The organism is Parabacteroides sp. AF14-59, assembly GCF_003479515.1.
GTDB classification, from domain to species: Bacteria; Bacteroidota; Bacteroidia; order Bacteroidales; family Tannerellaceae; genus Parabacteroides; species Parabacteroides faecis.
The window spans coordinates 1-115343 of sequence record NZ_QUHH01000002.1 but is presented as its reverse complement, the minus strand read 5'-3'; the positions used below and the strand labels follow the sequence as shown (position 1 = coordinate 115343).

Below are 115343 nucleotides of genomic sequence, written 5' to 3'. Positions count from 1 at the left end.
CAGACACCGTTGCCGATCCATCCTGAATAGTAATGGAGTTGTATCGCGGATAACGATTTTGCAAATCAGCTAAAACTGTTGCCCATTGTACATAATTGGTTACCTTTTCTTTGGAGCCTCTTTCACGAGTGCCTCTCTCTCCCGATTTTCCTTTTAAATCGGACGAAGCTGGAGCCTGTGTATGCCCCTGCGTTTGAGCCGTTTCGACACCGAATACGGTATAAAAAGCATCGCGATACCAACCGAAGGACCAGGTTAATCCGGTCAATGTCAGGACGAGTAATAGCAAGGTTGCATAAAAGCCCCCTGAAACATGCAGATCGTAAAAGAAACGATACCAGCCCGCTTTGGTCTTTATTTTCAAACGATTTTTTAGCGCTTTCTTATTACGGGGATACCAGATAACCAACCCGCTTATCAGGATAAAGGCAAGTACCAGCGTCGAATATCCGACAACCGCTTTACCCAGAGCGAAACTGTCGTCTCGTTTATAGGTATCGAGCAGCCAGCGGTGCAGGCGCATCATTTGCATGAAGAATCCCTGTCCGTCGTCGATACCCGTGATCTCTGCAGTATAGGGATTGATGAATGCCGCCGCCTTTTTACCCGGTAAGACTACCTGGTAGGTCCTTTTCGGATCCTGCATGACACGTAGACCGTTTATCTTGACTGAGTCGGGAAGCTGCTGGCGTGCAGCGTTTAATAAGGCGGCAGGAGGTAGCGGTTCCCCTTTTACCTCCTTGACGAAATAGCGGGAAGGATAACATATTTCCAGTATCTCTGTTTCAAATACCAATATTGCACCTGTCAGGCAGACAATCGCAATGATGATGCCGAAAGGTATGGATAACCATAAATGTATTTTTGCAAATAACTTTCTCATTTACCAAATAATTGTTTGATCCCGTCATATATTCCCGGAATAGCGACTGTTCCGTGGTTCTCTTCGGGAAATGATTTACTAAAAAAACGCAGGTTTTTCGCCTGCGGCAAAATCTCCTGAAGGAGATGGTTCACTTTATTAAGGTGGATATCCACCCGATCGGAACGTTTTTTGGAAGCGACACCGATATACAGGCTTTTCCCTGCAAAGTCCTTTCCTTCGATCAGCGAAGCGGCCTCCTGTGACAGTTTGCCCTGATCCCACCACAGGCTCGGGTCGATAGCCAGATAGGTGTCGAACAGTTCCGTATGGCGGAGAAATGTATTGAGCGTAAACAAACCGGAATAAGAATGTCCGATCAACATATTCTGTCCGTTCGTCCGGTAACTACTGTCTATTACACCTCGAAGCTCTTCCGTCAGAAAACGGCTGAACGACTCACTTCCGCCCCCTTGCGGGAGAGTGCCCGGGGTAATCTTTCCATCCCGTCCTGCAGCAGAAGCTGTCGGAGTGAGGTCGCGTGTACGGTCGACATTCAGTACACCGACAATGATGCTGGGAGGAAGATGTTTGCCTTTAACAGTAGTGAATGTTTGGCTAATACCCACAACCGAATGGAAGAATGAATCCCCGTCGAGCAGATAGATCACCTGATAGCGTTGTGTCGTATCCCGTTCGTAATTGTCGGGCAAATGTACCCAGTAGTTTCGTTCTTCCTGCAAGACCGTGGAATAAAGGCTGTATTTCTTTCCTATACAAATATCCTCCTGGCTCCGCATGGTTAGCGGGAGCAGGAGGAATACAAGAAAGATGTGAATACGAATCATCTTTTATCTTAATCGTTATTATTTAGCGACTGTCAGTTTGCCGACACCGCTCACTTGAGTAGCTTCGATAGTCAGACCCTTTGTTGCTACGGCTGTTGCCGGATCGATCTTATAGATGGCAGGATTACCACCGCCTTCATTGAAGGTAACTGTTACATAAGCATTTCCGTTTTCAACATACGGTGCATCGCCGAAACCGCTGATCTGTTCTACTGAAGGAAGACCGGTTACATATGTCAGTTTCTTATCGCCAGCTTTGAAGATTGCCAGTTGGTTCGCTACGCGGTCTGCATTGGAGAATGGTTTATCATACATCAGCAACATGAAATAGTCGCCTGTGATATGCCATGTGCGAAGGAAAGAATTTCCGTTGGTCATCGCTTCCAGATTGCAATAATAATCATCGAATTCAGTCTTTCCGGCAGGGATACGTACCACACCGGCAGGCAGTGTCGTCTGTTGGCGTGCGTCGGTCATCGTTTTGGCGAAGCTCGGGGAGAATACATACACATCGCCATTATCGGCAGCCCAGATCATTTGATAATACTGTGATTTCATACGTCCGGCAGCATAGCTGATTTTATCTGTCCGGATCAGCTTCTTGCTGGTCATGGTGGCATCATCAAAGATGGCTACCCAACATTCGTTCGGGTACTGAGTCCACTGCAACTCGTCTTTTTTATACGCGCTACTGTTTGAACCGCCTGATTCTTTCTTTACCAGGTCTTCGTTACCCGGCAATACCCATTTGCCATTCTGGTCTTTTGTTCCGTACTGGCTCAGACCCATTGGGATAGCTGCCGTATAAATCTTATTGTTATGCTCCAGAAGACCTGCCAGTGTCACATATTCACCGTTATCCAGGAAGTTTTCAGACAGATATGCTTTGTTTTGCGTATCGTTGGTCGTGAATGTTTCGGCTGCCGGATCGAGATAAGACAGCATGAATACTTTCGGAGTATAACCATTCTCGTCATTCCATTCGGTAGGGCCGTCGCCAGTTGAAGAGGTCATGATATACTTATCGTAGATACCATAAGTAGTAAATCTCTTTACACCGAATTCGGCGGAACGCTTCTGCAATTCACCTGCTGAATCCATGATATAGGAGCGGGTACCTCCGGCTTCGCCCTGGTTGTATGTCAATGCGTATAAATATTGATTCTTAAAGAATACCCAGTAAGTTGCACCATCGTTCACAACACCGTTGTTTTTGGTTGTAACTGTACCTTCGTCCAGGGATTCGGAGGTCACCAATACATTGGTAGTATTTCCGGAAGCCGTTACGGAAGCCGCGATTACATATTCCGCATTTTTATCTTCTTCTCCGCCGCCGTTATCTCCGCCATTGCTCGGATCGTCATCACATGCTGTAAGTGTCAGTCCGGCCATCGCAGTTGCAAACAGGCCTGTTAAAAAGAAATTCTTCTTCATGTTGTGTTTGTTTTAATATGATTACTATTTATTGTTATTATATTGATAAAATATCTATTTCTGTCATCTGCCCAGATAGACGCGGAACTTCCCATAAAACGCCCGTCCTGCTTTCTGAAGGCTGAAATTGTCGTAAAGTTTTTCATCGGTGAAGTTACGGCACTCGAAAGAGATGTTGTAACGTCCGTTCTGAAGGCTGTAAGACAGCGTCAGGTTATGTGAAAACTGGTTGGGAACGACATATTCACCTTTGTTCGATCCGATGATGGATGAATAATAGGTAAAGCTATGCAGATATTGATTGTCATAAGTGAAGATCAATGTATTGCCTTTCTTCCAGAAATTACGCCAGTAGAGTGTTATATCCGAATCGGCAAAACGGTAGGGCAGGTTCGGCATACGCTCTTTGTAAGCGATATTTTCCGCCCCGCTGCCGATGGCCGTTTTCTGGTTGTCACGCACATTCATCTGCGTATAATTACCTCCTACACTCAGCCAGTTTGAAAAACTGTAACGGGCGGAGAGATTGTAACCTTTCGTCAGCACCTTGCCATAGTTGATATAGCTTGCAGCTTGTTTCCCGCCACTCAGGTCGGTAATATTACGTTGGATATAATCGTTGGTATTACGATAGATCAGCCCCCCTTCGACATAAAGACCATGTTTACCCAGCGTCTTGTTGTAGCTGACATTCAAGTTCACATTGTCGCTCTTTTCCGGCTTGATGCCGATATCGCCCATTTCAAGGTCTTCATTACCGAACATCTCTTCGATGGTAGGAAGGCGGTAGGCTTTCTCGTAGGAAAGTTTAGCCTGCAATCCCGGCAGGATGAAATAAGTACCTGCCGCACCATATCCAACCGAACTTACGCTGCGGGAAGTGCGGACATATTCAGAGCTCGTATTATCAGTTGCCATCGGCCCTGCCACATACTGATTATAGTGCTTGCCGAAAACGGACAGATTCCAGTGTTCCGACGGCATCAGGCGATAGGACAGTCCGGCAATATTCTTGCGTGTCTGCTTGTCGATCGCATCCGTCAGTTCCTCATTGGTAAGCAGCGAGGTATTGGAACGGCGGAAAGCGGTCAACACATTATTAAATGTGAAAACATGGGCATGTCCAAGACGATAATTGACGGTTACCGTACCATTCCAGTTATTATTGTCCGACCTTGTATGCTGATAAGACTGTTCGCCACGCGAATTCATCAGATTCTTTTCGCCGCGCCAGTTATATTCGTAAGCAGACGTATCGATATTGGTCGTCATGTTCTTATTATAGTTAGCGGTGAAAACCAGGTCCAGCCCTTTGGTCAGCAAGTCGCGTTTGTTATATTCGAGCGACGGCATCAGCGAATGGCCTTTACGATGTTTATCGCCATACACCGTATTCTGACGTACACCTGTCTGTATCTCCTGATACATATTTGAATAAGTAAAACCCAGCAACAGACGGTCTGCCCAGTTTCTATTGACAAACCCCACTTTTCCGATCACCGCCTCATTATGGTAAGTATCGTTGAAACGCTTCACACGTTCCTTTTTATCTGTATCGAGCCGTCCGGTTTCAAAATCCTTCACGGGGGCATCTACATAATAATCGTTATCCGAATAGTTCTGGAAAGCGTTGATCTCATAGGTGAAACCATTATCCAGTGTCTGCCCGAAGTTGACATACGATTTATGTGTATTGAACGATCCGTAAGAGTAGGAAGCATCGAGGAACCAGTTACGGCGTTTTTTATTCGTCACGATATTGACAACCCCGCCGATCGCATCCGTCCCGAATCCAACGGGTACGACTCCTTTATAGACTTCGATACGTTCGGCAAAATTGACCGGAATGTTATTGAGTGCAAACGAATTTCCGACACCTTCCTGCGGTACGCCGTCGATAAACACCTTCACATGCTTCCCGCTGAAACCATCCAACATCAGTTGCATATCCGATCCGACACCACCCGATTCACGCAGTTTCATTCCCGGCGCTTTCGACAGGGCATCGCTCAGGCTCTTGGTCGAATTTTGAAGCTCTTTCGTATCTACCGCAATGGCATTGAAGGCAGAGCGTTTCAGTCGGCTGATGCCGTTCGATACGATAACTACTTCATCCAGTTCTTCCACCTGCGGCTTGATAGTCAGGTTTTGTTTCGTACGTTCACCGGCTGTCAGGCGGACTGCTTTCTCTACGGTCGTATAGCCAATGGCCGATACCACCAGTGTATAGTTTCCTGCAGGTGCTTTAAGATGATAGATACCTTCTTCATTTGTCGTACCTCCGTAGTTTGTCCCTTTCAGATAGACAGTCGCAAAATCAACAATTTCTTTTTCCGTCGATAATATCTTTCCCGAGATCATCGCTTCCTGCTGTGCCTTTGCCGCCACCGCCACAAAAACAAGGGAAAGCGTGATCATTAATCCTCTTACAATCGCTTTCAATGTATTCAATCTTTTTACCGTTACTAAAAACTGATGCAAAGGTCGGGTGAAAATAAAAGCGCATCAATCACCGATTATAGGTAAAAACAGAGAGGAAAATGGGGGGTAAAAGTAGCTATATGTAGGTAGTCGGTTTTTTTTAAGTATAGTTTGTTGGTTCATTTACACGTTAGCTATTGGCAAATTGTTTCAAGCCATGAAAAAAGACGCCATCAGTCATTAATATGAACAAAAAACAACTCTCTTTGTCCTGTTACCCGCTATTGAGTGACAGACCATTTATACCATTAATTATGGAAAGATACGTGAATATCATGCTTGATGAAGGCTTTAAAACCGTATTCGGGGTAAAGCAAGTAGCCATCGACTTTATCAATGCCACCCTCCTGGGCGAGCGTCGGGTCAAAGACCTGACTTATCTTGATAAAGAAATCCAACCGGAAGTAGTAGAACAACGCACAGTGATCTTCGATCTCCTTTGCGAAGACGTGGACGGGACAAAATTCATCCTGGAAATGCAGAATTGCCCGCAACGTTATTTCTTTAACCGTGGATTATATTATCTTTGCCGCATGGTCTCCCGTCAGGGAAAGACGGGACGGGATTGGCAATATGGCCTGCTTCCTGTCTATGGCATTTATCTGTTGAACTTCAGCCTGCCGGAATTCCACAACTGGCGAACAGACGTAATCCTGGCCGACGAAGCAACGGGTAAAACTTTTGGTGAGGTCAAACTGAAACAGATCTATCTGTCGTTCGACTTGTTCAATTTTACTCAAGAGGAATGTAAGACTCCTCTTGAAAACTGGATTTATATATTGAAGAATATGAATTTATTTGATATGTCTCCGTTCAAGGAGAAAGAGGATGCCTTCAGACGTCTGCTCGATGTGGCAAACCTCAGTGCCATGACTGACCATGAGCGTGCTGTCTATGAGGAGAACCTGAAGATTTACCGCGACTGGCGCGCTACGCTGATATATGCAGTAGAAGAGGCAGAGAAGAAAGGTAAAGCGGAAGAACAGCGTCTTATTGCTGCAAACTTTAAAAAACAGGGAATAAATAGTGAAACTATAGCTCAGTGTACAGGATTATCGGTAGAAGAAATTGACGAATTGTAGTTTATTATTGGCTATAAAATAAATTATCAGCCGGGTTGTTCAATACATAACAATCTGGCTGATTTTGTTTCTGTCTTTATCAGAATGAAACTCCAAAATGAAATAACATATATGATAAAATCAATTTATTAATATCAACTTTAAACTTATTTATTATGGCGGAAATACAATGTCTCAAGAGGAAATAGGGATAATTTGTGCTGCCTATGTGCTTATTATACACTATTTTATTCTTTCTTTTCCACTCTTCTCTTCAAAATACCTATAACTAGGTAAGATCTCCTTTTTTTATACCCCTTTTTAGGGATTTCACATTCTTTCAGAAACCCGGAACTTTGCGGTCAGAATATATTTTACTAAATAATAGAACGCAATGAAAAAGAATTATTACTTATTAGCGATGCTGCTGGTCAGCTCTTTAACGTTTTTCTCGGCTTGTAGCGATGATGATGACAATGGTGGTGGCGATACCGACGAAACGGTAAAATCGGTTACTCTCGATGCTACAGCCTATGATAAATGGATGTATTTCAGCTTTAAGGATGGAAAATCGGTTGCCCATGAGATCGAACCGGCTGCCGGTACTTATAAAGGCGATATTTCACTTGATGTAACAGGAATGGGAAATATGGGTACTGTTTCCGATCTGAACCTGGTAGTTACCCGTCTCGAAGGGGATTCCTTAACTTTTGCATTAGACGAATTCGATTTTAGCCAATATAAAGATATCGCTTTAAAAGCCGGATTTAATATCGCTTCGGATACGATCGGCTGGACACTGACCGGCGGTACAGTCACTGCAGGCAATATCGTTATCACTCCTAAAGGAAATGTGAACGGCGATAGCATTAATCTGATCATAACAACAAGACCCGGAAGTATGCCGATGGACCTCATCGTCACGTATAAAGGCAAGCTCGAAACGCGCGGTGGTATCGATGAAACCTCTTTTGATTGGGACATCGCTTTGCATCGCTATGATGTAAAGACCAATGACGGATCGGCTCTCGATACAAAAGAAACGGATATTACAAAAGTAACGACTGCCCCGGCCAGCGGTTATGTGGCTGATGTCAGAACAGATAGCTTGATGCTGAATACGAATGGAATGCAGTTGCCTACTCCCAAGATCGGTTATACACCCAGCTATTGGAACGAAGTACTGAATAAAGGTATCGAATTCAGTTCTGTACCTATGCCTCCTACAGCGGCAAACTGGTCGATGAGCAACATGGTATACGTCATCAAACTGAAATCCGGCGAATACGCAAAGATCAAATTCACCGATTATTCAAATGATGCTGACGTAAAAGGACATATCTCCTTCGATTACGTATATCCTTTCAAGTAATAAATTCTATCTTCTTATATGAAAACGATTTTATTGATCCTGGCATCAATAGTATTATGCGGAAACCTGTCGGCGAATGAACCTCCCCGACAGGTTTCCGGTTGTATAACCGACGAAAAGGGGGAAACATTGCCTTATGCGAATATCCTGGTAAAAGGAACGACTCACGGCACGGCTTCCGATCTCGACGGTAATTACAAACTAGACCTCTCAAAGCCCGGAGAATATCACCTTATCATTAAATACGCCGGTTTTACTCCTGTTGAGCAGCGCATCTATTTACACGGCGATACGGTCATTAACTTTCGCCTGAAAGAAGATGCCCTTAACCTGAATGAAGTGACAGTGACGGCTACCCGTACCCCCAAACTGTTGAAAGACGCTCCTGTCATTACCCGTGTCATCACTGCTACCGATATAAAGAAACTCAATGCCGTTACCGTGCAGGACCTGTTGGAAACGGAATTGCCGGGTATGGAGTTTACACGCCAGATGGACGGTCAGATCGCAGTCAACATGCAGGGTATGAGTGGTAAATATGTGCTTTTCCTGATCGACGGCGAACGTATGGCAGGTGAAACGCTCAACAACGTGGATTACAACCGCCTGAATGCCGATAATATCGAACGTATCGAGATCGTGAAAGGGGCCGCATCGGCTCTCTACGGCTCCAGTGCGATCGGAGGTGTAGTCAATATCATTACCAAGGAACCGTCCAAACCGCTCGAAGTCAATGTAAGCGGCTATTACGGAAGCAATAACGAACAACGTTACGGCGGAACGATCGGTACAAAGCAGAAAAATATAAGCAGCTTGACTTCCGTCATGTACAAGAACAAGGATCATTATAGCCTGTGGAGTTCCGATCGTACGGATTCAGCGATTATCTATGGTGGAAAAGACCTGAGTGTCGATGAAAAATTATCCTGGAAAGTCTCCGATAAAATAACATTGACGGGAAAAGGTGGTTTTTATACCCGCCTGGCTGATATTGCGAACGATAAGAAAACAGATCGTTACCGCGATTACAACGGCAGTGTGCGAATGAACTACCTGATATCGGAAAAGCAGGATTTGACGATCTCTTACCTGTTGGACCGTTATAACAAATATGATCATTATACGAAAACAGATGCCGATTCACTGAATTACCGGAATACACAGCATACGGCACGTGCACAATACAATTACTCTTTTACCCCTAACAACACGTTGATCGGGGGAGCCGAGTTCTTTCGTGACGAACTGATGTCTTACCAGTTCAGCGGCGATACACATTCCACCAACGATTATATTCTGTATGCCCAGCATGATTTTAATGTGACGGAACAGTTCAACCTTGTGTATGGGGGACGTATGGATTATTATAATTCATTCGGTGCGCATATCAGTCCCAATATCTCTTTAATGTATAAGCTCAAACCGTTTACGTTCCGGACTTCCTATTCGCGTGGTTTCCGTGCTCCGTCATTGAAAGAGATGTGGACTGAATGGGATATGGGCGGTATGAATATGTTTATTATTGCCGGTGATCCCAATCTGGAACCGGAGATCAGCGATAACTTTTCCGTATCTACCGAATATAGTCGTGACCGTGTGAATTTCTCCGTGATCGGTTATTATAATAATATCAAGGATAAGATCACAACGATCTTTAGTGCGGACCGCGATACTTCTTATTACCGGAATATCGATAAATCGAAGTTGGCAGGCCTGGATGCAAACCTGGCTGTCAAATGTCCCTACGGGTTTACGGTGAAGGCGGCCTATGCTTATGTCCATGAGAATATGAAACAGAATGGATATAATGTATCGTCTACCCGTCCTCACTCTGCCACTCTGGGTATAAATTACGAATATTCAAGAAAGAATTATGACTTGAATGTGGCATTGAACGGCCGTTTCCTCGGTAAGCTGGACACCTACGAGGCGAACAGTACGGGCGATACCTTTACGCCGGTGCATTATTCCGGTTATCAGAACTGGAAGATAACAGTTTCACAACGTCTGTTCGGGGCTTACCTGCTTCAGGCAACGGTAGATAATATCTTTAATTACAAACCGGATATTATAGCCTCCAATTCGCCGATGTCGCCGGGTACAACCTTCATGATCGGCCTATCTGTTAACATCGACGAGATATTCAAATAAGCAAACAACAACAAACCAATAAATAATGAAACGGAATTTAATCATTGCAGGAGCAATAATCGCTGTCGTATTGATAGCCTGGTTTATCTGGGCGAAGGTAGCCGGCACGACCAAGGTGGCTCTTGTGAACTTCCCCAACTATCAGGTTGCCCGCATGGCAAAATCCCTGGATACTGGTTTTATCGACCTGAAACAATTGTCGATCGACGATTTCGACAAACTAAACCGCTACGATGCGATCCTGATCTTCGGTATGGGTATCCGGATGACAGACGAACATCGTGCCGTACTCGAAAAGATGAAGGAAAAGAATGTACCTGTCTTTTCAACTGCTGTGACCGATCCTGTGAACAATATCAGCAGCCTCGATTCCATTCAGAATAAACGGGTGGCGGATTACCTCACGAATGGCGGTTCCGTCAACTACCGGAGCCTGTTCAACTATATCCGTAAAGAGCTGACAGGCAAGAGTGCCTTTACCGGAGAGATCAAAGAGCCGGTGGAGATAAGCTCCGACGTCCTGTTCCATCTGGATGACGAACGGGTATTCGACACGGTCGCCGATTTTGAGAAATATTATAAGGAAAAAGGCTTTTATAAAGAGAAGGCTCCGAAAGTGGCTCTTATCGTTGGGATGGCGGGACCGTTCGATACGAACAAGGATCATCTGGATTCATTGATCGTCAGCCTCGAACGGCGCAATATGAATGTCTATCCTGTCTCCGGCTTCGCCAGCCGTCTGAAAATGCTGGAAGAGATCGATCCGGCAGCCGTGATTTATATGCCGCACGGCCGTTTGCTGATGGGGCAGGGCGAGAAGGCTGTGGAATGGCTGAAAGCACATAATGTGCCCATGTTCTGTCCGATCACGATCAATGATACGTATGATAACTGGATGGCAGACAAGCGCGGTATGGCAGGAGGCTTTATGAGCCAGAGTATCGTGATGCCCGAACTGGATGGCGGTATCGTTCCGTTCGCCCTGAATGCACAGTTTATCGATGATGACGGGTTGTACCTGTTTAAGAATATCCCCGGGCGTCTGGCGCAATTCTCCGATATGGTTGCCAATTACCTGCGGTTGCAATCGCTTCCGAATAAAGACAAGAAAGTTGTTATCTATTATTATAAAGGTCCGGGAAAGAATGCCATGACGGCAGCCGGACTGGAAGTGCTTCCTTCTCTCTATAATTTCCTGAAAGCACTGAAAGCGGAAGGATACGATCTCTCTGCTTTGCCGGCTACGGAAAAGGACTTTGAAGCTCTGATCAATGAACAAGGTCCGGTATTCAATGCTTATGCTGAAGGGAACATACAAAAATATCTGAATTCTGGTTATCCAGCCTGGGTATCATCTCCGCAATACAGTACCTGGTTGGAAGATATATTCAGTCCGGCGATGCAGGATACGTTGATTCATAAATATGGAAGAGGTCTGGGAGACTATTATACTCGTGAAGTGGATGGTATCGAACAGATTGCCGTAACCCGTATCGATCTGGGTAATGTGGTCTTATTGCCTCAGCCTACTCAGGGAACGGGGGATAACTCTTTCGCTGCCGTCCATGGTTCGAACGAGATACCACCTCATCATTATATTGCTTCTTATCTATGGGTACAGAAGGATTTCAAGGCGGATGCCATGATCCATTTCGGTACGCACGGTAGCCTGGAGTTCATTCCCGGCAAGCAGGTTGCCCTATCGTCCGACGACTGGACCGACCGCCTGGTGGGTTCGCTTCCTCATTTCTATCTTTATACGATCAGTGACGTGGGAGAAGGACTGATCGCCAAGCGCCGCAGCTATGCCGCAACCATCTCTCACCTTACACCGCCTTTCATTGAAACCGGCCTTCGCCGCGAAGTGGACGATCTGTTGAACGATATCAAGCGTTATCTGGCAACCGACCTGCGCGACGAATCCCTCAACCTGAAGATCAAGAACAAAGCGATCGGGATGGGATTACACCGCGACCTTCAACTGGACAGCATCCGTACACAAGCTTATTCTGATACCGAGATCGAAAAGATCGAGAACTTCGCAGAAGAGCTATGTGCCGAAAAGATCGTAGGCGGCCAATATACCTTAGGTGTTCCGTACGATGAATCGAAGATCGCTTCTTCTGTAAAACTGATGTGTACCGAACCGATCGCCTTCAGTCTGGCTAACCTGGATGAGGTACAGAAGAAAGTTACACGGAAGCAAATCGAGAACCAGGCTTTCTTTAATGATAACTATCGTACGAAGGCACAGTTGGCTGTTAAACGGGTCATGGATAATCCGGCTATGGCAGACGACCCGGCTTTGCTGGCTCAATTGGGTGTCTCTCCTGTCACTGTCGCTAAAGCACAAGCTATCAAGAAGGCATCCGAACCGAAGATGAACCGGATGATGGCTATGATGATGGCCAAAATGACGGAAGAATCCAAAGACGGCAAGAAACCGAAAATGGGACACGGCCATCCTGCCGGTATTCCCAAGACTGGCAAGATGCCGGATGCTGTAAAGAAGATGCTTGCCTCTGCCGATACAACAGCTAAAAGCCAACATCCGATAGACGGAAAGAGCGGAGCGACCCAACAAATGGATACCGTCACCCGCGAACAACTTCTGTTTGCCAATGCCGTTTTGGATATTCAGGATGCTATCCGGAACGTGAATAATTACCGGGAGTACCTGCGTAAAAGTCCGCAGATGGAACTGGACGGTTTTATCAATGCGCTGAATGGGCATTATGTAGCGCCCAGCCCCGGCGGAGATGTTATTTCCGACCCGAACGTATTGCCTACCGGACGTAACTTATACGGTATCAATGCCGAAGCAACCCCGACTCCCGCAGCCTGGGAAAAAGGGAAAGAGATGGGCAACCGCCTGTTGGCCGAACATGCGAAGAACCACGGTGGCGCAACTCCTCAAAAGGTCAGTTTCACGCTTTGGTCGGGCAGCTTTATCGAAAGTGAAGGAGCAACGATCGCTGAGATCCTTTACTTATTGGGTGTTGAGCCGATCCGCGACCAGTTCAACCGTGTGCTGGATATCCGCCTGATCGATGTCAAAGACCTGGGCCGTCCGCGTGTAGATGTGGTAGTCCAGACTTCCGGCCAGTTACGTGATGTGGCAGCTTCCCGGCTGACCCTGATACAGAAAGCCGTAGATATGGCAGCTGCTGCCGGAGACGGTGAAGATAACTATGTGGCGAAAGGCCGTAACGATGCCGAGCGTGTCTTATTAGATAAAGGTTTCTCTCCGAAAGAAGCCCGCGAATATGCAACACAACGTGTTTTCGGCGGAGCGAACGGTATGTATGGAACCGGTATCACTTCTATGGTGGAAAGTGGTGATCGTTGGGAAAACGAGTCTGAAATAGCCAACGTTTACCTGAATAATATGGGAGCCACTTACGGTAATGAAAAAGACTTCGGTGGTTTTAAACCCGGTATTTTTGAAGCTGCCCTTCAAAATACGGAGGCTGTCGTACAGCCCCGCCAGAGTAATACCTGGGGAGCGCTCAGCCTCGACCATGTCTATGAGTTCATGGGCGGTATGAGCCTGACGGTCCGTAATGTAACCGGCAATGATCCTGATGCTTATTTCAATGACTTGCGTAACCGCCATCAGGCTCGCGTACAGGATTTGAAGTCGGCGATCGGTGTGGAGACCCGTTCGACCCTGTTCAACCCTGTTTATATGAAAGAACAGATGAAAGAAGGCGCTTCCGCTGCTAATGCGATGTCGGAAACGATCCGTAATACATACGGCTGGAATGTCATGAAGCCGAAAGCGATCGACAATGAGATCTGGGATCAGTATTATGAAGTATTTGTAAACGACAAGCTGAATGTCGGGGTGAAAGAGTTCTTTGAACGTGAAAACCCGGCTGCTTTGCAGGAAGCAACGGCAGTCATGATGGAAACGGCCCGTAAAGGTTACTGGAAAGCGACTCCGGAACAGTTGAAAAATATTGCGGCTCTTCATTCGGAGCTGGTTGAGAAATACGATGCCGGTTGTAGCGGCTTTGTCTGCGACAATGCCAAATTACGCTCTTTTATCGGCGAACAGTTACCGGAAACTTCTGCCAAACAATATCAGGGTAAGATCGAATCGGCCCGTAACGAAAGTATTTCGGATGACGGAAAGAGTGTTGTCCTGAAGAAAGACAAGACTGTTCAGGCTAACGAACCGATGAAGCCGGAAAACATGTCTTCATTCAGCCTCGCTCTGATCAGCTTCTTCTGGCTGGCTGTGATCTTCCTGCTTATATTCTTTATTCGGAAAAGAACCCGGAAGACTAAAAAGAGAAAATAACGATGGATAATATATTGCTTTTGCTGTCGCTTTTTGCAGTCGTCAAGAGTTTATTTATGACAAGCCTGTTACCGAACCGCTGGTACAGGCTTGCCTTCAGCCTCTCGTTGGGTGCATTCATCATGCTTTGCCATCCGTATGCGATGGAAGTGAACAAGCTGGAGTTGCAAGGGGTGTTGTCGAGCCAGTCTGCTATGATGAATATTTCGCTGGTGGTGATGGTGGATATGCTGTTGTCGTGTTATTTCTGCATCGCCCGCATCAAGGATTGGGAGGATAGTAAATCGTTCCGGTGGTATACCAAACTGTTCAGGTATATGCCGTCACTACTGGTTTTTCCAGCCTTGTATTATATTCATATCACGCTGTTTTTTTCGCTGACAGGAGTTGATTTTCTGCGCACGAGTATCGGACTGGCAGCGGGTGTGACGATTACGTTCGGACTGGCTTCCTTCTATATGCGTAAACTGATTGCAGAAAAAGAACTGTTGATCGAACTGGTGGTCATCCTCACTTTCTTTGTCTGCGTACTGGTGATCTGCTGTACGATCTTTCATCCGTCGGCAACCGTTTACAATCATCCTTCGCCGATCGACTGGGTGGGATGCGCAGGAACATTAGCTGTACTGCTGGCTATTTTCATTCTCGGATATCTTTGGACACAGGTGGTCCGCATGTATAAACAACGTAAAAATTCTAAGCACTAAATATCATTATGGAACAAGTTTCAAATATTTTATTCTGGATATCAAATGGGTTATTGGTACCCGTCATTGTAGGTTTGCTCTTTTTCTTTGCCAAAAGTGTTGTTATGCTGGGGGGCTTTGTCGGTCAGTATATACAACGTATCAAACAGGATAAACAGTTGCGTCTTCGTATGGACCAGCTGGATCAATCGACTATTCATGCTTTTTCCGGAGAATTGGATGAGCAGCCGGATTCTTTGTTTACTCAAACGGCCAAACAACTGCTAGCTACGGATAGTACGGCGGTGGCAAACCGTGTCCTCTCCGAATATGAAGTGACAGCCGATTCGGAACTGGGTAAATATAAGGTATTGGTAAAATTCGGTCCGATCCTGGGATTGATGGGTACGCTGATCCCGATGGGACCGGCTTTGGCTGGACTTTCCACTGGTGATATCGCTTCAATGGCTTACAATATGCAGGTGGCATTCGCTACAACCGTATTGGGGTTGTTTTCCGGTGCAGTCGGTTTTATCTTGTTGCAGGTCAAGCAGCGTTGGTTCACTTCCGATCTGATATATCTCGATTACCTGTCCGAACTTTCCAGAGAGAAGCCGGTAGCGGCCAAAGCGACATTAGTAACCTCTAAAGCTGTAAACGAATGAGTCGCCGCCGGGTATTGAATGCAACCGAAGATCATGATCCGGTTGCGATGTTGTCGAATTTGTTCGATGTGGCTATGGTATTTGCCGTAGCCTTGATGGTCGCATTGGTTACCAAGTTCAATATGACGGAGATCTTTTCGCAGGAAGATTATACGATGGTGAAAAATCCCGGCAAAGAGAATATGGAGATCATTACGAAGGAAGGGCAGACCATTACGAAATATAAGCCTTCGGAAAGCCAGGAGAAGTCCGGTAAGAAGGGAAAGAAAGTGGGTATAGCCTATGAAATGGAAAACGGGGAGATTATTTATGTTCCCGAATAAATTTATGATTACTTTTGAAACCAATAAAAATAAATAACACGTATGAAACTTACTTCTCCCTGGACAGGTATACTGTCTTTCCTGATCGTTTTATTCACGATGCCGTTAGGACATGCTGCCATGATCCTGATGGAGAAACTTCTGGGGCATGATCTTCTTTATCCTGCAGCGTTCGGCCTGGGGGTGTTGGGAATCGTGATGTTGTTGATCGGGATCATTTCCAGGAAAGAGACTTCGGCAACGTTTCTGGGATTGTTCGGCGGACTGTTCGTCTGGACAGGATGGATCGAGTTCGGGTATGTCTATTTCGCCAACCGCTTCGGTGTACAGCCGCTGATCGAGAACGGTCAAGTGGTGACGAAACCGGAATATCTGATCATGCCTTCTTCGTATGGTTTCTGGGCAATCGTTATGCTGTTCTATATTTTCAGTACCCGCTCGGGTTGTAACTTTTTTAACTGGATACAGCGTAAGATACATTACGGTCAACCGGTGGAGACACTTCAGCCGATCATCCGTAATGCAGCCATGACTACTTTTATGGAACTGAATGTTCTTTTATGGACTTGTTACATGATATTGCTTTTCTCTTACGATAACGAGTTCCTGGGCGATCGTCATCCGGTAACGATGTTGATCGCTTTCGGTTCGCTGGCCTGGTCGATCTATCTGTTTATCCGTTTGCTGAAGATCAAGAAACTGGCGTATGCTATCCGTTACGCTATTCCGACAGTGATCATCTTCTGGACCTTTGTCGAGATATTGGGACGTTGGGACATCCTGACCGAAATATGGGTGGAACCGGCTCACTACTGGCTGGAGATGACAATGATGACCGTCGCTTTCCTGGTATTGCTGGGGGTATTATTGTTCAAGCATAGAAAGTAAGGTTTGAATTAGAAATAATAGAACTACTTTTCCCTTGATGGAAAAGTAGTCAAAAGATCAAGGCTTAACCGGCTTCACTGCTTCGGCGAAAGACTGCGCTGAAAAATCCGAAACTCGCTGCGCTCAGACAACGGATTTTTTTAACCGCTTCGTCTTCCTCCTTCGCGGACGTTCACCCGCTTAGGCCTTTCATAGGAAGCTCGGCTTCCTTTTATGATTGCCGATACCGACACCTATATAATATAACAGGTGCTTTTGGTTTTAACTGACAGTATCGGCCATCATAAAAGAACGCAAAGCGTTCTCTGAAAGGCATCAGCTGGTGAGCGTTAAACGCAGCAGCCGTAGAGAGCGTCCGGAGCATCCGCTGTTTGAGCGCAGCGAGTTTCGGAGGCGACAGCGAACGCAGGATGCGGAGTAGCGAGGCAGGTGCAGCCTTGAACTTTTGGTTACTTTTCTTTCAAGAGAAAAGTAACATTTAATTCTGATAATAATTGAACTTTTTTTCTTTTAAATAAATGTCATTTTGTCGGCTTGAAATTTAATTCGCAAGCATTTTGGTTGAATAATCGGAGTATTAATAACATACGCTTTCGGTATTACTCTTCTTATAGAAAAGGGATATATACATTTATTAACACAATGTTTAACTGATAGGCATTTTTAATTCGATTGAGAAAAAAGATAAACTCGTTTTAAACGAATTATTTTTCCTTTTAAATGAGTTTTATTTTTATTGTAGCGGAAATATCTGCTTGTTTAAATGTGTTTATTTGTTAATTAAAGGCTGTTTGTGTTATTTTGTACACATCGGAAAAGTTCGATTGTATGTTATAAAGCATTTAGTCACTTCTGGAACCGCTAAAAAAGCAAGCAACTCTCTTCTGCCTAAAAGTTCGACAATAATTGTCTCTCACAATAAAATAGCGGATATTGTAATGATAATACGATATAATAATATCAATGCATCTGTAATTATGACATCTCGAATATGGTAACCCTCTCTACGATCGAATAAGAACAAACCCTCACCGCTCCATCCCCATACAACTCATCCGCAGGTTACATGAGATAACATTTTGTCAGTTTGATATTCTATTGACACATTGGCAAATTGACTTATTATTGACAGTCGCTGAACTGATATCTTTTTAGAGATTATTCTGAATGTAATCCTGGAGTGTGAAATCCTTTTTAGTTTCCGGTTTGCCGGGGATAGTCTCTATTGTGTTTATAAAGGCTTTTTGCCGGAGGAGAACAAAACGGTCCAGAAAACTCAGGATATCATACCGGTTGTTATCCATCGGTATCCCTGCCATCTCATGACCCGCTTCTTCTGCCAGATAGAAATAATAGGGAGATTGTTTTACCTGTAACTGTTTCGCTATAAAATTCGACCCCCATAACCCCATATTTTCAAGTAAAGCCTTATCGAAAGGAACTGTTCGGTCTGCATTTCCATGGAAAAGCATAATAGGGCACGGTAATTCCTGCCAGTCCGGTATTCCCAGACTACAGATAGCTCCGGCAAAAGAGATAACGCCTGCATAATTGAAAGATTCAGGCAGTTTTTGTGTTAAAGGAGTTCGGTTACATATTTCATATTCTGCCTGCAGGGAGGTGACGGCTCCGGCACTGGAACCACAGGCAACGATCTGTTCCGGGTTTACTTTCCATTCTTTGCTGTTATCGACAATGTAACGTGTAGCATCGAAAAAATCTTCTACAGCCATTGCAATAGCTTTTTGTAAAATGGCGGCAAATTGCATCGGGTCGGTCATCTTCCCGGTATCTATATCTTTCAAGCCGGTCCGGTAATCGGTCGATACAACTACATAACCGTTTTTTGCCAGGAAATGAAAGTAGGGAATATAGCTGTCGTTATCCCTGTTACCACCTTTAAAACCCCCTCCGAAGGCAAAAAGGATGACCGGTTTGGATAACGTATCACCAGCTGATATATTCTGTAATTCATATTTATCCAGACGTAATGTATCTGCTCCTTTTATGGCGAATGTATAGGTTTGTTTACCTACTATATATTCATTGGCCCGGCTTCCTGCCGGTTGCCGGTTACAAGCTGTCAGAAAACAGATCATGACCGTTATCAGGGATAAGAATAGTTGTTTGTTCATAACTTTCCGTTTTTATATTACCCGTAAAAATAATGATATATCTGTAGATACTCTGTTTGCTAGCCGTTATTTTATGTACCCGGGGCAATATCGGTTTCCTTTTGGTATAACAAATGCCGGTAGTTGCTATGGTAAAATGCCGCATATAATAACAATACGCAGAAGCTTACAGATTTATTATTTTCTTTTTTTGAGAAATATCTGTATTCTTCTGCGTTATCTGCGGTCGGTAAAGCTTTTTTATTCCATCCAATCGCCATCAAATCCTTCACCGGGTCCACCCGGTCCCCCTGGTCCGCCAGGACCTTCGGGAGCTCCGTTACCCGGACCTTTCGGGCGGTTCTCCTTCATGTACTTCTGATACTTTTTGTATTGTTCTTCAGTCAGGATCTTTTGGACGGCAGCATCGTGCTCGCTCATCATTGTATCCATTTTTTCCTTCATCTCGTCGGGAGAAAGCTGCTCTTCACTATCCCTGTCGGGACGCATCTGTTGCATTTTCTCCATAAAGGTTTTCTCTTCCTCTTTGAGTTGTGTCACCTGCTCGTCCGTAAGCGACAGTTTCTTTATGAGCTTGTCGGTGATAAAGGAAGGGGTTTCTCCTTTCCGGGGAGGACGTTGGTCCGGTCTATCCGGCCTGTCATGGTTACAACAACAGCAACAACAGCGAGGCTTTCCGGGGAAAGGTCCGTGTTGGGGCTGGGCGGCTGCGGAAGCCAGTAAGCCAAAAGTGAATAAGCTTGCAATAATCATTTTCTTTTTCATATACCTTTCGATTATGTTGATTTATCGGTGAAGATAAATGACATTGCAAGCTGTTACAAATAAAATAGACAGACAGGGAAAGATTGCCTGTAAACGAATGATATTTCCCCTTTAAAATCAGGACTGGGAGATCAACTGCATCAGTGTTTCATGCATCGCACTGTTGGTGGCAAGCACTTCATCACCCGATTGCCAGTTGTCGCCACCGCTGAAATCGGTCACTTTGCCTCCTGCCTGCATCAGGATCAGGGCACCGGCGGCAATATCCCAGGGGCCGATATAGGCCTCGATACGGGCTTCGAACCGTCCGGCGGCGATATAACATACTTCGGCCGCTGCCGCTCCCATCAACCGGGTTCCTCCGGCAAAGCCGTACAGCTTGTCGACCAGGTGAAGGGCTACCGGGCGGTAGGCATCCGAGTTGTAAGGGAATCCCAGATCGATAAAGGCTTTGTCGAGGTCGGACACGTCTGAAACATGAATTTCTCTGCCGTCGAGGTAAGCCTTGCTTCCTTTCCAGGCATAGAAACATTCGTCCCGGCAGACTTCATAGACTACACCGAGTAATAACTCCTCCTTGTTGCGCAGGGCGATGCTGACACAGTAAGGGGCAAGGTCATGAATATAGTTGGAAGTCCCGTCCAGCGGATCGACCAACCAACAGTAGTTCTCGTCGGTCAGGCTTCCGCTACCTTCTTCGGCAATGAAACCGGCTTCGGGAAGTAGGGCGGAGAGTTGTGCGATCAGCCATTTTTCCGATTCTTTGTCGACATACGATACATAGTTGTGGGCACTCTTTTCTTCTACACGTGCGCGGTCGAATTTACGTCGTTCCTCTTTCAGGAAAGCCCCGGCCTGCCGGGCTATCTGTTGTACCTGGGTACAAAGTTCTTCTAACTTCAACATATCTTTATAATCTCTTTTTGGTCTGACAAACATACACATTTTGGAACTAAATAGTAGGGGTTGTACTGAATATTAATGAAAAAGATATACTTTTGAGAAATTGTAAAACGATTGTCCTATGAGTATCTTTAACTTCCGGAAACATCCTGCCGGTTATGGCGGTGAGGAGAAAGCGGAAACTTATGATTTCTTTGAGATCGCTGCTTTCTTCCGTTGTGATTCCCATAAACAGGCTCTGGGGGTATTGTCTGAGCAAACATGTTCTGACCTGGGACTGGATGATCTGTTTATGTTTACCGACCGTACGGCCTCACGGGTGGGCCAACAGTACCTTTATAATCTGATGCGTACGATCCCGGCTAAGGAAGGAGAGATAAAGGCGAACGAGGCCATCATTGAAAAGTTCTCTGCCGATTCCGGAGGGCATGCCTCTGTAGTAAAGGAACTGCATACTTTACAGGCTGTGGAGGCGTACAGTATCGCTCCCTTATTGCAGACCGAACATCCGCCTGTACCTGCCTGGTGGCAGTTTGTGCTCCGGGTTTGCAGTCTTTTGCCGACACTGTTCCTTTTATTGTTTCTGTTTTATAAGCTGGTACCGGCATTGCTGCTGTTGGTTGTTGCTATTTTGGTGAACGGAGTGCTCCATTACCGGAATAAACACAACGGTCTCGGGTATCTGGTTTCCATGCCCCAGTTGATGAAGATGCTGGACGCAGCAGGGAAACTGGCGGCTGATCCGTTGTTATTCGTGATAAGTAAAAAGGTGCCGGAGGCACTGGCTTCGTTGGAGACGTTGAGGCGGTCGAGTAAATCCCTGCGAATAGAGTCGAGGCTGGATAACGACCTGGCTGTGATTTTGTGGGCGATTACGGAAATAATAAAGATATTTTTCCTGATAGAACCTTTGTCCTATAATAAGACGGTCCGTTTGTTGAAAGATAAAAATGCGGCCATCGAAACCGTATTCCGTTTTATCGGTTTAGCCGATAGCCTTTCGTCGGTGGCTTTTCTCCGTAAAGGGCTTCCTTCTTATTGTCTTCCGGAACAACCGGACGGGGAGGTGCGTGTGGAAGCAGACGGGATGTATCATCCGCTGGTGGAGAATTGTGTCCCGAATGCGATCGGCATACAAGGGCGTTCTGTCCTGTTTACCGGTTCGAATATGTCAGGTAAGACGACCTTTATCCGGACTTTAGGCGTGAATATTCTCGTGGCACAGACATTGAATACCGCTTTTGCCCGGCGGATGCGGTTACAGATGCCCGTTATGATACATGCCGCGCTGATGTTGTCCGACAGCCTGTCCGATGGCAAGAGCTTTTACATGAAGGAGGTGGAATCGATCCGTGACATGCTTTCTTACAGCCAAAGCGAACAGACCAACCTTTTCCTGCTGGATGAAATATTTAAAGGAACGAACACGACTGAACGGATAGCGGCGGCTAAGGCTGTGCTGTCATTCCTGAATACTTCCCGCAATATTGTGGTGGTTTCCACCCATGATACCGAACTGGGAACATTCCTTGCAAATGAATACGATTTATATCATTTTTGCGAGACAATATCCGGGGGGATGCTTTCGTTCGATTATAAGCTGAAGTCCGGAAATTTATACCAGCGGAATGCAATACGGATCCTGGAAATCAACAATTATCCGGCCTCATTGATCGAAGATGCTTATTCCGTTATCCGGGAGATAGAAGGTTAAGCTTTTTATTCTTGAATTTCTTTTCTATATTTGTTAAAGAATTTTCAAACAAAACAGGGTATTTAACCGTTATGAATATAAAAAAGAATACACAAATATAACAAATGAGGATTTGGTTGAAACGAATAGGGATCGTATGCCTGATACCGGTGGTATTGGTTTTATTGGTCTCTGTACTTTTATACATACCGCCTGTTCAGAACTTTGCCGTGAAAAAAGCGGCCTACTATGCCGGTAAAGCTACCGGGATGCAGATAGGGATAGAACGGATACGCCTTTCTTTCCCATTGAACCTGACGGTTCGCGGTGTAGAGGTATTGACTACCCCTGCCGATACGCTTTTGACATTGAAAAGCCTGACCGTAAATGTGCGTGCACTGCCTTTGTTGAAAAAGGAAGTGCTGGTGGACGCGATCGATCTGGAAGGTGTGAAAGTAAATACGGGTACTTTTATCGAAGGAATGGAGATAAAAGGGGTACTCGGACGCTTGTATGCCAAAGCCGACCGCATTAATCTGTCGAAAGAGAAGGTGACATTCAATACGATCGACCTGTCCGATACGGCGATCACTCTGTTACTGAACGATACGACGACGAAGGCCGATACGACCTCTACCGCCGTCAACTGGATTCTGAACCTTCAAAAGATAAATCTCGACCGCGTAGCGTTTGCCATGCAGATGCCCGCGGATTCGTTGCGCCTGTCAACCTATATCGATAAGGCGAACCTGAAAGACGGTATTGTCGACCTGGGGGCTTCGCATTACGGGGCGGATCTGTTCACGCTGACCGGTTCCACTCTCGGATACGATGCCAACTATCAGGATCCGGTTGCCGGTTTCGATCCTTCACATATCGCTTTGAGCAACGTCACGATCTCGCTCGATTCGCTTTTTTACGGCGGACGGGATATCAAGGCGCGTATCCGAGAACTATCTGCCGAGGATCGTTCGGGACTGACTATTTCGTCGCTGACCGGTAGTTTCCATAGCGATAGCACGAACATCAATGTTCCGCAACTGTTGCTGAAAACTCCGTCGTCCGAGGTCCGTTTGCTGGCAATGGTTCCCTGGAGCTCTTTCGATGAGAATCCGGAAGGGAACATGCGGGTGCTGCTGACCGCTTCGGTGGGAAAAGAAGATGTTATGACCTTTGCCGGTGAGCTGCCGCCCGATTTTCAAAAGGCTTATCCGCAGAAACCGCTATCGCTGACGGCCGGTGTGGAAGGAAACTTGTCCTCTATGCTTCTCCGCCAGTTGAAGGGTGAATTGCCGGGTACTTTCCGGATGGATGTTTCCGGGACGATGCAGTCGCTTACCGACAGTATCCGCCGTTCGGGAAAACTGAACCTGAAAGCGGAGACGGGGAACCTGGATTTTCTCTTGAGTATGCTTCCGGCTGCCGAACGTCACCGGTATAATATCCCTTCCGGTATTAAGCTGACCGGTGAGGCTGCTTTGAAGAATAATGAGTACAAGGCCGATCTCCTGTTGCGGGAAGATAAAGGGAAAGTACTGCTGACCGCTAGTTTCAATCCGGGTAAGGAAGCCTATAAAGCCGACCTGAAAGTCGATAGCCTGGAACCAGTTCATTTTATGCCGCTCGATTCGCTGTATTATCTGACCGCTTCCATACAGGCGGAAGGGAAGGGCTTCGATCCTTTCAAGAGTTCTTCGTGGGCGAAACTGGACGGGAAACTGACAGATATCCGCTACGGAAATTATAATGTATCCGATGTAACGATGGACGGTTCGCTGGAAAAGAATTTCCTTAAATTCGACCTGTTGAGTAAATACCCGCTGGCGGAAATGGACCTGACGCTGAATGCCACGTTGCTGAAGAAAGAGATCAAAGCGATGGTGATTGCCGATGTCACGAATTTAGACCTCTACGGCATGCATCTGATGAATGATTCGCTGGCTACCTCTTTCCAGCTTTTTGCGGAGGCGGAAACGGATATGGGGAAGAACAACCTGGTCGATGTCACGCTGGGAAACTGGGAACTGATCACCACCACAGGCACGTATAAGCCGAAAACGCTTACCCTGCATGCCCAGAGTACGAAGGATACCACCCGTGTCTCCTTTCATGCGGGCGACCTGGGGATCGTGCTGACCGGTAACTCCGACCTGGAAACAATGACCGACAAGTTCAACAAGATTTCCGAGGGGCTGAACAAACAGCTTGAAAAAGATTCAATGATCAATATCCCTGCTTTCAAACCGTTGTTGCCGGATATGCATCTGGCGGTGTCGGCGGGAAAGGATAATCCGATCTATAATATATTGCAGCAGGCGAATATCTCGTTCAATAACCTGAGCCTGGAGGCTTTTACCTCTCCTGAAGAGGGTTTCCGGCTGGATGCGGGCGTTTATAATCTGATGCAGGACACGACACGGATCGATACGATCAGTTTTGCCATCCGTCAGGACTCACTCGGTCTGCTATATGATGCCGGGGTGATCAAGACGAAATTCCGCCAGCAGGCTCCTTTCACAGCCGGAGTCAAGGGGAAAATCCGGAATACGTTTGCCGATGCCGAAGTGCTGTACACAGATGGAAAAGGGGATACGGGTATTCTGCTCGGATTGCGTGCCGACAAGGTGGAGGAGGGGATCAACCTGCATCTCTTCCCGGACAATCCGATCCTGGCTTTCCGTCCTTTCAAACTGAATCCGGATAATTATATTCTTTATAAGAATGAGAAAGATATTGCTGCCAACGTTCGCCTGTCGGGCGATGAGAATGCCTCTTTGTGGATCCATTCGCTACCCGAAAAGGACAAGATGGAGGAACTGCATCTCGAATTGAGCCAGATCAACCTGGACGTTATCTCGAAAGCATTTACGGAGATACCGGCCATGCAGGGGATACTGAGTGCCGACATGCAGTACGCGCCGTCGGACAGTTCGTTCCTGGTGGTGGTCGATGCGAATATCGACAATCTGATCTACGAAGGCGGACGGGTAGGGGAATTGATGTTCAGTACCGTTTATCTCCCGCTGGCAGATAACCAGCACCAGGTCGATATGCACTTCTTCCGCGATCAGAACGAAGTGATGTCGGCGACTGCCCTTTATAAGATGGGGAAAGAAGATCATCTGGACGGAACGCTCGACGTGACGCATCTCCCGCTGGATATGGTAAATCCGTTTATCCCCGATAATATGGCATCGCTGAACGGTGTACTGGAAGGAAATATGACGATAAAGGGCAGCAGTAAGGCGCCCGAAGTGAACGGATATATCGAGATGGATTCGACCTCGATGTTCGTGACTGCTGTAGGAACGAGTTTCCGGGTGGACGATAAGAAGATCGTAGTGAAGGACAATAAGATCCTGTTCGACGAATACCATATCCATGCCGCCGGAAAGAATCCGTTCGTGATAGACGGTACGGTCGATTTCCGGAATCCGTCGAGGATGATGGCAGACCTGAAACTGACGGCCGACCATATGCAGTTGCTCGATGTGAAACGGAATAAGGAAAGCATGGTGTACGGCAAGTTGCTCGTCAACCTGATGTCGACGGTAAAAGGGCCGCTCGATGCGCTGATGATGCGTGGCAGCCTGCAACTGTTGGGCGGGACGAACGTGACCTATGTCATGAAGGATTCTCCGCTGACGGTGCAGGACCGACTTTCCGACCTGGTGACTTTCACCTCTTTTGAAGATACACTGGTGAACCGCCGTCGGCAGGAAGCTCCGTTACCTTTGGGTGGCCTGGATATGTTGCTGACGATACGTATCGACCAGTCTGTGCGGCTGAATGCCGATATCACCCCCGACCGTTCCAGCAAAGTGGAACTCGAAGGAGGCGGCGACCTCTCTTTCCAGTATACCCCGCAGGGCGAGATGATCCTGAACGGACGTTATACGCTCTCGGGCGGTATTGTGAAATATGCTTTGCCGATCATCCCGTTGAAGGAATTTAATATACAGGACGGCAGTTATGTGCAGTGGAGCGGCGACCCGATGGACCCGTATCTGGACCTGACGGCAACCGAACGCATTCGCACCAATGTAACCCAGGATGGTAGCGGTTCGCGTATGGTAAACTTCGATGTAGGTATCGCCCTGAAGCAGCAATTGGAGAATCTGGGCTTGCAGTTCGTTCTGACGGCTCCCGAAGATCAGACGATGCAAACGAGTCTGAACAGCATGGGTGAGGATGAACGGACGAAGCTGGCTGTCGGCATGATCATCACCGGAATGTACCTGGCAAACAGCAGCGGTGGGAAACAGAACCTGAATATGGGGGCCGCCCTGAACAGTTTCCTGAACAGTGAGATCAGCAATATTGCCGGAAGTGCCCTGAAGACGGTCGATATCTCCTTTGGTATGGATAGCTACGATGAAAACGGCGACGGAACGGGTGGACAGCGGACCGATTATAATTTCAGCTTTGCGAAACGTTTCTGGAACGATCGTATCCGTATCGTGCTGGGCGGCCGTATCTCGACTGGCGAGAATGCGAGCAACAGCAACCAGACACAGGCCTTTATCGACAATGTTTCGATCGAATACCGTCTGGATGCCAGCGGAACGCGCTACGTGAAGTTGTTCCACGACAAAAACTACGAAAGTTTGTTGGAAGGGGAGATCACGGAGACAGGGGTCGGTATCGTCCTGCGCCGCAAGATGCTTCATATGCGGGAGTTGTTCAACTTTAAGAAAAACAGACCTAAACCGGTTTACGAGGAGGAAGAATAATGGAGAAAAAGAGATATGATCAGTTGCAGCAAGCTGGCGGAAGTCCCGTTGGCCTGTTTCATCGTTGTGATAGCCTTGCGGAAACCCTGCCGACCTGTTGCAGAGGTTGCGACAGCCTTGCGGGAATTCCGACAGCCTGTTGCTGCATTGCGGCAGCCTCGCGGGAATCCCGACGGCCTGTTGCAGGAGGAACAACTGATTCGCGGCAGTTGCGGCAGTCTGTTGCAGGTGCTGCAACTACTTATTTGCTGATGTTTTTGGCCGTAGCATGCCTGTTCTCTTGTTCGACCACCAAAAACCTCCCCGAGGGAGAAGTCCTTTATACCGGAATCAAAAAGATCGACGTTACCCACGACGATAAGACAACCGCCGGCGAGGATGCCCTTGCCGAAGTGGAGGGTGCTCTTGCCTACCCTCCCAACAATGCCCTGCTGGGAAGTTCGTCCATCCGCGTGCCGTTCCCTTTCGGCCTGTGGGTCTATAATGCTTTTGTCAATAAAAAAGGTAAAGTCGGAAAATGGATTTTCGATAAGCTGGCAGCCAAGCCGGTATTTATCTCGACGGTGAATCCCGACGTGCGTATCAAAGTGGCACAGAACCTGCTGAAAGAATATGGCTACTTCAATGGAACGACTTCTTTCCAGGTGGACACTAACCCGAAGAATGCAAAGAAAGCCAAGTTAGTTTACCAGGTGGAGATGAACCAGCCTTACACCTATGACAGTATCCGTTATGTCAGGATGCGTCATAAGATGGATACGCTGGTACAAAATACCATAGGCGACCGCCTGCTCCGTGATGGGGATAACTTCAACGTAACGAATCTGGAAGCCGAGCGGCAGCGTATCACCTCTCTGCTGCGTAACAACGGGTTCTATTATTTTCGTCCCGAGTTCATCACTTACCAGGCGGATACGATCATGAACCCCGGTAAAGTGGCACTTCGTGTCATGACAAAACCCGGCCTGCCGCGTGCGGCTCTCCGTCCGTGGACGATCGGCGATATTTCCGTCTGGCTGAACGGCTATAATAACGAGCCGCCGACCGATTCGATCCGTTATAAAGATATGACGGTCTATTACGAAGGCAAACTGCGTGTCCGCCCGTCGGTCCTTTACAACCGCCTGCGTTTCCATTCCGGCGACCTCTATTCGCAGGAGAGCCAGCAGCGGACGCAGACCAGTTATTCGCGTCTCGGTATTTTCCGGTATTCCGAAATGCAATATACTCCGCGTGATACGGCCCGTCGCCAGGATACCCTCGACCTGAAGATCAACACCGTTTACGACCTGCCGCTCGATGGCGAGCTGGAAGTGAACGTGACATCGAAAAGTAACGACCAGTTAGGCCCAGGAGCTATCTTCAGTGTGACCAAACGAAACGTGTTCGGTGGAGGTGAGACCTTCGGTGTACGTTTGCGCGGTTCTTACGAGTGGCAGACCGGTAAGCGGGTAGACGGTGCCAAATCGGCTATCAATAGTTGGGAGATGGGATTGAGTGGGACGCTGACATTCCCGCAGTTGCTGTTCCCCGGAATGATGAAAAAGGATGGTTTGTATCCTTCGAGTACCTCGTTCCGCCTGTATGTCGACCAGCTGAACCGGGCGCGTTTCTTTAAGATGCTGGCCTTCGGTGGGAATGCTTCGTACGATTACCAGTCGTCTGCTACCAGCCACCATTCGATCACGCCGTTCAAGCTGACATACAACCTGCTCCAGTCGACGACGCATGAGTTTGACAGTATAACGAAATATAACCGTGCCCTGAAGCTGAGTTTGGAGAATCAGTTCGTGCCTGCAATGGGGTATACCTATACCTACGACGATGCCCCGATCACATCCAAACGGAACCATACCTGGCTGCAGCTGTCCGTTTCACAGGCGGGTAACTTGTTGGCTGCCGGTTATGCTATTGCCGGGCAGAAATTCAATGAGGAAGGAAAGCATTTGCTGGGGAATAAATTCGCCCAGTTCGTGAAAGGAACGGCGGAGATCCGTTACAATTATAAGATCGGTCATAACCAGCACCTGGTCGGCCGTATGATGGCGGGAGCTATTTATAGTTACGGAAATGCCCGTATATCTCCTTACAACGAGCAGTTCTATATCGGTGGGGCGAACAGCCTGCGTGCTTTCACGATCCGTTCAATCGGTCCGGGCCGCTATCATCCGGAGGAAAATAATACGTACAGTTATCTGGACCAGACCGGTGACCTGAAGTTCGAAGCCAATCTCGAATACCGTTTCCCGATCCTGGGCGACCTGCATGGGGCAGCTTTTATCGATACCGGTAACATCTGGTTGATCCGTAACGACGATCAACGTCCCGGCGGTCAGTTGAAATGGGGCCGTTTCCTGAAAGATCTGGCACTCGATGCCGGTGTCGGTTTGCGTTACGATCTGACCTTCATCGTTATCCGTCTGGACATGGGTATTCCTCTGCATGTTCCTTACGAGACGGATAAAAACGGTTATTTCAACGTTCCCAAATATACTCCGGGCTGGCACCTGGCAATCGGGTATCCGTTCTGATTTATCCTATGATCAGATAGCTTGTATAAGCAATATAGCAAAGAACCATAATAACCCCTTCGAGGCGGGTGATGGTTCGTTTTTTGATAAAGAGACCGAAGAGGTAAAGCAATACGCAGGAACCGATCAGGACTCCCAGGTCTATATTCGTGATTCCTTTCATGTTCAGCGGGCTGATCGTGGCGCTACAACCCAGTACAAAGAATATATTGAACAGGTTGGAACCGATCACATTTCCGATCGCCATCTCCGGATTCTTCTTCAGCGCGGCAACTACCGATGTGGCAAGTTCCGGCAGGGAAGTCCCCCCGGCGACCAGTGTCAAACCGATAATAGATTCGCTGACTCCCAGGCTGCGTGCAATGCCCGAAGCCCCATCCACAAAGAACTGCCCTCCGTAAACCAGTCCGGCCAGTCCTCCGGCGATATACAGCGCAGATCTCCATACCGGCATCTGCTTTATCGAACTGTCTTCTTCGTCCTTCCCGTTATGGGCAATCGCAAACGTATAACTCAGGAAGATTGCGAAAAAGCAGAGTAGCAACATCCCGTCGCTACTGCTGATCGTATTTTCTGCCGCTCCGTTTATCAGTACGTCGTTCCCGCAAATGAACAGTACGACCGACGCAAGGATACACAAAGGAATCTCCTTGCTGAGTGTCCCTTTGTTCATCCCGATAGGAACGATAGCTGCCGTACAGCCGACAATCATAAGTGTATTAAAAATATTCGAACCGACCACGTTTCCGATCGCCATATCCGCACTCCCTTTCAGAGCCGATACAATACTCACGGTCAGTTCCGGGGCAGACGTGCCGAAAGCAACGATCGTCAGTCCGATAACAAGGCTGGAGATGTTAAAGCGTTTGGCTACCGAAGCAGCCCCATCGGTCAGAGCGTTCGCTCCGACCAGGATGAGGAGTAAGCCACCGATTAAAGCAATGACATTCATCAGAATGGCAGGTCGTCGATCGGATTAGCCGGACCGAAATCAGGAGCAGCCGGTGCTGTCGGTGCAGAAGCCGGTGCAAAATTATCCGGAGTCATAGCACCCGGTGCAGACTGTGGAGCCATCGCCATCGGACGGTCTACCTTCCATGCGCTGATGTTTGTGAACCAACGTCCCTGATATTCACGGCTATCTATATCGAATGATACGGTCAATTCTTCTCCGGGTTGTATCGCTGCCTGTTCGATGCGGTCGGCACCGAAGATCTGGAAGCAAACTTTCTTAGGGTATTGGTCATGTGTTTCTAATACGTACTCCTGTTTTTTCCACTCGTTTCCGTTTTTACTTGTGCCGCCCTGTACTGGCAGTACGGCAATAATCTTTCCCGTAATTTCCATATTTATTGTTCTATTAAATTGTCGGCGAAGGTACGCTTTTCCGGCGTAACCTGCTAATTGTTTGGCTTAGATTTTCTCTTCCTGGGGGATTTCGGAAGGGGCGAGGGCATCGAACGCGGCTTTCATCGACAATAGTTCTTCCTTTATTTGTTTCAGTTTATTGACGATCTCTTCCTGCCGGATCGTTGTCTCCCTGTTATCTTTCAGTTTTTGCCGGGCACCCGCCAGCGTCATGCCCCGTTCCTTGACCAGATGGAAGATCAGGCGCACCGCGTCGATATCTTCCTGCTTGTAGAAACGGGTTCCTTTGGCCGTCTTACGTGGGCGGATAATATCGAATTCCTTCTCCCAGAAGCGCAGGGTCGATTCGTTGACGTCGAACATCTGTGCTACCTCGCTGATGGAGAAATACAGCTTCAGATTTTTATCTTTATTTAATGCCATCGTCTTAAAGATGTTTAATCCATTACCTGTCCATGGTTTTCTGCGATCTGGATCATACGGTCGTATTCTTCCGGAGTAAGATCCATGTAGTAGTATCTGGACGGGTTATCATGTTTGCCACGTACTATTACTTCGTAATGCAGGTGCGGGCCGGTTGATTTTCCGGTATTTCCGACTTCTCCGATCACTTCTCCGCGCGTCACCTTCTGGCCGACACGTTTTTTGAATTTGCTCATGTGTCCGTAAAGTGTCTGGAATCCGTAGCCGTGATCGATCATCAGACAGTTACCATACCCTTGTTTCCAGGCGGCAAAAGTAACCACGCCGTCACCGGTCGCATAAATCTCCGTTCCGACTTTGGCAGAGAAGTCCATCCCCGAGTGGAAACGGGGGGTCCGGTAGATCGGGTCGATACGCACCCCGTAACCGGAAGCCGTACGGCGCAGGTCCTTATTGGATATGGGCTGTATGGCAGGTATACACCGACTGCGTTCTTCCTGGTTCTTTCCTAGCTTGATCAACTCTTCCAGGGAGTTGGACTGTATATAAAGTTGCTTGGACAGCATATCCATCTTCTGTGCGGTAGAGACTACCAATTCCGGGTTGGGTAAGTTCATTAGATGTTCGTAACGGTTGGTTCCTCCGAAACCGGACTTACGCACCGATTCCGGAATGGATTCGGCCTGGAAGATAGCGCGGTACAGATTTTCATCACGTTGCTGAATGTCGTCCAGTACTTCCAAGGCATTCGTCAACCGAAGGGAAAGGAGTTCGTATTGGGTCTGTAGCAGTTTGTTCTCTTTCTTCAACAGCGATTCGACCGGTGAGTCGATCGTGTACATCAGGATAAAAAAGACGCCGATACCGATTGCCGCACCGATACTCAAATGACGGAGCACAATGAAGAAGCGGTCTTTGGCGGAGGGGTAAACGCGCTCGTAACTAAGCGTATTCGGGTTATATAAGTAATATGTTTTTCTTGTTTTAAACAGTTTCATTGAATATTTTATTGCTTGGATACGTGCAAAAATAATAATTTGCAGTACTTTTGCAAATTGTTTTTCAGAATATTAACGAGAACTATATAAATAGATTATGTTGACAGCAAAAGAAATCCGTGAATCGTTTAAAGAGTTCTTCGCTTCCAAGCAGCACCAGATTGTACCGTCTGCTCCAATGGTAGTGAAGGGTGACCCGACATTGATGTTCACCAATGCGGGCATGAACCAGTTTAAAGATATAATCCTGGGAAATGTACCTATTAAGTATTCTCGCGTCGCGGACTCGCAGAAATGTCTTCGTGTAAGCGGAAAGCATAACGACCTGGAAGAGGTAGGACACGATACCTATCATCACACCATGTTTGAAATGTTGGGTAACTGGTCGTTCGGTGATTATTTCAAGAAAGAAGCAATCAATTGGGCATGGGAATATCTGGTAGATGTTCTGAAACTGGATCCGAAACGTTTGTATGCTACCGTATTTGAAGGAAGCCCCGCCGAAGGTTTGTCGCGTGACGATGAAGCTGCCGGGTACTGGGAGCAGTTCCTGCCGAAAGATCATATCATCAACGGTAATAAACATGATAATTTCTGGGAAATGGGTGATACCGGTCCTTGCGGTCCCTGCTCCGAAATCCATATCGACCTGCGTCCGGACGAAGAACGTGCGGCCAAGAGCGGCGCTGAAATGGTCAACAAAGATCATCCGCAAGTGATCGAAATCTGGAACCTGGTGTTCATGCAGTTCAACCGTAAAGCGGACGGTTCGCTTGAGCCGCTGCCTGCCAAGGTGATTGATACCGGTATGGGATTCGAACGTCTGTGTATGTCCCTGCAGGGTAAGACTTCCAATTACGATACCGATGTCTTCCAGCCGATCATCCAGGTCATTGCCGGAAAGACCGGAACAAAATATGGCGAGAACAGACAACAGGATATCGCTATGCGTGTGATTGCCGACCATATCCGTACGATAGCATTCTCTATCACAGACGGTCAGTTGCCGTCGAATGCCAAAGCCGGTTATGTGATCCGTCGTATTCTGCGCCGTGCCGTTCGTTACGGTTATACCTTCCTCGGACGCCGGGAAGCATTCATGTACAGCTTGCTGCCTGTCCTGATCGAAACGATGGGAGATGCTTATCCTGAACTGGTTGCCCAGAAGACGCTGATCGAGAAAGTGATCAAGGAAGAAGAAGAATCATTCCTGCGTACCCTGGAAACAGGTATCCGTTTGCTGGATAAGAAAATGGAAGAAACAAAGGCTGCCGGCAAAACCGTTATCAGCGGCGTGGATGCCTTTACATTATATGATACTTACGGATTCCCGTTGGACCTGACTGAACTGATCCTGCGTGAAAACGGTATGGAGGTAAATATCGAAGAGTTCAATGCCGAAATGCAGAAACAGAAAGAACGTGCCCGCAACGCTGCCGCTATCGAGACAGGCGACTGGGTGGTTCTGAAAGAAGGCGAAGCCAAGTTCGTCGGTTACGACCTGTTCGAATGTGAAGCCGAGATTCTGCGTTACCGTAAGATCAAACAGAAGAATAAAGAACTTTTCCAGATCGTCCTGGACCAGACTCCGTTTTATGCAGAGATGGGCGGGCAGGTCGGTGATACCGGATGGTTGATCGCTGACGATGAGAAACTGGATGTAATAGATACCAAGCGTGAAAACAACCTGCCGGTACATTTCGTCACTCGCTTGCCGAAAGATGTAACGGTTACGTTTACGGCTAAGATCAATGAAAAGAAACGTATCCAGTGTGAATGCAATCACTCGGCTACCCACTTGTTGCACGAAGCATTGCGCGAGGTGCTGGGTACACATGTCGAGCAGAAAGGTTCGTATGTTTCTCCTGAAGCATTGCGTTTCGACTTCTCTCACTTCCAGAAAGTGACAGACGAAGAGATCCGCCAGGTAGAAAAGCTGGTGAGTGAAAAGATCCGTGCCAACTTCCCGCTGGAAGAACATCGCAATATGCCGATTGCACAGGCTCAGGCTCTGGGTGCTATGGCTTTGTTCGGAGAAAAGTATGGCGAAGAAGTACGTGTGGTTAAATACGGTTCTTCTATCGAGTTGTGCGGTGGTACGCATATCCCGGCAACCGGTATGATCGGTTCATTGCGTGTAGTGGCAGAAAGTTCCATTGCAGCAGGTGTTCGCCGTATCGAAGCGGTGACGGCCGAAGGTGCGGAGAACTATACATTTATATTGCAGGATTCAATGCGTGAACTGCGTGCTTTATTTAATAATGTACCTAACCTGGCGCAGACGATCCGTAAGTCTATCGAAGAAAATGCGGAATTGAAAAAGCAGGTGGGCGATTATGTGAAGGAAAAAGTAGCTACGTTGAAGAAAGAGCTGATCGCGAAAGCGGTAGAACGTCATGGTGTGAAAGTGGTTGTCTACCGTGGAGAAGCCAATGTGGATGCGATCAAGGACCTGGCATTCCAGATCAAGGGCGAAAGCAATATGGATGAAAAAGTATTCTTTGTGGCCGGAATTAAAGACGGTGCCAAATGTGCTTTGATGGTCATGTTGAGCGAACCGCTCGTAGCCGATGGCCTGGATGCAAGCAAGTTGGTGAAAGATGCTGCCAGACTGATTCAGGGTGGCGGTGGCGGCCAGGCTCATTTCGCAACTGCCGGAGGTAAGAATTCGGATGGCTTGGCTCAGGCTGTCGATCAGATTCTGGAAGCGGCTGATTTGAAATAAGGAAATATATTAGATATCTTTGTAAGAAAGGGGAAGTGCCGGTTGGTCTGGTATTTCCCCTTTGTTTTTTAGATTACAATGTCCCGTGTAAAATATTGTCACTACACCTTTTTTATTCGTAACCTTCCCCTATTTGCATAGAAATCACTGTTTTTAATGTATATTTGCCTGTGCAAAAAATACAAATCAAGTAGACTCTCATAGTATGAAAATGTGTAAACAGCAAAAAGTCTCCCGTATCCTGACCCTTTGCGGGGCTGCAGCGACCTCGTTGTTGCTTTGGGGGTGCAGTGGGGCAGGTGCAACGAACGAATCGTTTGAGCGATCCGATTATTATACCCGTGGTGTCGGTCAGTATCCCGGTAACCCGAAGGAGGATTTTTCTCCCGAACTGGCTCCGGACCATGCCAACTACCGGAATATAGCCCTTTTACGTTCGGCCTTCAACTCGTCCAGTCATGACTATAACCTGACGGCGCAGTTGGCAACAGACGGTATCGTGACCGATCGGCAACCGCAGTATCTGATCCTTTCTTCTCCTTCTGGCGAAGCCCCGCGGCGTGAACGCGAATGGATGATCGACGAGGGACCGTACTCACGGAACACCTTTGAAGGGGCAGATACTTATTTTCAGTTCTCGTTGAATAATTATGACCGAACGGCCGAAGAATTAAGGCTGACAGGTACACTTATCTATGATGACAAAGTAGCGACTGAAGGCTACGAAATTCTCTGCCAAGTCTCGCAAGACGGTGAAAAATGGGTGGAGATGGGTCGATTGGCAGGTAATGGATTGCCAGGCGACCCTGTGCGTTATCGTGTGCCGGTAACAGACCCGAATAAACAGACGGAACAGATTTCCATGCCGGTGCGTAAATTGAATGAAACTATACGCTTCGGCAAGGAAGGGCTGACGTTAGGGAAACGTGTCGACTTTTCCTATTTCCGGGTGGTGCTAAAGATGCCGGGTGCCCATAGCTGGGTGTTTACGGCAGCTGATTTTTATAAAGACGGACAGTTGGTGGAAATGAAACCATCCCAGTTCTTCAACAGTTCCTGGATGAGTGCTACGACAGGCGAAGAATGGCTGTATGTGGATCTGGGTAGCCGTTCCGAATTCGATAAGGTGATCCTGCACTGGATCAACAAAGCTGTAAAGGGTAAGGTGCAAATATCCGAAGATGCCAACCAGTGGACGGATGTGGCCGACCTGCCGGGCGGAGAAAGCCTGCTCGACGAGATAACGCTTGGCGGTAAGAAGAATGCACGCTACGTACGCATCCTGATGCAGCAACCGGCTAACGACAGCCGTTATATCCTGAGCGAACTGGAAGTAATGGGTAAGGGTGGCTTAGTTCCCCAACCTGTTGCCGAACCAGCCGTATCGAAAGGGATGATCAACCTGTCAGGTGGAAACTGGCAACTGCAACGGGCTTCCGAGGTAGCTGCTGCCGGTGAAAAGATATCCACTCCGGACTTCAAGCCGGAAAACTGGATCGTGGCGACTGTCCCGGGAACTGTCCTGAGCAGTTACAAGAATATCGGAGCTATTGCCGATCCGAATTATGCCGACAATCAGTTGCAGATATCGGAATCGTTCTTCAACTCCGACTTCTGGTACCGTGACGAATTTGAAGTGCCGGAAAACTTTAAGCAGGAGCGTCTGTTCCTGAATTTCGACGGTATCAACTGGAAGGCGAACGTCTATGTGAACGGTCGGAAGATCGGTCGTATCGAAGGCGCTTTTATGCGTGGTAAGTTCGATGTGACGGACGCTGTCGTTCCGGGTAAGAATGTGCTTGCCGTAGAGATCATCAAAAACGAACATATCGGTGCGATCAAGGAAAAGAATGCACAGAGCACAGACTTCAACGGTGGTATCCTGGGGGCCGACAATCCTACTTTCCATGCGACGATCGGCTGGGACTGGATCCCGACGATGCGCGGACGTAATATCGGTATCTGGAACGATGTGTTCCTGACAACGACCGGAAAAGTTACGGTTGCCGATCCGCTCGTGACTTCCGTATTGCCGTTACCCGATACGACTTCTGCTACACTGACAGCGGAGGTGATCGTAAAGAACCATGACACCAATGCCGTAAAAGGTATGCTGGAAGGCAAGGTGGGCGATATCACTTTCCAACAGCCGGTAGAACTGGCCGCCGGAGAGGAAAAGGCGGTTGTCTTCGATGCGAAAGACTTTGCCCAGCTGAAGATGGAGAACCCGCGTTTGTGGTGGCCTAAAGGATATGGCGAACCGAACCTGTATGATGCCAACTTCACTTTCAAGGTTGACGATAAGGTATCGGATACGAAAGACTTTAAAGTCGGTATCCGCCAGATGACTTTCAATGAAGATAATCATATCCTGAGCATGTTCATCAACGGCCGCCGTTTCATTGGTCGCGGAGGGAACTGGGGATTCAGTGAATCCAACCTGAACTATCGTGCCCGCGAATACGATATTGCCGTGGCTTACCATGCCGATATGAACTTTACGATCATGCGTAACTGGGTCGGTATGATCGGCGATGAGGAACTGTATGATGCCTGCGACCGTCACGGTATTATGATTTGGCAAGACTTCTGGCTGGCGAATCCGGCTGACGGACCTGATCCTTATTATCCGGAAATGTTTATCGCCAATGCCGAGGATTATGTAAAGCGTATCCGAAGCCACGCATCCATCGGTATCTATTGCGGACGTAACGAAGGTTTCCCGCCCGAACAGATCGACAAGGCTTTACGCCGGATCATTAAGGAAGATCATGCGGATATCCATTATATCTCCAGTTCTGCCGACGATGTGGTGAGCGGTCACGGCCCATACCGCATGCTTCCGGCTAAAGAATACTTCACTTTGAAGACCGGAAACGACAAGTTCCATAGCGAACGCGGTATGCCGAATGTGTTGACATACGAAAGTATGCTACGTACTTTCTCTCCGGAAGGACTGTGGCCACAGGATAACCAGTGGGGTATGCACGATTATACCCGTGAGGGAGCACAGGGTGCCACTTCTTTCAATGAAATCATTGCGAAAGGATACGGCGAACCTCAGAGTGCCAAGGAATTCTCCGAACTGGCGCAGTGGGTGAACTATGATGGCCACCGTAGCTTGTTCGAATCCAGAAGCCTGAACCGTAAAGGTTTGCTGATGTGGATGAGCCACTCTTGCTGGCCTTCTATGGTATGGCAGACGTACGATTATTATTTTGAACCGACAGCTGCTTATTTTGCCATCAAGAAGGCGTCCGAACCGCTGCATATCCAGTGGAATCCGGCAGCCGACGAGGTGGAAGTGGTAAATTACAGTGCCGGTATGCGTAAGGGACTGACAGCAAAAGTGCAGGTCTTGAATATGGATGCATCCGTAGCCTGGGAAAAAGAGGGAACGATCGACAGCAATGAAGATACGACGAATAAATGTATCAAGCTGGAATTTCCCTCCAACTTGTCGAAGGTCCACTTTATCAAGATGACTTTGACGGAGAACGGTAAGGTTATTTCTGATAACTTCTATCACAGAAGCCTGGAAGAAAACAACTATCAGGATCTGCGTACGCTTCCGAAAGTAGCGCTCCAGTCGAATATCTCTACAAACAAAGGGGCTGACGGAACATGGAACGGTAAGGTCGTTATTGAGAACACGACTTCCACTCCGGCATTGATGATCCGTGTCAATGTGGTTGGCGAGAAGGATGGCGAACAATTCCTGCCGATGTTCTATTCTGATAATTATTTCGCATTGCTTCCGGGAGAAAAGAAAGAGGTTAGCTTCCATTGGAAGGATGAAGATACCCGTGGTAATGCGCCGAAGGTAATTGTTTCGGGATATAATGTAGATTGATACAGTGTAAATCGGATAAAAAGTATTCATCCTTTCACCTGTAAAGGCTAATTTGTTTTTATACAAATTATTGTATGTCGTTATAGCAGGTGAATGATTTAATAGAAAAGGTGAACGGTTCATAGTAACTGTTCACCTTTTTATATGTCAGACCCTGTGGCGGGGAATGTTTGATCCTAGGCTGAAGCCTTTGCCACTGTAGTGGCAAAGTTGTGCCATACCTGTGGCATTGCCTTGCCATCGTAGTGGCACTCTTGTGGCATAGGCATGGCACTACCTGTCACTAGGTAGTCGTCGGTTGTTTTATCTGCCGTATAAATGTTTGGCAGAAGGTACAAATATGACATTGAGTTCGGGGTCCGGCATGTCCGGATCTAATGGGAACATAGGGCGGATGATATTCTTGTACGGAATGTTTTGGAAGTCCTGATCGACTCCTCCGCGGGTCAGTGCCATCACCCAGTCTGCCTTCATATTGTACCATTGATTTACCAGGTAGCCTTGCTTAACCATTACGATATCCATTTCACGAGGATCTATTCCCGTTCCTTCCAGGTTAGGTGTGGGGGAAGAAGTTCCTACAACGATATAAATACTTCCTGTTTTAATAATGGCTATGTTACTACGTCTTCTATATTGGGAATTGTCGGATGTCTGGTCCTGGACGGGACTAACATGCATGACTGTGCCTGATAACCAAACGGGAGGTTCATAAGAGTTGTCTGTCATGGCACCGACATAACCTTCTGCATGACCGCCCACACCGGCTTTTCGTGCAGCTTCGACCATCTCGTCTCCGGGAATGGAGCAATAAAGTAGTTTTTTACCGTCTGCCGACTGAAGTTCCGGACGTTTCAAGACCCGGGCCAGTGTCCATGTCACTTCACCCGATCCGCCACCTCCGGGATTATCCCCCATATCGCTGATAAAGAATGGTTTCTTATTACTGGCAATAGCGAGGTCAAGACATTTTTCGAGCGGATATCCGGGTGCTTCCAAAGTAAACTGGCGGCGAACATCCCAGAATTTTTGGGCAAGTTTCTTTGCGCCCGCTTCCACTTGTGCTTTATCATCGCCGTAAACCATTACTATTCCCTGATTGCGCCGGTCGTCTCCCCATACATAACCGATCCAGATACCGGCATCTATTACGCCCGGCATCGCTTCTACTTCGGGAACCATGGCATAGAGTGATTTAGCGGGTTCGGCACGTGTACTCGACCATTCCCCGGAAAGCAATACCGGGACGGCTACCCATGCCTTATATGCCGGACGTCCTTTGCCGGAAGCGAGGCGGTCGAGCAGGTTGACTACGCCGCGGCGATGTGATTCGCGGGAATCGTCGTGAGGTGCTTTGCGGTATGTTGTGATCAGGTCGGAGTTGAGGGCTACAAGCCAGGAGGCATTGCCATGAAGGTCCATCGTTGTTGTAATGAGGACATCGTTTCCGATAAGGCTGCGGACTTTTTCCATAAATTCGCCTTCCGGATCGGCTACTCCTTCCACGCTACAGGCTCCGTGATTGTAAAACCAAAAAGCATCGTAGGGCATGTTGGCTTTTATTATTTCAAGAGCTTCGTTGACAAAGGCGTCGTACGATTCGCGTGTAACAGGTCCGCGGCCACCGCCCCGGCCCATTAGGGAAGGGAGCCATGTAGCGGCTTGTCCCATGGCGGAGTCCGGACTCAGATAATCCGGTAAGGTAAGCGGTCTCCCGACTATCGGTTGCCTGTTGGGCATAAATACACTGTTCTCGATCTGTATACCGGCGATACCGATACGTGGTTTTTTCTGCTGTGCCGCGACATCATCGGCAAATGACAGGGCTAATAGGCAAAGACTCAGGAATAAGAAAACTTTCTTCATGGTTCGTTTAAATTTAATAGTATGACATAATATAAAATGCGGGAGAAATGTTTTTGTACAAAAACAAGGCTAAACATACTAAAAATATCTGAGAAACTATTTAATGTGAAGGGAAATTGTGACTAATATCCTGACTCACTGTTTTGTGTGTCAGGATACCGTGATCATTAGTCCGATGCCTTTTACAGTCTTGATACTGACCGCATCGTCCTGTGATAATAGTTTGCGGAGCTTCGTTACAAAGACATCCAGGCTACGGGAGGCAAAATAGTCATCTTCCGTATTCCAGAATTTATCGAGGATGATTTCCCGGCGGACAACCTCTTCCGGTTTGCGGAATAATAACTCCAATATGCCTGTTTCCCGTGGAGTCAGCAGTTGCTTGCTGCCGGAGCTATGACGCAGGGTGGCTTGTTCGGGCTCCAGTGTATATTCACCTATGGTCAATGTTCGTGTTTTGTCCTTTTCCGTAGTTCCCTGTTTCATGCGCAGCAAAGCCCGGACATGTGCGTCCAGTTCTTCCGGCAGGAAAGGCTTCTTGACATAGTTGTTCACCCCCAGTTCATATCCTTTTACCACATCTTTCGGAGAAACACGGGCTGAAGAGAAAAGGATCGGAATCTCTTCGTCTGTCTCCCGGATGCGGCGTACCATCTCATAGCCGTCCATAACGGGCATTTCGATGTCGGCTACGATAATGTCCGGTTTCATCTGCCGGTATGTTTCCAGACCTTCTTTCCCATTAGGAGCGATGGTCACTTCATAACCGCCGATCATGTCTTCCAGTCCGCCCTGAATGATATAACTCAGGTTGGCGTCGTCTTCTACTAATAACAATCTGATCATACTGTTGTCTCTTCTGTGGATATTGGTAATGAGAGAATGAACTCGCTGTATTTCCCTTCCTGGCTTTCGACGCTGACATAACCACCGTGCGAACGGGTGACGTTCATCACATAATTCAGTCCCAGGCCAAAGCCTGTGATACCGTCTGCCGTATTGTTCCGGTTGATCGAAGCCCGTTCAAACTTGTCGAATATATGATTCTGTGCGGAAAGTGAAATGCCGATTCCGTTATCTTTTACCTTGATTTGTGTGAATTGGTTATACAGGCAGGAGGTGATCTGTATATCGACCGAGTCCCCGGAATATTTGATCGCGTTATCTATCAGGTTGCTGACAGCCTCTTTCAGATATTCTTCATCTGCAAATATATCTTCTGCTTCTATATTTAATCGGAAGGTGACGGGTTTATTCGTCTTGGCTGTGAATAACTGTGTCAGTTCTTCCAGCATCGGGCGGATAGGGATATGGCTTTTTTCGAGTAACAATTGTCCATATTCCAGTTTGGAGATTGTCAGTACTTTGTTGGTCAAGGCGAGCAGGTGCTGCGCTTCTTCTTCCAGTATATCGAAGTATTTTTCTTTCTTTTCCGGTTTCATGTCGAGTTTTCCGCTTCGGAGGATACGGGCACCCATCAGGATTGAACTGAGAGGAGTCTTCATATCATGGATCATTGCATAGGAAAAGTCTTCCCGCATGTGTGCTATCTCGTCCTGCCGTTTGATGATATTGATTTGCTTCCGGATGCAAAGCAGCAGTATAGCCAATGCAATGGTTGTGCCGAAGAAAAAGTAAAGCAGCTTGCCGACCGAACCTGCCCGCGGATTGAGGATATGTGCCTGTACTCCCTGTGTGTCACTGATCGGATAAGTAAAAGTCCGTTGTTCGTTGAACAGGCGTTCGTAATCGGAGAAATACCGGATATCTTTCCGTAGCACTGTATTGGTAGCATTCAGGGGAACTGTGTCCATGCGAAAGATCAGTTTATCGAGATGCCGTTTGTCGAGTTCTTCCCGGAAAAGAGTGGGAAGAGCCTTTGTCCTATCCGCTTCATATTGTTCGGTTGTATGGCAGAAAGATTCGTGTATCTGTCGTATCAGTCGTTCTTTAGTCAGTGAATAACTGCGTCCTATCCATTGTCCCATCAGGAAGAGGACGATGAAAGTAGTGATTCCAGTTAATATAATGTAGAATGATTTTGTCATAATACTTTGCTTTCACTGCCAAAGATAGCTATTTCCGTTATTCTGTTGTCTTTCGTATTCTATCTTAACGTAAAGATAACGTTGGGATAACCTTCTGTCTCTTTCTTCCCCCGTATCTTTGCGATGTAGAAATGAAACAAACTTAATAACGGAACGATATGGAAACAAAAGAAAAGAATGTAGAAGAATATACTCATCCGCAGGGAGTAGAGGTTAAGGTAAGTGCTGCCCGGGTTAATCTAACTATGCTGGGTTTTATAGTTGTTTTTGTTGCTGCCGGAGTCATGTTGTTTAACTATGTTTGGGGAGAAGCGTCGAGTTATAGTGCCGGATATGAATTGGGAAGTATTGTCAGGCTTCGGGCTCTTAGCATCAAAGGGGCGATTATTATGTTTCTTTGTTGTTTGGTTTATACTCTGATTCAATATGGTTTGTTATATTGGTTTTCGGGAAAAGACCGGCAGGCGTTACGATGGAATACGGACTGGAAGTCGTGGGGATTTTTATTGAAGAAACCATTGCTTCTGAAATACTATCGTGTAGCATTGCTATCTCCGTTTATTCTGTTAGGGGTATTTCCAATGATACATGGCTTTTCGACAGGTAACAGCGCTGTTTATTTTACCGGTATCTTCTGTGTTGTCGCCAGTGCTGCCGATTGTTATTATTTCTGGAAACTTCGTTCTTTTGACAGTGACGATAAAATAGTAGATGGCGATGAGTCGCTGAGTGCGACAATTATAAAGGGTACTTATTGATAACATAAGCAAGTTTCAGACCAAAATCAGATAGACACACGAGTTTTTTTTATGGAGAGGGGGTATCAAAAGTCAGATATGCCCTCTTTGTGTTGTTATTGTATAATATACATATATGATACAGGAGTGAGTTATTGTTGATTCTTAAGAATAGCATATCGATGTAATATGTGAATTGATCAGGAAAAACCAATAATGAATTAGGTAAAAATATATTTTATAATAGAATAATATAATATGTGAAAATTAGTTTAAATAATTTGCTTTGTTTTTATAGATTAATAGGTGGTAATTTGGATAACAACTTAAAAATATGATAAAAACAACAGGTAAACATCTAGTAAATATTAAAAAATAGTTATATTTGCATCGAGAGATGTAGTAAAAGGAGATTTTGAGAAAGTGTATTTTGTTTTAATGTGAGTTTATTTTATTTATTATTAACCTTATTAACGTAGCTAGTATTAAATGAAAACCTATTACCGAGTACAGTTGGTTTTGGTTGCTTTGGCTCTGTCGTTTCCGGGAAGTATGATGGCAGAACAAGCTCCAAAAAGTGGTATCGAAACCGTAGCGCAGCAGAGCGGACGGATTACAGGTACAGTTGAAGATGAACTGGGCCCCGTTATCGGAGCAGCAGTTGAAGTTAAAGGAACCCATAACGGTGTAGTGACCGATTCTGATGGTCACTTTACGTTATCAGGAGTAAAAAACGGAGCTATTATCCGGATAAGTTTTTTGGGATATGTGACTCAGGAAATCCCTTATAAAGGACAGGCTACATTAAATGTAACTTTGGCTGAAGATTCCCAGGCATTAGGAGAAGTGGTTGTGACCGCTTTGGGAATTGCTAAAGATAGTAAAAAATTGGGTTACTCAGTAACCACGATCAAATCGGACGATTTGATCAAAACTGGTACTCCAAATTTTGCTACTGCGTTATATGGTAAAGCTTCCGGTGTACGAATTCAAAACACGCAAGGTGGTGCAGCCGGTGGTGTCTCTATTACTGTTCGCGGTTTATCTTCTATCAATGGAAATACACAGCCGCTTGTTATCTTAAACGGTGTACCTATCCGTAATGGTAATTCGGGTACAGGTAGCAGCAACAGCTCCGATTTCTCCAATATCGGATTGGGTAGTACACAGATGGGTAGTGTCCGTTCCAACGGTTTGACTGATATCAACCCTGAAGATATCGACCAGCTGACCATCCTTAAAGGTGCTGCTGCTACGGCTCTTTACGGTTCGGAAGCAGCCAACGGTGCTATCGTCATCACAAGTAAGAAAGCCAAAGGTACCGGTATTACTGTAGACGTTAATGCTACATTTCAGGCCAATATGGTTGCTTATGTTCCTGAGATACAGACTAAATATGGTCCTGGTACAGGTAATGGCGACTGGACGGCAGAAATGATTGCAAATGATGGTTTCAGAAAAGATGCGGCAACCGGCAAATTATATCCGGCTTATAGTGCTTATCAATGGGGACCGGCTTATGATGGCAGGGAAGTATTGTATATCGACGGATCAACCCGTGCTTACTCTCCGATTTCCTCAAATCCGTGGAAACAATTGTTCCGTACCGGCACTGACCAGACTTATAATATCGCTATCAATCAAGGCGGTGAAAATTCATCAAACCGTTTCTCTTATACAACACTGCTGGAAACTCCTAATGCCCTGACTGGTTCGTATAGCAAACATAATTTCAGTTTGATTGGTAATTTAAAATTCAATGATAAATTGTCTTTGGATTATACGGCCAACTATATTACTCAGCATGTTGTAAACCGTTCGCAGGCATCTATCGGTATGTATGGTGGTTTCAACAATATGTTTGGTGCATTCCTGGATATTCCTCTAATGAAACAAATGTACAAGACAAGCCTGGGTTATAAAAATAACGATAGAGGTTCCGGCCCGACACCTAATGAAGCTTTTCAGTATGGTTCTGATGGTTTTGTACATGGTGTACGCGAAATATTGTGGGATACCAACGAACATGAGAGCGATGAACTGGAACAACGTTTGATTGCCAGTGTAGCTCCAACCTGGAAGATTTTCCCGTTCCTGACAGCTAAGGGACGTCTTTCTACTGATTATACTTTCTCAAAAATGACAGATCAAAGTAACTCATCATTCCCTTCTGCAGCCAGTACAAATGAATCCAGCGGCAGCTATTCTACTTTGTCTAAATATTATCAGGTGACTTATGGCGACATCATGTTGATGTTTGACAAAAGTTTGGGTGAGAAGTTCAATTTGACGGCTAATGTGGGTTGGCAGGCACGTTCTGAGAAGATGAACAGTTTGTCGCTTGGAACAAACGGAGGTCTGATGATTGAAAATACATTCATGATCGGTAACTCTTATAAGACAATCAATGTTAGCAATGATAACGAACGCAAGATGGAACTGTTGAAAACAGCCTGGTTGGAAACAATCGGTCTCTCTTACGATGATTTTCTGTTCCTGGATTTGACGGGTCGTCAAGAAAAATCTTCTACACTGCCAAAACATAGCCGTAGTTATTTCTATCCTTCCGGAAGTGTAAGCTTCTTGTATACGGATGCTTTCAGAGATAATATGCCTTCCTGGTATGGTTATGGTAAGCTGCGCGTATCTTACGGTATTGTTGGTAATGCTCCAGAAGCGTATGCAGCTAATATGGCGTATACATTCGGTAGCGGTCCGGGTTGGAGCTACAACCAGGTACCGAATAATTTGGGTAACGAAAACCTGAAGCCTGAAAAGACAAAAGAGTTCGAAATCGGTATCGAAAACAAATTGTTCAATAATCGTGCAGGTTTCGAGGTTTCTTATTACAATAAGAAAATTACCGATATGTTGTTGAAAACGGCATTGGCTCCATCCAGTGGTAGTGAAACTATGTGGGTGAACTCAGGTGTCATGAGTAATAAAGGGGTTGAAATTTCTGCTTACGGTACACCGATCGAAACGAAAGACTTCAGCCTGGAGTTGAAAACTAACTTGGCTTTCAACAAGAATAAGATCGAATCTCTGGTTGAAGGCATCAATTTTGTTGAAACAGGCGATTTTGCCAGCAAAGTAGGTAAGAACTATTCTTATGTAGGGCGCCCGATGGGGGACTTCCTTGCAGCAGTCAATCAGGTAGTGGAAGAAGGTCCGTATAAAGGTCGCAAGATTGTTAATTCTGACGGTAATTATGTGATGTCACAAGACTATGAGTTTATTGGTAACGCTATGCCTAAAGTTGTCGGTGGTCTGGGAGTTACTTTGTCTTACAAACGTTTTGTATTGGATGTCATGACTGACTTCCGTTTTGGCGGCTACATCGCTAACGATTGCTATCGTTATACTATGGCTACCGGTGTGAACCCTGAGACAGAGAATCGTGAAGGGGAAGGATTCTTACCGTATACATATACAAACGGACTTACTGCTCAGACCGGTATCATCCTGGAAGGTGTTGTTTCTGACGGAAACGGAGGATGGAAGGAGAATGACAAAGTAATCGCTTACGAAGATTATATTAATTCAAAAAATGCCTGGGGAACTTCACCGGGAACCCCGAATGCCACTTATCAATTCTTTAAGAATAATTGGTGGAAACTTCGTGAAGTATCTTTGTCTTACAATTTCCCGAAAGATTTGGTCAAACATGCTGCGCTAAAGAACCTGACTTTGGCTGTATTCGGCCGTAACTTATTCTATTTTCATAAGTCTATACCTAACTTCGATCCTGAAACAAGTAATGGTACAGACTGGAAGAGTCAGCTGAGTATTGGAGGTTCTGCTTCTCCGACGCGTTCGGTGGGTGTTTCTCTGCGCGCAACTTTTTAATCACAACATAATTAATACGTGGAAAATATGAAAAAAATATTTCTATATTCAGCATTGCTGGCTGCAATGGTTGCATTCAATGGGTGTAGCGAAGATGATTTTGACAGCAAATATAAGGATCCGTCAAAGGTTTCTGAGGTAACATTGGATAAAATGATGTCCGGGTGTATGCTTAGAGCCAACGATTGGGCTTGTTCTACTTATGGACGTTATTTCGGCTATGACCCTCAGTTGATGGGTAAACTTGCCAACTCTTTGGGATTTACTTTAAGTGGTAGTGTTTATTATGATGATGAATACGAGGATTACGGACAGCCTTATAATAGTTACCCGTCGATGGTGACCGATTTCAGGAAAATGCAGGAAGTATATGATGCACTTCCTGATGAAGAAAAACCAAAAAATGAAGGATATCTGTTGGCTGCCGAAACGCATCTGTATGGTATGATGATTTTCATTTTAAGTGAATACAACGATATTCCTTTCAATGAAATTGGTCTGGTCGCTCTTAACGGTGATGTATCTTATGCCAATCCGCATTATGAAGATGGTCAGCAGTTATTTGAAATGATCCTGGATAGGCTGGGTGAAATCGATAAGACATTTGCTACGATAGAAAAACCTTCTGCTTTTGGCGGACAGGATTTTATCAACAAGGGGGATATGACGTTGTGGCGTCGTTATGCGAACTCTCTTCGTCTGCGTGCAGCTTTGCGTGTGTCTACACAAGGTCCTTTGGCTGCAAAGGGGCAGGCTATTTTGAAGGAGATTTTGGAAGGCGATTATCCGATTGTTGAAGATCTTGAACAGAATATCAAGATCGCACGCCAATCATCCGGTCCGTTGGATATCGAAGGTGGATCCGGTTTCGACTGGCATAATCTGCAGACAGGAAGTGCAGAGATGATCAACCGTATGCAAAAAGCCGGTGACGGTGGTGTATGGGTAGAAGGACAGGATGACCCTCGCTTACCGTTGATGTATTGTATGGCAACAGCTAATGGGGAACAACCGACTGATGTAGAAAGTGAAGTGGTAGTTGGTGATCCTCTTAAAACAGGTATCGCTCTTCCGAGTGTATTCCGCGGTGCTTCAGCTAATACAAGCTATGACACTTTCAACGACATGTTCTTCAATCGTTTGAATAGAGGGTATTATTCCCGTGTACGTAGAAATGGATTCTTCTGGGGAAACAAAAACTGGGATCATCAGATCGTTTCTTCTTTTGAAATTCAGTTTATAAAAGCAGAAGTTTATCAACGTGGCTGGGTAGCCGGGGATGCTAAAGCTGCTTTCAAAGAAGGCATCAGGCAGTCTATTAAGTTTTTGTTCAAATATCAGAATGGACGTTCCGTGACAGAAACGGATAATGGGGATAGCGACTATTTGAACGGGAAGCAGCAACGTTATGTGATTAATCCGGATCAATCTATTTACGATGATGCCTGGATCGATCAGTTTGCTGAAGCAAGATGGTCGACTCATATTAACGGAACTCCTTATACCGATGGTAATCTGGAAGCTATCCTGGAGCAGAAATGGGTGGCATTCGGTTATCTTTACTGTGGTGAACAGTGGTGTGATTTGCGCCGTACGGGATATCCGCGTATGTATTACGAGAAAGATCACGATGTAACTGCGATTGTTCCTTATCCTTGCAACCGTTTACGCTATATTGCTAATGAACGTAATTACAATGTTCACTTCCAGGATGAAGTCGGTACATACGACAACTATGCGGATGTATTGTTTTGGGCAAAAGCTGATTGGCATGATGGACCTACCTGGTAAGAATCTTTTTATCTGAAAAATAAAAGCCGGCTAAACTATATAGGGGTAACCGGCTTTTTGCAGTTTTTGGTATGCCATGATCTTTGATAATCGGATTACAAATAATACCTTTGTAACCAGATGCAAAAAGATAAATATATGGCTGATCAAAAAGTAGTGATTAGTAAGGACCTGAAAGCTGACTTACAGGAATTTCTTACTTCATTGGATTACGATAAATTGTTTGTTCTTACCGATACAAATACACAGGAAAAGTGTTATCCGTTGATACAAGATGTGCCGGCAATTAAAGATGCTCCGGTAATAACAGTCGATGCCGGTGATACGCACAAAGGGTTGGAAGCCTTGTCGAACATATGGATGCGTCTTTCTAATGAAGGTGCTTCCCGTAATTCGCTGTTGGTAAACCTGGGTGGCGGTATGGTGACGGATATGGGCGGTTTTGCAGGTGCAACTTTTAAACGCGGACTGAAGACTGTGAATATCCCTACGACACTCATGGCCTCGGTAGATGCCGCTGTAGGAGGAAAGACCGGTATCAATTTTAACGGATTAAAGAACGAAATAGGTTCTTTCTATCCTCCGGAATGTGTATTCATCGATTGTGAATTCCTGCGTACATTGGATCGGGATAACCTTTTATCCGGTTATGCGGAAATGATCAAACATGCACTGATCAGTTCGATGGATACTTATGCTACGGTCATGTTGTTCGATCTCGATCAAAAGATGGATTATACTTTCCTGAATAAGATGGTGGCACAATCGGTTGCCGTGAAGGAACGTATCGTGGCAGAAGACCCGAAAGAACACGGTATCCGTAAAGCTTTGAACTTTGGTCATACGATCGGCCATGCATATGAAAGCCTTTCTTTTAAAAAGAGCCGTCCGTTGCTGCATGGACATGCGGTGGCTGCCGGTATCGTGAGTGAGTTATATCTCTCGCATAAGCTCTGTGGTTTTCCGTCAGGTAACCTGAGCCAGGTCATTCAGTATATCAAAGAATATTATCCTCCTTTCGTCTTCGACTGCAAGGATTATGAAACATTGTACGAACTAATGACGCATGATAAGAAGAATGAGGGTGGTATTATCAACTTTACTCTTCTTTCTAAAATAGGTGAAGTTCAGATAAATCAGCAGGTGACAAAGAAAAAAATATTGGAGTCGTTAGATTTTTACCGCGAAAGTTTTGGCGTATAAAGGAAAAATCTTACCTTTGCAGCCGTAAAGAAAAACGGGGTGTAGCTCAGCCCGGTTAGAGTACGCGTCTGGGGGGCGTGTGGTCGGAAGTTCGAATCTTCTCACCCCGACATATAGCTGAGCAAGCGATAAAAAGAGATCTACAATTTACTTGTAGATCTCTTTTTTTATCTCCGGATTACTGTTTTTTGTATAAATTAGTGGCGTCAACGATTAAATTAGGTTACTAATATGAAGCATAAGAATCTTTTCAAATATCTTGTCAGTAGTGAAAAAGACTTGCTTTGGGGATTGATTGTCGATAATGTGGGACATGCGGAGATACCCCCAAATTATGAGGTTTATCCGCCTAAAGTGGGCCATCCTGTCGATTATGATTTTAATCCGCAAAATGGGCGTATACTTGATAACTATCAGCTCGTTTATATATCGAAAGGTAGTGGCACTTATTTTAAGTCTAAAGACGAAAGTCTTTCGATAAGTGCAGGTGATATGTTGATAATACCGCCTTATACATGGCATAGTTATTTTCCGGATAAAAAGAATGGATGGGAGGAATATTGGATTGGAATGCGTGGACCTCATTTGGATGCAAGGTTTAAAAATGGATTTTTCAGTGCAGAGAGATTGGTCTATAATGTCGGTCTGCAAGAAGAGATCATATCATTATATAATCAGGCTATCGAATTAGCTCTTTTGGAACAGTCGACTTATCAACAATTGTTGGCAGGGATCGGTAATCTTATTTTAGGAATGGCTCTCTATTATGACAATAACCAACATTTTGCCAACGATACAATGATCAAATACATCGATCAGGCCCGTGTTATTATGAGAGAGAACTACCTGACTAATATGTCACCTCAGGAAGTTGCGCAGCAAATTAATATGGGTTACTCCTGGTTCCGGAAAAAATTCAAAGAATATACGAATGTCTCTCCGGCTCACTTTATGCTGGAACTCAAATTGAATAAAGCGAAAGGTCTGTTACTGAATACCCCTTTAAGTGTCAAAGAAATATCCTATACGATAGGATACGAAGATGCAGCCTATTTCACAGCCCTTTTTAAAAAATATACCGGATTTACGCCTTTGGCTTATAGGGAGCAGTTTTCTTCGAATGAGATGCAGAAATCATGAAATATCATACCTTTCCACACTCTTCTGTCAACGTCAATCCGATACCTCTGATTGTTTTGATGGATACCAGTGGATCATCTTCCAACAGTTTTCTTAGTTTGGCGATGAAAACATCCAATGTGCGGGAGGCAAAATAGTCATCTTCTGTATTCCAGAAACGGCTGAGGATCGCTTCACGTTTTACTGTCTCGTTTTTATTATCAGCCAGGAGTTGTAATATCTGAGCTTCACGTACGGTCAGAACTTTCTTGGTGTTTGTATTGTCATTACGAAGAGATGCGTGTTCCGCATCCAGTGTGTAGGAACCTATTTTATAGTATCCGCTCTCGTTCCTTGTTTTTGCACCATCTTTCATTTTTAGTAATCCGTGGATATGGGCATCTAATTCATCCGGGACAAAAGGCTTTTTGATATAATTGTTTACACCGATTTTGTAACCTTCCCTGACATCTTTAGGGGAAGTAAGGGCAGATGCGAATACGATCGGAGTATCGCCATCTGTTTCCCGGATACGTTCCACCATCTGGAAACCATTCATGACAGGCATATCGATATCGGAAATAATAATATCCGGATGATGTTGTTGCCATGCCAGCAAACCTTCTGCTCCATTTCCGGCGGTAATGACTTCGTAACCGCCGATAATCTCCTGTAATCCGCTTTGTATGATATAAGACAGAGTCGGGTCATCTTCTACTAGAAGTAATTTTATCATGATATTGTTGTTATTCGTGGAATGTATAATGTAAATTCGCTGAATTCTCCTTCTATACTGTTTGCAATCACTTTCCCTTCATGGGCTTCCATCACCTGATATACATAATTCAATCCCAGACCGAATCCGGTCGCTCCCCCGGTGTGAATCCGTTGGGTTGCGGCTGCCCGTTCAAACTTGTTGAATATTGTTTTCATATCTTCTACCGAAATACCGATGCCGTTGTCGCGAATTTTGATAAGTGTGTATTTCTCTGTCTCTAGTGAACTGATATGTATATCGACTGATTTATTCGAATATTTGATTGCGTTGTCTATCAGATTACTGATTGCTTCTTTCAAAAATTCTTCATCGGCATATACCGTGTCTGTTTGCAGGTCGGTTGTGAAATGCACGGTTTTATCTGTTTTAGCCGTGAATTTTTCTTGCAGATCCTCTATCATAGGCTGTAGATCAATGATCGCTTTGGCGAGTTCCAGTTTGTGATTCTCCAGTTTGGAAAGTGTCAGAACCTTATTGGTAAGCATTAACAAATGATCGGTTTCGTTTTCGATGATAGAGAAGTATTTTTCTTTTATATCAGGTTTGTTATCCAATCTTCCGCTATGCAGAAAATTCGTACACATGATAATCGAACTGAGGGGCGTTTTCATGTCGTGAATCATGGCGTATGAGAAATCTTCTCTTACCCGGGCTATTTTGTTTTGTTTGTTGATGATTTTTATCTGATAAATAATACAGTAAACGACAAAGATCATGATCAGGCCGGTCGCAACAAGCAATAACCCCATCTGACGGAAAATAGCCCAGTAGGGATTGGTTAAGACAGCTTGCAGCCCTAACTTATTGTTTGACTTGATAATCGTTATATCTGTTTGTAATGTTTGAGAGTTGGGAGGTATTTGGTAATCAGGAACAGAGCTGTTTAAAACAATCCCCGCGGAATCGACCAGATTGCAGGTCGTTTGCGTATGGATATTGGCCTGTTCCAGTAGGCCCTGATAAATAGAGTCCAGTTTATTTAATGAGACAGGAGAATGAAAGAGTGTGTCCAGTGTCTCTTGCAGAAATAGATGGACTTGGGATGTCATTGATTCACTGTCTTCTATATTGTCTCCTTCCAGATCCAGATGAAAATTTTTCTCGATCAATACATCGTTCCCGTCATTATCAGTACAGTCATCCATTCTCGTTTGTAATTCTGTCGTAATGGCGTTTTTGAACAACTCATTGCTCTTTTTGATAGTTTCGTTCTTAACGGTCGAGTAGGTCGTGAATAACCAGATACCCTGTAAAGTTAAAATGGCAAGTAATCCGCACAGAGTTAGTGCTTTTATCGGTTTATTATTCATATTCCATTATCCCTTTTCTCCGTTAACCTAACGTTAACCCGGCATTAACCCAGCCCGGGGATGCCTTGTTTTACCTTTGTTGCATCAAAGATAAAGAAATTAAATCAGAGAGAATATGATACGCAAATGTTTTTTATTAGCAGTCGGTATATTGCTTACCGGAATTATGGTGAAAGCGCAAGTCGTTAGAGGAAAAATAGTTGATGCATCACAAGTACCGATAGAGGCTGTGACGGTGGTGATGCAGACAATCGATTCTACATTTATAGATGCTGTCATAACAGATACGGAGGGGAATTTTACGTTGAAACAGAATCCGGACAAATACCGTTTGATCTGTCAGCATTTATTATTTCGAACTCAAATAAGAGAATGTTCAGGACCGGATGCCGGAATTATAACAATGCAGGAGCAGGACTATGCACTGGCTGAGGTAGTGATCAAAGGAGAACGTCCGCAGGTGAAGGTTGAAAACGGAGCGCTTGTATATGATATGACAGCACTGGCCGAAAAATCGACAGCCGGTAATGCATACGAATCGATCCTTCATCTACCGGGAGTCATGGAACAGAATGAAAATATCAGTCTGGCCGGAGCTGGGGATGTAACGGTTATCCTGAATGGAAAACCTTCTTCGATGACGACTGAACAGTTGTCCAATCTATTGAAAAATATACCTGTTTCTGATGTGGAAAAAGCAGAAGTGATGTATAATGCACCGGCAAAATATCGTGTCAGGGGAGCCGTGATCAATCTGGTCCTGAAAAATATGAAATCTGAAGATCCCTTTGTACGCGGAGAAGTAGGAGCGGGATATAGCCAGGCCCACTATGCCAATGGCAACGGACATGCGAATCTATCTTTTGTAGGTAAGAAACTGTCTGTTGATATCCTTTATTCTGCCGGATATAATAAGAGTATTCTCAATAATGATATCCTGTCTCATCATAAGATTGGAGATAAAATATATGATATAGAGCAATATAATAAGGGCGAACGTTGTAACCTGACACATAATATGCGTGCAGCTTGGGACTATCATTTATCGGAAAACAGTAATTTGAATGTGGCGTATACTTCTGCAATCACTCCGGATAAGAAAGCCGTAGAAAAGTCATCCGGTAATTTTTCCGAATCTCTAAACAGTAAGGCCGGAGATGAACAAATGCATAACGTGAATATGGATTATAAATCCGGCTTCGGATTGAATGCTGGTCTGGATTATACCTACTACGCTTATCCGACGACTCAGGACTATACCAGCCGGAATGAAAGTTCGGTACAACGTTTTTTGACGGATGCCAGTCAGACGATCAATCGCTGGAATGCTTATGTCGGGCAGACACATACTTTGCCGGATGACTGGGAGTTGAATTATGGAATCAACTTTACATTTGCAAAAGATAAGAGCCTGCAGGTTTACCGTCCGCAGGATGGTTCCGATATGTCCGCGATGGATACCTATACAGACCTGAAAGAGGAAACTTATAATTTTTATGGAGGTGTTGAAAAGTCTTTTAATGAGAAGGTCTCTTTCTCGTTGTCAGTAGCGGGCGAATATTATAAATTGATGGATTATAAAAAGTGGGCGCTTTATCCAACTATGCAGTTAAGCTATGCTCTTTCCGGCAACCATATTTTCCAGCTGGGATTTTCTTCCGATAAGACATATCCCGAGTATTGGACCATTCAGGAATCGGTCAGTTATATGAATGGATATACACTGCTTTTGGGTAATCCGGCTTTACGGCCGTCTACCGATTATACGGCAGAACTGACTTATATTTTGAAAAGTAAGTATATGTTCAATGTATATTATAGTTACATAAAAGATCTGTTTACCCAACTGGCCTATCAGAGTCTGGATAAACTAGCTTTGATTTACCAGGCAATCAATTATGATTATGAAGAAAATTATGGAGCAACGATAACTATACCTTTCTCTGTCGGTAGTTTCTGGAACTCGCAGGTCACTTTAGATGGTTCTGTCTTCAGGGATGTTTGTAATTCTTTTCATGATATCAGTTTTGACCGGACTAAATTCCGGGGAATAGCTATGATGAACAATACGTTTAAACTGTTTACGAAACCGGATATCCGACTGGAACTGAATGGAATGTATATGTCTTCATTTATACAGGGCTTGTATGATATTTCCTCTGTATGGAAAGTAGATGCCGGATTAAAATGGACTTTTGCGGATAAGAAGGCGGAGTTGAGATTGAATGCGAACGATCTGTTCGATTCATACGATCTGAACTCTAAAGTGAATTACAAAGGACAGAACCTGATAATGAATCAGCGACGTGATAGCCGGAGTCTTTCAGTCTCTTTTGTTTATAAGTTCGGAGGTTATAAAACGAAGGAACATAAATCGGTCGATACTTCCCGGTTTGGATTTTAGCAGAGATATCGTTAAAATTCGATTGTTTTCTTTTCCCTCTCATTTTTAATGGTAGAGTTTCGTTCAGGGAATTTACTGTAACCTCGACCAAAACGGAAAGATAATTTTAGCAGGAACATATTGTTGTATGATTCCAAATGGCGGCAAGTATTTTCTTTGTAAAGTGAAGTATCCAGTACCCTCAGTTGGTTACGTCTGATGCCTGCTGAAATGGGAGGGATGTAAGAGAGTACCAAGGATAACCGTTTATCCCAAAATGACTTATTAACAGATATCAGCCAATTGTCTTTATCGACCATTTGATATCCTTGGCTGAGTATCTGTTTTTTCATGTTCCGGTAATATCCGATTTCGAAACCGAAGGATTTGACAGGATGGTAATAACTTATTTCAGAATTAGCAAGCCATCCGTCCGGTTTTTTTTTGATTTCGGCATTCAACCCTTCTCCGAGATAATATGTCACTATATTCTTGAAACGGACATATTTACCGATGGGTTGATCATAAGTAATTTGAAGGCTATATTCTCTCATGTTTATATTACTGAAAGACCTGTATAGCTTATATCCCTTTTCGATATATAATTCACTGCTCTCATCATGGATATAATCAAATGCAGGAGTAATCGTTACCCGGTCTCCTAATGAAACCCGAAAGGTTATGTTATGCCGGATGGCGGATTTCAATTCAGGGTTTCCTATTTGTGTCAGGAAAGTATCGATAATCAGGCTCATGGGGCTAAGCTGGTATAATGAAGGATAATGCTGGTTTGTTGAATAACTTGCGTTTACGTTTATGTTTGTATTAATATTGAGATTTGCCTGTATGTAAGGTAAAATCCGGGTATAGTTACTTTTTATATCCCTGTCGTATGAGTTTATGTGTTCGATAGCTGCCCCGATTTTAGTTTGGAATTTCCTTGAAAAATTGAGCATCATGTATGTAAATGCCTTATTTCGGTATTCCCGGTAGTTTAAAAAACCTCTGCCGTGACTACTCTCCGAGCCATACATTCTCCAGGCATTGGAATATCCCAGGTTTATCGACATTTGAGGGGATAAGATGTATTTTCCTTCAATATTGAGTAGGGTGTGATTTTTATATTCATTATACATATCCTGAGCTATATAATTTGAGGCATCGTTCTGGTCGTATTTGTTTTTGATATCGTTGTAGTAATAGTTGTATGAGAAATCAGTGTATAACCGGAAGCGCTCACCGATCTGTCCCTGGTAAAACAGTGTGCCGACAAAAGTATAGTCAGATGTGGCGTTTTCAGTTGAGTTTTTGATTGTACGTCGGTTCTCGTTAGTTATATCCGTGCGTTCCATGGTGTATATCAGGTTTGTTTCTGTTTTTCCTGATACATAATCGCCTTGGAAACTAATTGTTTGCATCGGCGTGATCTGGTAATTGATTCCGGTTGTGATGGTATTGCTCTTACGTTTGTACAGATCGTTGGGCGTGTTTCCCGGAGTTTCCGATAAAAGTTCTATGCCTCTGTAGGTAAGGTTTTTGGATACAGGTAAGTTTTGGTTTTCTTTACTATGGAAATAGGTTGTATAAAAATTGATTTTATCATGTGTGTAACTCATTCCGGCTACAGGCCGGTTCAGAATCCATGGCTCGCTTCTGTTTAATCCGGAAAGGCTGATCGCTGAAAAATTGGAAGAGTAGATCTCATATCCCCGATAATCTTTATTCAGAATGAGATTGATGATGGCTGTATAATCGTCGGATACGAAACGACCGGATGGCCCGTTGATCACTTCTACAGCCTGTATTCTACCAGGCGACAGCTGTTTGATATAGTCTTGTGACTGTTGTATTCCATCCACTAGCAGTAATATCTTCTTACTTCCGTTGACACTGAGAGTATTGGCTACTTTATCAAAATAGAGACCGGGTATTTTATGCAATAAATCTTCCGTATTAACAGCATCCCTGCACATGTCGGAGGTTATGAGATAGCTGTTACGGTCTATTTTATGGCGGACTTCATTTGCTGTAACAATTGTTTCAGCCAGTGGAATTGTAATCGTTTTCAATAGAAATTTACCCAGGTTCGTCCCGAATGGAGAGATATCGTCGGTTATTGTTTCATATCCCAGGAAGCTGATTCTGATCTTTTGGGGAGATTCGGAAACCGGGAGTTTGAATATCCCTTTTTCATTTACTATTCCTGTAATTAAGCTGTGGTTGTTTGCATTGAGTAAACTTACTGTTGCGAATGTCAGAGGTTCTCCTGTTTCCCTGTCCGAAACGGTTCCGGTGAAAATAACTTGTTTATGATGTCCGGATAGTTCGGTGTATACATTTTTGTCTGTAATTTGCTTATCTGACGGAATGATAATGTATACATGATTTATTTTTTCAACTTTGAACGGCTTGTTGTTTAGCAGATAATAAAGGGCCTCCTCCGGATTCCTGAATGTTTTCGAGACAGATATGTTGTAAGCGGATAAAGCTTTGTTATCAAAGGATATTTCTATTCCAAGCATTCCCAAAACAGCATTTAAGGGTTTATTGGTTACGGATAGCTGCATTTCCTGTGAAAATGTAGCTATCGTACATATTAACTGTATGAAAATGATGATAATTGATTTTTTCACTTATTCTATGCTGAATTTGATACCAAAAGGTTTACCAATGATTTTAAGTACTTCATCCGGTTTTGTGATCCTGGAAAAATTACCCGTGTAGACATATCCCGTCGGAAAGTCTGCTTTTACCCGAATATTATATTGACGTTCTACCTCACTGATCACTTCAACCAGTGGGACTCCTTCAAAAACAAATTTGTTTTCTATCCATGCGACCGATTGACTTGTATGGATATTTTCTTCAATGGTCAGTTTACTGTCGTGATAAGTTAATTGCATGTTCGGGTCGAGGGTTGTCACTTTATCGAGGGTTGCCACTTGCACTTTTCCGGTCAAACAGGTAACGCGGTATTTGTCCGGACGTGAAAATACATTGAAGCTGGTTCCTAATACATTCACCTTGTTCTGGTTTGATTTTACTGAAAAGCGTTTTCCTTGCTTGACTTCAAAGAAGGCTTCCCCTTCAAGCTCTACATTTCTCGATACAAACCATCGGTAAGGTTTATAAGTAAGTCGACTGTCGGCATTGAGATTTACTCTGGAACCGTCCGGGAGTGTAACAAGAAGGTGTGATCCCCGTTCTGCAATTTGGGTTACACTGTAAGATTGGCTGATTATGGTTCCGGTTAAAATTACTACCAGAAGGATCACAGCGGCATATTTCCCCAAAGAAATATGCCGGATCTTCTTTGAAAGCGGAACATTTTCAAGGTCGGCAAAAGCTTCCTTCCAGATATCTTCTTTGCTTTTGCTCCAGCGAGGGATTATTTTAATTTTCTCCGGTTTCATTTTTTCGTTTTTGTTAATAATGCTCTCTTTAGAAATTGTAATGCTGAGTTCATCCGTTTTTCAACCGTTTTGATACTTATATCGAGGCGTCCGGCAATTTCGTGATATTTTAATTCGTCGTTCCGGCTCATCAGGAAGACAACACGTTGTTTTTTTGGCATCTGTTCCAAAGCTCTGGCATAGGATGAGGCCAATTCTTTGAATAGAATTTCGTCTTCGGGTGACAAGTCTGGTTCGTTATCGTAGATCATTTCCTGTTCAAAATGGTTACGGCTTGTTTCTTTTCGGTAAGCACTTATGACCATTTCATTTGCTATTTTATATAAAAGGGCTTTCAGATTGTTTTTATGTAATTGTTCTTTTTTCTCCCATACTTTCATGAATATTTCTTGTGCCATATCCGAAGCCGTGTCGATGTCACCGCATCGATAAAATATGAAGCTCCGAATGGCATCGAAATATGTATCGAATAAGAGTTTAAACTCCTTTTTACTTAGCATTAAGCGAACAGGTTGTCGTTGATCTATTTTTTGTACTTATTCACTTTTTTCATATACCGGATAAATTTACCCCATTCATTTGCAATGGCCTGCATATTCTTATCACGTGCTTTTTGTATTTTATCCTGAGGTTTTAGAACGGATATTTCAGGGTAGCCATCGTTTATATAAAATTTATTTTCAGTCATGTTGTAATATAATACCGGAGAATTGTAAATCTGGGAATTGATATCTGTGACCTTGATAGTCGAAAATAAAAAATCGTCATCCAGATAAAATTTGATATCGGTATAAAATGAAATAGATTTTTGCAGATAGTAATTATCTTTGAACCGGATCTCGTTCGTTGTTTCATTGAACCAGAGGATATCATTTCCCGTAAGGATAATTTGTTCTACGGATTCACTGATTGATTTCATACCGGCAGATTTTGTATCTGCTTTTACCATGAGTGTGGAGTAGCTGTCTTCCGGGGAAGGATTTTGCTCATCATTTGTACAACTGCTCATAAATACAGTAAAAAGCAATACAGATAGAATTAAAGAAACCCCTTTCATATTATGCATATTATTAATGGATTAAAATTACTACATCTTTTTGAAATAGTAACCGCATGAGTTCTGATATTCCCTATGTTGTCTTTCGTGATTTAGTATCCTTTAACTGTTTTACCATGATCAGGCATGGATGATGAAATAGTCGTGACTATTTTTTTACCATATTGGCGGACGGTCCAGTATCTGAACTTTCATTTGTACCTCAGAGCTTGCTCCGATAAATCCAAGGCCGCCTGTTACATTCTGCGGAACGATAACGGGTTCCATAAATGTATCGTTATAATTCTCTGAATCCAGACAGTTCATGGCGCGCATATAGCGGTAATCTGCTTTGGTGATGCTGAGAAGGTGGATGATGGCGTCTGTTTGTATACGTACTGCCTCATATCTGTTATTGAAATCGTAGAAACGCGTATATACATTCAGGGTGTAGGAGCCGTTTTCGAAACGACTGTCTGTGAATATATTGCGTACATTTTGGATTGTCATATCCAGGATGCCGAATTCATCGTCGTCGGCAGTAGTCAGATGACCGTCGGTCAGTACGATATCTTCCTGGTTGATGATTTCCGGATAAGATATATCGAAAGGTAGCGAATCCCTGATACCGGTTTTTAAATCTACTGTATAAGACTTTTCCCCTATGGCTAACTGATAATAATTCCTTTTGCCGGGCAGATCATCGAATGTAATCCTGTACCGTATACAGTCGGCCATGTAATATCCTATTTTAATTTTAGTAAGAAGGGTATCTATCCGCATGATCTTTTCTATAGGTTGGGGAATCTCTACTTCTGCCCATGCGTTATATTGACCGTCTTCAGCAGTAGCCTCCAGACGTACATGGTCGCCCGGATGAAAAATGGTTTGCAAGCGACATACTTTCATGCTGTCGCTGGAATTCCATAGAACTATTTTGGACTCGGATACTTCTTTTTTTTCATTATTGACATAAACTGTGACGGAGCCATTGCTTACTAATGTCATCTTTTCACTATCGATAATATATAACTGTACTTCGTTTTCCTCCTTCTCAGCTTCCAGGATGGCATTCATTAATAATTGCGGTTTCTGGTATTTGTCGTTGAACGGTATTTCGTTCTCACAAGCAGAGAAGAGCACGATGCCAAGTAGGAGTAATATGAATAAATGCTTTTTCATATCTGATATCTTTAAAATTTGAATGTATAAGTTACTGCCGGAATACAAGGAAGCAAGGTCTGTTTGATCAGTTTGGTATTCCGTATCCATTTGGTTTGTATGGTACCATGTTCATCCATATAATCCTGTCCGATGAATTCCTCTTCCTTGTAGACCAAATTAGGGGTCATTGCATTGTAAGCGTTGTAGACCGATATGCTCCAGGTTTGTGTACCGCGGCGAAGTTTCTTGTGAAAATTGACACTCAGGTTCAACCTATGACTGACGGGCAAGCGGAAATTGTTACGATGGGCAATATAATCGATCATGATAGGGTTCCCGATGGAAGAGAGTACGCCGGTACGTTGATCGGCAATCGTAGCTGTTCCTCCGGTATTGAATATCCAGGTTGCTCCCATATCGATCCGTTCGTTGAACCGGTGATTGAGGCAGATATTTATATTGTGGCGACGGTCATATTTATAAGGGAAACGTTCGCCGTTATTGATACTGCCGTCTTTAAACCTACGATCGCTTTTAGCAATCGTATAGGCAAGCCAACCCGTTGTTTTTCCGACTGTCTTCTGGGCGAGTATTTCCAACCCGAAAGAACGTCCGCGTCCCATTTCCACCTTTTCCTGCCAACCTCCGGAGGTGCCGAAGAAAGAAGCTCCGTCCTGATATTCCAAAACGTTATGCATATCTTTATAATATCCTTCCAGTGAGAACTCCCAATCTTTTACACCTGTATAATATCCGCCTATGGCATACTGGAAGGAACGCATCGGACGAATATGTTTGGTGACGGGGACCCATAAATCTGTCGGTAACGAGATAGGGGATGATGATAATAAATGTACGTATTGCTCCATCTGGGTAAAAGAGCCCTTTATCGCAAAATCATTACTGAACCGGTAGCGGGTTGATAAGCGGGGTTGAGCCGATAAATACCCTTTCCCTTGTGTGTAGAAGAGGGAGAAATGGACACCGGCATTGAAACTAAGCTTGTTGCCGATATTTAAATTGTCTTCCGCATACAATGAACATTCGTAACCGTGAAGGTTACTGTTTGATGAGTCATTATAAACCGTATCTTGTGCTGTAGAGCCATTTTCAGCTTCCTTTACACGGGAAGTTGTCACTTCCGGTCGGAACGTGTGATACAGGTATGCTCCCCCGAATTTGATATGATGGTCTGGTGTCGGTGTATAATCGAAGTCCGTCTGGAAACTTATATCATGTATTCCGGAGCGATAATCGGAATTATACACATAGGATTCGTTATGATCGGTTTTTGTTTCCTCGTTTTCATTTGTGCCCGTGACCTCTCTTTTGTAGCTGTCTGCCATCGACATCTGATAATGATTGTAAGCGACTGTGGTGTTGCTGAACAGTTTATTATTAAATACATAGTTCCAGCGTCCTGCTGCGATCGTATTTCCCCAGTTAAAATTGATTTCACTGTTATAGAAATGCATTCGCGGACCACCATTATAATCATCATATTCTTTATCCTGTTTGTAGTCGTAATGGTCTTTCCCCTTGTAGAAACTCAGGAAGAGACGACTGCGGTCTGAGAATTTGTGGTTCACTTTCGCATTGATATCGTAAAAGTAATAGTTGTATTTTTTGTCGTCCGGCAGGAACGGTCTTGCTATCAGGTCCAGATAAGTGCGGCGTCCGGTCAGGCAGAAAGATGTTTTATCTTTAATGATTGGTCCTTCCAGATGCAGTTTACTGGTCAACAGACCGATGCTGACTGTCCCGTGATAGTTCTGCATATCCCCGTCGTTGGTACGGATGTCGACAATGGATGATAACCGCCCCCCGTAGCGTGCAGGGAAAGATCCCTTGAAGAGAGTGACTTTCTTCATGGCTTCCGGTGTGAAAATCGAGAATACTCCCAGCAGGTGATCGGCATTATAGATAGGTATGCCATCCAACAGGATCAAATTCTGGTCGGGACCACCTCCACGCACATACAAACCGCTGAAGCCTTCCACACCTGCCTGTACTCCGGGCATCAGCTGGATCGTTTTCAATAAATCGGCTTCTCCCAGGATAGCCGGTGTATTGCGGATCTGTTTCATAGGGATGTCTATCGCTCCCATTCCGGTAGAATGAATACCGGCTTCTCTCTTTTCTGACAGGACAATCACTTCTTCCAGCTGGTTGTTGCTCATTAGACGGATATTCAGCAAGGTATCTTTTTCCAATCGGAACCGGCATGTCTGCTGTTCGTATCCGAGGTAAGAGAAAGAAAGCTCCGTGTTTCCTGCCGGAAGTGTGATGCTGTAAAATCCAAAAGGATTGGTGGAGGTTCCTGTTCCCTGATATCGTTCGAAGATGTTGGTTCCGATCAGTGTCTCTGAAGAGATACCGTCCGTCACGTAGCCGCTGATCGTATATTTATGATTGGCTGGCTTTTCTTGTTCATGCAGCAGGATATATTTTCCTGAGATCTCGAAAGTGACAGCTTCATTCTCAAATGCTTTCCGGAGAATTTCACTGACAGTTCGCCGGGACATGTTTAGTGTGACAGGCTTTTTGAGCTGTATCTTCTCTCCATAGATAAAGGAAAAACCTGTAGAGTCTTCCAGTTGCTTTACAAATGTATCTAAAGATGCGTTCCGAATGCTGAAGTTAATTCGTTCTTCTTTGTTCTGAGCATCGAGAGAGTTGTTTCCCAGAGTCATCCACAGCAAAAGTATAAGACTGATGCGGAAGAAAGGGGTATACATGAAATGGTTCATAACTTAGTTAAGTTTAGTGCTGATAATGATCGTATCGTTTGTCTTTGTATAATTGAAGTTACCGGCTCCCTTCAATAGGTCGAGCATCTCTTCCAGGCTTTCACCATTGGTAAAGTTTGCCCGTATGCGGTAATTCCTGAGATTGGGGTCGGTTATTTCTATTTTTACGTTGAATGCATGCGATAGTTGCCGGATAATTTCCTGCAACGGCAGGTAGTCGAATTGGAAATGACCGTTTCGCCAAATGATCTCATTGCTGCTTTCTGGATTTATTTCATGTTCGAGACTTTTCCGTACCCGGTTGTAGACTGCACTTTCGTTAGGGGAAAGGATAAGTTGCTCGTTTTCTCCCGGGATACTGACTTTAACGGAACCTTCAAGGAGGGTTGTCCGTACTTCCGTATCTTTGGGATAGGCTTCGACATTGAATCGGGTACCTAATACTTGTACATCGACGGATTCCGCTTTCACGATAAATGGATGTCTTTTATCTTTCTCTACATTAAAATAAGCTTCACCGGTCAGTTGAACTTCCCTTTTATCTCCCCTGAAATGAGCGGGAAAGCGAAGTGTGGAGTAGCGGTTCAACGTAACGACGGACTGATCGGGGAGAGTGATCTCCTGTATTTCCGCCAATGTCGAGATTGTCTGTATGGAAGTGGATCGTACATAATCATATGTATACCAACCCGCCAGGCAGAAGAGTATGGAAGCCGCCACACTTCCGGCAATACGGAAGAACTTTATTTTCCCGGTTGTGGAAAAAAGACGTTTTTCCAGTATTCTCCAACTCTTTTGGGCTGAAAAACGGCCTCTCGGCGAGCGTGTGGAAGCAACCAGCTGGTCCAGTATCTTGTCAATATCTTTGTCTGTAGTTGTCATTCTTTCTTTCTTTATTTATTTGATTATCGGTTTCACAAATAAAGACAGGAGAATGTATCGAAACTCACTATGGCTATTGGGTGAAAAAAGGTTAAGATTCGTTTTAGTCTTCGTCTGTATTCAAATAGCGTGATAAGATATCCCGTAGCCGGGTGACAGCTTTTTGTAATTGAACATCGACGGTATTGGTACTGATCCCTAATTCTTTGGCAACCAGGGCATAGGATTGTTTTTCTTCCCTTATCCGGATGAATATTTCCCGGCACCTTTCCGGTAAGCGGTCCAAAGCTTTGACATAATGGGAGAAAAGTTCTTCGGTGATCAGGGTTTCTTCCGGCGAGTATTCCTGACCGGGCACGGTGTCGGATAGTTCTTCCGTGCTGTTCTTTCGTCGTTGTTCTTTTTCCAGATAGTTCAGTGCCGCGTTCTTTACAGTAACAAAGAAATAATCTTCCAGATTTGCGATCGTACGTAAAGATTCCCGCTTTTCCCAGATTTTCATGAATACATCGAGAACGACTTCTTGTGCCCATTCCTCTGTTTTCAGATAATAGTAAGCGATGCGAAAGAAACGGTCAAAGCATAGATCATAGAACTTCCTCAAGGCTGTTTGAGAATCTTCTTCCTGCATTTGTCGTAAATATTTTCTGATCTCTTGCTCTGTCATGCGATTTTTTACTCTGATCCGTGGCTGCAAAGATACTTTTTAATCAATAAGTATGACCTGCTGCAATAAAAAAAGGACTTATTCTGAAATAAGTCCTTTTTTATTTATTTTTTATTCATCTTCTCCAATAGGAGAGAGGCACATTTGAAATGTACAATTGTTCGCGGTGTAAGTTGGATCACATCGCCATTTCTCGGATTTCTTGCCGGACGGCTTGTTTGCAGACGCGGTTTGAAAGATCCGAATCCTGGGATAAATACGCGATCACCGGCTTTAGTCTTTTCGGCAACCATTTCGGTGAAAGCATCAAGTATAGTTGTTATATCCCGTTTGCTTACTGTTGTTTTTTCTGCTAATTCGTTAATTAACTGACTTCTGTTCATAGCTTTATTTTATTAGTTATTAGATGTTTGTTTATTTATTTGTTTCGATCATACTCTTTCTGTATTCCAAAGGAGACATGCCTGTATGTTTGCGGAAGAACCTTCCTAAAGACGACTGGTTTGCGAAATTGGTCTTTATTACAATCTGCTGAATATTTAGCGTTGAGTCTCTTAGCAGCGCTTTGATCTCCAGAATGATATATTCCAATATCCAGTCTTTGGCCGACTTGCCGCTGACCGTTTTAATAACGGTAGTCAGATACTTAGGAGTAATGCATAGCTCTTTAGCGTAGAATGCTACTTCCCGATTTTCTTTATAATGCTTCATAATCAGATAAAAGAATTTATCTGCAACTTCTTTTTTGTGAGCATCCATAGTCGGAATATGCGGAAGTGAACTGATCTTATATGTATTATATAAGTCCAGAAAGAGAATCCGGAGTATATGGATTACCGATTCCCTGGGATACAGATTGGACGGTGACTGGGCTTTCGTATATACCATTTTATAGTAGTTCCCAAAGTTGTAACAATCACTATCTGTTAAAGGATAATGAAAATGACTTCGCATATAAAAGAAGAAGTGAGGTGAAAATCTGTGGATACCGCTCAGTACGTCATTGAATAACGACTGAGAGATTGAAAATGCACTTATGGTGAAATCATCGCTTATAGCATTGATCGATAAAAGCTGTCCGGGAAGAAAAATAGCCAATTCATTTTTTCCCAGAACATGTTCATAATTGTACACTTTAAATGTAGCATATCCTTCGGAACATAACATGACTATTCCGTTTTCTATATATGATGGATACGGAGTTATAGGAACTTGTTTGACATTCTCATAGATAATTAAATCATTTTTTATAGAATTATTGGTGTCATTATTTCCTACATATAATTTGTTTTCATTTAAAGACATCACCCTATAATTATATTTGTGTATAAAATTAAAACATCGTTCCTTATGATATTTGGATTGTGGAATTATGGTATGACAATGAAGAAATATGGTACGTATATTGACATTTTTTTTTACAGAGAGTGCTCTGATGAACAGTATAAACCGTGATTAACCTGATTTTGTTCATTGGCAATATCATAAAAAATGTTGTTGTTTATCATGAAGGCTACTATTTTCTTCTTTATGATTGCCATGTGGATTCTGTACCTTATTCCTGGCGAAAAAATATGGAAGAGATCTGCATTTCGGTATAAATTAGCGAAAGTTTGAAATTAAAGGCATGAAATTGCATGTAAATAAGAAGATGTTTGTATATTTAAAGCTGTAAAGAAACAGCAAGTACAACTTACTTGTTAGTTCAATAGTTATTAATAAAAAGCAAGTATAACTTTAAAGTCAAACATCATGGGAAAAAATCTGATTCACAGCAATGAGCTGCATCTTATTGACAAGAAAGAAATTCATAGTGCAGCAAAAAAAATGGTAGAGTCATTAAATCTGGCAGCTGGATCGACTGGCGGTTTTGACATCTACAAAGTAGTAGAAGCATATTTTACAGATTTGGATAAAAGACATGAAATAAATCAACTGATAGGGATCGGTGAAGATTGCGCTTATTATGGTGCACAAGAACAGGCAGCCGAATGCGAAAAGGCAGAAGCTGCAAATGAGTAAGTAACAGTTTATTTAAAATAGAAGGAGATACTTTTTAGAAAAGCATCTCCTTTTTTATTGTGTATTTGAAATGTATTTACCATGTCAATTCCGGTAGGAAGCGAGTGATCATCGACTTGAATTCTTTGATGTTGATAGGTTTGGTCATAAACTCATTACTTCCGGCCTGACGTGCCGCTTCCATATCATTTTCAAAGGCATAGGCCGATTGCATGATAATAGGTATGTCCTTATCGAACTTCCTGATTTCTTTCAAGGCATCTATCCCGTTCATTTCCGGCATTTTAATGTCCATGAGAATCAAGTCCGCATGTTCTTTCTTGTAAATCTCCAACAATTCCTTTCCGGTCATTGCATGGAGAACTTTGCATTGTCTTTTCAGTATGGTTTGAAGCAATAAGAAATTGCTTTCTTCATCTTCTGCGATGAGAATTGTTATGTTTTTGTGCTTTATATTTTCTTCCATGATCTTATTATTGGAGTAACACCAACAAAGTTCTGTATTTAATTTAAATTACGCAAGCTTATGAGGACTAAATATTATATGAAAATCAACAAACGCATACGTTTTTAGCAAAGATGGGTTGTATTGGGGTAGTTATAAAGAAAAAGGAGCTGTTTTCGAAAACAGCTCCTTTTATATTTGTTATCAGTTTGATCTGATTATTTGCCTGAAAGTTTTTCTTTCAAAGCGGCTAGTTCTTCAATGTCACCCAGTGTAGTTTTTTCAACCGGACCGGTTACCATTGCAGACTCTTCGTTTTTGTTGCGTCTTGCAGCCGGCTTTTTGTCACCTGCAGGAGCATCTTTCTTAGCGCCCTTCTGTTCATCTTCGAAGATACGGCTGTGAGAAAGGATGATACGTTTTGCTTCTTTGTTGAATTCGATTACCTTGAACTGCAGTTTTTCGTCAACAGCAGCCTGAGAACCGTCTTCTTTTACCAGGTGTTTCGGAGTTGCGAAACCTTCTACACCGTAAGGCAGAGAAACTACAGCACCTTTGTCAAGAACTTCGATGATTGTTCCTTCGTGGATTGAACCTACTGTAAAGATAGTTTCAAATACATCCCAAGGATTTTCTTCCAGCTGTTTGTGGCCTAAGCTCAAACGACGGTTTTCTTTGTCGATTTCCAGAACCTGAACTTCGATTTCTGCACCGATCTGAGTGAATTCGCTCGGGTGTTTGATCTTCTTAGTCCAAGAAAGGTCAGAGATGTGGATCAGTCCGTCTACGCCTTCTTCGATTTCTACGAATACACCGAAGTTAGTGAAGTTACGTACTTTTGCAGTGTGGCGTGAACCAACCGGGAAGCGAGATTCGATATCTTCCCATGGGTCAGCTTTCAGCTGTTTGATACCCAGAGACATCTTACGTTCGTCACGATCCAAAGTCAGGATAACTGCTTCGATTTCGTCACCAACCTTCATGAAGTCCTGAGCAGAACGCAGGTGCTGAGTCCAGCTCATTTCTGATACGTGGATCAAACCTTCTACGCCCGGAGCGATTTCGATGAATGCACCGTAGTCAGCCATAACAACCACTTTACCTTTTACTTTGTCACCAACTTTCAGGTTAGTATCCAAAGCATCCCAAGGATGAGGAGTCAGCTGTTTCAAGCCCAGAGCGATACGTTTCTTTTCATCGTCGAAATCAAGGATAACAACGTTGATCTTCTGATCAAGCTGAACGATTTCTTCCGGATGAGAAACACGGCCCCAAGAAAGGTCTGTGATGTGGATCAAACCGTCTACGCCACCCAGGTCGATGAATACACCGTAAGAAGTGATGTTCTTAACAGTTCCTTCCAGTACCTGTCCTTTTTCCAGTTTAGAGATAATGTCTTTCTTCTGTGCTTCAAGCTCTGCTTCGATAAGAGCCTTGTGAGATACAACAACGTTTTTGAATTCCTGGTTGATCTTCACGATCTTGAATTCCATTGTCTTTCCTACGAATACATCATAATCGCGGATCGGTTTAACGTCGATCTGAGAACCCGGTAAGAATGCTTCGATACCGAATACGTCAACGATCATACCGCCCTTAGTACGACATTTGATGTAACCTTTAATAATTTCGTCTTTTTCAAGAGCTTCGTTAACACGATCCCAAGAACGTGTAGCGCGAGCTTTCTTGTGAGAAAGGATCAGCTGTCCTTTTTTGTCTTCCTGGTTTTCGATGTATACTTCTACTTCGTCACCAATTTTCAGATCCGGATTGTAACGGAATTCCGCCATTGATACAACACCGTCTGATTTGAAACCGATGTTCACTACAACTTCACGTTTGTTCATTGCAGTAACGGTTCCCATAACGACTTCCTTATCCTTTACAGTGTTCAGGGTTTCGTCATACGTTTTTACAAGGTCGTCCTTGCTTACGTCACCGTAAGTTTCTCCCATTTCATAGGAGTCCCAGTTGAAATCTTCAACCGGCTGAATGTTCTTTAAATTTTCCATTCTCTAATTGTTAATACTTAAGTTTGTTTTAATTAGTAAGTTAGACATTATGTTGTCATATCTCAAAAATCGGGGCAAAGGTAACGCTTTTTTTCTGATAGACAATAGTTTTACTCCTGAAAATACGTTTTTATACCTCTTGTATTCTTTGACTGGTATAAAGTTTATCCGTATAGATATCCCGTATCTGTTTTTTTGCTTTTTATTGAATAGGATACGTTGATTATTAATTAGTTTCGCAAAAACGATTATCTTTGCGCCTTATTACATACACTACATTTATGTATAAAGGTCGTTTTCGCCGCCAACTAAAGCAGAGTACTCTCTGTCTCTTTTGTATACTTTGTATATTTATATGTATAAAGTCTGCAGCTGCCAATCGCACTACTCGCTTGGACAGTTTGAAAACAATACTTTCCAAAGCCCCTGCCCCGGATGTTGCCATTAAGACATTACAGGAATTATCCAACCTGTACCGGCAGAAACCGGAAGAAGTGGGTTATCTGCATCAATTGCTGGATATTAGTAACCGAGTAGATTCCGTACAGGTCGTATATACCACTGCCGCCCATCTTTCCCGTTATTATTATGATGACAATAAATCGGACAGCGTAGTCTACTGGGCCAAATATATCGATTCGATCGGTAAAAGCAGGAAAGAACTATCCGACGGGTTGTTCGAAGCCTACAGTTATGTTTGCCTGGATCATTTATGGATGGAGAATTACGAACTGGCAATGAACGAGGCTATCCGGCTTTATAATCTGGCATGCAGCAAGAATAACACCTACGGACAGATCCGTTGCGGTGAGAATCTGGGACATATTTACCAGGCCATCCGGCGTGACAGTGATGCCATAGCCGTTTTTCAAGCGGCACTCGATAAACAGGAAGAGGAGGGAGAGAAACTGACCTTCAGCATTCGCCTGGTTTCTTATCAACTGGAATCTTTATTGCGCATCAATAAACTGGACAGTGCGGAAGTGTTGCTTACCAGGTATAAAGATTTGCTGGACAGGCAGGACAAGGTGAACAAGATCACCGGCTCGATCTATCCGGTAGATCGTTACCGTTGGATCATGCACTCTTTTTATGCCGAACTTTATCTGAAAAGGAAAGAGATGGAAAAGGCGAAGAAGTCTATTGCCTGTGCAACTTCCTATGTCGGTAAAGAAACGATAAGTAATGATTATGCCGTGTTCGCCTATTTGTATATACAGGCACGTTATAATAAAGAGACCGGTAATTATGCTGCAGCACTAACTTATATCAATGAATTGCTGAAAAGCTGGAAAACGCCTGATTGCCTGCAACTGAAAGCAGATATCTTATCGGAATCGGGAGACGCCCAAAGTGCGATCCTAGCCTATAAAGACGTTATCTCGGAGACGTCCAAGATCAATAATGAAGCCTTTACCCGTCAGATCAACCAGCTCAGAACGCTGTATGATCTGAATGACAAGGAAATGCAGAAAAAGGAATTGGAGATCAGTCAGATGAATGTGAATATAAAAGAACATCAGTTGATCATCTCTATGTCGGTTTCCGTCATTCTGCTGTTGATCTTATATATCCTTTATTTCTCTCTGCGCCGTACCCGCCGGTTAAAAAATGAATTGCAGAAAGAGAAGGAGGCATTGATCGAATCGGAAAAGAATCTGCGTATAGCGAAAGATAAAGCGGAAGAGGCAAGTCAGGCGAAAACAACCTTTATTGCCAATATCAGCCATGAAGTACGTACTCCCCTGAATGCAATTGTCGGTTTTGCCAGCCTATTATCCGATCCAGCCTGCACTGAGGATGAAAAGACTGAGTTCTCTTCTATTATCAGTAATAACACTGAATTGTTGCTGAACCTGGTGAACGATGTCTTATGCCTTTCGCAGATCGAGGCCGGGAACCTGAGTTTTACAATTCGTACGGTCGAACTGGTCGATTGCTGCCGGAACGCTATGGATACGATCCGGCACCGGATTGTTGACGGTGTTTCACTTACCTTTACTCCGGAAACACCTTCTTTCCTGTTAAACACAGACCCGTTGCGGTTGCAACAATTATTGGTGAATTTGTTGGTGAATGCCGCGAAATTCACGGAAGCAGGAGAAATAAACCTTTCATTCCACATCGATAGTAAAGAAAACAAAGTTGATATAATCGTTACAGATACCGGTTGTGGCATACCACAGGATAAAATTACACAGATATTTAAACGCTTTGAAAAGGTGGACGAGTATAAACAAGGTACCGGTCTGGGACTTTCCATTTGCCAGGCTATCGCCAATGCGCTGGGAGGGACAATCCGGGTGGATTCGGCTTATACACAGGGTGCCCGGTTTATTTTTACCCATCCTTGTTGATGAGGTATCGTTCGATTACCGGTGGAGTGTTTTATGAATTATTGAAAATCAACAGGACTTTCGTTAAATAACATTGAAAAAAGTCATTCGTTACAGATATTTATTTGTAAGTTTGCCAGACACAGAGGAAAATATGCATGAAGACGAATAGTCTGTATATATATAGGGGAATAAAGTTCGCATGTGTTGTTGTCTTTTTACTATACGCTGTATCCGTTTCTTCTCAGAATGAAAAGAGAAGAGATCGTACGGATAGTCTGTCTAGTATATTGCAAGAAATAAAGACGCCTGGTGAGAAACTGGCTCTTTTGAGAGAACAGGTCGCTATGAACCGGCAGCAGAAGGTCGAAGCACTTTTGGATAAGGAGATAGTAGACATAGCCATGCAGCTTGACTCTTTTCAGATAGCTTATAATACGATGGCAGAGTTGAGCCGTTTCTATTATAACCGGGATATGCGGGACAGCATGCTTTATTGGTATGCCATGATCGATACGATTTCCCGGCAGCGTAAAGAATGTCCCGATGCCTTGTTCACGGCCGGTAGTCTGGTATGTCAGGATTATCTGTGGGCAGAGGATTATGAACTGGCAATGAACGAAGCTATCCGGCAGATCAACCTGGCGGACAGGGAATCACAGATATATGGACAGGCAAGAGGTAATTACAATCTGGCTTTGATCTATCAGGTCGTAGGACAGGATAGTAATGCCGTAGTCGCTTTCCGCAAAGGGTTGGGGTGGTTGGACAAGAATGTGGACATGCAGATGCTGGAATTGCAATTCCTGTCGGATATGGTTGTTTCGACTCTTCGGCTCAATCTGTTGGATGACTCGGAGGAACTGTTGATACGTTATGAAAACTTATTGGATACGATAGAACTGGATTATAAGAAGAAAAATTATGTTTTTCCCGCTCTTTATTACAGATGCTTGCTTTATTCAAAATATTCTGATCTTTATACTCGTAGCGGTCAATTAATGAAAGCGCATGATTATCTGGAAAAGGCTTCCGTTTTTATCAGCGATTCACTGAGTGGCTTCGTGAAATATGCTTATTACCAGTCTGAAGCCCTTTATTATGTGAAAGCGGGGAATAAGCAGAAAGCATTATCTGCCATCGATAAAGCATTGGCCTTGGAAGACGACCTGGATATGATGAACTTGAAAATGCAGCTTCTTCGTGATTGCGGGCAGTATCAGGAGGCTATCCGGGTATATAAAAAGATGCTCAAAATGAATGCTTCCATCAATAATGAAGCATTCAACCGCCAGATCACTCAGCTTCGTTTCCTGAACGATCTGAACGATAGTGAGAAACAGCTCCGTGAACTTGCTTATCAGAATACACAGATAGCAGCCAAACAGCGCCAGTTGATCCATATTCTGGGAACGGTCTTTGTTCTGTTGATCCTGTTTTTGGTATTGTACCATTTCTATAGCCGGACACGCCGCCTGAAAAATGAACTGTTGTCCGAAAAAGACTCATTACTTGAATCCGAACGGCAACTGCGTCTGATGAAGGAAAAAGCAGTGGAGGCAAATCGCCTGAAAACCATATTCCTTTCGAATATCAGCCATGAGATACGTACACCTCTTAACGCGATTGTAGGTTTCTCCGAATTGTTGGTAGATGACTCTTTTAAGGAAGAAGATAAGGTTGCTTTTGCATCGACTATCAACCATAGCTCGGAGTTATTGATGAACCTGATAAACGATGTACTCGAACTGTCTCGCCTGGAATCCGGAAATTATAGTTTCACGATCAGGGAATGGGATGCCGTGATGCTTTGTCGTGAGATATTGTCGGGTTTTGAAAATATGCCTCGACCGGAAGTGAAACTGACTTTCACGCCTTCGGTCGATTCTTTCCTGATGAATACCGACCGGTTCCGTATGCACCAGCTACTGAAGCATCTCCTGTCCAATGCAATCAAGTTTACCCATAAGGGAGAAGTGAATCTGACTTTCGAGGCAGATACGGAAAATGATCTTGTCCGCTTTATCGTGACCGATACCGGTTGCGGTATCCCGGTCGATATGCACATTCAAATATTCGAACGTTTTGAGAAACTGAATGAATTTGAACAGGGCACAGGTTTAGGACTGCCTATCTGCCGGCTGGTGGCTACGCATCTGGGTGGTTCACTATATATCGATTCAACTTATACGAAGGGAGCTCGTTTTGTTTTTATTCATCCCTGTAATTTGCAGATTACAAAAGAGCCCCCATCTAATTGAATAGAGAATGAAAGATAAGAATGGGTATCGGAATAAAAGTTTGTTAGCTATACTGTTTTTGTGTGGCCTGTTGTTATTGTCTCTGTCTGTGGGAGCTTCGGATGATCAGGTTGCACATGAAACGGATAGTATGCGATCCGTTTTATCGCAGAGTACCGATGCAAGAGTAATCATTCCTGTTCTGCTTCGTCTGGCCGATTTGAATGAACAAAAAGAGGAGAGTGTTGTGTGGCTTGAACGTTGTTATCGGGAAGCGGTCCGGATAGATTCTGTTCCTGCCATCTATGTGACATTGATGAAGTTGTTACAATATTATTACAATGAAAATAACCGGGATAGTCTGCTCTATTGGGGGACTAAGATCGACTCGGTCAGCAAGCAACACAATGAATATCCAGATGTATTGTTTGATTTCAAAAGCTATTCGTGCCAGACATTGTTGTGGGCCCGCGATTATGAAATGGCTCTGAATGAGGCAAAGAACGAATACCGTCTGGCAAGTGAACTCAAACATTCGTATGGCCTGCTTCGTTGTACGGAAAGCTTGGGATTGATTTATCAGGCGATCCGGCGTGACAGCGATGCCATAGTCGCTTTTCAGGAAGGTCTCGATTTAAATGAAAAAGTAAATTGTCCGGAGATGGTAAAAGCGGAAACAAAGGTACGCCTGAGTTCTTATCAGTCTGAATGTGCGATCCGTGTATCTCCTTCTGAACAGACGGAAGAGATACTAGCTCATTATAAGAAAGCGATCGAAGAGATCGCCGAGGTGAGTGAACGTACCGGGGCAGTGTATAAAATAGGAAGAGACTACTGGCTCCTTTATTGTTTTTATGCAGACTTCTATATCCGGGAACATCAGCCGGACAAGGCGAAGCGGGCATTGAGCGAGGCGGCAAAATATGTCGGGAATAATCTGACGGAGGACGATTACGTGCTGAATACTTATCTGGCAGCCCAGGCCCATTATTATAAAGAGATCGGAGATCTGCCTATGGCTATAAAATTGATCGACAAGGTGTTCGAGACGGAATGTATCATTGCCGACCTGCAGTTCAAAGCGGATATCCTTCAGGAGGAAGGTAAATTGAAAGAAGCATTGGTTTTATATGATAAATTGTACGGAATGGTATCGGAACGGAATAAGGAAACTTTCTTCCGTCAGATCAACCAGCTCCGGACGTTACACGAGTTGAACGGGCAGGAGGAACAAAAACATGAAATGAAAGTAAATAACGATCGTATGGAACAGAAACAGCATCTGCTCCTGTTCTTTACGGTTGTAGCATTCCTTTTATTAATTCTTATATATATACTTTTCAGGTATTATCAACGTGCCCGCCGCCTGAAGAACGAATTACTGGTAGAAAAACAAAACCTGCTGGAATCGCAGAATAATCTGAAATGTGAGAAAGTGAAAGCAGAGGAAGCCAGCCGCATGAAAAGTGCTTTTGTTGCGAATATGAGTCATGAGATACGTACACCTTTGAATGCTATTGTCGGTTTCTCCGGCTTGCTGGTCGATGAATCGTCTGATCCGGAAGAACGGGGGGAGTATGCTTCTGTGGTCCATAATAACACCGAACAGTTACTGAACCTGGTAAATGATGTACTGGACCTGTCGCGGATGGAAACAGGCGACCTGAATTTTAAATTTGGTGACTACTCATTACAGGAGTGTTGCCAGAGTGCCCTGGATAGTATCCGTCACAGGGTTCCGGAGGGAGTAAAGCTTACTTTTACTCCGGATACTGTTCCGGTTATCCTGCATACCGATACCTTACGTTTGCAACAGATCCTGACAAACCTGCTTACCAACTCGACTAAATTCACGAGTGAAGGTGAAATAAATCTGTCGTATAAAGTAGATAAAGAAGGAAAGCAGGTACGTATTGCCGTAACCGATACCGGCTGTGGTATCCCGAAGGAGAAACAGGCTGCCGTATTCCGGCGTTTCGAAAAACTGGACGACTATAAAGCTGGTGCCGGTCTGGGACTATCGATCTGTACCCTGATCGCAGACCGCTTGGGAGGAGTTCTTTCCATCGATCCGGATTATGAGGAAGGTGCACGTTTCATCTTTACTCATCCTTACGATATGCCTTCCTGAATTTATAATCGAGGAACAGGAGTATAAGCGTCAGTATGCCGATATAGAAATAGAAACTGAAGGCAGAGATATCGATCTTCGGCCATGCCATTGGCGTCATTGTTGTTTCTGGCATTCCTATATAATAAAGAATAGCAGCGACAGCCATCCCCAGCATCCCCAGCGAAGCAGCAATAACGGCTGCCAGCCCGAGACGTTCGTTACGCTTTCTGACTTTGATCGTTTCACGGGCAATCTGTTGCATAACGTTCAGACGGAACGAAGCCGGCAACTCTTCTTCCGGCATTTGCCTGAACAGGTTTTCCAGTATATCCGGTTTCTTTTTAGTATCATCCATATTTATTTCTCCTCCATTCCTTTGATTAATACAAATAACTTTTTCCGTATCCGGTGCAGCTTCACTTTGATGTTGGATGCACTGAAACCGGTAATGACCGTTAATTCGTCCACTGTCTTTTCCTTCATATAAAAGAGCAGGATCAATGCTCTTTCATCCGGTGGAAGCAGGGTTAGGGCTGCATCCAGTTTGTCGAGTTGCTCGGTCACGGATGTATTCTCTAGCAGTTCACCGACTGCTTCTTCCGATGCGTTGCTGATCTGTGACTCTTCGATGGCAACGAATTCCTGCTTCTTCTTACGCAATTCCGATATGGCCGTATTGTAAGCAATACGGTATATCCAGGTGGAGAAGCTGCAGTCGGCCTTGAACGACGGCAAGTTACGAAATACTTTCATAAATACATCCTGCGCCAGTTCTTCCGCGTCTTCCTTGCTACTAACCATTTTAAGGATTAACGAATGAACCGGACGGCTGTATTTATCCAGAAGGCAGGCAAAACAACCTGTATCTCCCGCTACTATTCTTTCTATATAATATGCGTCGCTATACAACTCCATCCTACCTTATGGACGCAAGATAGTGAAAAAGGTTACAATTATTAATAAGAAAATTGGAATTAATATGAGATTGAAAAAAGTACCATAGTTCGTTTAGAACTTGATTAATAATATGAACAAAGGTAGGAAATATCTACAAATATGGGTATTGCGAAGGCCTAATATTCATGCTTTCTTTGAGAAAAGTCTGTATCTGGTGGTACTTTATTATGTTCTTGAGGGTACTATTTAGGTATCACTATAGAAAATAACTCTGATTCTAATTCAATTGATGAACGGTCTTTATATATGAATTTCAATACCATTTGAATATACTCACATTTGAAAATCAATCTATTTAATCAAGTTCTAAACGAACTAAGCTAAAATTAAAAAATTATGGCTACAACTGATCCTAAAATGCGTGGCATCACCGGTAATTTGGTGGCTAACATGCTGACAGAGCGTGAAGATGACTTCACTTTCAATGTTACTTACGTGGCAAATCGTACCATTGATGACCTTTGTAAAATTGCTGCAAACGGTAAAAGTAAGTTTACGGCATCCGAGTTACGGAGCGCCTACAATGATTTATTTGCTGTTGCTAAAGAAGAATTATACTCTGCTTCTACCGTAGAGTTTGGTTTCGCGAACAACTCTCTGGGCGTTGAAGGTTCGTTTATTGGACCCAAGGCGAAATTTGATCCGGCCAAGAATAAAGTGAATATTCGCTGTTCAACCCGTACGGAATTTCGTAAAGAACTGGATGGAATCAACATTATTGTTGGAGAAGTAGTAGAAGGATTACCTACTATCACAAAAGTAACAGATGTCTTTACCCAGGAAATAAACAGCAAACTTACCCCGGGGAATATTCTCAATGGAGAAGGCAAGCGTGTGAAGATCGTTGGAACAGAAGGGAATATTACCGGATTCTTTTTTATAAAGTCGGAGGACAAAACTGAAATATCTGTCCCGATGACATCTGTTTCACGTAATGATCCTTCTTATTTTTCCTTTATTATTCCGGCTTTGGCTAATGGTACATATTACTTGGAAGTCGCAACGCAATATGGAGGTAGCAACCAGCAAACGCTGAAAAGTGTACGTCGGAATCGCTTTCCATATCTGCTCACAGTAGGTGACGGAGGTGGCGATCGTCCTGAAATCGAATAAATATTTATAAAGGATGATCCTATATGGGAGGGTAGGTTCTTCCTATGTGGGGCTATAGGATCATCCTATCCACTCATATAGGGTTACCCTATGTACTCATATAGGACGATCCTATATCTTGTCTAAATGTCAAATTCTTAAATTTATTATCTTATGAGAAAACTATTGTTGTTTCTATTCGCAAGTGTATATGTGTTATCGCTCAGGGCAGAGCGTATTGATTTGACGACTGCGCAACAAGTGGCAGAGAATGTCATGGAAGGGAATGCTTCTTTACGGTCTTCCGGTCCGGAGAAACTCTCTCTAGCTTATGTCGCTTATTCTGAGAATGGAAAATCCGGTTTGCGTAATGGCGCAGGTCAGGGTGATGCTGACTTCTATGTATTTAATGCCGGAAATGATGCAGGATTTATTATCGTTGCCGGAGAAAATCGAGTTCGCCCTGTGTTGGGGTATGCCACAAAAGGACATTTCGATCCGATTGACGTACCAGACAATATGAATATTTGGTTGAAACACTATCAATCTGAAGTTAAGTATGCTGTGGAAAAGAATATCCGAGCGACTGTCGCAGTAAGAGAAGAATGGGACTCATTGTTACGAAATTCAGTAGGTATAACTTCAAAAGTTATTTTGAAGACGGCTGAATGGGGGCAGGATGATCCTTTCAACCGGAAATGTCCGGCAATAAACGGCAAACAAACCATGACCGGTTGTGTTGCTACGGCACAAGCCATTATAATGCAATATTATCAATACCCGAAACGTGCTGTAGGCGGAGTTTCCTCTTATATGAATATTCCGATTGTTTATGATGCGTATGATTGGGATAATATATTACCGGAATACAAAGAACAGCGACCGGGATTGTCCGCGTATTATACGGGTTATCAGGCCGACTGCATGGCAAATCTGATATGGCATTGCGGCGCAAATGTCGGCATGGCCTACGGGGTGGAGGAAAGTTCTGCGAGTTTGGCATCCTGCGCAGTTTCTTTGCAGAATGTTTTTGGGTATAGCAAGCAAGTCCGTTATATATCGAAGCTTTCTCCGGCAGGCAGCGACGCTTATTCCTGGACTGACTGGATGAACATACTGAGAGGGGAACTTGATAATAACAGGCTTGTCTTGTATGACGGGCAGACGGAGGAAATGGTCGATCCTTTTAATGGGAAAGGTCATGCCTTTGTTTGTGATGGTTATGCAGACGGAGACCTTTTCCATATAAACTGGGGATGGGAGGGGTACCTGAATGGTTATTTCCTGTTGACAACCTTAGACCCTTATGGGGATAATAAAGGATACAGCCAACGGCAAGGAATGATTATAAACATAAAGCCGGATGATGAGAGTGAAAACGTTGCCGATCTGTATTTAGGACAGTCGGTTCAATGTGCCTACCTTCCTTTTACAATTAATCAGCCCGTAATAGCATATTTCACGTATGCTAATAAAGGGAATATCCCTTTTAAAGGATATGCCAATTTCGTCATTGTCGATGGAAAAGATAACTCAATCAAAAAATTTTTACAGGAACAGAATGAGCCTATCAGTGTTGGCATTGAAAGTGATCAAACGGTCGATTACCCTTGTCTGCTTCGTTTCACGGAGCCGCTTCCTGCCGGCTATTATGTAATGGCAGCTTATTCGAGCGATGGTAAAGATTGGAAGCTGCTTCAGGGACTTACGCCGGATATCGCTTCAAGGTTATCTTGGCAAGGTCCTGTTGCCGAAGGTTCGATTTCTTATAAGGTGGAATTGGATTGCCGGGGAGGCGGGTTAAAACTGGATATACCTGATAAAGTGGAATATAACCAGCCTTTGACATTGACCCTTAGTGCCAACCCCGGCTATAAACTCCCGGCTAAAGACCGTCTATCGATACAAATGGCGCGTATAGACATGGAGGGATATGCGTTATCTGATGAAATTCATAGTAATCATTATTATATCCTGGATCTTCCGGATGCACAAACGGCTAAAATAACCATACCTTGCGTAACCGGGAATATCTGGATCGCAGCAGAGGGTATTCAATTGGATACTCAGGATGATGCTTCCCTGCAATTTCTTTCTTATGATGTTGGCGGGGTTGTTTACAGCATTCAGCTGATGCAGGATGAATGGTCGTATGCCATTGAACTTCCCGATAATACTCCGGACAGAACAGAAATAAGTCTGAATGCCGTGCCAAAACAAAGCGAAGCAACTGTCGAGATAACAAATACTTCTCTTTCCGATGGAAAAGCGACGGCTAAGGTAAAAGTTGTGGCAGGAGATGGCATCACCTCTATTACTTACGAAGTTCATTTTGTAACTAAGCAATCCTCCGAAATCATAAATGGCGTATTAAAATATCTGATAACAGGTGAAAATGCTGTCTGTGTAATTGCTCCCGATGCTCCTTCCCCTGACGCGTGGACTGTAACTGAATGCGTTATCCCGGAAACGATAGAATTAAACAATGAAATCTATCGGGTAACCGCTATTGGTTCCGAGGCGTTTGCCAATTGCCGGAACCTGGCATCCGTCACTTTCCCTTCCGGCCTGAATACAATAGGAGAACGTGCCTTTGCGGGTTGTAGCGAATCTTTAAAATCTATCCATTGCCAGAATCCGGAACCGGCGGCATTCCCGTCATTGTTTTTTTATGCAACAATGGAGGAACAGGTCAATCATTCTTCTATTTATGACTGTATCCTTTATGTTCCGGAAGATTCAAAAAGCCGTTATGCCCAAGCTGAAGGTTGGAAGAATTTCGGTGAAATAAAGGTGGAAGGTGAAGTTATAGAGCCGGATACTCAGGCTGATGCCTCCTTGCAATTTCTTTCTTATAATGTCGGAGGAACGGTTTTCAGTATTCAGCTGATGCAGGATGAATTGTCATATACCATTGAACTTCCCGACTATACTCCGGACAGGACGGAAATAAGTCTGAATGCAGTGCCAAAACAAGGCGAAGCAACTGTCGAGATAACAAATGCTTCTCTTTCTGGTGGAAAAGCAACGGCTAAGGTAAGAGTTGTGGCAGGAGATGGTATCACTTCTATTACGTATGAAGTTCATTTTGTAACTAAGCAATCCTCCGAAATTATAAATGGTGTGTTGAAATATCAGATAGCAGGCAAAAATGTTGTCTGGGTAACTGCTCCTAATGCTCCTTCCCCTGGTGCATGGACTGTTACTGAATGTGTTATCCCGGAAACGATAGAATTAAACAATGAAATCTATCGGGTAACAGGTATCGGAACCGAGGCGTTTGCCAATTGCTGGAACCTGACATCTATCACTTTCCCTTCTGGTCTGAACATAATAGGGGAACGTGCCTTTGCCGGTTGTAGCGGTTCATTAAAATCTATCCATTGCCAGAATTCGGAGCCGGCTGCATTCCCTCTATTGTTTTTTTATGCAACAATGGAGGAACAGGCCAGTAGTTCTTTTATTTATGACTGTATCCTGTATGTTCCGAATGGTTCGAAAGACCGTTATGCCCAGGCTGAAGGTTGGAAGAATTTCGGTGGAATAATGGTGGAAGGTGAAGTTATAGAGCCTGTCATTAATGAAGTGACCGATAGTGCGACGACCGTTGTTTGGAATAGGTTCGATCAGGCCACTGGCTATATCTTAAAAGTATATGAAAATGCAGAAAAGACCAAGCTTAAAGTTGAATATAAATTCGATGCTAATGGCCAACAGCTACGTTCATCTGCTTTTTCATTCAATATAAAGGGGTTATTGCCGGGGCATACTTACTATATAGAATCGTCGGCTATACGGGAAGGCTTTTTCGAAACACCTATTATACTTTCACAGAACACAATCGAAGTAAAAACTTCCGATACGGCAACAGATATTACTGGTGTTAGGGAAAATGAAAATATATTATATGGAAGTAACGGTTTCATATATATATCTTCAACAAGGGCTGTCGCTGTAAATATTTATGATCTGTCGGGTAAATGTGTCTGGAATAAAATAGTGGATGGATATGAGAAGATTCGTTTGCCTCGAAAAGCATACGTAGTGATTATTAGTGGTGTGAATCATAAACAATTTATAAAAAAACAAATCATAATAATCTGACGAATAGTGATATAATTATGATGATTAGTGTCGGGCTCAATCTGGTGTGAAGGGAATGTTTTAATGAATATATATTTGTTTTTTCTTCCCGGACTGTAACCTTTTCTGAGATACTGCGTCAAACTAATAAACGAGATTAATTAACAACTAAAAAATTACAGTTATGATGGATTTTATAATGGTTCCGCTGATCGTCGGAATAGTTTGTGCAGGTATTTACGGTTTATTTGAATTGTTTGTACGTAAAAAAGAACGGTTGGCTATTATTGAGAAGATCGGGGATAAACTGGAACCTTCAGCTTTCGATGCTAAAATAGGTTTACCTCGTTTGAGTACTAATTTCTCTTTCAGTTCTTTGAAAGCCGGATGTTTACTGGCCGGTATCGGATTGGGATTGCTGGTCGGATTTATTATCTCTGTGTCGCTTACGGACTTTAATCTTGATAATTGGGGACGGCGCGAATTAATCAGTACGGTATATGGCGCATCGGTTTTGTTGTTTGGTGGAATCGGACTGATTGTTGCTTTTATTATTGAATTGAAACTATCAAAAGAGAAAAATAAATAGTTTGGAGAGTTGTGTGTTAGATAAGGGTGGGGTTATACTTTCACCCTTATTTTTTTGTCTATTATGCTATATTACTTACTTTTGATAAATTATTAATCCTTTGATCCGACTGGTTATGAAGACTAAACTATTTTTTTTCCTGATGATTTGCCTCTGTCTTTCCTGTGCAAAGCAAAATCGTATCATCGATTATCCGGTGATAGATAATAAGAATACAACGATGATGGAACTTTACCGGGTGGAACTGACGGATACGGCAACCATTCTCCATGCAGAAATGTATAACCGACCCAATTATTGGGTACGCATCTCCTCTGGTGCTTGTCTGGAAGGTCTGACTTCGGGGAAGAAATATAAATTGCTGGGATCCATCGATTTTGAGTTGGATAAAGAAGTCTATATGCCTGAGTCCGGTAACAGTCCGGCTACCTTGTTATTTGAACCGGTTGATCCGAATGAAGAAGCGGTCAGTTTTATTGAAGGACCGGAGAAAGGGGATTTCCGTATCGAAGGAATACATCTGAAAAAACAACCTGTTACGCCCGGAACATTTGAATGTGTTTTGGAGGGTGAAGTAATAGACCGTCCTCAGAGTTCCCGCCTGACGTTGATACGTGCCGGAAAAGATATACGTACGAACCCGTTTATCTCTATTCCTGTCAGAGACGGTAAATTCAATTATACATTGACTGCCGATGAAAATGAGATGTATGAACTGGTGTTCTGGGATGAACAAATGAACGGAGCCTGGCGTCCGACCTATTTCATTTCGGAAAAAGGAACTTTGCATTTCACACTTTATCCTATGGAACATCGTCCGCACAGTGTTCTGCAGGCAGACGGTGCTTTGAATAAGGAAGAGATACGCATGCAGGAGGAAATGGAAAAACTTTATCCGGTAACCCAACTGGAGAAGGAGAGGGATGTGCTGGAAAAAGAAGAACGTTATTCTTCGAAGGAAATGTATGATTTGCAGAAGAGGATGTCGGCAGCAAAAACGGATGAAGACAGAAATAAATTATATGCTGAATATGAGCATCTGCGTGATGCCGGTAAGGAATATTCGGAAGAAGGCCTTGCTCTGAATAAAAGATTCAAAGAGTATTTTGATGGCATTCGGCAATGGAAGCTTGATTATGTAAAGAAAGAACCGACGCTGAACGGTTTATGTCTTTTAAAGCAGATGCTCGATAATGCCGTGATGATGGCACGTTATTATCCGGGTAAAGAAGAATTTCCGGCTTATCCGGAGATATTCGAGCGTAATTATAAGGAGAAGTTCGCTTCTCACCCTTATGTGAAGGATATGGAACGGATCATAGCCAGTATGAATGTGAAAGTAGGCGGTTCTTATATCGACTTTACTGCTCCCGATCTGGAAGGGAATATGGTAAAGCTTTCCGACCAGATAAAAGGAAAAGTCGCTTTGATCGATTTATGGGCCTCCTGGTGTGGACCATGCCGCCGGTTGTCGTCCAGTATGATACCGGTTTACGAAACGTTCAAGGATAAAGGATTTACTGTTGTCGGTATTGCTCGTGAAAATAATAATACGGATGCCATGAAGAAGGCGATCGAGCAGGATAAATACCCCTGGTTGAATCTGGTAGAACTGAATGATAAAGGAAATATCTGGGAAATGTATGGTGCCGGCAACAGCGGAGGCTGTACGTATCTGGTAGATAAGGATGGAAAGATATTAGCCATCCATCCTTCTGCCGAAGAAGTGACTAAGATCCTGACTGAGAAATTGCTTTGATCATAATACGTACTTCTTTTTCCGGATGAGAGATGATCGAAAGGTCGTGATGGTTCGGAAAAAGAAGTTCCAGTTTGTCATAGGTGCTTTGCAGGCCATATCCGGGAATGAATCCGGATTTGAAAGGAGTTCCGGAATCTTTTATTGAGATGATGAGCCGGTCACTTTCTTTTCTTATGTCGATTCGTATCCGGATTGAGTTTGCTTGTTCGTTCCAGCCATACTTAATGCAGTTTTCAACGAGTGGCTGAAGCAACATTCTGGGGATTAGTTCTTTTTCGCATTCAGGATCGTATTTTATTTTGTAATCGAGCTGGTTCCCAAAGCGTATTTTCTCTATATCCAGATAGGTGTTTATCATTTCGGTCTCTTCGATGACAGAGGTTAGGTTCGTTTGTTCTTTATTGATGCTGTATCTGAAAAAACGGGAGAGGGCCAATGCCATTTGCCTGGTTTTTTCACCGTCAATAAGGGCAAGTCCGGCGATCGTATTAAGTGAGTTGTATAGGAAGTGAGGATTTATTTTGGCATGAAGTGCCTCCAGTTGAGCTTGGATCAATTCTTTTTCCAAAAGTGTTTCTTTTATTTTACGTTGTTTTTTATATTCGGCTTTTTCCTGCAGGTAGGTATAGAAGTATTTGGATGCGATCAATATGCAGGAAAAGATAACAGATGTTTCCAGCATATCATCATAATATCCGGGTATAAAACTAAAACTTCCGTCCGGGAATTTTTCTGTAATGAGTTTGGTGATCCGGAAATTACCGGCAAGAGCGACAACAGTCAATGTTCCCATAATCAAACCACAGGTAAGTAAAGCCTCAAGGATTATCCGCCACTCTTTGCTGATTCGGTATAATTGATCTGTGATAAGGTGAAAAAGAAGATAGGAGAAAAAAAGTGAGACGATTAGCTTTATGGAAACAGGATCATTGAATTTTCCCGTGAATATCATTATTCCTCCTAATAGGATCAGTATAAAACTGACCCTATTGATCCATTTGTTGGAAATGAATTTGTGAAGTATGAAAGATATGAAAGGATAAGCGATAATAGCAGTTGTTATTAAAAATCTTACACCTCCGATATAGTAACTCATTGATAATCCGTTATTCATGACTGACTTGTTTTAATTGTTCAATGACTTTTTCAAGATCGTCCGGAGCCGCCGCCTTTTCTATGGCTACCTTTCCGTCTTTCCCGATGATTATAAATTGTGGAATGGATAGCATTCCGTTATTTCCCAGTGATGTATAAAAAGACTTGGCAAGTGTTGTACCGGCATGCAAATGGTATCCTTCCAAATTGTAATAGCGAACCATCTTCTCCCATTTTTCCCGGTTTTCAGGTCTGTCTATCGAGATATACAGATAAATGATATCCATATCTTTTGTCTTTTCTTTCATCGCTTTTCCATGGGAGAACATTTCTTGGCACGGACCGCACCAGGTTGCCCATAAATCGACATAAACGACTTTGCCGATAAAAGGATGTACGGCATCTTCCAGGTTTTGAGCTGTGGAATCTGTAGGAAGAAAGATTATATGGTTGGTAGCTTCCGGGGTATGGTGGAATTGCCTGACCTTGTCGACTTCCGGAGATAATATGTCGATGAACTTACTTTGCGGATAGACGGAACGAAACTGGTCATAAAGTGCAGGAATGTCTTTGCTGAAATCTTTTTGGAAAATATCATAGTAGATCAGTCTGGCCCAGGCATTTTCCAGATTTTTCCCTGTTATCTTCTTTTTATATTCATTAAAAAGGAATGTATTGATCTTGTCTTTGTCAATTTCTTGTGGGGAATGTTTTTCTATAATGAAATAATTAATGGTTGTGTTCATATATAACATTCGTTCGTACTGTGAATAACAAAGAGTCTCTTCGTGTTGAAAGTCAAAAGAAAGTTGTTCTTTTGTCTCTCTGAGCCATTCGTCCGTTATTTTTTTCTTATTGTAAAGGTTTAATATTTTATTGTAATACAAATTGGTAAATATACAGTCGATAATGTAACTCTGATTGTGAATGAAATCTGCAGATACGTTTTTCTTTTTCAGGAAAGTCATAAGATCCGCTCGTTTTTCGTTACTCTTCTGTTTGAATTCGTTTAAAGAATCGATGGTCTCCAGTTCATGTTGTCTGTCATATGAAATGCTGTGACAATATTCTTCAATCTGTTGTATTTTCTGCAGGCATTCGTTGTAAACTGCATTGGTTCCGCTGAAGACCGCCTGGTTGTTTTGAATCCGGATGGTGTCACTGCTCTCTTTTGTCAGATAGGCGCGGATCAATAGACGTTCTTCTGTTAATATATCGAGTGTGACAGGACTTTGTATAGGAAGATTGATCCGGAATATCCCCTCGGGAGTTGCCTGTATGGTTTGGTATAACGTATAAAAAGAAAAATGTTCGCTATCGGCTAATTGATAGCTGATCTCTTTGTTCTCCTTTTCCGGGATGACAACGAGGGATGCTTGCTGGCCTTTTAGCTGAAATACGACTAGAAGACTGAATAAAATGTAACAGAGTCTTTTCATTGTTTTGTTCATTAAATTAATACTATGGCAAATCTAGTTGTCTTTACACTTCATTGAAAGCAAAATTCATTGAACCTGAAAAAAGGAAGACTCAAGCTGTATTATCGGTTCATATTATAAATCGAGTGCTTCCCGGATAGTCGTTATGTAGCTGGTGCCGGTTGTTATATGTGTGTGCAGTTTGTCAGCCATGACCAGAATCAGGCGGTTGTTGAAGTATTTATGTATCTCCTCAATCCGGTCTTTATTGACAATATATGATTTCTGCACACGTAGGAAGGATTCGGGAAGGCGTTCTTCCAATTGTCCGAGGCTGAGGTCGGATATATATTCTTTACCATTGTCTGTAAATAAGGAAACGTAACCTCCTGCAGCTTTACAGAATATAATATCGGTGCAGCGAACCAGTATGATTTTGGATTGAGTATGGATAGGAATGGCGCCTGCTTTCTTTTGGCTTTTTTGAAACTGTTCGAATAGATGATTTAATTCTGTATAATTGATTGTGGATGGTTTCTGATGTAGTCGTTTTAACTTTTGAATGCTGTGTTCGAATCGCTTCTCTTCTATGGGCTTTAACAGATAATCGATCGAGTTTTCGTTAAAAGCCTGGATAGCATATTGGTCGTATGCGGTGGAAAAAATCACATAAGGTTGAAAAGAGAGTTGTTCGAGTACCTCAAACCCGTTCATATCCGGCATTTTGATATCCAAAAAGAGAAGTTCGGGTCTGACTTTCTCACATAATGAAATCGCTTCTTTACCTGAAAAGGCATCCCCTACGACTTGAATCGTGTCTGCATGTTTTTTGAGCAGTTCCTTTAGTGCATAATGCGCTGCCGGTTCATCATCAATCAATAGAGTGGTAAAAGGCATATCGGGGCTAGTTGGAATATTCCCGGGATATGATCGCCGGGAATATTTGATATTTTATAAATAGATTTCTCCAAAGAACTCCGGACGATGGAAATCCGGCGTAGGAACGTTTATCGGACTCCAGCTTACGAAATGCGGGAATTCAGTATCGTCGGCGCATTTATAGAAGTTACCCAGGATTTTTTCCGGCAGGTTCTCAGGATCGAGACCCATTAGCTGGAATGGGATAGCGACTACCAATTCCCAGGAATATACGCCTTTCTTTTCTGCAAAAGGCTTATGTTCCAGTGTGGAATACCTACGGATGGTGGCATACTCGTCCGAGTTCAGCGATCTCTTGATATCGCGTGACTGGCGGCGTGCCGCATCGCAGGTGCCGATACAGTTAAATTCAAAATTCATGTAGTTGTGATCTTCTTCGGTTTTCATAAAAAACTCTACACAACTATCTGTATAAACTGGTGACCCGTCTGCGCTGTGCACAGCTTTCAGGGAATTTCCTTTCACGAAATAACGAATGTATAAATTCGTGTCTGTTCGTGCTATATCAAAGGCAACAATTGGTTTGTAAGGGTACTCTTCCCAATTGATCACATCAATATACTCTCGCTGGGCTTTGCTCTCCAGCAGATATCCTGCGGATGATAGATCCAGTACATCCAGCGTCACTAAATACGGTACTTTAAGCTTCTTCATGTTAATTATAGATTTGGAGCAACGGCAAATGGAAATATGAGGTAAGGAGCACAGATAATACTCCTACAATAGCCAAAACAATGATGACTGTCCCTACAATCCGATTCAATAACCATATTCCTCGTACATTAAACCATTTTTTTAATTTGGCAACTATATATGTGATACCGAACCACCACAAAACGGCACCTATACCAATGCATGCAATCCCTCCCAATAACATCCAAACAGAATGATCTGGTAACACAAACCCAAAACGTGCAAACAAGCCAATATATAGAAGCACGATTAAAACGTTGCTAAAGGTAAGAAGAAAAGCTGTAATAAAATCCTGTGTGAACGATAACTTTTTTTCACGTTGCTTTTTTAAGTTTTTTACAGGATTGGATTGGTATATATAGTAACCGAAAAGTCCGAGAACGATGCTTCCCATCAGTTGGAGCGGTGCCTGATTGGCTTCGACGAAGTTGACAACAACTCCCATTCCCAGGCAGGTAAGAGCGGCATATATGACATCCGATAAGGCTGCTCCCAGGCCGGTAACGAACCCGTGCCAACGTCCTTTATTTAATGTTCTTTGTATACACAGCATACCGATCGGACCCATAGGGGCTGATACAAGTACGCCTATCACAATTCCTTTACTAATAAGTCCCAGCATTATCTTTTATTTTCTGCCCAATTGCCCACAAAGATAGTGTCTATTCCCTGATAAAAAAAGGTAAAAACATAAAAATGGTCTGGAACAAAAGTCCCAGACCGTTGATTCTTAATTCAAATAGGTTATTCAATTTATTTTGGTTTGACGGTGTTGTTACGAACACCTTTTAGAATACCCTGCAACTGATAAACGACTTCCGGACGTTTTTCTGACAAATTCTCCTGTTCGCCTACCTGGGTCATATCGTATAACTGAGGTGTTTTGGAATAACCTGTCTCGATCTTGGGTCCCCAGGGTACCATTTTCGGTCCGTCGCTGGTCTCGATATACTTCCAGTCTTTTGTGCGGACCGATAGCGTATGGTCGGAAGCCTGTTCGATCACCCATGGGCGGTCGGCATTGTCTGTGCCCAGTAAGGTTCCCAGGTAATTGTAACTGTCGGGGGCAGCGCCTTTGGGAAGAACAGATCCTGTTAATGCAGCCAGTGAAGCGAACCAGTCGACCTGTGACATTAAAGCATCGGATACTTTTCCTTTTTTTATTTCTTTCGGCCAGCTGATAATGGCGGGAATACGTGTTCCTGCTTCGAACGCACTGTATTTTCCTCCGCGTAACGGGCCGCCCGGTTTGTGATCACCCAGCAGTTCTTCTGCCTGGTCTGCATAACCGTCATCCACTACCGGACCATTGTCGCTGGAGAGGATGATCAATGTATTTTCTCTTAATCCCAATCTTTCCAGTTCGTCCAGTATCTGTCCGACACTCCAGTCGAACTGCACGATCGCATCTCCTCTGAGTCCCATCGGGTTTTTCCCTCTGAAACGTTCGTGAGGAAAACGGGGAACGTGCACGTCGTTTGTGGCGAAGTACATAAAGAAAGGTTTGTCCTTGTTTGCCTTGATAAAGTCGAGGGCATGTGTCGTGATGGAGTCTGCCAGGTTTTCATCTTTCCACAAAGCCTTGCCGCCGCCTTTCATATAACCGATACGTCCGATACCATTGACGATTGCCATGTCGTGGCCGTGGCTGTGTTTCAGATTATACAGCAGTTCCGGATGGTCTTTGCCCAACGGTTCGCCTTCAAAAGGTTTCTGATAACTGACTTCGATAGGTGCCGACGGGTCGTAGTTGGCTACTTTACCGTTTTCAATGAAGACACAGGGTACACGGTCGGCTGTGGCGGCCATGATATAGGAATAATCGAATCCGAGATCTGCCAACGCTGCGGGCAGAGGTGCATTCCAGTCCTGTTCGCCTGTTTTATCACCCAGTCCCAGATGCCATTTGCCTAAAGCTGCGGTTGTATACCCTGCACTTTTGAACATGTCTGCGATGGTATATCTTTCCGGGCGGATGATCATTCCGGCATTTCCTGCAGCAATATCTGTTCCCGGCCTGCGCCATGCATACTCTCCGGTAAGCAGTGAATAACGGGATGGTGTGCTGGTCGCTGCTGTTGCGTGGGTATTCGTAAAGCGAATGCCGCTGTTAGCCAGTTTGTTGACGTTGGGTGTCTGTACTCGTGTTGCACCGTAACATTCCAGGTCGCCATAACCCAGGTCGTCGGCATAAATGAAAATGACATTCGGCGTTTTTGTCTCTTTTGCCTTTTGAGCATGAGAGGCGGTCGGGGAGACAAGGAATGCTCCCAGTCCGAAACCGATTAGTACGTTTGATTTCATGATATTTTTAGTTTATATTAGTTTATGATAGTTCGGGAGTTAAAGGTCTGCATTTTTTTTCTAGTAGCCTTGTTTTATACCGTGTTTTTAACGGATATTGTCTACTTTTTTAAAATGGCAGAACTTATTTCGCATTGAATTTTAGGATGATGAATCCTGGGGTCATTGTATCGTTCTCCATATTCTTTTAAGTTGGAGGCTAATTGGGAAACGATCTCTTTATAAGCCGGGTCAAAATAACAATTAAACAATTCGTCCGGGTCTTTTTTTAGATCGGTCAGCCAGGGAACATCTGAACTATATTCCGAATAAGTTAGTTTATAATCAGGTGTTACGGCAGATATCCACATAGTACGTTTGGCTGTAGCCGATTCATCCCAATCACTTTTTAATTTAGGTGTTGTAGCTCTCATAAAAACAATATCATTGTATTTTTCAGGGAGTTTATTACCTTTCCATAATGGGGACAAGTCCCGGCCGTCATATTGGTCGGAAGGCTGGATCTGGCAAAAACTAAGTAGAGAAGGAGTAAAATCAACTACAGACATGACATTATCGACTCTGATTCCTTGTCGCATTCCCGCCGGGTAACTGATAATGAACGGGACACGGGCTGAATCGTCTAATGGGACACCTTTGTTGATCAATCCGTGTTGCCGACACAAGTCTCCGTGATCAGATGTGAAAACAATAATTGTATTATCAAGAACACCTTTCTCTTTTAGAGTACTTAATATTCGTCCTATATTATCGTCAATGCATTTAATCATGCCGAAGTATTGAGCCATATCTTCGGGCTGGTCTGCCGGGAGATTATCCCCGTGTGACCATGCAGGTCGACTGGTTGTATCGGCGGTAGCAGTTACTGGTTCCTTGAACTTTATGTGACTGTACTTCGTGTCGTAGGGCGGTCTTACAAGATTCGCACTATGCGGATCCGGAAAACAAATCATGCAACAGAACGGCCCGTCTTTTTGTTGGTTTATGAAATCAATGGCCCGTGTAGCAATAAAGTCAGTAGTGAATGTCTTTTCATCTGTTGTTTTCACATCTGCATTTGTTCTGAACACGGGTCCTTCTTCCGCTTCTTCTATCTTTTTCCAATGGCCACGATTATACATATAATAATTGTCGGAAAAGCCGAAGTCACGTTTGGGATGCCATTCCGGTCTTCCTTTTCCATTGAGATGTAATTTCCCGAAGTACCCGGTTGCGTAGCCGTTATCCCGTAAGGATTCTCCAAAGGTGGCCGTCTTTTCAGACAGGACCATGTCGTTTGTCCATACTCCGTTGTTCTGTGGATAAAATCCGGTCATGAAAGAGGCCCGACTGGGGGAACTAACTGGGGTTGTGGCATAGCAGCGTGTAAATAATACTCCACGGTGTGCCAGATAATCTATATTGGGTGTTTCCACAATGGCTTCTTCTCCCCATGGGAAAGCTTGTTCATTTTGCAGGCATTCCCGATAACAACCTAAAGTACGAAAGTTCTGTTCATCTGTATGAATGATGACAATGTTGGGTTGCTGTGTTTGGGAATAACTTCCGGAAGCAACAATAGATAATAATGATACAGGCAGGATTGCTTTATTTATTTTATGATTCATGATATGGTTGTTCAGGTAATATTTAATCAAAAGCGGAAAAGAAAACAGAGATACCGGAATTATAAGTAACCGGTATCTCTGTAAAGTTATTTAACCGACTATCTCAAGTTGGGATTGATATTCTTTTCAGATAGTGGAATAGGCCAACGTTCTTGTCCGGCTTTAAAATTACGTTTGTCAACGTACCAACGGTTATACGGATCAGGCTGTCCATCTTTCTTTTTCATTAACTCTTGATTGGAGATGTAAAATGGTGAACCATAAATATCCTGATTTAAGCGTTCTTCAGCGATTCCCCAGCGGAATAAATCCCAAAGGCGAAGTCCTTCAAAAGCAAATTCGATCATACGCTCTTTCTGAATAATTTTTAATAATTTATCCGGATTGGTTTCCGTTATCTTTGGCATACCTACGCGTCCCCGAACTGCGTTGATTGTTTGGTCAAGTAGAGTTTGGTTGATTGGTGTCCCGGCTTCCATCTCGGCTTCCAGGTACATCATTAATACGTCAGCATAACGTGCTAAAGGAACATTGTTTCCATATTGGCTTTTATCCCCGTTCCAGCTTTCATCAAAGTATTTACGTAAAAGGAAACCTGTTTGAGTTGTTTGTCCCGGGCCGATCTTGTCGGCTGCCGTTGTTTCAGGATTGCAGCTGTAAACTGTTCCGCGGAAGGTCGAACCATCGTAAATAAGTGTATAATCCAAACGGGGATCACGATTTTCTCCAAAGTTGTTTTTGTTGAAACGTGGGTCATCATAGCTGAAAGGTGTTCCATCCAGAAAGTCATAGGCTTCAAATAGAATGCTGGATCCATTCACCAAACACCATCCTCCGTCTTTTATCGGATAAGCATGTTGAGGTAGTCCGTGTCCGGCTAAGTCATCGACAAACTGTGTCGCGAAAATATGTTCAGAGCTATTTATTGCACTGGGATAAAACAATTTCTGATAGTCGGTATCTAATTTGTTATCTCCCCAATCGATGATTTGCTTACATGCCACAGCAGCTTCCTTGTAATTTTTCGCAACCAGATGTGTCCGTGCCAAATAAACCAATGCAGCCTGTGCCGTTGCGCGTCCGCGTTCCGAGGATGGTAAATCTTTATGGCGGGGCAGGAGATTAGCAACTTCTGTTAATTCGTCAATTGCATATTGAAGAACCTCTGCACGCGGTGACTTTAAAACAGTATTGGCTTCATCCAAGGTCAGGACTGTTTTAATTAGCGGAACATCATAGTAATAGGAAGCCAGGTAAAAATATTGTACTGCCCGGATAAAGCGAGCTTCCGCTTTCATACGTTCCATTTCCGGATTATCAGATTCGAGCGTATTGATTCCTTCAATGAATCGGGTACATGCACTGATACGGCGGTAAGGTTTCTGATACAAGTCTTTTACCCATCCGTTATTTTCATTGATTTGTCCGGATGTCAGTTTCCCGAGATTATTATTGAATCCGCGGCGGTCGTATCCCATATCGCTGACACCATCTATTAGTATTTTTGCACTATAGGCCCACCAATCGGAGGCATTGTAGTCTACTCCATAGGTGATACCTCCGCGGTATAAACCGATAAGTGCAAGTTTTGTATTTTCTTCTTTATCGAAGAAAGTATCTTCGCTGAAATTTGTCAGCGGATAACGGTCCAACTCGCAAGAGGTTAAAGATGCAATAGCAACCAAGACCATTATTGATTTCTTTATAATTGATTTCATACTTTTCAGAATTTAAGATTCAAACCAAATGTATAGTTTGCCAATACCGGATAGAATCGGTCATCGGCATTGATTTCCGGATCCCAACCATCCGGATAGCTATGGAATGTGAACGGGTTCTCTGTTGCTACATAGAAACGTACATTCTGGATGAAAGTGTTCTTTAAGATTGATTTGGGTAAAGTATATCCTAACTGAATGTTCTTTACACGTAGGTAAGAGGCGTTGCGAATCCAGAAATCAGATTGTTGCGTATTAATTCCAGTTGCATTTCCCAGGTTTGCTATACGTGGGTATTTCGGATAACGTGTCGGGTTTTCCGGATCGAAGGCTTCTTTCATCTGCCATTTTTGGATATTTCCTTCACTCCACAAAGCCCAGCCTGAAAAACCGTTTAACAGTCCGTTGACACCTGCTACTCCTTGTAAGAAGATGTTCAGGTCAAAACCTTTGTAAGCCGCATTTAATGAAAGACCGAATGTATATTTGGGTATTTTTGAACCTAGATAAACGCGGTCATAAGTCGCATCGACTTTTCCGTCGGGAACACCGTCGGGTCCTGAAATATCTTTGTATCGGATATCACCTGGTTTGGTATTGGCTTTATTTGCTCCCATGGCGGACTGGTCTGTGTGTGCAAAATAATCGTCTATATCCTGTTGGTTCAGAAATACTCCATCTGTCTGATATCCGTAGTACATATCGATTGGATAACCGATAAATAGATTGGAACCGTTACCTACCATTCCGTTTGCTTGTTCTACATTACCAAGTCCTAACGTTTCAACCTTATTTTTGATGATTGAGAAGTTGCCGTTGATACTATAGCTGAATTCACCTATATTATTTCTATGTCCTACTTCAAATTCCCAGCCCCGGTTGGAGGCTTCTCCGGTATTAACCTCACTCATTTGTAGTCCGAAAGCAGATGAGGCGCTTGCGTTTGGTTTGAATAAGATATCATAAGTATATCTGTAGAAGTAAGAAATATTGGCGGTCAGTAAACCATTCCAGAGCACAGATTCGAAACCACCGTCTATCGTACGGGTCGTTTCCCATTTAAGCCGTGGATCCGTATAGGTTTTCAAAGCGGCTCCCTGCTGTATCGTACCTCCCAGTGGATAATTGAAGTCATTCCCTAATTCATAGACTGACTGATAAGCATAATTACCAATATTATTATTCCCCAGAATACCAGCGGATGCTTTTAGTTTGAGGTTATTAATAAAGTTCAATTTCTCATTTTCTTTAAAAAAGTTTTCTTCTGAAATTCTCCAACCTATAGCGGCTGAAGGAAAGAATGCATAACGCGAATTTGAAGGAAAACGTGATGAACCGTCGTAACGCATTGTCACTTCACCTAGATAGCGTTCTGCGTAGTTGTATTGTGCACGTCCGAAGAAAGACTGGATGACCCAGTCGTAACCTCCGCCTTTATTGGTCTGGTTATCCGGTGAACCTACTGTCAGGAACGGGTACTCATTGCTGGGGAAATTATCCCGACGGCCTTCCAGATCGCGGGCCGATTCTTCTTCCCACGAATAGCCGGCCAGGATACCTAGATTATGTACTTTGTTGAATGTTTTTGAATAGTCAACTGTGGCCTGAAATGATTTATAGTCAGTGTTGGTATTCTTTTCTTCTAAATAAGAGGGACCTAAAACACTGGTGGCTCCGTTGATTGTGACGGGTAAAGTGGCACGGAACTTTTTGTCTTGTGCATTCGTGAAATTGTAAGCACCGATAGCGGAGAACTTCAACCCTTCTATCGGGGTATACTCCAGGCGTACATTCGAGTTGATTCTCATGGTCGGCTTTTCCTGAAATGATTCGGATGCCAGCCATGCTTTAGGTGTTCCGAAGTTTTTAACACCCGGTCCCCATGAACCATCGCTTAATACTGAAGGACGGAATCCTGGAAAACGTAATCCCTGACTGATCAGTGACATCATTCCGTAACCACCGTCTATGGCACCGGCTGTGCCTGGTTCTTTGGTTTGAGCTTTATCACCTCGTAAGCGAATAGTTAATTTCAGTTTGTCAGATAAATTGGACGTAAGATTGACACGGGCTGTGTAGCGTGAATAGTTGTTGCCCGGTACAATACCGTTCTGGCTTAAATAACCGAAAGATGCAAAATACTGGCTTCGGTCGTTGCCTCCGTTCAAAGACAAATCGTGTCCTGTTTGTAAACCGTTTCCGGAGAAAATGTCGTCTACGAATTTTTCATTGGCCCATAAGTCGGGCATACTTCCCGTACGCATAGCATTGATTTCCTCATCAGTGAAACGGGTAACTCCTTCAGCCTGATTCAGCAAGCGCGCGTAATCCCAACTGTCTACATACTTTGGAAGAGCGGTTGCCCGGTTAAAACCTACGTAACCATTATAGGAAACAGAGACTTTCGATTCTTTTCCCATTTTAGTTGTGACCAATACTACTCCATTTGCTGCGCGTGATCCGTAAATGGCGGCAGTTGATGCGTCTTTTAATATGGAAATACTTTCAATATCATTCGGGTTTATATCCGTCATATTTCCTGGTATTCCATCTATAAGGATTAGAGCATCGGCTTTTTTGGCATCATTGTCGCTACTGAAAGAGCCGACACCACGCACACGTATCGTTCCGGTATTCTCACCCGGACGTCCGCCCGCTTGTGTGATCGTAACACCTGGCATCTGGCCGGTAAGGGCTGAAACGACTGACGAAGTGGCACGGTTTTCCAGTTGTTTGGAATCAACAGAAGCGATAGAACCGATCACATTCACCTTTTTTGATGTACCATATCCAACAACCACAACTTCATCGAGTGCCTGCGAATCTTCGATAAGCTGGATTGAATAATTGTCTTTTCCGTCTACACGGATATCCTTGGATAAGTATCCGATGTAAGAAATTTGTAAAGTATTACCCAGAGAAGCCTCAATAGAAAATTTGCCTTCCAGATCGGTGATTGTTCCATTGGTTGTACCTTTCACAACAACGTTTGCACCAATAACAGGTAGACCGCTGGGATCAGTAATGATGCCCTGGATTTTCTGAGTGGACTGTTGTTTTTGCTGTAGCTGTACCGGAACAATAATAATATGTTTCCCTTCAATCCGATAGGTAAAACTACTGTTTTCTAGTAGCTCTGTTATAACAGAGGACAGGATTTTATCATTAAAATCCTGATTGATAATTCTATTAACATCTAATTTTGTTTGATTATAAGCAATACTCAACCCTGTTTGTTTTTCAATATTTTCGAATACGCTTAACAGTGTCTTGTTTTTTGCAACAATTGATATTCGTTGGTTCTGCCCCCAACCCGAGTTAAATGTGAATAGGCTTAATAGTGTAAATATTAACAATTTACGTAATTTTAAGAGTCCGTATGTACTCTTATAGTAGTTTAATTTCATACTTTTGTACATTAAATCAATGAATACTAAATTTAAGATCTCTACAGTTTTAAATGGATTGTTGATTTCGGGGGTTGGAGAAGGTGTCGCAATTTTTTCCAGTCCCTTTTTTTGTTATTTTACTCCTTTCTTTTTTAGTGAATAAATAGTTATTGTATCATCATCTGTTTCATAAGTTAATCCATTGACAGTCATTGTCAGAATTTTCATGACTGTATCAATGTCTTCATTCTGGCGGAATTTTATAGTGTATAAATCCGGGGTAAACAAGCGGGGATTTATAATGAAGTCAACGGCATATTTTCGCTGGATTGTAGTCAGAATCTCTTTTAGAGGCATATTTATAAAATTGAGTTCACCTTTTATCCAGGCAGAATAATTGGCTGCATTGATAGTTCTTTTTTCGAATATGCCTGTTTTGTAATTATATTCCAGTTGTTCGTTTGGTGATAAGATGAAAGAGTTTTCATCATCTTCGATTTTATTTACTTTGATGCTTCCGTTTTCGAGTGTCGCAATGATTTTATCACTCTCCGAGTAAGCTTGTACATTGAATTTTGTACCAAGTGCCTCAACCCTTAGAGAACTTGTCTTTACAATAAAAGGATGCTTTTTGTCCTTTTTTACCGTGAAGTTTGCTTCTCCTGCCAGATGCAGGGTACGAGTGTTTCCTTTGAATTCTTTTGGATAGATTAATATACTCCCTGAATTGATGTTTACTATGGAACCGTCGGGGAGGGTTAACTCCTGTTTCTCTCCTTCCGGTACGAAACATTGTATTAGTTCCGGATTATATGTGTTATGTTTAACATACAGATAGGAACCGATTACCGATAATAAAGGAATAATAAGTATTGCTGCTATTCTCGATAGTTTGTATGTCAGTCTATATTGTTTATGTGAGGATTTATTTTGTTTGATCTTTTCCTGAGTAGCTTTCAGTGAAAGATAAGTATTTGCATCTGTTTTTGCCGGATATTCATTCCATATAGACAGGAGTGCTTTTTCTTTTTCTTCTTGATTGGATGAATTAACCAGCCATTGCCATATCTTGATCCGAAGTTCCGAATCGAATGTATGGGAAACCAGGTTATATAGTATTTTATATGTTTTTGATGTGTGCATATTATTGCCGTTTTATATAAGAGACGTAAGGGAGATGGAACACACAGTCAGAATGTGATTTTTTATAAAAAAAGATGCTGGAAGATGTTTTGACACACCTTCCAGCTTGTAAGGGTTTTGTTTAATGTGATCCTTGTTTTTGTATCTTTTTCAGGATTTGCTGCAATTTGAAAACAATTTCAGGATGTAGAGATGCTTTATTGGTTTGTTCTGTAGATTCTTTCATATCATATAACTGGGGTTCCGTTGAATAGCCGGTTTCAATATTTGTTACTCTGGCTACTTTAACAGGATTGAAACTGGTTTCTATATATTTCCAGTCTTTTGTCCGGATGGAAAGTGTATGGTCAGAGGCTTGTTCGATTACCCATGGTCGGTCCGTATTGTCTTTCCCAAACCAATTAGATAGCATATCGAAGCTATCTGATGCAGATCCTTTAGGTAGTATTGCATGTATGAGAGTTGCAAAAGATGCAAACCAGTCGATCTGGGAAACTAAAACATCTGAAATTTTTCCTTTTTCTACAATAGCTGGGTAGCTTACAATTGCAGGAATGCGTGTGCCACCTTCGAAGGCACTATATTTCCCTCCGCGTAATGGGCCGGCAGGCTTATGATTACCTACTAATTCTTGAGCCTGGTCGGCGTAGCCGTCATCGAGGACGGGACCGTTGTCACTTGAAAGAATGATCATTGTGTTTTGGGTCAATCCTAATTTATCCAATTCTTCCATCAACTGTCCGACACACCAGTCGAACTGTACAATTGCATCTCCTCTTAGGCCCATCGGGTTTTTACCTCTGAAACGGTCATGCGGGAAACGGGGTACATGTACATCGTTCGTTGCAAAATAGAGAAAAAACGGATTGTTTTTATTTTCCCGGATGAAGTTTAGTGCATGTGTCGTTATTGAATCGGCTATGTTTTCATCTTTCCAAAGAGCTTTGCCTCCTCCTTTCATGTATCCTATACGTCCAATACCGTTTATGATAGCCATATCATGCCCGTTACTGTGTTTCAGATTATACAACAGTTCAGGATGGTTTTTGCCGAGTGGCTCTCCTTCAAATGGTTTTTGATAACTTACTTCAATGGGAGCGGAAGGATCATAGTTGGCTACTTTTCCATTTTCGATAAATACGCAGGGGACCCGATCGGCAGTAGCTGCCATGATATAGGAGTAGTCGAATCCGATATCTCCTAAAGCAGTAGGCAAGGGGGCGTTCCAATCCTGTTCGCCGCTTTTATCCCCTAAACCGAGATGCCATTTCCCGATAGCTGCTGTTGTATATCCGGAGTTTTTGAACATGTCTGCCATCGTATATTGTTCGGGACGAATGATCATACCGGCATTTCCAGCTGCGATATCTGTTCCTTTTTTTCTCCAGGCATATTCTCCGGTAAGCATAGAATAGCGAGAGGGAGTGCTGGTCGCTGCTGTGGCATGCGCATTGGTAAAACGAATCCCGTTTTGTGCCAGGCGGTTGATATTAGGCGTGGCGGCTCCTGACCCTCCATAACATTCCAGATCACCATAACCCAAATCGTCTGCATATATAAGTATGACGTTAGGTGTCGGCTTCACTTCTTCACTGTTTTTTTGTTGCGAAAGGGATGGAACGGGGAGAAATATACTTCCGATACCTAATCCGATCAATATATCTTTCTTTTTTATTGTCATATCAGTATAATATTTGTGTAGTGTTAAAGTATGAATTTAGGATTCTCTGGTGAAGTTGTGGATGTATACATTAATTCATAGAACTTCTTAACAATATCTGGATGCTTATCGGCAACATCATGTAATTCCTGCAGGTCGTTTTCCAGATCGTACAGTTCCATTCTTGTATTTCCCTTGCGGATATCGGTAATAATCCCTTTCCAGTTTCCCATGCGAATCGCTTTATTTCCGATTTTTGGATCGGGATATTCCCAATACAAATATTCGTGTTGTTTTTGTTTGTCTTTTTTATCGAGTAGCGTCGGTAGGAAGCTGATCCCGTCAGTTGGAGGACATTCGATAGAAATAATATCGGCCAGTGTCGGCATAACGTCCTGGAATGCACATATATGATCGGATTCTGTCCCCGCTTTGATCTTGCCCGGCCAGAATACGATAGCCGGAACACGTATCCCTCCTTCGTGAAGGAAAGATTTCCCCCACCCGTATTCTGATTTGAATAGTCCGCCACTATTGAACCAAGGGGAATCGGTTCCTCCGTCGGAGGCAGGTCCATTATCAGATGTGAAAAAGATAAGTGTGTTTTCGTATATTCCTTCTTGTTTTAATTTCTCAACGAGTTTTCCTATTTGTTCGTCAAAATAGCTGATCATGGCGGCATAGGTTGCATGTGGATAACGGCATGGCATGTATCCTTTATCTCCGATATAAGGTTCTTCATTTCCAAATTTTTCCACATAGTGTTTTACCCAGCGCTCCGGAGCTTGTAGGGATACATGTGGGATCGGGGTTGTCCAAAGTAGAAAAAACGGTTGATCTTTATTGTCATCGACAAACTGTATCATTTCATCAAAAATAAGATCGTTTGCATATTCATCCTGAGTGAATTTTTTGTAGCTGGCCTCGTCGTAGGGGTCTGCTCCTTCATCCAGTTTAGTCTGGTGGGGGTCACGTACCTGATTACTAAGGTATACCCGTTGATCATTTTTATACAAAAAAGGAGGATAGTAGGTATGTGCTTGTCGTTGACAATTATATCCATAGAACCGGTCAATACCCTGTTTGTTCGGAACTCCTTCTGAGCCGGGATAACCCAGTCCCCATTTCCCGAAACACCCCGTTGTATATCCTGCATTTTGCATCATACGTCCGATTGTCATGGTTCCGGCTTTCAAAGGATATTGTCCTTCCAATTCGGGATGTATGAACATCGAATCATGGCTGCTGACCGCTCCTCGTGACGACATAGGGTCATTTGCTCTGATCTGTGCGTGTCCGGAATGTAATCCGGTTGTCAACACACATCGTGACGGAGCGGAGACCGGCGAGCCACTATAATGCTGCGTTAATTTGATACCGTTGTCTTTCAATCGGTCGATATTGGGTGTCTCAATTTTTTCCTGACCGTAACATTGCAGGTCACCATACCCCATATCGTCCATCAATATGTATATGACATTAGGCTTACTTTTTTCTTTTTGACAGGAAGATAAACTTGCTGCACAAAGTATCCCAACCAATAAAGTTGTCTTTTTCATGTTTTATTAGTGCTTTAAATCGATGATTACTAAATTTATGATCTCTGTTATTAAATTCAAATATAGATTTCGGGAGTCCTGAAAAGGTGTCGCTGTTTTTCCGGTCCCTTTTTTACATGTTCTTATTTCCTCCGTATTTTATTTATTAAGATACGTGAGAAAGAGTTTGCACACGGTTTGAGATGAGCTTTTTTTAAAAGAAGATGAGAATGAAGAATCCGATCAGTTTACGGATGTCGGCTAATGCCAGTGTAAGATGATTTTCTACCGTCCGTTTACTGATCACAAGCCGTTCGGCGATTTCGTCGTTGGATAATCCTTCCATACGGCTCATTTTATAAATCTGCTTTCGTTGGGACGGCATTTTTTCGACGGCAACAGAAATGAGATATTCCAGTTCTTTTGCATATATTTCTTCTTCAATAGTTTCATTGTTGGCGGATGAAAATGAGGAACGTTCGGCTTGTTGTTGCTGATAATCCCTGAATAACAGAGACCGCTCGATATGGCGGAAAACAGTATTTTTAGCCATACGGAACAGATAAGCGTTCAGATTTTCAATGCCGGTTAATCGGTCTTTGTTTTGCCACATCGAAACGAAAATATCTTGTGAAATATCCTCTGCCTCTTCCTCGTTTTGCAGAATCCCGCTAATGAATCCTTTTATCCGTGGAAAGTAATGCAGGAACAATGACTCGAATGCCTGTTCATCCCCCTTGCTAACAGCCTCTATGTATCCCTTTTCGGTGGCAGAATCCATTAATAGATAGATTTAATATCTCTTTGTTATTGGATACAAATATACAGATCGTTTGTTATTAAAAAGAAAAAGTTTGATTAAAACTGCATTTTATGATACGTAGTTCGTTAATCGGACATCATTCCGACAGGAACAGAATTCCATATCGGAATGATCTCTTTTACTAGAATCTGAACTTCGGATTTTCCGGAACAGTGCCGGACTCGATCATCCATTTATTCATCTTTCCGACGATGTCCGGATGTTCGGCGGCAACATCATGAAGCTCCTGTAAATCGTTCTCCAGATCAAAGAGTTGCATGGTAGTGTTTCCTTTCCGGATATTAGTGATGATCCCTTTCCATTTTCCCCATCGTATGGCTTTATTCCCGATAACCGGATCCGGATATTCCCAGTATAGGTATTCATGCTCCTTTTGTTTGGAGGACTTTCCTAATAAGGTTGGCAGGAAACTGATACCGTCGGTCGGAGGACATTCGATAGAGACAATTTCGGCTAAAGTAGGCATGACGTCCTGGAATGCACAGATATGGTCGGACTCTGTTCCGGCTTTGATCTTTCCCGGCCAGGAGACGATAGCCGGTATGCGTATTCCTCCTTCATGGAGAAAACATTTCCCCCATCCGTATTCCGATTTGAATAATCCTCCGCTGTTGAACCAGGGTGAATCGGAACCTCCGTTGAATGTCGGACCGTTATCTGAAGTGAAAATGATCAGGGTATTTTCATATAGTCCCTCTTTTTTCAACTTCTCTACCAGTTTGCCGACCTGTTCGTCGAAATAACTGATCATAGCTGCATAAGTAGCATGCGGATACCTGCAAGGCATATATCCTTTGTTTCCGGTATAAGGTTCTTCATCCCCGAATTTGTTGACATAATATTTTACCCAATGTTCGGGTGCCTGCAACGAGACGTGTGGGAGTGGAGTGGTCCAGAGCAGGAAGAATGGTTGTTCTTTATTCTGGTCTACAAATTGGATCATTTCGTCAAAGATGAGATCGTTGGCATATTCGTTCTGCGTGTATTTCTTATAACTTGCTTCGTCATAGGGATCTGCTCCTTCGTCGAGTTTGGTCAGATGTGGATCACGTACCTGATTGTCGAGATAAACCCGTTCATCGTTTTTCCAGAGAAAGGCCGGGTAATACGTATGTGCCTGTCTTTGGCAATTATAACCATAAAACTGGTCGATCCCCTGTTTGCCTGGAACACCTTCCGAGCCAGGATATCCCAATCCCCATTTCCCGAAGCATCCGGTGGTATATCCTGCATTTTGCATCATCCGCCCGATCGTCATTGTTCCGGCTTTCAGAGGAAATTGTCCTTCCAGTTCCGGATGGACATACATGGAGTCGTGGCTGTTGACCGCTCCCCGAGATGCCAGTTCATCGTTGGCTCTGATCTGCGTGTGTCCTGAGTGTAAGCCGGTCATCAACACACATCGGGCCGGAGCGGAGACCGGCGAACCCGTGTAATGTTGTGTCAGTTTGATGCCATTGTTTCTCAAACGATCTATATTCGGTGTCTCTATCTTTTGCTGGCCGTAACATTGCAGATCGCCATAGCCCATATCATCCATCAATATATAGATGATGTTAGGGCGGCTTTCTTTTTTCTGACAGGAAGATAAACCTGTTATGCAGATCAGGCCTGCCAATAATTTTATACTTTTCATTTTCTTCTGTTTTTAGTTAATCCCAACTGAAATCGCTGGTAATTTCTTCTTTTAATCCGGGTCCGAAAAGATATCCCTGTTTTTCAAACCAGCCTTTTTGGCTTTTTACCTTTTCGTAGAATACTTCAAAAGTTTCCGGTTCGTTCCGGTTCCACATCTGTTCGGCTATAGCCAGGATACGGGGAAATAGTCTCTTGTCAATCATATGTTCCCTGACCCCATGATCGGTCCATAAAGCACAGCTCATTCCTAATAAACAGGAATTCTTATCTTTTATATAGGAGGGATTAGCTGTATATACATCCTTTATATCGAAAGTTCTCTGTTCTTCGTATCCATTCCAGGGAGTAAGCGGAAAGTTCAGGTACGTATAGTAATTGGTTCCGCAAATAACGGGAAGATCTCTTTTGACTGCTTCCCGGAGCGCTTTATCTTTGTGTCCTCTCCAGTTCCACCAATGGATAACCGTATTGTCGGGCAACGGATATCCGTCATGGTAAACGACATCTCCCCAAAAGACCGCTTTTCTGCCTTTGGCCTTCAGATAATCGGCCATTGTTGCGGCAAACCAGAGCTGGAGGTCATGACTGTCTTTCAGACCGTACTGTTTGATGCGTTGCCGGCAGTCAGGACAAATGTCCCAATTGCCTTTAGGTGCCTCGTCGCCTCCTAAATGAATATATGTGGAAGGGAAGAGTTCACAGACCTCATCGAGAACGTTCTTCAGGAAGTCCAGTGTATGTGTTTTACCTGCACAAAAGATATTTTTTGTAAAACCGTTTTCCGGAACTTCTATCGTATCGCCAAAGCAACCTAATTCAGGATAGGCGACCAATGCCGCTTCGGCATGTCCCGGCATATCGATTTCCGGGATGATGGTAATGCAGCGCCCGGCAGCATAGTTGACGACTTCTTTTATTTCTTCCTGTGAATAGAAACCTTGCTGTTCAGGGCCTTTCCCTACAAAAGCTCCTGTTTGTGTGAGGCGCGGATATCGTTTGATCTCGATACGCCATCCGAGTCCCTCCGTCAGATGCCAGTGGAAATAGTTCATTTTCAGCATGGCGGCCATGTCGATGTACTTCTTTATAGTCGATACTTTCTGATACTGGCGGCCGGAATCCAGTAGAAAGCTCCGGAAACCAATCCGCGGACTGTCTTCTATTTTCAGGCAGGGGAAGATCAAAGTCCCGTTTTGCCCGGAAGCCAGTTGTCGTAGTGATTGCATAGCATAAAAGAAACCTTCATTTCCGGCTGCCCGGATCTCGATATAATCAGGTGTAATCTGTAACCGATAGGCCTCGGTTACGAGGCTGGTGTCCGTGATCATCCGGATATCGGCCTCTGCTTTACCGTTGACTTGGTTTAGTTCGGATGTTCTCAACAATTCGTTTTGCAGGTACTCCAGACAATCCGGTTTTGTTCCACCGATAAACAGGTTCATTTGTTTTTTTGTCTGAAACTCTCCATCGCTTTGTACGATCTTCTCCGGAGAAGGAATGATCGTCTGTGCCGGTAGACACAACGTGTGAAGCATAAGAATGATGACAATTACATATTTCATAACATACGGATAAAGTAAAGCTGCCTGACAAATTGTTTTTTCATACTTATCAGACAGCTTTGTTAGTATTTTAGATCTTATAAATTATTCCCAACCCGGATTCTGTTTGATATTCGGGTTTAATACCATCTGATTTAAAGGAATCGGATAAAGATAGTAATATTCCGGCCAAAGTTTGCCGGGTGCCGGATGAAATTCCAGATAACCTTCTTCCGCACCTCCGTCGATAGTAACAGCCGTACCATCCGGGAAATCGGATTTCCGGACATATTGCCCGAGCTTTTTCTTCATGGCATACTGGCATTTTTTCCATCTTCTGAGATCGTCGAAACGGAAGTTCTCGGCAAATAGCTCGATACGTCTTTCGCGGCGGACTTCCCACAGGAGCGGCGATACGGCATAATCTCCGCTGTAACTGGCATTGCCCAGATCCCTTTTCGGGTCGAAGCTTTCGTTTATTTGCGAAACGACCATCGGAGAAACGTTTGTTCTTGAACGTATTTTATTGATCGTCATATCGGCTGTCGCCTGGGTAAATTCTCCCAGCTCGACCATTGCCTCGGCATAATTCAACATAACTTCTTCCACCCGGAAGATCGGCATATCCGTTTCTTCGTTCCTCTGTGAACCCATGCTCAGGTAGGTATTGAAATATTTCCAGTTATTATATCCGAAAGCAGATTTGTACCAGGGTTGACCATTCAGATAAAAATCAAAATGCGGATTTTCTCCTAAAATACCTCCGTCGTATCCCTGGCGGAAAGGTAATGTTTTCTGACGTTCTGCCGGGACGATCATATTGATACTGTCAATGAAACTCCTGTCCTTCGGGTTGTCTGTGAATTTCCATTTGTTATCCCAGGCAGTGGTCGATTCCGAACGATCGACTACGTAAGGAGGTGTGACATGTAACCAGAGACGATGATCCCTGTTACTGAATTCATTGTATATATCTTTATCACCGAGATACATCGGACTGTTCCAACGGGGTTTTCCATCTGAACATAAATAACTGTCTACCATGTCTCTGGTCACGTTATAGAATGATTGTGCCGTAGTTCCCCCGATACTGGTGGCATGTACTACACCCGCTTCGTTCGAATAAGCTTTGTACAGGATAATTCCAGGTATACCGTTTAACGACAGAGAGTTGAACAAATCGTCATAGTTGCTGTGTATGTTCGGATATACTTTCAATACCTCTTCGGAAGCCCGTTTACATTCACGCAGGAATTTATCGGCTTCCTGAAGGGCGTGATATTTTCGCCAGGTTCCTTCAAACAAACAGAAACGGGATAGTAATGTCTGCACCACTACCCGATTGATCGTATTGGCTCCGTCGCCGTTCTGATTGATATGCTGTTCGGCATACTGCAGGTCTTCCAGAATATGGTTCGCTATTACATCGCGTGATTCTCTCGCACCGTAAATGATATCCGTTTCATCGTCCGCCAACACATGATCCACCCAGGGCACACCACCGTAGGCAGATAGTAACGTCATGTAACGATAGGAGCGGAAGAAGTAACCGACACTGCGCCAGTGTTCTCTTTCCGTTTCACTCATTTCCGAGCTCTCGATATGATCCAGCATCAGGTTTACCCGGCGTATGAACGAATATTGTGCCCAGGGCGTATTGGTTGTATTGGAAGGAGGTACGACGATCCCTCTGATCCAATCCGTTTCTCCCGAACCGCGTGTGGAGTTATAGGATATATTATCCGTGTTGGTTTCTCCATAGCTGAGTGCCGGGAACGTTTCATACAAGCCCCATGCATATGTTTTGAAATTGTCGTATGACTTGAATACGGTTTCTGCCGTAGGATTCCCCAGCGGATATCTTTCCAGGAAGTCGTTGTTCATGCAACCTGAAAATCCGAGAATAAGGAGTAATCCGAATATTATTTTGAATGTTTTCATAATCGTACCGTTTATTTTAGAAAGTAACATTTATACCCAGTGAATACTTTTTCATGAAAGGATATTCCCAGGCTCCTTTAGAAAGCATATCCGATTCCAGACCTTCGGGCAGATGGTCCCAGGTATGCAGGTTCTCGCCGCTGACGAATACCCGGATATTGTCCATATAGATCCTCTGGCAGAAGCTTTTCGGAAGTGTATAAGACAAAGTGATATTCTGTATTTTCAGATACGCTGCGTTCGCCAGATATTTGGTCTGCACCTTTCTGTTGAATGATGTATTGGTCTGGTCCTGCGAATAGACTCTGGGAAAATATGCATCCGTGTTTTCCGGTGTCCAGAAGTCGAGTGTTTCCTTGAACAGACTTCCCCAGCCGCCGGTAGGCCATGCCATCTGGTCTGTACGCCAGTAATCCCGTTTGCCTACTCCGCGTAGAAAGATGGATAAGTCGAAACCTTTGTATGTTACACCGGCTGTAATGCCATATTGGTAACGGGGCGTGTTGTTTCCGATGATACGCTGGTCTCCGGGATTGTAAACCGTATTTTCTCCCTGGAAGATATATTCGGTATCTTCATCGAAGTTCTTATAAAGGATATCTCCCGGATACACTTTCCCGGCTCCTTTGAACATCGGGATACCCGGTTTGAGGGTTCCGTCGGCATTGAAATCGTCTTCCGTATAGAAACGGTCGGTGACGTATCCCCATATTTCTCCCAACTTCATGCCTTTGCGGTAGATGTTCGATCCGATAAGTCCCGCTTCATTATCGTACTTTGTGATTTCCGATTGTGAGTCATACAGATTGAAACCTACCCGGTAACCTACCTGTCCGATTTGGTCACGCCAGTTGATCTTCAGTTCCCATCCATACGTTTTCAGGTCTGCTGCATTTTGCTTTGCTGCGCTGGCGCCGACAACTCCCGGTAGTTCCATTCCCGGAGCCAACATTCCTTTGGTATCGCGGCGATACCAGTCGAAAGTCGTATTCAGTTTATTGTCGAACAGATCCAGGTCGAAGCCGAAATCGAGCGTATATACCTTTTCCCAACCGAAACTGCTGCTGACCATAGCGGGTGCTCCCAGTGTCGTGATCTTCTGTCCGTCTACCAGCCAGCTGGAGAGATAAACGTTCATATCCGGGATATACGGATAGTTGTCTGGCGTATTATCGGATTTCAGGATAACCTGGTTACCGATAGACCCCCAGGATGCTCTCAGCTTCAGGTTGGAAAGATAACTGTTCATCCCTTGCATGAAACTTTCTTCCGAAACCCTCCAACCGGCAGAGAAAGAGGGGAAGAAACCGAAACGGCTGTTTTTGGGGAAACGCGAAGTCCCGTCATAACGTCCGTTGGCTTCGAACAGGTATTTTCCGGCATAACTGTAGTTGACCCGGTAAAATAATCCGCGAATAGCGAATTCTTCGAACGCATCGCTGGTTATTGGTGTTCCGGTCGATAAAGACAATGACGGAAGCGAACCGACTACAACGTCTGTCCGGTATGAATACTGGGATTCGGTATGGCTTGATTCCTGATTGTATCCGCCCATCAGGGAGATATCGTGTTTACCGAATGTCATATCATAATTTGCGAATAAGTTGACGGCATTATAATCCGTGTATTTGGAGGTAACTGCATAACTGGAATTTTCCGTGCTGTTCAGTACCCCGGTAAAGTTCAATCCGATATACTGATATTTATTCTTATAGAACTTGTTTTGCGAGGACGTACGGTTATATGTATATTCCCCGGTAATGCGTAAGCCTTTTAAGGGCGTCAGTATAACGCGTCCCAATACACGGAGATCGTTTTGTTTGATCTTACGCGGTTCGCCGTAGCGGATATAAGTGGCTGGTGACTCCGGGGCATATGTAATCCCGTCCTGCTCATAATCTTCGTTGTTCTGATAGGAGGGCAGATTCATTGCTGCCACCCATACGGTATTACGTCCTCCGGCTTCCACTTTGTTCTGCTTCGAGTTGCCATATTTCAGGTCGAGTTGTGTTGTCAGCCATGAGTTGACATCTACGCCCATGAATGTAGACAGGTTGAGTCGGTCGTAACTGTCTTTGTCGGTGATCAGAATACCGTCTTCCCCGGTGTAACCGACACCGATACGATAAACCGTTTTCTCGCTACCGCCGGATACGGACATGCTGTGGTTCTGCATAAAACCGAAATTGTCGGTCATATCATCGAACATGTTCCGTTCCTTCATCAGGAAAAGATTCCCTTTTTCATCGAAGATATATCCTTTCGGGTATTTGCCGGGATCGCTCATGTAATCGCGGATATATCCTTCCCATTGAGTAATATTCTTGCCGTCCACATAAGTGTCGTTTGGCCAGCCCATTTCCTTATAAGCCAGGACCGATTCCAGCGGACTTGCCTTTTGGGGCAGTTCCAACGCTTTGGAGAAAGATATATTATTGTTGTAATTGAATTTCGGGGCAGAGTCTTTTTTCCCTTGTTTGGTTGTGATCAGAATTACCCCGAATGCCGCTCTCGCCCCGTAGATGGCTGCGGATGCTGCATCTTTCAATATGGATACCGACTCGATCTCTTGTGGGTCGATCATATTGATATCCATAGGAACGTTGTTCACCAGTACGAGCGGAGTACCTCCGTTGATGGAAGTCGTACCACGGATATTATAGCTCATCGCATCGCCGGGTGTTCCGGTCTCCGAACCGATCTGTAATCCCGGTGTGGCTCCTTGCAAGGCTGCCGTGACATTGGCTATCGGACGGTCGCCCAGTGTTTCGGACAGATTGACGGAGGCAACGGCACCGGTCAGGTTTACTTTCTTTTGGGTACCGAAACCGACTACTACGACTTCGTCTATCAGTTGCGAATCTTCCTTGAGTGTGACCGTCAGTTCTTTCTGTCCTTTCAGATGGATCTCCTGTGAAATGTATCCGATGAACGAGACAGTCAGCACAGCATTCTGGGGTGCGTCAATCGTGAATTTGCCATCCAGATCGGTAATCGTCCCGCTATTGGTTTTCTTATCTATCACGTTGGCTCCGATAATGGGCAGTCCGGTTTCATCAAGTACTTTTCCGGTGATTTTCCCTTCCTGCTGAGGCTTATCGGCAAGCAGGACAATTTTATAATTCTCTATCCTGTAATTGTTGGACGATAGTAACTGGTTCAGAACTTCTTTGATACTGGCATCTTTGGCATTCAGGCTGACCTGCCGGTTCATGTCGATGTCCGAATTATTGTAGAAAAAGACGAACGGTGTCTTTTCTTCAATCGTTTTAATTGCTTCGCTGAGCTTTACACCGGATAATTCCAGGCTTATTTTAGTGTTTTGTGCATAGGTGCTTACTGCATAAAGCTGGAAGAAGCAAAAGCTTATAAGTAATAGTATTAGCTTCATTTTTCTAAATGAATTAATGTTAAGAAAGGAGATAACATTCCTTCCCGTGGAAATTTTTTTCATACATTTGTACTGTTTTAAATTTAACTTATTGTTCTCATTTCTAAGTTTAGAGAACAGTTTGTTTCACATTACCAGGCAGATGTTACCAGCATTTGCCTGGACTGTTTTTATACTTCCCTGTTTGTTTACTTCATAGGCATTTCATTTTTATTGATTCATATTATTTTTTAGGCTTCACATAGATTATATCGTCTTTGATAGAATAACGGATCGGAACGATCATTTCCAATAGCTTGAATATCTCATCGGGAGACTCTTTCCGGATGGTCAGCGACAGGCGTTGATCGACCGGAGTACCTTGCTGGCAGACCAGTTCCATACCGTACCATAACTTTATCTTATGCAAAACGACGGACAATTTCTCATCCTGACAGATCAGTTTGTCATTGATCCATAAGATGTATTCGGATGCATCTACTTGTTTTATTTGATGAACTCCTGTCTGTTTGTCGACAGTCAGCCGTTGATCCGGTTTCAGAAGGATCGCATCAGGATTGCCGGGCAGGTGTATCTCAACTTTTCCGGTAAGCAGGGTTGTCTCGCTATTGGTCTTGTTCGGATAATCTTTTACATCGAAACTGGTTCCCAGTACATTGACGGTCATCTGGTTGGTCTCCACATAAAAAGGAGCCTTTTCGTCTCTTTTTACTTCAAAGTATCCTTCACCTTCCAGCTTCACCTTTCTGTATTTATCGGAGAATTTTTCCGGATAAACCAGTTTGCTGTTTGCATTCAGCCAGGCGATACTTCCGTCGGGCAGCGTGACCGATCCTTTGCTGTCTTTCCCCATAATAGCCTGGTTTATAACAACAGCTTCTTTCTCTCTATATACGATATCCGGTGTCTGCCTGCCGATAAAATATCCGCCTGCAGAACATGCCAGGATGAGGGCGACTGAAGCTGCGATACGTAATAAAGGACGTAACCGGTAGCTGGTCTGCCTTTTTTTCTTTTCATATTGTTGTACGTTCTCTTTGAACTGCCGGAAAGCATTTTCGGAATACTCTGCCGTTTGTGGCGGAATGTTCCCGGAAGCCAGCCAGATATCCCGCAGGCCGGAGAATGTTTTTTTATTCCCTTCGCTTTCCCGTAGCCAGTCGAGTAGCTGTTTTTTTTCTTCCGTACTCGCCGTTTGTTGTAAATATTTTAATATGATGTTTTCCATCCGCTCTGTGTATCCCTGTTATTTCTGTAATACTCTTCTTCTTATACCTATCACAAAACAAAACCGGTTATCCCTACCTCGATGATGAAAAAAAAGCCTATTTTTACAGAAATATTTTTGAATAGGGGATCGTTGAATGCAAACCATAGGTAGAAATCAGTATGATAAGGAGGAAAACGGATTAGGAGAATTGATGCTGTTCCAGGAGCTTTTCGAACGTTATTTTCGTTCTTTGGTGACTTATGCTTACAGATATGTAAACGATTGGAATGTAAGTGAGGATATTGTCCAGGATGTTTTCATGGCTTTATGGGTTAACCGGAACGAGATCGATTTTGAGGAACCGGTAAAGCCTTATCTGTATCGTGCTACTTACAACCGGTCGATCAATCATCTTAATTCTGTGCTGGTTCAGCGCCGTGTCGACCATACCGATAATCTGGATGAACTGATCGACTACGAGATCCTTTCCTATAACCAGCATGATAATCTGCTTTTGAAAGAGATAGAAGAGGAAATATCTTCTTTTGTCAAGACGCTTCCGGAGCAACGAAAGAAAGTATTCTTGTTAAGCCGTGAAGAAAATATGAAGAATAAGGAAATTGCATTCCTCTTGAATATCAGTGAAAAGACCGTAGAGAAACATATAACTAAAGCCTTGTCCGATATCCGTACCCATCTGACACAAACCGGGCTGATGTCCGGACTGATTTACTTCTTGCTGAACCAGAACTGATTGTATCTTACCGCAGGAAAGCTTTATAATTCGGGCTAAATGCCATATTTATGCTGCAATTGTCTTGTAGTTAAATAATAAAGCGTATTTTTGTTAAAACGATATGCACTATGGATAAAGACTTTGATTACAATTTACTGCCGTATAAGTTTGCTCATTGTATGAACAGACAATGCAAACAAGCTGATAGGTGTCTTCGTAGCAGGGCAGCCCAGCATATACCGATTGAGCGTAAGACTGTTACCTTTGTTAATCCTGCACAAACGAGTCCTGCCAATGAAGATTGTCCCTACTTTAAGGCCGACCAATTGGAACAATTTGCTTTGGGTATGACAAATTTGCTGGCGTATATTCCACATAATGATGCAATAGCCATCAAACAAGAGATGTTAACCTATTTCGGACGAACACATTTTTACCGGCTTTGGCGTAAAGAGCGTCTTTTTACTCCCGAGCAACAGGAGTATATCCGGCAATTGTTCCTTCAAAGAGGTCTTCAGGAAGCTCCCGTATTCGATGAATATGTTGAGCAATATGAGTGGTAAAAGTATATAAGCCAGATTTTGTTTCTCCCTAATGAAACAGTTGTTTCTCCATAGTGGAACAAGTGTTTCATTAGTATGAAACAATATTTGTTTGTAGTTTAACGATTTTAGTTGACTACTTTCTGTCCAATCTATAAAAAGGGTT

General features: G+C 43.7%; 76 protein-coding genes, 1 tRNA gene and 1 pseudogene (1 of these 78 running past the window's edge). 30 read left to right on the top strand and 48 right to left on the bottom strand.

Going from position 1 to position 115343, the window contains the following annotated elements; all coding sequences use genetic code 11:
* The 4 genes from DWW23_RS02680 to DWW23_RS02665 form a co-directional block, all read right to left on the bottom strand.
* On the bottom strand, positions 1-883 hold the 5' portion of the coding sequence (locus tag DWW23_RS02680; protein ID WP_122351754.1) for a PepSY domain-containing protein. Its footprint begins 257 nt before the window's first position; the window shows 883 of its 1140 coding nt (coding positions 1-883); its start codon is at positions 881-883; its stop codon lies off the left edge, out of view.
* Positions 880-1710 (bottom strand): alpha/beta hydrolase, encoded by an 831-nt coding sequence (locus DWW23_RS02675; RefSeq protein WP_122351753.1) that lies wholly within the window; start codon positions 1708-1710, stop codon positions 880-882. The genes DWW23_RS02680 and DWW23_RS02675 overlap by 4 nt, the downstream gene beginning before the upstream one ends.
* A gap of 18 nt (positions 1711-1728) precedes the next feature.
* Positions 1729-3144 carry a DUF4374 domain-containing protein gene (locus DWW23_RS02670; protein WP_122351752.1) on the bottom strand — a complete coding sequence of 472 codons (1416 nt, stop codon included), beginning with the start codon at positions 3142-3144 and terminating at the stop codon, positions 1729-1731.
* Positions 3145-3207: 63 nt separating this feature from the next.
* On the bottom strand, positions 3208-5562 hold the full coding sequence (locus DWW23_RS02665; protein ID WP_122351751.1) for a TonB-dependent receptor: 2355 nt from the start codon (positions 5560-5562) through the stop codon (positions 3208-3210).
* A 317-nt stretch (positions 5563-5879) separates the two neighbouring features.
* Between DWW23_RS02665 and DWW23_RS02660 the strand changes: the two genes are divergently transcribed.
* The 8 genes from DWW23_RS02660 (at position 5880) to DWW23_RS02625 (ending at position 17077) form a co-directional block, all read left to right on the top strand.
* Complete coding sequence (locus tag DWW23_RS02660; RefSeq protein WP_122351750.1) at positions 5880-6707, top strand: Rpn family recombination-promoting nuclease/putative transposase; 828 nt, start codon at positions 5880-5882, stop codon at positions 6705-6707.
* Positions 6708-7080: 373 nt separating this feature from the next.
* Positions 7081-8058: an HmuY family protein gene (locus DWW23_RS02655; RefSeq protein ID WP_122351749.1), complete on the top strand. Its 978-nt coding sequence runs from the start codon at positions 7081-7083 to the stop codon at positions 8056-8058.
* 18 nt (positions 8059-8076) lie between these two features.
* A complete protein-coding gene (locus DWW23_RS02650; RefSeq protein WP_122351748.1) occupies positions 8077-10209 on the top strand; it encodes a TonB-dependent receptor in 2133 nt (710 codons plus the stop codon).
* A gap of 25 nt (positions 10210-10234) precedes the next feature.
* On the top strand, positions 10235-14515 hold the full coding sequence (locus DWW23_RS02645) for a cobaltochelatase subunit CobN (RefSeq protein WP_187576583.1): 4281 nt from the start codon (positions 10235-10237) through the stop codon (positions 14513-14515).
* Between the two features lie 2 nt (positions 14516-14517).
* On the top strand, positions 14518-15222 hold the full coding sequence (locus tag DWW23_RS02640) for a hypothetical protein (RefSeq protein ID WP_122351746.1): 705 nt from the start codon (positions 14518-14520) through the stop codon (positions 15220-15222).
* An 8-nt stretch (positions 15223-15230) separates the two neighbouring features.
* Positions 15231-15866, top strand: coding sequence for a MotA/TolQ/ExbB proton channel family protein (locus DWW23_RS02635; RefSeq protein ID WP_122351745.1), 636 nt, complete (start codon positions 15231-15233; stop codon positions 15864-15866).
* Positions 15863-16189 (top strand): DUF2149 domain-containing protein, encoded by a 327-nt coding sequence (locus DWW23_RS02630; RefSeq protein WP_122351744.1) that lies wholly within the window; start codon positions 15863-15865, stop codon positions 16187-16189. Before DWW23_RS02635 ends, DWW23_RS02630 begins: the two co-directional genes overlap by 4 nt.
* 42 nt (positions 16190-16231) lie before the next feature.
* Complete coding sequence (locus DWW23_RS02625; RefSeq protein ID WP_122351743.1) at positions 16232-17077, top strand: hypothetical protein; 846 nt, start codon at positions 16232-16234, stop codon at positions 17075-17077.
* 1151 nt (positions 17078-18228) lie between these two features.
* Here DWW23_RS02625 and DWW23_RS02620 read toward each other — a convergent pair.
* The 3 genes from DWW23_RS02620 to DWW23_RS02605 form a co-directional block, all read right to left on the bottom strand.
* Positions 18229-19212, bottom strand: a complete 984-nt coding sequence (locus DWW23_RS02620; protein ID WP_233564249.1) for a S9 family peptidase — start codon at positions 19210-19212, stop codon at positions 18229-18231.
* A 240-nt stretch (positions 19213-19452) separates the two neighbouring features.
* Complete coding sequence (locus DWW23_RS26505; protein ID WP_187576581.1) at positions 19453-19977, bottom strand: DUF4890 domain-containing protein; 525 nt, start codon at positions 19975-19977, stop codon at positions 19453-19455.
* A gap of 117 nt (positions 19978-20094) precedes the next feature.
* Positions 20095-20883, bottom strand: coding sequence for an inositol monophosphatase family protein (locus DWW23_RS02605; RefSeq protein ID WP_122351740.1), 789 nt, complete (start codon positions 20881-20883; stop codon positions 20095-20097).
* Positions 20884-21001: 118 nt separating this feature from the next.
* Between DWW23_RS02605 and DWW23_RS02600 the strand changes: the two genes are divergently transcribed.
* The 3 genes from DWW23_RS02600 to DWW23_RS02590 all read left to right on the top strand — a co-directional run bounded on the left by DWW23_RS02600 (position 21002) and on the right by DWW23_RS02590 (position 29837).
* Complete coding sequence (locus DWW23_RS02600; RefSeq protein WP_122351739.1) at positions 21002-22594, top strand: hypothetical protein; 1593 nt, start codon at positions 21002-21004, stop codon at positions 22592-22594.
* Positions 22595-22698: 104 nt separating this feature from the next.
* Positions 22699-27306 (top strand): translocation/assembly module TamB domain-containing protein, encoded by a 4608-nt coding sequence (locus DWW23_RS02595; protein ID WP_122351738.1) that lies wholly within the window; start codon positions 22699-22701, stop codon positions 27304-27306.
* Positions 27307-27557: 251 nt separating this feature from the next.
* Positions 27558-29837, top strand: coding sequence for a BamA/TamA family outer membrane protein (locus tag DWW23_RS02590; RefSeq protein WP_122352007.1), 2280 nt, complete (start codon positions 27558-27560; stop codon positions 29835-29837).
* 1 nt (position 29838) lies between these two features.
* On the opposite strand, the gene DWW23_RS02585 is transcribed toward DWW23_RS02590, so the two are convergent.
* The 4 genes from DWW23_RS02585 to DWW23_RS02570 all read right to left on the bottom strand — a co-directional run bounded on the left by DWW23_RS02585 (position 29839) and on the right by DWW23_RS02570 (position 32626).
* Positions 29839-30789: a calcium/sodium antiporter gene (locus DWW23_RS02585; protein ID WP_122351737.1), complete on the bottom strand. Its 951-nt coding sequence runs from the start codon at positions 30787-30789 to the stop codon at positions 29839-29841.
* The gene (locus DWW23_RS02580) at positions 30789-31184 is read right to left on the bottom strand and encodes a DUF3127 domain-containing protein (protein WP_122351736.1); all 396 of its coding nucleotides are present in this window, start codon (positions 31182-31184) and stop codon (positions 30789-30791) included. Before DWW23_RS02580 ends, DWW23_RS02585 begins: the two co-directional genes overlap by 1 nt.
* A 66-nt stretch (positions 31185-31250) precedes the next feature.
* Positions 31251-31628, bottom strand: a complete 378-nt coding sequence (locus DWW23_RS02575; RefSeq protein WP_122351735.1) for a MerR family transcriptional regulator — start codon at positions 31626-31628, stop codon at positions 31251-31253.
* 14 nt (positions 31629-31642) lie between these two features.
* Positions 31643-32626, bottom strand: coding sequence for a M23 family metallopeptidase (locus tag DWW23_RS02570; RefSeq protein ID WP_122351734.1), 984 nt, complete (start codon positions 32624-32626; stop codon positions 31643-31645).
* A gap of 97 nt (positions 32627-32723) precedes the next feature.
* Between DWW23_RS02570 and alaS the strand changes: the two genes are divergently transcribed.
* Complete coding sequence (gene alaS, locus DWW23_RS02565) at positions 32724-35351, top strand: alanine--tRNA ligase (protein WP_122351733.1); 2628 nt, start codon at positions 32724-32726, stop codon at positions 35349-35351.
* A 205-nt stretch (positions 35352-35556) separates the two neighbouring features.
* Positions 35557-39204 (top strand): sugar-binding domain-containing protein, encoded by a 3648-nt coding sequence (locus DWW23_RS02560; protein WP_122351732.1) that lies wholly within the window; start codon positions 35557-35559, stop codon positions 39202-39204.
* A gap of 303 nt (positions 39205-39507) precedes the next feature.
* Here the strand turns inward: DWW23_RS02560 and DWW23_RS02555 are convergent, their stop codons facing one another.
* The 3 genes from DWW23_RS02555 to DWW23_RS02545 all read right to left on the bottom strand — a co-directional run bounded on the left by DWW23_RS02555 (position 39508) and on the right by DWW23_RS02545 (position 43118).
* Positions 39508-41070, bottom strand: a complete 1563-nt coding sequence (locus DWW23_RS02555; protein ID WP_122351731.1) for a M81 family metallopeptidase — start codon at positions 41068-41070, stop codon at positions 39508-39510.
* 150 nt (positions 41071-41220) lie between these two features.
* Complete coding sequence (locus DWW23_RS02550) at positions 41221-41916, bottom strand: response regulator transcription factor (RefSeq protein WP_122351730.1); 696 nt, start codon at positions 41914-41916, stop codon at positions 41221-41223.
* A complete protein-coding gene (locus DWW23_RS02545) occupies positions 41913-43118 on the bottom strand; it encodes a sensor histidine kinase KdpD (RefSeq protein ID WP_122351729.1) in 1206 nt (401 codons plus the stop codon). The genes DWW23_RS02550 and DWW23_RS02545 overlap by 4 nt, the downstream gene beginning before the upstream one ends.
* 158 nt (positions 43119-43276) lie before the next feature.
* Between DWW23_RS02545 and DWW23_RS02540 the strand changes: the two genes are divergently transcribed.
* The 6 genes from DWW23_RS02540 (at position 43277) to DWW23_RS02515 (ending at position 51838) form a co-directional block, all read left to right on the top strand.
* Positions 43277-43876: a metalloprotease family protein gene (locus DWW23_RS02540; RefSeq protein WP_122351728.1), complete on the top strand. Its 600-nt coding sequence runs from the start codon at positions 43277-43279 to the stop codon at positions 43874-43876.
* Between the two features lie 468 nt (positions 43877-44344).
* The gene (locus DWW23_RS02535; protein ID WP_122351727.1) at positions 44345-47704 is read left to right on the top strand and encodes a SusC/RagA family TonB-linked outer membrane protein; all 3360 of its coding nucleotides are present in this window, start codon (positions 44345-44347) and stop codon (positions 47702-47704) included.
* A gap of 27 nt (positions 47705-47731) precedes the next feature.
* Positions 47732-49495, top strand: coding sequence for a SusD/RagB family nutrient-binding outer membrane lipoprotein (locus tag DWW23_RS02530; protein WP_122351726.1), 1764 nt, complete (start codon positions 47732-47734; stop codon positions 49493-49495).
* Between the two features lie 138 nt (positions 49496-49633).
* Positions 49634-50698 carry a 3-dehydroquinate synthase gene (gene aroB, locus DWW23_RS02525; RefSeq protein WP_122352006.1) on the top strand — a complete coding sequence of 355 codons (1065 nt, stop codon included), beginning with the start codon at positions 49634-49636 and terminating at the stop codon, positions 50696-50698.
* A gap of 35 nt (positions 50699-50733) precedes the next feature.
* Positions 50734-50808, top strand: a tRNA-Pro gene (locus DWW23_RS02520).
* A gap of 121 nt (positions 50809-50929) precedes the next feature.
* Positions 50930-51838 (top strand): AraC family transcriptional regulator, encoded by a 909-nt coding sequence (locus tag DWW23_RS02515; protein WP_122351725.1) that lies wholly within the window; start codon positions 50930-50932, stop codon positions 51836-51838.
* Positions 51839-51842: 4 nt separating this feature from the next.
* Here DWW23_RS02515 and DWW23_RS02510 read toward each other — a convergent pair whose 3' ends face one another.
* Positions 51843-52553, bottom strand: a complete 711-nt coding sequence (locus DWW23_RS02510) for a response regulator transcription factor (protein WP_122351724.1) — start codon at positions 52551-52553, stop codon at positions 51843-51845.
* Entirely contained in the window at positions 52550-53905 is a 1356-nt protein-coding gene (locus DWW23_RS02505; protein WP_122351723.1) for a sensor histidine kinase KdpD, read from the bottom strand. The genes DWW23_RS02510 and DWW23_RS02505 overlap by 4 nt, the downstream gene beginning before the upstream one ends.
* A gap of 115 nt (positions 53906-54020) precedes the next feature.
* Between DWW23_RS02505 and DWW23_RS02500 the strand changes: the two genes are divergently transcribed.
* Positions 54021-56309, top strand: a complete 2289-nt coding sequence (locus tag DWW23_RS02500) for an outer membrane beta-barrel family protein (RefSeq protein ID WP_122351722.1) — start codon at positions 54021-54023, stop codon at positions 56307-56309.
* Between the two features lie 11 nt (positions 56310-56320).
* On the opposite strand, the gene DWW23_RS02495 is transcribed toward DWW23_RS02500, so the two are convergent.
* The 10 genes from DWW23_RS02495 to DWW23_RS02450 all read right to left on the bottom strand — a co-directional run bounded on the left by DWW23_RS02495 (position 56321) and on the right by DWW23_RS02450 (position 67505).
* On the bottom strand, positions 56321-58921 hold the full coding sequence (locus DWW23_RS02495; RefSeq protein WP_147382581.1) for a TonB-dependent receptor: 2601 nt from the start codon (positions 58919-58921) through the stop codon (positions 56321-56323).
* A complete protein-coding gene (locus DWW23_RS02490) occupies positions 58922-59701 on the bottom strand; it encodes a FecR family protein (RefSeq protein ID WP_122351720.1) in 780 nt (259 codons plus the stop codon).
* On the bottom strand, positions 59698-60201 hold the full coding sequence (locus DWW23_RS02485; RefSeq protein WP_122351719.1) for an RNA polymerase sigma factor: 504 nt from the start codon (positions 60199-60201) through the stop codon (positions 59698-59700). The genes DWW23_RS02490 and DWW23_RS02485 overlap by 4 nt, the downstream gene beginning before the upstream one ends.
* Positions 60202-60224: 23 nt before the next feature.
* On the bottom strand, positions 60225-60767 hold the full coding sequence (locus DWW23_RS02480; RefSeq protein ID WP_233564248.1) for a hypothetical protein: 543 nt from the start codon (positions 60765-60767) through the stop codon (positions 60225-60227).
* Positions 60768-60914: 147 nt separating this feature from the next.
* Positions 60915-61919, bottom strand: coding sequence for a DUF4249 family protein (locus DWW23_RS02475; RefSeq protein WP_122352004.1), 1005 nt, complete (start codon positions 61917-61919; stop codon positions 60915-60917).
* Positions 61920-61930: 11 nt separating this feature from the next.
* A complete protein-coding gene (locus tag DWW23_RS02470; RefSeq protein ID WP_122351718.1) occupies positions 61931-64651 on the bottom strand; it encodes a TonB-dependent receptor in 2721 nt (906 codons plus the stop codon).
* 3 nt (positions 64652-64654) lie between these two features.
* Positions 64655-65533: a FecR family protein gene (locus DWW23_RS02465; protein WP_122351717.1), complete on the bottom strand. Its 879-nt coding sequence runs from the start codon at positions 65531-65533 to the stop codon at positions 64655-64657.
* A 103-nt stretch (positions 65534-65636) separates the two neighbouring features.
* Positions 65637-66200 carry an RNA polymerase sigma-70 factor gene (locus DWW23_RS02460; RefSeq protein WP_122351716.1) on the bottom strand — a complete coding sequence of 188 codons (564 nt, stop codon included), beginning with the start codon at positions 66198-66200 and terminating at the stop codon, positions 65637-65639.
* 104 nt (positions 66201-66304) lie between these two features.
* Positions 66305-66583, bottom strand: coding sequence for an HU family DNA-binding protein (locus DWW23_RS02455; RefSeq protein WP_122351715.1), 279 nt, complete (start codon positions 66581-66583; stop codon positions 66305-66307).
* A gap of 31 nt (positions 66584-66614) precedes the next feature.
* Entirely contained in the window at positions 66615-67505 is an 891-nt protein-coding gene (locus DWW23_RS02450) for a helix-turn-helix domain-containing protein (protein ID WP_122351714.1), read from the bottom strand.
* 447 nt (positions 67506-67952) lie between these two features.
* Between DWW23_RS02450 and DWW23_RS02445 the strand changes: the two genes are divergently transcribed.
* Positions 67953-68222: a hypothetical protein gene (locus DWW23_RS02445; RefSeq protein ID WP_122351713.1), complete on the top strand. Its 270-nt coding sequence runs from the start codon at positions 67953-67955 to the stop codon at positions 68220-68222.
* Positions 68223-68298: 76 nt separating this feature from the next.
* Here DWW23_RS02445 and DWW23_RS02440 read toward each other — a convergent pair whose 3' ends face one another.
* Positions 68299-68688: a response regulator gene (locus tag DWW23_RS02440; RefSeq protein ID WP_122351712.1), complete on the bottom strand. Its 390-nt coding sequence runs from the start codon at positions 68686-68688 to the stop codon at positions 68299-68301.
* Between the two features lie 197 nt (positions 68689-68885).
* Positions 68886-70679, bottom strand: coding sequence for a 30S ribosomal protein S1 (rpsA, locus tag DWW23_RS02435; protein ID WP_122351711.1), 1794 nt, complete (start codon positions 70677-70679; stop codon positions 68886-68888).
* A 401-nt stretch (positions 70680-71080) separates the two neighbouring features.
* Between rpsA and DWW23_RS02430 the strand changes: the two genes are divergently transcribed.
* The 3 genes from DWW23_RS02430 to DWW23_RS02420 all read left to right on the top strand — a co-directional run bounded on the left by DWW23_RS02430 (position 71081) and on the right by DWW23_RS02420 (position 77386).
* On the top strand, positions 71081-73036 hold the full coding sequence (locus DWW23_RS02430) for a HAMP domain-containing sensor histidine kinase (RefSeq protein WP_158583149.1): 1956 nt from the start codon (positions 71081-71083) through the stop codon (positions 73034-73036).
* A gap of 137 nt (positions 73037-73173) precedes the next feature.
* Complete coding sequence (locus DWW23_RS02425) at positions 73174-75276, top strand: ATP-binding protein (protein WP_233564247.1); 2103 nt, start codon at positions 73174-73176, stop codon at positions 75274-75276.
* A gap of 7 nt (positions 75277-75283) precedes the next feature.
* Positions 75284-77386 (top strand): HAMP domain-containing sensor histidine kinase, encoded by a 2103-nt coding sequence (locus DWW23_RS02420; RefSeq protein ID WP_122351709.1) that lies wholly within the window; start codon positions 75284-75286, stop codon positions 77384-77386.
* On the opposite strand, the gene DWW23_RS02415 is transcribed toward DWW23_RS02420, so the two are convergent.
* Positions 77358-77723 (bottom strand): hypothetical protein, encoded by a 366-nt coding sequence (locus DWW23_RS02415; protein ID WP_122351708.1) that lies wholly within the window; start codon positions 77721-77723, stop codon positions 77358-77360. The two genes, DWW23_RS02420 and DWW23_RS02415, sit on opposite strands and share 29 nt — an antisense overlap.
* A gap of 2 nt (positions 77724-77725) precedes the next feature.
* Positions 77726-78283 (bottom strand): RNA polymerase sigma factor, encoded by a 558-nt coding sequence (locus tag DWW23_RS02410; RefSeq protein WP_122351707.1) that lies wholly within the window; start codon positions 78281-78283, stop codon positions 77726-77728.
* 378 nt (positions 78284-78661) lie between these two features.
* On the opposite strand from DWW23_RS02410, the gene DWW23_RS02405 reads away from it, so the two are divergent.
* The 4 genes from DWW23_RS02405 (at position 78662) to DWW23_RS02390 (ending at position 85848) form a co-directional block, all read left to right on the top strand.
* On the top strand, positions 78662-79438 hold the full coding sequence (locus DWW23_RS02405; RefSeq protein WP_122351706.1) for a DUF4469 domain-containing protein: 777 nt from the start codon (positions 78662-78664) through the stop codon (positions 79436-79438).
* Between the two features lie 153 nt (positions 79439-79591).
* Positions 79592-83521, top strand: coding sequence for a C10 family peptidase (locus tag DWW23_RS02400; protein ID WP_122351705.1), 3930 nt, complete (start codon positions 79592-79594; stop codon positions 83519-83521).
* A gap of 163 nt (positions 83522-83684) precedes the next feature.
* Positions 83685-84089 (top strand): DUF6249 domain-containing protein, encoded by a 405-nt coding sequence (locus DWW23_RS02395; RefSeq protein WP_122351704.1) that lies wholly within the window; start codon positions 83685-83687, stop codon positions 84087-84089.
* Positions 84090-84204: 115 nt separating this feature from the next.
* On the top strand, positions 84205-85848 hold the full coding sequence (locus DWW23_RS02390; protein ID WP_233564246.1) for a redoxin domain-containing protein: 1644 nt from the start codon (positions 84205-84207) through the stop codon (positions 85846-85848).
* Here the strand turns inward: DWW23_RS02390 and DWW23_RS02385 are convergent.
* From DWW23_RS02385 to DWW23_RS02300, 18 genes and pseudogenes are all read right to left on the bottom strand, one after another.
* Positions 85820-86644, bottom strand: a complete 825-nt coding sequence (locus DWW23_RS02385; protein WP_187576579.1) for a sensor histidine kinase — start codon at positions 86642-86644, stop codon at positions 85820-85822. The genes DWW23_RS02390 and DWW23_RS02385 overlap by 29 nt on opposite strands.
* A 313-nt stretch (positions 86645-86957) precedes the next feature.
* On the bottom strand, positions 86958-88385 hold the full coding sequence (locus DWW23_RS02380) for a TlpA disulfide reductase family protein (protein ID WP_158583148.1): 1428 nt from the start codon (positions 88383-88385) through the stop codon (positions 86958-86960).
* A gap of 114 nt (positions 88386-88499) precedes the next feature.
* The gene (locus DWW23_RS02375) at positions 88500-89261 is read right to left on the bottom strand and encodes a LytTR family DNA-binding domain-containing protein (protein ID WP_122351701.1); all 762 of its coding nucleotides are present in this window, start codon (positions 89259-89261) and stop codon (positions 88500-88502) included.
* A 54-nt stretch (positions 89262-89315) separates the two neighbouring features.
* A complete protein-coding gene (locus DWW23_RS02370) occupies positions 89316-89957 on the bottom strand; it encodes a carbohydrate-binding family 9-like protein (RefSeq protein WP_122351700.1) in 642 nt (213 codons plus the stop codon).
* Position 89958: 1 nt separating this feature from the next.
* Positions 89959-90618, bottom strand: a complete 660-nt coding sequence (locus DWW23_RS02365; RefSeq protein WP_122351699.1) for a LysE family translocator — start codon at positions 90616-90618, stop codon at positions 89959-89961.
* A gap of 131 nt (positions 90619-90749) precedes the next feature.
* Positions 90750-92216 (bottom strand): annotated as a pseudogene (locus DWW23_RS02360) (arylsulfatase); the annotation flags it as partial.
* 185 nt (positions 92217-92401) lie between these two features.
* Positions 92402-93907, bottom strand: coding sequence for a sulfatase-like hydrolase/transferase (locus DWW23_RS02355; protein WP_122351697.1), 1506 nt, complete (start codon positions 93905-93907; stop codon positions 92402-92404).
* 98 nt (positions 93908-94005) lie between these two features.
* Complete coding sequence (locus DWW23_RS02350) at positions 94006-95625, bottom strand: RagB/SusD family nutrient uptake outer membrane protein (protein WP_233564245.1); 1620 nt, start codon at positions 95623-95625, stop codon at positions 94006-94008.
* 5 nt (positions 95626-95630) lie between these two features.
* Complete coding sequence (locus DWW23_RS02345) at positions 95631-99044, bottom strand: TonB-dependent receptor (RefSeq protein ID WP_122351695.1); 3414 nt, start codon at positions 99042-99044, stop codon at positions 95631-95633.
* Positions 99045-99146: 102 nt separating this feature from the next.
* Positions 99147-100157 (bottom strand): FecR family protein, encoded by a 1011-nt coding sequence (locus DWW23_RS02340; RefSeq protein WP_122351694.1) that lies wholly within the window; start codon positions 100155-100157, stop codon positions 99147-99149.
* Positions 100158-100278: 121 nt separating this feature from the next.
* Positions 100279-101838, bottom strand: a complete 1560-nt coding sequence (locus DWW23_RS02335; RefSeq protein WP_122351693.1) for a sulfatase-like hydrolase/transferase — start codon at positions 101836-101838, stop codon at positions 100279-100281.
* A 23-nt stretch (positions 101839-101861) separates the two neighbouring features.
* Positions 101862-103376: an arylsulfatase gene (locus DWW23_RS02330; protein WP_122351692.1), complete on the bottom strand. Its 1515-nt coding sequence runs from the start codon at positions 103374-103376 to the stop codon at positions 101862-101864.
* Between the two features lie 193 nt (positions 103377-103569).
* On the bottom strand, positions 103570-104136 hold the full coding sequence (locus DWW23_RS02325; protein ID WP_122351691.1) for an RNA polymerase sigma-70 factor: 567 nt from the start codon (positions 104134-104136) through the stop codon (positions 103570-103572).
* Positions 104137-104299: 163 nt separating this feature from the next.
* Positions 104300-105814, bottom strand: coding sequence for an arylsulfatase (locus DWW23_RS02320; protein ID WP_122351690.1), 1515 nt, complete (start codon positions 105812-105814; stop codon positions 104300-104302).
* Positions 105815-105830: 16 nt separating this feature from the next.
* Complete coding sequence (locus tag DWW23_RS02315) at positions 105831-107378, bottom strand: beta-N-acetylhexosaminidase (protein ID WP_122351689.1); 1548 nt, start codon at positions 107376-107378, stop codon at positions 105831-105833.
* A gap of 84 nt (positions 107379-107462) precedes the next feature.
* On the bottom strand, positions 107463-109298 hold the full coding sequence (locus tag DWW23_RS02310; protein WP_122352001.1) for a RagB/SusD family nutrient uptake outer membrane protein: 1836 nt from the start codon (positions 109296-109298) through the stop codon (positions 107463-107465).
* A gap of 16 nt (positions 109299-109314) precedes the next feature.
* Positions 109315-112752: a TonB-dependent receptor gene (locus tag DWW23_RS02305; protein ID WP_122351688.1), complete on the bottom strand. Its 3438-nt coding sequence runs from the start codon at positions 112750-112752 to the stop codon at positions 109315-109317.
* Between the two features lie 160 nt (positions 112753-112912).
* The gene (locus DWW23_RS02300; protein WP_122351687.1) at positions 112913-113917 is read right to left on the bottom strand and encodes a FecR family protein; all 1005 of its coding nucleotides are present in this window, start codon (positions 113915-113917) and stop codon (positions 112913-112915) included.
* Between the two features lie 136 nt (positions 113918-114053).
* On the opposite strand from DWW23_RS02300, the gene DWW23_RS02295 reads away from it, so the two are divergent.
* On the top strand, positions 114054-114653 hold the full coding sequence (locus DWW23_RS02295) for an RNA polymerase sigma-70 factor (RefSeq protein ID WP_122351686.1): 600 nt from the start codon (positions 114054-114056) through the stop codon (positions 114651-114653).
* A gap of 110 nt (positions 114654-114763) precedes the next feature.
* The gene (locus tag DWW23_RS02290; RefSeq protein WP_122351685.1) at positions 114764-115198 is read left to right on the top strand and encodes a DUF6078 family protein; all 435 of its coding nucleotides are present in this window, start codon (positions 114764-114766) and stop codon (positions 115196-115198) included.
* Positions 115199-115343 lie beyond the last annotated feature (145 nt).

What these genes read in the sequence shown, in the direction of transcription:
- DWW23_RS02675 (WP_122351753.1), bottom strand. Translation starts at nt 1,710, where the DNA reads ATGATTCGTATTCACATCTTTCTTGTATTCCTCCTGCTCCCGCTAACC.
- DWW23_RS02670 (WP_122351752.1), bottom strand. Translation starts at nt 3,144, where the DNA reads ATGAAGAAGAATTTCTTTTTAACAGGCCTGTTTGCAACTGCGATGGCC.
- DWW23_RS02665 (WP_122351751.1), bottom strand. Translation starts at nt 5,562, where the DNA reads ATGATCACGCTTTCCCTTGTTTTTGTGGCGGTGGCGGCAAAGGCACAG.
- DWW23_RS02660 (WP_122351750.1), top strand. Translation starts at nt 5,880, where the DNA reads ATGGAAAGATACGTGAATATCATGCTTGATGAAGGCTTTAAAACCGTA.
- DWW23_RS02655 (WP_122351749.1), top strand. Translation starts at nt 7,081, where the DNA reads ATGAAAAAGAATTATTACTTATTAGCGATGCTGCTGGTCAGCTCTTTA.
- DWW23_RS02650 (WP_122351748.1), top strand. Translation starts at nt 8,077, where the DNA reads ATGAAAACGATTTTATTGATCCTGGCATCAATAGTATTATGCGGAAAC.
- DWW23_RS02645 (WP_187576583.1), top strand. Translation starts at nt 10,235, where the DNA reads ATGAAACGGAATTTAATCATTGCAGGAGCAATAATCGCTGTCGTATTG.
- DWW23_RS02640 (WP_122351746.1), top strand. Translation starts at nt 14,518, where the DNA reads ATGGATAATATATTGCTTTTGCTGTCGCTTTTTGCAGTCGTCAAGAGT.
- DWW23_RS02635 (WP_122351745.1), top strand. Translation starts at nt 15,231, where the DNA reads ATGGAACAAGTTTCAAATATTTTATTCTGGATATCAAATGGGTTATTG.
- DWW23_RS02630 (WP_122351744.1), top strand. Translation starts at nt 15,863, where the DNA reads ATGAGTCGCCGCCGGGTATTGAATGCAACCGAAGATCATGATCCGGTT.
- DWW23_RS02625 (WP_122351743.1), top strand. Translation starts at nt 16,232, where the DNA reads ATGAAACTTACTTCTCCCTGGACAGGTATACTGTCTTTCCTGATCGTT.
- DWW23_RS02620 (WP_233564249.1), bottom strand. Translation starts at nt 19,212, where the DNA reads ATGAACAAACAACTATTCTTATCCCTGATAACGGTCATGATCTGTTTT.
- DWW23_RS26505 (WP_187576581.1), bottom strand. Translation starts at nt 19,977, where the DNA reads ATGAAAAAGAAAATGATTATTGCAAGCTTATTCACTTTTGGCTTACTG.
- DWW23_RS02605 (WP_122351740.1), bottom strand. Translation starts at nt 20,883, where the DNA reads ATGTTGAAGTTAGAAGAACTTTGTACCCAGGTACAACAGATAGCCCGG.
- DWW23_RS02600 (WP_122351739.1), top strand. Translation starts at nt 21,002, where the DNA reads ATGAGTATCTTTAACTTCCGGAAACATCCTGCCGGTTATGGCGGTGAG.
- DWW23_RS02595 (WP_122351738.1), top strand. Translation starts at nt 22,699, where the DNA reads ATGAGGATTTGGTTGAAACGAATAGGGATCGTATGCCTGATACCGGTG.
- DWW23_RS02590 (WP_122352007.1), top strand. Translation starts at nt 27,558, where the DNA reads ATGTTTTTGGCCGTAGCATGCCTGTTCTCTTGTTCGACCACCAAAAAC.
- DWW23_RS02585 (WP_122351737.1), bottom strand. Translation starts at nt 30,789, where the DNA reads ATGAATGTCATTGCTTTAATCGGTGGCTTACTCCTCATCCTGGTCGGA.
- DWW23_RS02580 (WP_122351736.1), bottom strand. Translation starts at nt 31,184, where the DNA reads ATGGAAATTACGGGAAAGATTATTGCCGTACTGCCAGTACAGGGCGGC.
- DWW23_RS02575 (WP_122351735.1), bottom strand. Translation starts at nt 31,628, where the DNA reads ATGGCATTAAATAAAGATAAAAATCTGAAGCTGTATTTCTCCATCAGC.
- DWW23_RS02570 (WP_122351734.1), bottom strand. Translation starts at nt 32,626, where the DNA reads ATGAAACTGTTTAAAACAAGAAAAACATATTACTTATATAACCCGAAT.
- alaS (WP_122351733.1), top strand. Translation starts at nt 32,724, where the DNA reads ATGTTGACAGCAAAAGAAATCCGTGAATCGTTTAAAGAGTTCTTCGCT.
- DWW23_RS02560 (WP_122351732.1), top strand. Translation starts at nt 35,557, where the DNA reads ATGAAAATGTGTAAACAGCAAAAAGTCTCCCGTATCCTGACCCTTTGC.
- DWW23_RS02555 (WP_122351731.1), bottom strand. Translation starts at nt 41,070, where the DNA reads ATGAAGAAAGTTTTCTTATTCCTGAGTCTTTGCCTATTAGCCCTGTCA.
- DWW23_RS02550 (WP_122351730.1), bottom strand. Translation starts at nt 41,916, where the DNA reads ATGATCAGATTGTTATTAGTAGAAGACGACGCCAACCTGAGTTATATC.
- DWW23_RS02545 (WP_122351729.1), bottom strand. Translation starts at nt 43,118, where the DNA reads ATGACAAAATCATTCTACATTATATTAACTGGAATCACTACTTTCATC.
- DWW23_RS02540 (WP_122351728.1), top strand. Translation starts at nt 43,277, where the DNA reads ATGGAAACAAAAGAAAAGAATGTAGAAGAATATACTCATCCGCAGGGA.
- DWW23_RS02535 (WP_122351727.1), top strand. Translation starts at nt 44,345, where the DNA reads ATGAAAACCTATTACCGAGTACAGTTGGTTTTGGTTGCTTTGGCTCTG.
- DWW23_RS02530 (WP_122351726.1), top strand. Translation starts at nt 47,732, where the DNA reads ATGAAAAAAATATTTCTATATTCAGCATTGCTGGCTGCAATGGTTGCA.
- aroB (WP_122352006.1), top strand. Translation starts at nt 49,634, where the DNA reads ATGGCTGATCAAAAAGTAGTGATTAGTAAGGACCTGAAAGCTGACTTA.
- DWW23_RS02515 (WP_122351725.1), top strand. Translation starts at nt 50,930, where the DNA reads ATGAAGCATAAGAATCTTTTCAAATATCTTGTCAGTAGTGAAAAAGAC.
- DWW23_RS02510 (WP_122351724.1), bottom strand. Translation starts at nt 52,553, where the DNA reads ATGATAAAATTACTTCTAGTAGAAGATGACCCGACTCTGTCTTATATC.
- DWW23_RS02505 (WP_122351723.1), bottom strand. Translation starts at nt 53,905, where the DNA reads ATGAATAATAAACCGATAAAAGCACTAACTCTGTGCGGATTACTTGCC.
- DWW23_RS02500 (WP_122351722.1), top strand. Translation starts at nt 54,021, where the DNA reads ATGATACGCAAATGTTTTTTATTAGCAGTCGGTATATTGCTTACCGGA.
- DWW23_RS02490 (WP_122351720.1), bottom strand. Translation starts at nt 59,701, where the DNA reads ATGAAACCGGAGAAAATTAAAATAATCCCTCGCTGGAGCAAAAGCAAA.
- DWW23_RS02485 (WP_122351719.1), bottom strand. Translation starts at nt 60,201, where the DNA reads ATGCTAAGTAAAAAGGAGTTTAAACTCTTATTCGATACATATTTCGAT.
- DWW23_RS02480 (WP_233564248.1), bottom strand. Translation starts at nt 60,767, where the DNA reads ATGCATAATATGAAAGGGGTTTCTTTAATTCTATCTGTATTGCTTTTT.
- DWW23_RS02475 (WP_122352004.1), bottom strand. Translation starts at nt 61,919, where the DNA reads ATGAAAAAGCATTTATTCATATTACTCCTACTTGGCATCGTGCTCTTC.
- DWW23_RS02470 (WP_122351718.1), bottom strand. Translation starts at nt 64,651, where the DNA reads ATGAACCATTTCATGTATACCCCTTTCTTCCGCATCAGTCTTATACTT.
- DWW23_RS02465 (WP_122351717.1), bottom strand. Translation starts at nt 65,533, where the DNA reads ATGACAACTACAGACAAAGATATTGACAAGATACTGGACCAGCTGGTT.
- DWW23_RS02460 (WP_122351716.1), bottom strand. Translation starts at nt 66,200, where the DNA reads ATGACAGAGCAAGAGATCAGAAAATATTTACGACAAATGCAGGAAGAA.
- DWW23_RS02455 (WP_122351715.1), bottom strand. Translation starts at nt 66,583, where the DNA reads ATGAACAGAAGTCAGTTAATTAACGAATTAGCAGAAAAAACAACAGTA.
- DWW23_RS02450 (WP_122351714.1), bottom strand. Translation starts at nt 67,505, where the DNA reads ATGTCTTTAAATGAAAACAAATTATATGTAGGAAATAATGACACCAAT.
- DWW23_RS02445 (WP_122351713.1), top strand. Translation starts at nt 67,953, where the DNA reads ATGGGAAAAAATCTGATTCACAGCAATGAGCTGCATCTTATTGACAAG.
- DWW23_RS02440 (WP_122351712.1), bottom strand. Translation starts at nt 68,688, where the DNA reads ATGGAAGAAAATATAAAGCACAAAAACATAACAATTCTCATCGCAGAA.
- rpsA (WP_122351711.1), bottom strand. Translation starts at nt 70,679, where the DNA reads ATGGAAAATTTAAAGAACATTCAGCCGGTTGAAGATTTCAACTGGGAC.
- DWW23_RS02425 (WP_233564247.1), top strand. Translation starts at nt 73,174, where the DNA reads ATGAAGACGAATAGTCTGTATATATATAGGGGAATAAAGTTCGCATGT.
- DWW23_RS02420 (WP_122351709.1), top strand. Translation starts at nt 75,284, where the DNA reads ATGAAAGATAAGAATGGGTATCGGAATAAAAGTTTGTTAGCTATACTG.
- DWW23_RS02415 (WP_122351708.1), bottom strand. Translation starts at nt 77,723, where the DNA reads ATGGATGATACTAAAAAGAAACCGGATATACTGGAAAACCTGTTCAGG.
- DWW23_RS02410 (WP_122351707.1), bottom strand. Translation starts at nt 78,283, where the DNA reads ATGGAGTTGTATAGCGACGCATATTATATAGAAAGAATAGTAGCGGGA.
- DWW23_RS02405 (WP_122351706.1), top strand. Translation starts at nt 78,662, where the DNA reads ATGGCTACAACTGATCCTAAAATGCGTGGCATCACCGGTAATTTGGTG.
- DWW23_RS02400 (WP_122351705.1), top strand. Translation starts at nt 79,592, where the DNA reads ATGAGAAAACTATTGTTGTTTCTATTCGCAAGTGTATATGTGTTATCG.
- DWW23_RS02395 (WP_122351704.1), top strand. Translation starts at nt 83,685, where the DNA reads ATGATGGATTTTATAATGGTTCCGCTGATCGTCGGAATAGTTTGTGCA.
- DWW23_RS02390 (WP_233564246.1), top strand. Translation starts at nt 84,205, where the DNA reads ATGAAGACTAAACTATTTTTTTTCCTGATGATTTGCCTCTGTCTTTCC.
- DWW23_RS02385 (WP_187576579.1), bottom strand. Translation starts at nt 86,644, where the DNA reads ATGGGAACATTGACTGTTGTCGCTCTTGCCGGTAATTTCCGGATCACC.
- DWW23_RS02380 (WP_158583148.1), bottom strand. Translation starts at nt 88,385, where the DNA reads ATGAAAAGACTCTGTTACATTTTATTCAGTCTTCTAGTCGTATTTCAG.
- DWW23_RS02375 (WP_122351701.1), bottom strand. Translation starts at nt 89,261, where the DNA reads ATGCCTTTTACCACTCTATTGATTGATGATGAACCGGCAGCGCATTAT.
- DWW23_RS02370 (WP_122351700.1), bottom strand. Translation starts at nt 89,957, where the DNA reads ATGAAGAAGCTTAAAGTACCGTATTTAGTGACGCTGGATGTACTGGAT.
- DWW23_RS02365 (WP_122351699.1), bottom strand. Translation starts at nt 90,618, where the DNA reads ATGCTGGGACTTATTAGTAAAGGAATTGTGATAGGCGTACTTGTATCA.
- DWW23_RS02355 (WP_122351697.1), bottom strand. Translation starts at nt 93,907, where the DNA reads ATGAATCATAAAATAAATAAAGCAATCCTGCCTGTATCATTATTATCT.
- DWW23_RS02350 (WP_233564245.1), bottom strand. Translation starts at nt 95,625, where the DNA reads ATGAAATCAATTATAAAGAAATCAATAATGGTCTTGGTTGCTATTGCA.
- DWW23_RS02345 (WP_122351695.1), bottom strand. Translation starts at nt 99,044, where the DNA reads ATGTACAAAAGTATGAAATTAAACTACTATAAGAGTACATACGGACTC.
- DWW23_RS02340 (WP_122351694.1), bottom strand. Translation starts at nt 100,157, where the DNA reads ATGCACACATCAAAAACATATAAAATACTATATAACCTGGTTTCCCAT.
- DWW23_RS02335 (WP_122351693.1), bottom strand. Translation starts at nt 101,838, where the DNA reads ATGACAATAAAAAAGAAAGATATATTGATCGGATTAGGTATCGGAAGT.
- DWW23_RS02330 (WP_122351692.1), bottom strand. Translation starts at nt 103,376, where the DNA reads ATGAAAAAGACAACTTTATTGGTTGGGATACTTTGTGCAGCAAGTTTA.
- DWW23_RS02325 (WP_122351691.1), bottom strand. Translation starts at nt 104,136, where the DNA reads ATGGATTCTGCCACCGAAAAGGGATACATAGAGGCTGTTAGCAAGGGG.
- DWW23_RS02320 (WP_122351690.1), bottom strand. Translation starts at nt 105,814, where the DNA reads ATGAAAAGTATAAAATTATTGGCAGGCCTGATCTGCATAACAGGTTTA.
- DWW23_RS02315 (WP_122351689.1), bottom strand. Translation starts at nt 107,378, where the DNA reads ATGAAATATGTAATTGTCATCATTCTTATGCTTCACACGTTGTGTCTA.
- DWW23_RS02310 (WP_122352001.1), bottom strand. Translation starts at nt 109,298, where the DNA reads ATGAAAACATTCAAAATAATATTCGGATTACTCCTTATTCTCGGATTT.
- DWW23_RS02305 (WP_122351688.1), bottom strand. Translation starts at nt 112,752, where the DNA reads ATGAAAAAAATTTCCACGGGAAGGAATGTTATCTCCTTTCTTAACATT.
- DWW23_RS02300 (WP_122351687.1), bottom strand. Translation starts at nt 113,917, where the DNA reads ATGGAAAACATCATATTAAAATATTTACAACAAACGGCGAGTACGGAA.
- DWW23_RS02295 (WP_122351686.1), top strand. Translation starts at nt 114,054, where the DNA reads ATGCAAACCATAGGTAGAAATCAGTATGATAAGGAGGAAAACGGATTA.
- DWW23_RS02290 (WP_122351685.1), top strand. Translation starts at nt 114,764, where the DNA reads ATGGATAAAGACTTTGATTACAATTTACTGCCGTATAAGTTTGCTCAT.